Source organism: Actinomadura sp. NTSP31 (genome assembly GCF_041951385.1).
GTDB classification, from domain to species: domain Bacteria; phylum Actinomycetota; class Actinomycetes; order Streptosporangiales; family Streptosporangiaceae; genus Spirillospora; species Spirillospora napierensis.
The window spans coordinates 57,066-141,957 of sequence record NZ_JBGNUT010000029.1 but is presented as its reverse complement, the minus strand read 5'-3'; the positions used below and the strand labels follow the sequence as shown (position 1 = coordinate 141,957).

Here is an 84,892-nt window from a genome sequence, read left to right as displayed (position 1 = left end):
GCCTTACAGCCGGCCCGCCGCCCGGTCCGAGATCAAGCGGGAACGATGTTCTCCGCCTGCAGGCCCTTCTGGCCCTGCGTGATGTCGAAGGACACCTTCTGGCCCTCCTGGAGCTCACGGAAGCCCTGGGCCGCGATGTTGGAGTAGTGGGCGAAGACGTCGGCGCCGCCGCCGTCCTGCTCGATGAAGCCGAAGCCCTTTTCCGCGTTGAACCACTTGACAGTACCGGTGGCCATGGCCGCCTCCTTCTGGGTCGGTTCCCGGTCCGCACACCTTGTGCGGGCCGGACGCCGCGATGGCCCATCCGGAAGATCCAGAACAACAAAAAATGCGCCCGAGGTGGAACCGTCAGGCGCACATACATGTCTATGGGAACCGCAACTTTCTACACGCTACCACATGATTCCGTGGACGGCACCGGGACGCCGATTTTTGCCCGCAACTCGCGGGGAGGCTCCCCGTGCACCCGCGACGGGGCGCATACTGGCAGGAATGAAACCCTTCCGGCCCGCCCAGCGGCGACACCTGCCCACCAGCCCCTTCGCGCCTCCGCCCGCGGCTCCGCCCGCCAAGGAGTTCGCCCCCGACGACCAGGTCACCCACGACAAGTACGGCCTCGGCCGCGTCCTGGAGGTCGAGGCCGGACGAGCCGTCCTCGTCGACTTCGGGACGCGCAAAGTCCGGATTCTCGCCCCGTTCGCCAAGCTTTTCAAGCTCTGAGACCCGTCCGCGAAACCCGGCCACGGCGGGAGCCCCCGCGCGCGGCCGGCAAAAGATCTACCCGGAACCCGTGCCGTGCCCGCGCGTCCCCGCCCAGGGGGACCCCGTTCACGGCGGGCGCGTCCGCGTCCGCGTCGTTCACATCCGCCCGGGCTGCGGCGGACGACCGTCGATGAGATGCGCGCCGTCGGCCTCGTCCGTGCGGCGCCCCTCGGCGAGTTCGACGAGCCGGGCCGCCATGTCGGCGAACAGCAGCAGCTGGCGGGCGGTCGCCGGCCCGAACGGCTGCGCGCCGGGGCGTCCCAGCACGGCCAGCACCCCGCGCGTGGTCTCGCCCGTCTCCAGCGGCAGGATCAGGATCGGGCCCGGCGGCAGCCGGCTCAGCGTCTGATCGGCGGCGATCCGCGCGGACAGCGCCCGGCGGGAGGCGAACGCCCGGCCGAGCATCGACCGGCCGCGGCGGACCGTCAGCCCGCGCACCAGGTCGCCGTCGGTGCCGTCCGCGACGTCGATCCGGAGCATGTTGCCGTCCTCGACGGGCAGGGCGATGAACGCCAGCGGGACGTGCGCCAGCGCCCTGGCCTGCGCCGCCACGAGGTTCAGCAGGTCCGGCAGCCGCGCGCCGCCGAGCACCGCCGTCATCAGCTCGAACGACGCCGCGAACCGCTGCTCGTCCGCCGCGTCCCGGGACGCCCCCGGCGGGCCCCACGCACTCGTCGCCAGATCTTCGCTCATGCCGCTCTCCTCACGCGCTCGGACATTCAGGCCGCGGCCGATCGGGAGCGGGGCAGCGCGATCGGCACGGCACCACCGGCCGGCCGGACGGTGAACGCCCGGTCGAGCCCGGTGACGTGCAGGAGCCGGGCCAGCTGCGGGCGCGGCGAGGCGAGGACGAGGGAGCCGTCCGGCGCGGTCCGGCGCCGCGCACCGACCAGCAGCGCCAGCCCGGACACGTCGCAGAACGTCACCTCCGACAGGTCGATGACGACGTGCGCTCCGGAGTCCTCCAGCGCGGCGCGCAGCCGTTCCCGCAGTGAGGGGGCGGAGGCGATGTCGAGTTCGCCGCTGAGGGCGATGAGGGTGTGGTCCGCGAGCTGTTCATGTCTCAGCCCGGCCTCGGGCGAGGCGATGCCAGTGGGCATGTGGATCTCCGATCCGAAGGTCTGTGGACGCCGGTCCCCGGCAGAAGGCACGGGGATCAGCGGGCGGCGGCGTCGCGTCCACGCGACGGCCTCTTGACGCTGCCGATGCCGGCCGCGGCGTGGCAGGTGCACGTCCGGGTGCGGACGGAATCGTGTTGCGGCGTCATGCGCGCCGTACCTGTCTGGCCTCCCGGGGAGACCGAGTAACGGGGAACCAGGGGGACGCGGGCTTGGCCGCCGGCATCGAAAACCCCTCGTTCGCGCCCCAGCCTACGCCTACCCGCCGCCGGCGGCCGTGGCTCGCGCACGGGCCGAGGCCCGAAGACGGCGCCGCGAACGCGCGCACCCGCAGGCCACAGCCCCGCGGCCGGCCGCACCGGGACCAGCAGGCCCGGATCGGCCCGCGGTCAGCGGCGCGGGACCAGCAGGTCCAGGTCTGCCCGCGGTCAGCGGTGAGGGACCAGCAGGTCCAGGTCGGCTCGCGTGACGCGGGCGCGTTCGGCCAGCCCGTCCCGGTCCAGGCCCGCGACCGCCACCAGCTCCAGCGCCCGCGTGAGCATCGTCGGCTGCTCCAGCGCACGGACAGGCCCCGGCTCCTGCCGCCGCCACCCGCGCGAGCTCAGCGCGCCCATCGCGGTGCGGTACGCGCCCTCGTCCATGACCCGCAGCGTGCGGGCCCGGTACAGCAGCGCCGCGATGCTCACGCCCCACTCCGCCTTCAGCTCGCCGAACCGGTCCCAGTCGGCGGACCGGGGAAGCTCGCCCGCGATCTCCTCGGCCGGCATCAGGAACTCCGCCGCGAACCGGTGCGCCTGGTCCTCGACGATCTTCCCGCCCGGTTCGGCGTCGGCATGCATCACCAGATGCCCCAGCTCGTGGGCCCCGTCGAACCGGTTCCGCCAGTAGTCGCCCTTCGCCGGGTTGAAGAACACCATCGGACGCGGATGCAGGCCGACGCTGAACGCGTCCACCCGCTCGGCCGCGTCGGGCAGCACGAGCACCACCACGCCCTGCGCCTCCAGCGTCCGCACCACGTGCGGCACCGGCCCTGGCCCGTCGACCAGCGCCTTCCGCGCGACCCGCGCCGCCTCCACCGGGCCGCCGCCCGCGATCTCGTCCGGCGACACCACGTACTCCGGCAGGTCCACCACCGGGAGATCGACGAACTCCTCCAGCGCCGCGACCACGTCCGCCGCGATCCGCCCGTACGCCAGGGCCTGATCACGCTCGATCTGGCTGGTCGACCTCAGCGACCGGAAGTGCGCGCCGTCCAGCGACACCGCACCGCGCCCGGAACGGAAGAACTCGACCGGCACCCCCAGGGCGATGGCCAGCCGCGACACGACACCGTCCTCGGGACGCTGCACCCCCGCCTCGTACTGCCCGATCGCCCGCGGCGTGCTCCCCACGGCCTGCGCGAGCTGGTTCTTGCGCAGCCCCCTGAGCCGCCGGGCCAGCGTCAGCCGCTCGCAGTCGAACAGCAGCCGCGCCTCGGCGACCCGCCGAGCCGTTCGCTCATCGTCCACTATGCCGTTTCAGTGCTCGTCTCTCCGCGCAGCCGCATGGGGACGTCGGCCTCGTCGTCCCAGAGCGGCATCGTCCGTTCGACGAGCTTACGGCGTGGATCACCTCCAAGCGCGTCGTCCAGCTCCCGGACCCAGTGCCACGCCGTCCCGCCATCGGCGTTCCACCGGGGACGCCCCAGGAAGAGCTCCATCTCCAATGGCTCGTCGCTCGCACTGTGCGCGAGCACCAGCGTCACGACCTCGGGCGTGTCGCCGCCGAACCCGATGTCGAGCGCGAGCTGCCGGTCGTCCGCGTACTCCTGCCGCGCGACGGCCTGCTTGGTGGGACTGTCCCGGTCCCACCGGATCTTCCGCACCGCCCCGAACTCGTGCCGCTTCAACAGCACCCGATACTTCCCGTACCGCCACCCGGGCGACCCGTTCAGATCGTCCCGGACCACCCTTCGGTCGCCCTCGAAGACCCGGTCGATCCAGGACGTCAGCACATCGAACGCGGTCACCCCGTAGGACCGCTCCGTGAACCCCGCCGCCCGGCTCAGCCCTCCGAACACGGCCAGCGTCGCCTCCCGGTGGGCCTCCCGCACCCCGTGCAGGAACCCACCGGCCCGCAGCTCCCCCCAGACAAGGGTCTCCTCGCTCACACCCCGAACCCTAGAAGCCGCCACCGACAGAACGTCCGATGGTGAACAGCCGGACCTCCCGCAACCGCGGCACCGGCCCCACGCGTCCCTCCCGCACCCACAACGCCCGGACGGTCGTCAACACGAGCGCCCGCGCCCCCATGAACATCAACACCGCCAACGGCAGCTCACCGAGCAACGCCGTGACCACACTGACCACGAGCTCGCCCGACCCCCACGACAGCATCACGTCGAACCACGCATCGCACACCAGCAACGTCCCCGTGACGATCTGCCCCACGATCGCTATCTGCAGCCGCCGCCACACCGCGAACGCCGTGAACGCGAACGCCGCCGTCAAAGCGACGTCGAACCCGATCCACGCGGCCGCCCACTGACCCGCCTTGTAGTGCTGCGGCAACGTGAACCCCAGCACGACCGTCCACGGGATGAGCCACGCACAACACGCCACCAGAAAGACCAGCACCAATCCCCGGCGCCGCCGATACCGCGGCTGCTCCAGCGGATCCTCGTCACTCAGCGCGATCAGCGCCCGCAGCAACTCGGCCCGCTCCTCGGCCGACAACTTCTGCAACTCCTCGACCGACACCACCCCGACCACCGCCCTCCGGCCGACGCTCCGCCCCCAGCATAAGAAGCGCCGACCGGCCGAACGGGCGGGCCCTACTTCACCGCCCTGATCTTGACCGGCGTGGCCTTCCCCTCGGCGACGAGCCGCTCATGCTGCTGCCACCCCTGCAACCACTTCCACCCGGACCCGAGCGCCGCCGTGGTCGCCGCCACCATGAACGACGCCACCTGCGTCTCGTCCAGATCAGCACCCGGAACCAGCTGCGCGACGACCCCCGCCAACCACCCGGCGGCCACAGCGAACACCGGCGTGAAAAGCGCAACCCCCCGCCCCAACCAGGACCCCTCCGCAACCGGCTCGGGCACGTCCTGCTCAATCCCCTCGACCTCAGTCACACCCATCACCATCCCGCTCCGGGCGGACGACCCGCCCACGAACCGACATCGCCCCCATGCTGATCCGCCACCGCCCCACCCGCCCTCAAAACCCCAAAATCCCCACTCAATCAACCCCCCGGGCAGCCCAAGGCCGATGAGTCTCGCCGTAGCACCCGGTCTGTATGCCAACACACGATCAGACGCACTCGAGGAGAGCCTCATGACCGCTACCTACACATTCGACGTCTTTTCCAGCCTGGACGGCTTCGGCGCCGCCGGCGGCAACTGGACCGGCTACTGGGGCAAGCAGGGCCCCGAACTGCTCGACCACCGCCTCGCCCTGTACAGCGAGGAACAGCGGATGATCTTCGGGGCCAACACATATCGGGCGTTCGCGCAGATGCTGGCCTCCAGCACCGAGGACTCTGACGTGCGCGACCCTTGGGTCACCCGCATGAGGAACCTGCCGGCAACGGTGGTGTCGACCACGCTGAAAGGATCCCTCGACTGGCCGGACGCGACCGTCGCGAGCGGCGACGCCGTCGACGTCGTCGCCCGGCTCAAGCAGGAATCCGACGTACCGCTGCGCTCGCACGGCAGCCTGGCGATGAACCGCGCCCTGATGGCCGCCGGCCTGGTCGACCGCGTCCAGGTGACACTGTTCCCCGTCATCACCGGCCAGACCGGCCTGGACCCGGTCTTCGGCGGCGCCGCCGACTTCGACCTCGAACTCATCGAAAGCCGAACCCTCGACGGCCACACCCAAGAACTCATCTACCACCCCACCCTGCACCCGTGACCTCAGCAGGGACGAGGCATGCCCCGCGCCACTGCGTCAGTCGAGGCCCTTCAAGTGCCGGACGAGCGCCGCGAACCGCCCGGGAGCAAGGGCGAGGTGGCCGCCGTCGGGGTTCTTGCTGTCCCGCACTCCGATGCCGTTGGAGAGCGCAGCGACCTCGACACATTCCCCGCCCTGGTTGGTACTCCTGCTGCTCTTACGCCATGGATCCGTTGTCACTTCGCGTCCTTGAGGCGGCTTAGCACAGCAGCGAACTCTGCGGTCGCGAGCACCAGATGCGCGTGGTGAGGCAGCTTGCCGTCGCGAATCCCAATGGCGCCATCGAGGCGGGCAACCTCAACGCATTGGGCGCTGGTGCCCTCCGTCGAGTGACTGCTCTTACGCCAAGTCGGGGAAGTCACGTCATGGCCTCCATGTACTGCTTGATGAGGGTTCGTGAGGAGTCTACGGGTAGAACAACCGCCCCGATGCGGTCGAATCGAAGCTTGAAGGTCTCGACCTCCGCGACCTCTGCGACCAGTCGCCCACCGTTCGGTGCCTCGACGAAGGCCACCTCACCTTCTTTCACTTTTATGATCTTGAACGAACCGTCCAACCCGGGATTCGCGCCCGCCGAGTTCGGGACGACTCGCAGAGTGACATGCGGAAAGGTCGACATCGTCACGAGCCTGGCGAGTTGCTCTCGCATGACCTGCTCTCCGCCCACGGTGACTTCGAGCGTCGTCTCGGCAAGTAGCACCCACAACTCCGTGGGAGGTTCTCTTTCCAAGATCGACTGCCGCTTCAGGCGATCTTTGACCGCCGTCTCGATCTCTTTCTCCCTGCCTGCGGTGAGCAGCGCTCTCGCATAAGCGGGGGTCTGGAGAAGGGCAGGGATGAGTTGGCCGCTGTACTGCTTCGTCAGTGATGCTCGGCTTTCGAAGCTCGTGAAGGCCTTGAACCAACTGGGATCATGACCTTGCCGGGCATACTAGAAAGGAGGGTGAAGTGGCCGCCGGTGTTCCAGGCCGCGTCCAGGGTGGCCGCCTGCTTCTCGTCCAGCTTCGCCTCCCCGTTCTCCAGTCTGGAAATTGAGGAGCACGAGCACTTGAGCAGCTTGGCCATGGCGTCTCCCGTGAGACCGCGCTGCATGCGGTGAAAGCGCAGTGAGTAGGCGATCCAGGCCCACATGGAAGATCGTGGATCCGGCGGCTCGTTGATGTTCATGCTGGCCTCCATGCGATCGAACTTCCAGAAGTTCCTGGGAACAGGAAAATGCTAGGGCGGCAGGCGCACTCTGTGGGGGCAGAAGCAAGGAACCTGTGACCTGCGAGGACGGTTCAAAATGGTGCAGATAACGCGGCTCGGACAAATTTCTGTCGGTCATCCGACGGAAATAGCTCTTGGTGGAATGTGCGCCTGGCGGCTGCCCGCGGACGCGACGTGCGCGTCCGTCAGCTGGTCGTCTCGGTCTTCGACACCTGCCGCAGCTCGTTCCCGGACGCCGGTCCGCGCGACCTGCTCGACGAGCACGGCAGAGGCATCGGAATCGTCAGCATGCTCGGCGTCGGCTGGGGAGCCCATCGATCCCGATCAAGGCTTGGCGACGGCCGCCCGGGGAAAGCCGTCTGGTGCGCCTTCCTTCTCCGGACCTCCTGGCCGAACCCACGCCTGACCGCCCCGCCGACCCTGGCCGCCCGGCATCTCGCCGAAACCCTCACCGGCCGTGGCGTTCGCAACGTCGAGCATCGTCATGGCCGAGGTGTTTCCCTGGTTACCGTTCCGGTGGCCGGCGCCGAGGTCAACGTCTGGGTGGAGCCGACGCATCTGACCTACTCGGCTCCGGACGGTTCACGTGTCCGCCGTCCCATGGCCGACCTCCATGACATCGTCGAAATCCTCACCGGTTACCACGAGGGTTACCGAGAATAGGCGTTCCCCGACGTCTGTTGGATGGTCATCCTGCTTTGCGGAAGGTTTCGTAGCGTTGTTCGATGGCTTCCACGTCTGGACGGTCGATTTGCCGCCTTGGGAGGGTGAGGGTCACTCCGTTCATCTCTTGGAGGCCGTGTCTGAGCATCGGGCCGTCCACTTCCTGGAGGATGTCAGTGCGGACCTCGATGGTGAGGGTCGGTCGTATGCCCAGGATGTTGGCGTCGTACGCGGCGTGATGGATCTTGCAGAGGGAGAGCCCGTTCGAGACGGCCGGCAGGCCTCGTTCCTCTCTGTCGGGAATGATGTGCGCGGCGTCGAGGAGTGAGGCGTGACGCAGGCGGCACATTGCGCAGCTGGTGTCGTAGGCGCGGATCACTCTTTGCCGGAACACGGGCTGGTGGAGGCGCTGCCTGCTGATCCGTTCGGAGTATCTGCGCTCCAAGGGGCTCAAGGACGCATGTCCGGCCAGATTGGCCTGCGATTCGTCGAGGGCGACCGCGACCTGTGACTCGGCCGGTTCGTCTGCGACGATCCAGACCGGGTAGAACGGCAAGTACAGCCCTTGTTGAACGCCGAAGAACCAGATGAGCGGCACTTCGAGGGTGTGTGCCTCCCGTAAGCCCTTGTTCGTGTAGTGCTGCGGGTTTCCTTGGTATTTGTATCTGAGGAAACCGTCCGGGCCGAGAGCGTCCTCGTATGGTGCGCGCCGGCCGTCCGATGTGTACGTCGTCAGGATGGATAGCGCCGCCGTCAGCCCCTGCGGCTTGCGGATGCCGAGCTGGTTGTCGACGAGCGGGACGCGCCGGCCCTCGAACTCGAAACCGAGGAGTTCCCGGCGCTCGACGACCGGATTATCGGGCGTGCACCGGCGGTCGAGCCAGGCCATCGCAGCGCTGCGCAGGCGTCCGTCGAAGCCCTTGGCCTCCAGCTGACTCATGTGAATCTTCTACTACTTCGTGACCTGACGCGCCAGGGGGTGCCGGCCGGGAGGTGAACGGTGCGCTCTCGGGGATGCGGTGGGTCACATCGGGGACGTGGCACGGCAAAAGAACATGAGTGTCTGTATATTCTGGCGTTCTCTAGGGCGCCGGGTGGCGTCCCGGTTGCGGAGGATGCCGGCATGCCCGTTTCTCTCTTGGACAGCGATCCCCGGCAGCTCGGCGGGTACTGGCTCGCCGGGCGGTTGGGGGCCGGAGGGCAGGGCGTTGTCTACGAGGGGTACGACGTCCAGGGGCGCCGGGTCGCCGTCAAGGCGTTGCACCCCGAGACGGTCAACGAGGCGCTGCGCAACGGGTTGCGCAAGGAGGTCGCGACCCTGCAGCGGGTCGCGTCGTTCTGCACGGCGCGGATCATCAGTGCGGATCTCGACAGTGCGCCGCCCTATGTCGTCAGCGAGTACGTGCCGGGTCCTGACCTGGCCGAATGGGTCGGGGAGCGGGGGGCGTACGGGCCGGACGAGTTGCATCGGCTCGCCATCGGGATCGCGACGGCGCTGGCGTCCATTCATCGGGCCGGGATCATTCATCGGGACCTGAAGCCGGCGAACGTGCTGCTGGGCCCCGACGGGCCGCGCGTCATCGACTTCGGCATCGCCAAGACGGATGAGATGTCGCGGAGTGCGACGGGTGCGCTGAAGGGGACGCCGCGCTGGATGGCGCCGGAGTCGTTCCGCGGGAAGCGGGCCACGTCGGCGGTGGACGTGTGGGCGTGGGCGGCGGTCGTGCTGTTCGCCGCGACCGGAAGGCCGCCGTTCGACGGCGACACGATGGCGAGCCTGCACCACCAGATCCTGAACGAGCGTCCGAAGACCGATGTGCTGGCGGAGCCGCTGCGGGGGCTGGTGGAGGCGGCGCTCAGCCAGGATCCCGAACAGCGTCCGAGCGCGCAGGACGTCCTGGACGGCCTGCTCAGCGGGGTGACCGGTGACGCGCTGGAGGCGGGGACGAGGGCGGCCGGGCAGGGGGAGCCGCCGTCGGTGACGTTGCCGCCCTCGCTGGGGGACGTCGCCGAGCAGGTCTACGGACGGCTCGACCGGGAGGCGCAGCAGGCCGTCCCGCGAGTGCTTCTCAGGATGGTGGCGGCGCCGTCGGATGCCCAGGGTGCGCTGCGGCCGGTCCCGCTGGGCGACCTCGTTGACGGGTCCACGAGCGAACGTGGGATGCAGGAGGTCCTGGACGGTCTCTGCGAGGCGGGCCTCTTGCAGAGGGACGGCGCCCTGGTGTCCATCGGCACGCCTGCGCTGCTGCGTGCGTGGCCTCGGCTCGCCGACTGGGTGAATGCGGAACGCGATGGGCTCGCAGTCCATCAGGCGTTGGCGGGGGCCGCGCGGCTGTGGAACACGAACGGGCGCAAGCAGGCCGATCTGTACCAGGGGTCCGCGCTGGACGAGGCGCTGGCCTGGGCGTCCGTTGGGCGGCGGCAGCTCACGCTGAACCTGGCCGAGCGCGCGTTCCTGGACGCGTCGGTCCGGCAGACGCGCGACCGGGCCCGGACGCGGGCGGCCGTCACCATCACCCTGGCCGTCCTGCTGGTTTTGGCGTTGGGTGCGGGCGCGGCCGTCGCCGTCCAGAGCCGCAACCTGAGGAAGACCAACGCGACCGTCGCCCAGCAGCGCGACGCGGCGGTCGGGCGGCAGCTCGCGACGCGGGCCGTGCAGCTGCGCCGGACCGATCCGGTCCTCGCCCGCAGGCTGGCCGTCGCCGCGTCCGCCCTCGGCGGGGACACCTTCGAGACGCGCGACGCGCTGCTGACCCTCGGGACGCAGTGGGAGCAGGACATCTACCGGCCGCCCGGCGTCGACGGCGGATGGAACACGCTGGCCCCCGACACGGGCGGCCTGGTCGGGTGGTGGAAGGGCAACACCGTCGTCCTGACGGATCCGGGGACCAAGAAGGCGGGGCCGACCCTGAGGGTGCCCGGCGCGGAGCTGAAGGGCCTCGGGCTGACACTCGACGGCAAGCGCCTGCTGAGCCTCCAGGCGGACGGCACCCTCACGCTTTGGGACACCGCCACAGGGGCCCGCACCGTCCTGCCGTTCAAGCACACGCTGGGGGACGGCCTGGGGTTCAGCCCCACCGGCTCGCGGCTCATCGCGACCCACGACGGAACGGTCAGAGTGCTGGAGACCGCCACCGGTCGGACGCTGTTCTCCGCCAAGGAGAGCTACTCGATCCAGGGCCCGGTCGTCTCCCCGGACGAGACGACGCTCCTCGGCATCTCCCCGGAAGGCAAGCGCGGCTGGAAGCTGACCGGGCGCGACCTGCGCACCTTCAAGCCGATCCGCGTGCCCCGCGTCCTCGAGAAACTGAGCAGCACGTCCCGTCTGACCTACAGCCCCGACGGCCGGTACCTCGCGGCCACCGACGTCGACGGGCAGCGGCACGGCATCACGGTGGTGAACGTCAAGACCGGCGAGGAGCGCACGACCCTGGTGCGGCCGAAGGGGTACAACGACCTCGAGACCGACACCGTCTTCAGCCCGGACGGGCGGTTCATCGCGTCCGACATGATGATGTGGAGCACCGAACCGGGCATCTCGGAGCCGCCCGCCCTGGCCTACAAGCCGGACGACATGTGCAACTCCACCCGGTTCAGCGCCGACGGGCTGAGCCTGCGCTGCGTCGACTCGCAGGGCCGGATCAGGTCGATCGACGTGGCCGCGTTCGTGCGCCCCGCCCAGGTGGCGCTGGCGCACGGCGACTCGGCGATCAGCCTCGACGGGTCCACGCTGGCGACCGTCGACCCGCTGCCCTACAACCGCGCCGTCAAGATCTGGGACACCGCCACCAGGAGGCAGCGGCCGAGCCTGCCCGTCACCGTCGACCTCGAATACAAGGGGGACCGGTTCTCGCTGTCCCAGGACGGCCGGCAGTTCGCCCTCCTCAAGTACGACGGGACGGTCGAGATCTGGGACGTCCGGTCCCGGACGAAGCGGACCACCATCAAGCTGCCGCCGGACGGGCTGACGCGCCGGCCCGTGCCGTCGTTCTCCCCGGACGGCCGGTCCCTGGCCACCCTCACCCTCGCGGGGCCGCAGACCCCGGCGAACGCGGACTCGCCGGAGCAGCCCACCACGCTGCAGTTCTGGGACACCGCCACCGGGCGGCGCCTCGGGCAGGCGCAGGCCGCGCAGCGCACCGCCTCGTCCGACGGTTCCGAGGAGATGAGGATCGTGTGGAGCCGGGACGGCCGCCGGGTGATCTCCGCCAACGACCTCGGCGTGGTCGCGTTCCCGTCCGGGAAGACCCTGGCGCCGCCGAACTCGCTCGCGACGACCGTGCAGGCCATCGGCACGAAGGACACCCTCGTCACCGTGCAGGACCGCGTCGACCAGCGGTCGCTGTCGTTCTGGAACGCCCGGACGCTCAAGCAGATCGGCACCCCCGTCGCGACGCCGGACGGCAAGACCCCGATCGCGGCCGTCTCGCCGGACGGCCGCCTGCTCGCCACCGCCGACATGAAGGGCAAGATCGACCTGTGGGACGTGCAGAGCCAGCGGCGGCTCGGGCTCGCGCTCACCGGGCACACCACGTCCTCGATCGACGCGGTGATCGAGTCGCTGGCCTTCAGCGCGGACGGCACCCGGCTCTACAGCGTGGCCGGCGACGACGGAAAGCTCGTCACGCACACCGTCGCGCCGCGCCTCCTCAAGGCCGATCTCTGCAAGCGCACGGGGGCGCTGTCCCGGCGCGAATGGTCCCAGTACGTCCAGGACATCCCGTACCGCAGGACCTGCTGACCCCGCCTCAGCGGCTCAGGAGGATCTCCAGCATGCGGTCGCCCGGATCGGCGCCCTCCAACGCGCCGCCGTCCGACGCGCCGCCGGACGGGATCAGGTAGCCGCCGACCCACGAGCGCAGCATCAGCAGCGCCCGCAGGCGCGCCTCCTCCGCGCCGAACCCGAGGTCCTCCAGGCATGCGGCGATGTGCCCGAGCAGGGCCCGGTCGGCGTGCCGCACCGCCTCCTCGGCCGCCGGGTCGTGCTGCGCCCACAGCCGCATCGCCCGGTCGATCGGCGCGATCTCCCGGCCGAGCGCCTGGATGCGGCGCAGCCGCTCGCGCGGGTCGTCCGTGCTGCCGAGCGCCAGGCCCAGCACCTCGTCGGTCCGCTCGTGCGCCCACCGGTCCAGCAGCGCCCGCAGCAGCTCGCCGCGGTCCTTGAAGTGCCAGTAGAAGCTGCCCTTGGTGACGCCCAGCCGCACGGCCAGCGCGTTGATCGCGACGCCGCGCTCGCCGGCCCGCGCCAGCTCCTGGTAGCCGGCCTCCACCCAGTCCCGCCTGGCCAGCCTCGTCCGGGCCGTCATCACGCTCCCCACCGCTCCGTACCGGACGCCATCACACGAGCACGGTCGGCCCCGGGTCCATCCCCAGCTCGACCCTGCCGTACAGGGCGTACGCCGCGTCCGGGTCGAACACCACATGCCCGCTGATCGTATTCACATCGCGCTGCGCCCGCTGGAACGGCGAATCCGCGAACTGGGTGCTCGCCCCGGCCGCCGAGCACAGCTCGTTCACCACCCTGCGGGCGGTGCCCGCCACATGCGCGGCGACGAGCCGCGCGCGGGCCCGCCGGTGCATGTCGATCCCGTCGCCCGCCGCCGCGGCCTCGGACACGTCCCGCAGCGCGTCCTCCAGTAGCAGCCGGGCCGCCGCCAGGTCCGCGGTCGCGGCGGCCAGCCGGATCTGGCCGCTCATCAGATCGCGCTGCCGCTCGCCGCTGTAGGCCATCCGCCGGCTCCGCATCCGCTCGCCGAACCGCGCCAGCACCCCCTCGGCCATCCCGAGCACGGGCGCCGCGCTGGTCAGCGCGAACACCGGGACGAGCGGGACCCGGTACAGCGCCGCCGAATGGACGCCCGACCCGGGGGACCGCCCCTCGGCCAGCGCCGTCAGCGGCACCGACCGGTGCGCCGGGACGAAGACGTCCGCGACCTCGATGTCGTTGCTGCCCGTCCCGCGCATCCCGCTGGTGTGCCAGACGTCGTGGACGGTCACGTCCGCGCGCGGCAGCAGGAACAGCCGCGGCTCGATCGCGCCGTCCGTGCTGACCAGGCCCATCACCATCGCGTGATCCGCGTGCATCACGCCGCTGCCCCACGACCAGCGGCCGGTCACCCGGTGCCCGCCGTCCACCGGCTCCGCCCTGCCGGTGGGCGCGAGGACGCACGGGATCAGCGCGTACGGCCGCTCCGCCCAGACCTCCTCCTGCGCCCGCTCGGGGAACAGCGCCACCATCCAGTTGTGCAGCGTGTAGATCACCGACAGCCATCCGGTGGACCCGCAGCCCGCGCCGGCCTCCCGGCACGCCGCCGCCATCGCCTCGAACCCGAGCTCCGCGCCGCCGAACCGCTTCGGCACCAGCATGCCGAACAGGCCCGTCCCGGCGAGGTCCTCGATGGTCCGGTCGGGCAGCCGCCGCGCGTCCTCGGTCTCCCGAGCCCGCTCCGTCAGCACCGGCGCCAGCTCCCGCACCCGTCGCACGATCTCATCCCCATACCCCATAGTACGGAACCATACTCTCAGGTATGGAGCCTGTACACCCCTCCTGTCGAGGCAAAATCCGGGGATGCCCACCGGCTACGGGATGCCCGCCATCGGTGTCCAGCCTTGGCGCGGGCAGCAGACGACGCATCAACCGAAGTGTGGGAAACTGACGCTGGTGACCCTCTTGTCCGGCATGTGAACTGCGGCAACTCTCATGACTTCGGACGGAAGTTCATCCACTCGGTGTCACGCTCGGTGACGATCCCGATTCGGACACCGCCCAGCACAATCACCCCTGGACGGGCGACTCCGCGATCGCCTGCATCATTACCGTGGACGTGAACATGGACGCTGAGACACAAGAGGTTCCTGCATCGGCCGGAAGGTTCACGAGCCTCCGGTCGAAACTCCCGAAGGCGCAGGACCGGTCCCCGGCGTCGGTCTTCATCATCGGCACCCCTTTCTCGGGCTCGACCCTGATCGGGCGCGACATGACCACGCGGATCTCGAAGGCCCACTATGTCGGCGAGCTGAACAACTACACGAAGCTCCCCGGCCTCAGCGGTGACGACGACTACGGGCGCGTGTGCGGGCCCTGCGATCTGCTCGGCAGGCGATGCCCCCATTTTTCCGACGCGTTCCGTGAAATCGCTTCCTACGACGACATCCTGGGCATGCACGCCCAGTTGGCCCGCTCGCTGGGCGCCTCGACGGTCATCGACGGGAGCAAGTTCGTCGGCTGGCTGCGGCACGCCCTCGCGCAGCGGGCCGCCGCCCCCGCCAACCGGGCGTCGCTGAAAGTCATCATTACGGCGCGGAACCCGATCGCGTTCACGCTCAGCCACCAGCACCGGACCGGACAGCAACTGTGGCAGGGCGCCAACATCTGGCGAGACATCTACGTCGACGCCCTCCGCACCGTCAACGCGCACGGGCTCCCGAACATGGTCGTCCGCTATGAGGACTACATGGCGGACCGGGAGAGCGCACTGGAGCGTCTGGCCGCCTTCCTGCATCTGCCGTTGGAGGCCAAGCCCGACAACACCAGGCTCCACGATGCCGGTGGCAACTGGAGTTCCTTCGTCCCGTACGTGGGCATCGACCAGATCAACGAGACCATCGAACGGCTTTCCGAAGGTGCGCGGGCGGACGCGGAGGAGTTCGTGAAGCACGCGCGGGCCTACTGGAGCGACGACAAGCCCAAGGCGGACACCCGCTGGCACCGCAGCATCGATGTCGGCCAGGCCAACACGGTGCTGAGCACCCCCGGACTGGCCGATGTGGCGAGCCTTGTCGGCTACAACCTCGCTGAAATCGTCAGCAAGGCCGTCCGAGCCGGTCACTGACCCCGGGCCGGCAGGGGCCGTCCGGCAGGGGCCGTCCGGCAGGGGCGGTCCGGCGGGGTCAGGGGACCTTGCCGGCTTTTATGGTGCGGCCTTGGGTGACGTCGACGACCACGGACGAGCCTTCGGGGACGACGCCGTGCAGGCGGGTGAGCAGGGCGGCGACCGGCGGCAGGCCGCCGCCCGGGGCGCGGACGGAGACGTGGAACGTCGTGAAGTGGGTCCGGACGTCCGTGACGGCGGCGCCGGGTTCGGCCGCGAGCCATTCGGCGGCGGCGTGCTCGACCCCGGTCTTCCACGCGGCGAACAGGTAGTTGGCCGCCGTGCTGACGCCCAGGGGGATGAGGACGACCAGCCCGACCGCGCTGAGGGCGAGGGCGGTTCGGGCGCGGGTCCGGCCGGCCGGCGCTTCGACGTAGCCGAGGGCGGCGAAGATGAAGGTGCCGGCCAGGACGAGGGACAGCGCGTTGGACGCGAACAGCACCAGCGCGCCGAGCGCGAGGCCGGGCGCGCCGTCCCCGAGGCAGACGCCGACGACGACCAGGGGCGGGACGAGGGAGATCGCGATGGCGACGCCGGGCAGGACGGCGGCGACGTCGCGGCGGGCGAGGGCGACGGCGCCCGCGAGGCCGGTCGCCATCGCGGCGATCAGGTCGGCCAGGCCCGGTGAGGTGCGTCCGGAGACCTGGCCGTTGGACAGCAGGTCGTAGGAGCGGGGGACCGCGAGCGAGGCGAGCAGCCCGACGGCGACGACGGCGGCCGCGCCGCCCAGGACGAACCGGTCGGCGCGGTTCTTCGCGCGTTTCACCAGGCCGAGCGCCATCCCCATGATCGGCGTGGACAGCGGGGCGATGATCATGGCGCCGATGACCGTCGCGGTGGAGTCCGCGATGACGCCCGCCGCGGCGATCACGGCGGACAGCACGAGCATCGTCCAGTACGCCGAGTAGCGCGATGCGCGGTCCCCGGAGCGCAGGTCGAGTTCGGCGGTGAGCTCGTCCAGCGTCCGGCGCTGCGCCGCGGGGACCAGGAGGTCCCGGAACCCGGTCAGCATCGGGACGCCGCGCGCGGGCGGGCGGTGCGCCGCATCGGGGTCAGGGCGTGACGATGTCGAAGTCGCGGTCGGGGGTGTCCAGGAGGCCGATGAGCGTGGTGATCGCGCGGCGGTCGCCGTCGGCCTGGATGTCGCCGAGGTCCCGGGTGGCGACCAGTTGGAGCAGTTGCGGCTTGGTCAGGGTGAGGGTGAGGTCGGGCGGGGTGCCGTCGTGCGCGCGGGACTGGGTGAGGACGCCGTTGGCGAGGCTGAGCCGGACCTCCTCCTTGAGGTCGGTGAAGTTGCAGTCGATGGTCAGGCGGGTCTCCCAGGCGCGCGGGCCGTCGACGCGGATGGCGAGGGAGTCGACGATCTGCTCGACGCTCAGGGCCATGAGGACGTCCGGCGAGGAGCTGTCGAGCGTGTTGGCGGGCTTGTGGCCGCGCAGTTCGGCGGCGCCCTGGAGGTAGAAGTTGCGCCAGGTGCCGTTCTCGCTGCCCTGCCCGAGTTCGTCGTAGACCCGGGCGAGGAGTTCGCGGGCCTCGCGGTCGCCGGGGTCGGCGAAGACGACGTAGTTGAGGACCTGGGCGGCCCAGCGCGTCTCGCCTGCGCGGAAGGCGGCCTCGGCCTTGGGGAGGATGCTCTGGGCGCCGCCCATGAACTCGACGTGCTTTCTCGCCGATTCTTCCGGGGGCAGTTCCCACAGGTGGGCGGGATTGCCGTCGAACCATCCCATGTAGCGCTGGTAGACGGCCTTGACGTTGTGGGAGACCGAGCCGTAGTACCCGTGGGTGTGCCAGGCCCGTTCCAGCGCGGGCGGCATCCGCATCATCTCGGCGATCTCGGCGCCGGTGTGGCCCTGGTTCATCATCCGCAGGGTCTGGTCGTGGATGTAGGCGTACAGGTCCCGCTGCTCGGACAGGAACGCGGTCAGCTCCCGCGTGCCCCAGGTCGGCCAGTGGTGGGAGGCGAACAGCACGTCGGAGCCGGCGGCGAACATCTCGATCGCCTCGGTGAGGTACCGCGCCCACACACGCGGGTCGCGCACCAGCGCGCCGCGCAGCGTCAGGATGTTGTGCAGATTGTGGGTGGCGTTCTCCGCCATGCACAGGGCACGCCGGTCGGGGAAGCAGAAGTTCATCTCCGCGGGCGCCTCGGTGCCCGGGGTCAGCTGGAAGACGATCCGGACACCGTCGACCACCTCCTCCTGGCCGGTCTCCGTGATCGACAGCGTCGGCTCGATCAGCGAGACCGTGCCGGTGGACGTCGTCGGGCCGAGGCCGGCGCCGATCTGGCCCGTGGCGTCCTTGGGCAGCATGGCCCCGTACATGAAGATCGAGCGCCGGTTCATGGCGGTCCCGGCGTAGACGTTCTCGGCGACGGCGTGCTCCAGGAACCCGGCCGGGGCGATGATCGGGACGTCGGCGCCGTCCGGCACCACTCCCCGGACGCCGCCGAAGTGGTCGGCGTGCGAGTGGCTGTAGACGACCGCCGTCACCGGACGGTCCCCGCGGTGCTCCCGGTAGAGCGCCATCGCCGCCTCGGCGCACTCCACCGACAGCAGGGGGTCGACCACGATGACGCCCGTGTCGCCCTCGACGAAGGAGATGTTGGACAGGTCGAACCCGCGGACCTGGTAGATCCCGTCGGCGACCTGGAACAGGCCGTGCATGGCGGTGAGCTGCGACTGGCGCCACAGGCTCGGGTTCGCCGTGCCGGGGCAGTCGGCGTCGAGGAAGGCGTAGGCGTCGAGGTCCCAGACGACCCGTCCCGAGGCGTCCCTGATCTTCGTCTGCGACGCCGTGCCGGCGAACCCCTTGCCGGCGTTCTCGAAGTCGGTCCGGTCCTCCGGCGACGGCTGAGCGTCCACGTTCTCTCCTCGCGGCGGGGTGTCGGTACCCGAGCACTTCCCTGGCCCGGGCCACCTCAGCGCCACAAAGGCCCCAAGAGACCATGAACCACCGCCGGGGAGGACGGCTCGCCGGCGACCTCGCCGAACGCAGTCGCGACCGCCGCGAATGCCGGTTTTCGTCAATCGGGGCCCACATTTCCGTCCGTCCGGGGCCAAAAGGACGCCGGGCACGGTTTGCGGTTGAACGCACAATGGGGAGCTTTCGGGCATCCCGACACGGCCCGGACTGCGGCCGGGCGGGAGAGGAGGTCCCATGACCAGCAGGATGGCCCACGACTCCGGCCGGACCACGGCGCGGCATCAGGAACGCACGTCAGGGTGGCTGACGTTCGCCGGCACCCTCGCGATGGTGATCGGCGCGTTCAACGTCATCGACGGCCTGGTCGGCCTGTTCAACGACGACTACTACCTCGTCGGCGACAACAAGATCATGGTGTTCGACTTCAACGCCTGGGGATGGTTCTGGCTGATCCTCGGGGTCGTCCAGTTGGCCGTCGGCGCCGGGATCATCGCCGGACGGATGTGGGCGCGCGCCGTCGGCGTGCTCTTCGCCGTCCTGGCAGCGATCGGGCACCTGGCGTTCCTGCGGGCGTTCCCGCTGTGGTCCGTGCTGACCATCGGCATGTGCATCCTGCTGATCTACGCCCTGACCGCCCCGTCGTCCAGAGCGCGCGGGTAGGCGGCACCGGGCTCGCGCCGACACTCGCACACCACCAACCGGGGGAGATTATGAGCGACCTGATCGCCGTCGCCTACGACGACCTGCCGCGCGCCGAGCGCGCCCGCGACAAGATCATCCAGCTGCACCGCGACCACACCATCGAGCTGGCGGACGTGGTCGTCGTCGAACGCAGGCAGAACGGCAAGATCAAATTGCACCAGGCACGGTCCCTGACGGCGGGCGGCGCGCTCGGCGGCGCCGCCTGGGGCGGCCTCATCGGCCTCGTCTTCTTCATGCCGCTGCTCGGCATGGCGATCGGCGGAGCCACCGGCGCCGCCATGGGCGCCGCGGCCGACGCCGGCATCGACGACGACTTCATGCGCGACCTCGGCGAGCACCTCGCGCCCGGCGCCGCGGCCGTCTTCGTCCTGGTCGACAAGCGCAACCCCGACAAGGTCGTCCCCGAGATGGCGCCGCTGGGCGGCCGGATCATCCGGACCTCGCTGACCGACGAGCAGGAACAGCACCTGCGCGACGCGGTCAAGGCCGCCCGCACACCCCAGCCGGTCTGACACCCGGTCCGTTCGTCGCGCCCCGGCCCCGGCTCGACGGGGCCGGGCGCCGTCGGGTGCGTGTCAGCTGACCGCCTGCAGACAACTGGCGAACACTCCGTGGCAGGGGCCGAGGGCGCACAGCAGCAGCCCGAACGCCGGATAGCCCGCGGACGGGCCGCCGGGCCCTTGGAGCACGCGCTGCGCGGTGAAGAACAGCTGCTCGGGGACCAGCGGCGCCCACGCCACCCGCTCGTCCGCGTCCACCTTGGGCTTACCGATATAGGCCGGATTGTGGACGATGTCGCTGACCACCGACCGCGACCAGCGGGGCCCGCCCCGCGGCGCGGGCACGCCGCGTCCCTCCAGCTCCCGGATGATCTGCGGGATCGCCTGCCCCTGGGCGACCCGGCTGATGATCTCCCGGACGACGCCGGCCTGCGGCTCCACCGGCAACTGCGTCACGTACCGCCCGCGTGCGTCGCGGATGCGGCGGTAACCGTAGGGCGCCTGCCGGCCTCGTCCCCGCGCCACCCGCGTCCCCCTCGCTGCCTACCCACGCCGATTGCGCCTGACCATTGCATAGTGCAACGGCCGAAAAGGCAACCGGTACCCCGGGCGGGCATCCCGCCGCCCGGCCGCGGCCGGTGTCAGCTCCACCCCAGCGGAACGGCGTCCGCGACCGGCGCCTCGCCCCCGGCCTCGGCGAACGCGCGCAGCGCCGCGACCAGCGCGCGGCGCTCGCCCGAGGGCATGCGCGCGACGATACCGGCGATGTCGGCGCGCCGCCGGGCGGTCACCTGCCGCACCACCGCGCGCCCGGCCGCGGTCAGCTCGATCCGGATCTCCCGGCCGCTCCGCGCGCTGGCCCGCCGCTCGACCAGCCCCGCCGTGACCAGCCGGTCCACCATCCGCAGCGCGGTCGAGGGATTGACGTCCAGCCCCGCGGCCAGGGTCACCAGCTTGGCCGGTCCCTGCCAGGACAGCACCACCAGCAGCCGGAACTGCGGCAGCGTCACCCTGTCCTGCACCGCCGCCAGCGACCGCGCCGATACCGCGACCAGCAACCGCGACGCGGTCAGCAACGCCGAGGTCAGCTCGTCGACATCATCGGCACCCGGCTCGACGCCCTCGATCACGACCACGTTTCTACCCGCCCGCAAACGACCAAGCCAAGAGGCGGCCCGAGACGCGCCCTACCAGCGGACGGGCCTTCTCAGGGGAACGCGCGGGTAACCGTTAACAGGCCGTCCGCAGGGGAGTCGCAGATCGTGGGCTCATGCCGTGTGTACCCCCTACGGGGAACCGTGCGCATGGCTGCACCCACAACCCCACCGCCCACCGCTGCCAACTGACGATCCCGTCCCGATTCACGATCCCCTAACTGCGGAGCCGGGTCGCTGGGGTGATCGCGACCAATTTACGGTGCCCATTCGTACTCAATTGGCGAAATCTGCCGCATCACGTTGGGGGGCTAGCAATAGGTGCGCCCGGGGCACCGTTACGGCCTGTGCGTGCCACTTGCACACGGGTCAACGCATCAGAATGTTGAGCCCGGCTACCTTCGAGGAAGAACACCGCACCGCACCTCTGCACCGACCGGCTGAGCGCGTCTCGCTCCAGGTGGCCGTGCCTTGGGCAACTCTACTTCCTAGGCCTAGCCTTCCGAGGCGGGTGCCCAGTCCGCGGCGAAGGTCTCCATCTGCTTGATGACGAGTTCGACGGCCTCCCGCTCCTCCTCAGGGGGGTAGTCGAACTTGGCCAGGAGACGCCGTACGCGGGTTCGTAGCTTGGCGCGCACGGGTTCCCGGGACAGCCAATCGACGCTGAGGTTCTTGCGGATGTCAGCGACCAGGGTTCGGGCGATCTCGGCAAGGATGTCGTCGCCCATCACGGCCCGGGCGATTCCGTGGTTGGCGACGGCGTCGTAAAAGGCGAGTTCGGCGACGCTGAGTGGCGGTTCGAAGGTTTCTCCGCGCCGGGCGTCAGCGGACACCTCCTTGGCCATGGCAACCAACTCAGCGATCATCTCAGCACTGGTGAGCTGCTGCTTCATGTAGCGGATCATCAGATCCTGGAGCTGCTCGGAGAAGCTTTCCCGCCGGATGATGTTGTGCTTGGTCACCTCGCGCATCTTCTGTTCGATCAGTCGGCGCAATGCTTCGGCAGCTAGATGCGGGGTTTCCGACTCCTGGAGCTTGTGGAGGTGCACGTCGTTGAGCTCGGTGATGTCCAGGTGCCCGATGCCTGCTTCGGCGTACAGGTCGGTGATCTCTGAGGCTTCGACTGCGGAAGCGGCGAGCTGAGACAGATAGATGCTGACTTCGGCAGCCAGAGGTTTACCGCTGGCCTCTCGGTCAGCAGCGTCCAGCTTCACGATCCAGGCCCGGACTTCGGAGAAGAAGGCGATGTCGCCACGAATCGACGCCGCATCGTCGAACTTCTCGGCGAAGTCCCGGCTGCTGGCGCAGAGCCGGTAGAACCGCTCCAGCCGGGAAGCGATCTCCTTGAACCGGTCGGACAGCGACTTCTCACCGGGCTCGACCTGGTTACCCGCCGTGCGAGGGTCGCGCAGGTGGTTGACCACCCGCCGCAGTGCCCGTGGTCGCTGCTGGGCCGCGTTGGCCTGGGCGAGCAGCCGCCGCCAGTCGATCCCCGAGAGCAGGTCGCAGATGATGGAGTGGTCATTCTTAATCTCGACGAAGGCCCGATCGAGGTCCCTGCCCAGGGTCTGGTCCTTCTGATCGCTTGGGGTGTACTCCCGCAGCGCCTTCTTGAGGTTGTCCGTGAGCGGCGCGTACCCGACGAGGAGCCCGTCCTCCTTGCTGCGAAACCGGCGGTTGACACGGGCCAGCGCCTGCATCAGGTTCGCCCCGTGCATTGGCCGGTCCATGTACAGGGTATGGATCGGGGGAGCGTCGTACCCAGTGATCAGCATCGAGTGGACGATGATTAGCTCGAGTTCGTCGTCTATGTCCTTGGCCCGCGCCTGGACCGTTTTGTGCTGTGCCGGCCGCAAAGCATGCGCTTTCAGGTGGTCGGGGTCGGAGGGATCACTGTGGAAGACGATCTTCATCTTGCCCTTGTCGACGGCCGGATCCACCCAACCAGGTCGCAGCGAGTAGATGGCATCGAATAGCCGGACACAAACCTCCCGGGTGACGCACACGATCATCGACTTGCCCGGACCGCCCAGCTGGGGGCGCATCAGGTCCGACCGTGCTTCCCAGTGCGAAACGAGGTCGGCGGCGAGAGTCTTGATCCGGCCGGGGGCACCGTAAATGTTGGTCATCTGTGTGGCATAGGCCAAAGCCTTCCGACGCTCGGCGTCGTCCATCTTCTCGGTCAGCGCATCGGCCTGTTTATCTAGAGCCTCTGGATTTACACCTGGCGGGAGGGTCACCGGGATTAGTCGGGGCTCATGGTAGACGCGGACGGTCGCACCATCGTCCACAGCCCGTTTGAGGTCATAGATGTCGATGTAGGGGCCGAACACGACACGGGTGTTGCGATCCACCTCCGAGATCGGCGTCCCGGTGAAAGCGATCAGTGTGGCGTTTGGGAGCGCATCCCGCAGGTGACGGGCATACCCGTCGATGCTGTCGTAGTGGCTGCGGTGCGCCTCGTCCACCATGACGATGATGTTCCGCCGGTTCGACAGCAGTGGGTGGCTCATGCCGGAGTCCCGCTCCACCCTGGTCAGCCCGAACTTCTGCAACGTGGTGAAGATGATCCCGCCGGTGCGACGCCGTATGAGTTCCTCGCGGAGCTCCTCGCGTGTCTCCACCTGCAGCGGGTGCTGGCCGAGGAGCCCTTGGCTGTCCTGGAAGGTGCCGTACAGCTGGTCGTCCAAGTCGTTGCGGTCGGTGATGACCACGATTGTCGGATTGTTGAGGGCCGGCTGGCTGGAGACCATTCCGGCCGTGCACACCATCTCCTCGGACTTGCCCGACCCCTGAGTGTGCCAGACCACACCGGCCTTCCCGTCGCGGCGGGACGCCTCCACGATCTTCTCCACCGCTGTGGTCACAGCGTGGTACTGGTGGGGCTTCGCGATGCGCTTCCCCGCCGGCGTGAAGTTGACGAAGTGCGCGGTCAGATGCAGGAAACGACACAGGGAGAACAGCCCGTACAGGGCGACGACCAGCGCTTCCTCACCGTCATAGTCCGGGACGTTGGTGTCCACCCGAGTTCCGTCTTCGTTGATATTCCACGGTGCGAAGTGCTCGTAGGGGGTGAACGGTGTGCCGTACTTTGCAGTGATGCCATCGGAGATCAGGCACAGCACGTTGTAGCGGAATGCCAGCGGGAACTCGTTCACGTACGTTTGGAGCTGAGCGTGTGCGTCCTTGAGCGTCGCGTGCTCATCGGCGGCGCTCTTCAACTCCATCACCACGACCGGCAGGCCGTTGACGTAGAGGACGACGTCGAACCGTCGCTCGTGCTCGCCCTCCTTCACCAGCACCTGGTTGACCGCGTGGTAGGTGTTGGCGTTCGGATTCCGCAGCTCGATCAGACGTACCGTCGGGGTGATCTCCGCGCCGAACTCATCGGTGTAGGTGATGCGGATACCCGCGGTGACGTACTCGTGTGCCAGCCGGTTCTCCTCCAGTGGCTCCCGTGACTTGGCGGTGACCGCGATAGTGAACGCCTCACGAACCGCCTGCGGCGGCAACTCCGGATTGAGTCGCTCGATCGCCGCCCGCAGTTCATCGCGAAGGATGAGATCGTCCCACGACGCCCGGCTTCCCGAGCCCGGCGCCACATCCTTGCTGGTCTTTGACACCCAGGACAGCTCATCGAGATGCTCCAGGGCAAGAGACTCCCAATCAGCCTCGGACATCTTGCCGCTACTGCGCCGGGGGATCATACGGCATCCTCTACAGTCCGCTCCGCATCTCGGACACGAAGCCTGCCGGACATAAGCTCAGGGAGCAGCGTGTCGCGCAGCGCTGCGAATGTGCGATTTTCTCGCTCCAGTGATTGCATGTAGCTGAAAGCGATTTCGGCAGCTTCACCGAATGCTGTGAGCTCCTGGTCGTCTGGACGATTAACGAGAAAATTAGCGGCATCTGCTGCGCTGACTCGTTGCCTTCCGGATGACCCGATCATGTTGCGGATGGCATGTTCGCGGAAGTCGCGACTGCGTGCGAGAAAATAACTGACGTATTTGGGAATGCCAGGGCGAGCGCGCATTACTATGAATTCGGTTGAGCCGACGCCGATTTCATCATCGCCCATAAAGTCGACGTAGCCAGTCTTGCCATTTTCGAGGCATGGCGTAATTCTGGCGAGAAGAGTATCTCCATTCATAAATTTCGTGCCAGACTTCGGCTCGCGGTATGTCCAAGACTGAATGGCTGCTCGATCTGTCGATAGGGCGGCCATGTCGACATATACCGCTTCGGAGGTTGAGGGCCTTGGCGTGCGTGGATTGAACTCGACGAACTCTGTTGCAGGGACCCCTTGGTTGGGCTGATAATCAGAGACCATATTAAGCTGATCGAATAGGCAAGTAAGAAGCGCTTCCTTGGTGGTGGCGATGCGCTCATTGATTGCGATCTTGTCATCCAGCGCCCCAAGCACTGCTGCAATACTTGTTTGCTCAGTAAGGGGCGGGTTTGGTACGGAGAGTCCACGAATGCTTGCCAGTGAATTGGCAAGACTGGGCACACCTGTGGTGACTGCATGCGCGAGGATGCTCTGCTGGCCAGCCTCAGACTTGAACCAATAGTAGTAGAATTCCGGCACTGCCCGACGTTCATCGAGGCGAACCTTAACCTGGCTCCCGGAGATCACGTATCGGTGATGCTTTGAACGTCTGGGAATCATTGAGACTTGTCCGACGGTTCCCTTGCGCGTGAATACAAGATCGCCTGACTTGACTGCGGCGGATTCGACTTCAGTTGCCTTTTCTTCTGAGATGTAGACAAAATCGTCGTCCAAGAAGATGCCGCGCGCCAAGTTGTTTCCCCGAATGAATGGAATCCCGTGTTCCTGATAGTCGCGAGTGGTTACCTTGGATCCGAAGGGGCCAATGGAGCAGGACCATTTTTCATTGGATGCCAGGGTATCGAATCGAACTCGATTCCACTCAGTCACAGATCCTCCTGAGCTGGTCGCGGACGATGGCGTCGAGGCGGGCGGACTCGTCGAGGTGCTCGTAGAGTTCCTTGGTAAGGCGTTTGATGCGTTCCTCGATAGGTTCGGCACCGGGATCCTCGTCGGCCTCTGCAGCGCCAACGTAGCGGCCCGGAGTAAGGATAAAGTCGTACTCGCGGATCTCGGTCAGTTCGGCGGAGTAGCAAAAGCCTGGAACGTCCTCGTATTTGATGCCTTTGCCCTTCGCGGACTTGGTGCCACGCCAGGCATGATAGGTGTCGGCGATCCTAGCGAGGTCATCATTGGCGAAGACGCGCTCGGTACGGTCGATCATGGTGCCGAGGTTGCGAGCATCGATGAAGAGGACTTCGCCGCGCCGATCAGCGAGGGCTTTGCCGCCTTGAGAGGTTTTGTCCTTGGCGAGGAACCAGAGGCAGGCGGGGATCGCGGTGGAGCGGAAGAGATTGCCGGGCAGGGCGACCATGCAGGCGACTAGGTCGGCCTCGACGATGGCCCTGCGGATCTCGCCCTCGCCGTTCTGCTTTGAGGACATGGAGCCGTTGGCTAGGACAACACCGGCGGTTCCTCGGTCTCCGAGCTTGGAGATGATGTGCTCTAGCCAGGCGTAGTTGGCGTTGGACTGCGGTGGTACTCCGTATAGCCACCGTCGGTCGGATTCCTTGCGAAACCAGTCGCTGTCGTTGAAGAACGGGTTGGCCAGTATGAAGTCTGCCTTGAGGTCCGGCAGTTTGTCGTGTTCAAAGGTGTCCGCCCACCGGTCGCCTAGTCCTCTGGGATCTATGCCATGGATGGCTAGGTTCATCTTGGCCAGGCGCCAGGTGCGCTCGTTGGATTCCTGCCCGTAAACGGCGATGTCGTGGCTGTGGTCTCGGCCCCTGTGGGCCTCGATGAACTTGCTGGCCTGGACGAACATCCCGCCCGAGCCGCAACAAGGGTCGTAGACGCGGCCCTCGTAGGGTTCGAGGACCTCTACAAGGAGTCGGACGACGCTGGCGGGGGTGTAAAATTCTCCGGCACGTTTGCCCTCAGCGCGGGCGAACTTCTCCAAAAAATACTCATAAACCTCGCCGAGCACATCGCGGGCAGGGCGGTCGCCATGTCCAGCGAAGCGGGCGTCGCTGATTAGGTCGATGAGTTCCTTGAGACGGCGCTGGTCGACGTTGTCGCGGTTGAAGATGAGTGGGAGGACGCCGGTCAGTACGGGGTTTTCCTGCATGACGGCGCTCATGGCGTCGTCCAGAAGCTTGCCGGGGCCGTCTTCGGAGTTGGAAGCCTTGGCGGAGATGTAGTCCCATCGTGCCTTCTGGGGAACCCAGAAGACGTTCACTTCGGTGTACTCGTCCTTCTCCTCAAGGAAAGCGCTACGGCGGTGTTCGGGGATGGACGCGAGCTCAGGGTCGGCTGCGAGTTCGGTGCGGCGTTCCGCGAAGGCGTCGGAGACATATTTAAGGAAGACCAATCCGAGGACGAATTCCTTGTACTGGGCGGCGTCCATCGAGCCGCGGAGCTTGTCGGCGGCCTTCCACAGGATGTCCTTGATCTCCTTGGCGCTGGAGATACCGGGGAGTTCACCCTGGCCGGCGGTGGTGCGCTTACGTGGCGGCATCGGACTCTCTTTTCCTGCGGTCGGTCTGGCGGGCTGTGGCCCGCCGGCTGATGGTCAGCGTCCGGTCGGCGAACCCGGCAGCGGTCAGGCGGTAGATCTCGGTGAGCTCATTCTGCTGGTCCTGGAGGAGTCGCTGCCGCTCTTCGAGCTCCCTCAGCAGCGCATCGAGGTGATCAACCTCTTCGGTCTCGAGCTCGGGAATGCTGAAGTCCTCGATGCGGGGGGCGTGGACTGCGCTTGGGCTGCGGATGGTGTTGCGGGCGGCGCGCAGTAGCGCGACCAGGACGCGCGAGGTGAGCGGGCGGTCAGCGTTGGGATTGACACGAAGCACGCGGGCGGGGAACAACGCTACGTTGAATCCATCGTGGTCGATCATCAGGGCGAAGCTAGGAGTGGTGGTGTAGACGATGTCGCCTGGCCGGGTCAGGCTGGCGTGCTCATAGGTCGCGGCGAAGAGCAGCCGGTCGATGCGGCGGGCCCCAACGGGAGCGGGTCCAGTGATCTCGTGAGGACCGAGTACGGCATGATGGCCATCCCGCTGGATGTGCTGAGGGGCGATGCGGTGGCCTTTGACCTTACGGATGCTGCGGTCGGTGATGAGGTCGCCCACGGTGACGAGCGGCGGCCGCCGTCCAGTGCGGGCGACGACTCCGCTGCGGAGTTGACCGTAGGCTTCGAGGGCTTTGTCGGCAGCCTGTTCGAGGCGTAGCTCGGCCTGAGAGATTCGTGCGGGGCGTTCGGCGACAGTGCGCCCCAGCATGCGGGCCACGGGAGGTCCGGTTGGGGTGAGCGGGCCGCCGAAGTCGGCCTCGAGCTTGTCGATGGTGACGGCCTGGCCGTAGCGAGGGTCGTGGCCGTCGAGCCGCAGGCCCTCGGCGCGCCAGAGCAGGATGTCTTCGACGAGCCGGGCTCGGACGTGTTCAGTCAGGGGCTCGGAGACGATGTCACAGAGCAACACCCGTCCACGAGCCTTCGGGGCGGGGTCGCTGGCCATGACCCAAAGGGCGGGCCGGTGACCGGGCCGGTATGGGGTCACTCCTCCAGGGAGGGCGACGACGGTCTCCAACACGCCACGCCGCAGCAGCTCAGAGCGCAACCGCGCCTCCCGAATACCGGTGAGCCTGTCTACCAGGGCATCGGCCGGGCCGATAACGATGGCTATGGCGCCAGACTCGGGGCGCAGCAGGAGACTGACCCGCTCGACCTCGAGCAGTGTGGTCAACGCCGACCGGGTCTCGCCAGGCCGGTAGGGAAGTTGGGTGACGATGATGCTCGGATCGGCCATCCGCTCTTCCAGGTCTGTGCCGGTCTGCACATCGAGGGAGTAGTCCTCGACTCCGGCGAGCAGGAGCCGGCGTCGGACTAGCCGGGCCAGCCATTCCTGTTGTGTAGCGGCCAGTGCAACGAGGTCACCTGGCTCATCGGTCTGTTTGATCAGGGCGGACAAGAAATCACCGGTCCCGGCATGCGGGTCGGCAATCGTGATCCGGTCGTTGAAGGGCATACGCGAGGGGAGATCGGCGACCTCGGTGACCAAACGCAGCAGCTCGGAGGCTGGCATGTCGGTGGTCAGGTCAGTGAGCCCCAAGCGGGTGCGTGCGGCCAGAAGCCACTCGTAGGCGCCGCCTGGGGTGTAGGCGGCCTCAATCAGTTCTTCGGCCAAGTGCGCCAGCCGGCTGACGGATGGGGCAGCGGCTTTAAGTTCGCGGAGCACGAACTCGTCCTCTGCGTCGAGTCGTTCGGCGCGCCGAAGGAGATCGGCCCATGAGTCAGGGAAGGGGCGCCGGTCGAGATGAGACAGGCACAAAAGGCTGCTGGTGATTTCCACGAGCGGGCGAGCACCGAAGTCCGCCGCATACGCCATGATCGCGTGTGGGGCCAGTTCTTCTTGGAGGCGGTCTGCGGGAACGTTGCCGAGGTTGCGGGTGATCAGCCAGCGCACCACGTCGGTACCGCTGAACAGTGGTCGGGTGCCGCTGGGCACAGCCGGGCCGGGGAAGTCCTCGTAGCGGCGACGCCAGTTGCTGACCACCGGACGCTTGACCTTGGCCAGCTCGGCGATGTCGGTCATGGACATCAGCTGCGCGCCGTGGTGAAGCTCAGTCATCCTGGCACCTCCTTCCGCGAGAGTTCCGTACGACAGTAAGAGACTTTCAGGTCCAGCGCCAATGCTTTGCCCGATAAGGGGGTTTATCAAGCTCCAGTGGGTCTCGGGGTAGAGACTCCCAATGCCGCGGTCTGGGCCTCCTCGGCGGTCGCCTGGACGATCTCAGGGGCCTTCATTGCCCGCGTCGTAGAGCTGACGGGCTCCAAGTGGGGCAGCTCTTCCCGGACGACCTGCAGCTCCCGGAACCGGCGGGCGGATGGCAGGACCGAGCGCTCCAACGAGCCGATGGTCGAGTTGTAGTGTTTCAGCGTGCTCTCCAGGGACGATCCAAGCTTGTCGAGGTGTCCGGCCAGGATGCCGAGCCGCTTGTAGATCTCCAGCCCTAGCTTGCGGACCTCCTCGGCATGCTCCTTCATGTTCGACTCGGCCCAGGAGAGCTCGACCGTGCGGAGCATCGGCACCAGCATGGTCGGCGAGGCGATGACGATGCGCCTCTTCAGCGCGTACTCGTAGAGATTCGCGTCCTTCTCCAGGGCTGCCTGCAGGATCGCCTCGCCCGGCAGGAACATCAACACGAAGTCCGGGCTGCCGGCGACCCGCTCGTAGTACTCCTTGGCGGCAAGCGAGTCCACGTGTTTGCGGATCTGGCGGGCGTGCTCAGTCATCAGCCGGTCGCGCTCGGCGTCGTCCTGCGCCTCGCACGCCGACAAGAACGCGGCAAGTGAGACCTTGGAGTCGATGACAATGTTCCGCCCGCCGGTCAGGTGGACCACCGCGTCCGGGCGCTGTACACCGTCGTCGTCCGCCGTGTGAACCTGCAGGTTGAAGTCGCAGTGCTCGCGCATGTGGGCCAGTTCGAAGGCGCGCTTGAGCTGCATCTCCCCCCACTGGCCACGCACGTGCGGCTTGCGCAGCGCCTCGGTCAGGGCCGCTGTCTGCTCGCGGCCGCGGGAGTACTCCTCGGTCATCTGCTTGATCTGCTCGCCCAGGCGCGTCTCGCCTGTGGCGCGGCTCGTGCCGAGCTCGCGGAGGTGCTGGTCCAGCTCTGTGAGTTTCTCGGTGATTGCACGGGTGGACGAGCCGAGCTTCTCGTCCGCTGAGGAGACCAGCTTCTCCTGGGAGAGGGCCAGCATCTTGGCGGCGAGGCCCTCGAACTGCTCGATCTGCAAGCGGCTCTGCTCCTCGCGTAGCTGGTCGAGCTGCTTCTGGGCCGCGGCGACCTCAGCTCGCTGCTTCTCCACAGTCGCCTGTGCGCTGCGTAGCTTCTCGAGATCGGTCCGATAGTCGTTGACGGCCTGCTCCTTCTCCGCGAGCACACCCCGGAGCTCGGACTCGACCCGGTGGGCCTGTGCGAGCTGGTTATCCACCTCGTACTTCTGGCGCCGGCTCGTCTCCAGGCTCTCCTGGAGCATGGCGAGGTCGGCTTCGGCCCGCTGGAGCTGTTCCCGAACCGACCGGAATTCGGCGGCGAGCTGACCGTTGTTCTCGGTCGCGGTCTGGAGCTTGGCGATCTGCTCGCTGCGCGCTGCCTCGCTCTTGCGAAGGTCGTCCCGGACGGCGTCGCGCTCGGACCGGAGTTCACCGCACTGGGTGCGCGCCTGCTCGCGTTGCTCCTCGGCCAGCCTCAGCGCCGTATGCAGACGGGCATGCTCATCACGCAGGCGGCTCTGCTTGGCAGAGGCGCTGCTACGGGCGGCCAGGTAGCCGAGAGCACCACAGACCGCCCCGGCCAGGAGCAGGAGCGTGGCGATGGTGAGCGTGTTCATGGGCTGTACCTCCGGGGGAAGCGTGCTGGGCTGACTGTCGACCGCCGACGGAAGAGCGTCCGCCGCGTTTCATGGGTCTCGCGAACCCCGCCAACCGCGATTGCCCCGACCGTACGCCCCAGGGCCGGAAGCACATAAACAAATATTTGATAACCCCCGATATCAAAATTCGGCCGAAGGCCTTTCGATGGTTGTGGTGGCGGCCGGGTCCTTGATCCGTTGATCAGGTTCGGATGGTGCGGTCGCTGGCTGGTGGGTAGCCAGAGCGGCGAGGTACAAACTCGTGTTCGTGGACGGGCTGCTGGCCACGCTGATCCATCTGCGGCACGGTGTGACCCATGACGTGCTGGGCTGTTGGTTCGGCGTGAGTAGTTCCACCAGCACCGCGCCATCGCCGAGGTTCAGCCGCTGCTGGCCGATCACTGCTGCACTGTCGAGCCGAGCATCCGGTTGCGCGCGCTGGTCGAGGTGATCGAACACCTGGGCATCTTCGGACAGACCGCGATCATCGATACCGCCGAGGTCTGAGCCCGCTGACCGGCAGCCCAGCAGCCGGACCGCAACATGTTCTTTCCGTCAGAGCAAGCAGAACGCGATCAAAGCAATGGTGGTCATCGACGCCGACGGTTACCTGCTGTTTTGCGGTCATGCAGAGGCCGGAAGTTGCGCCGACATCACCCTGAAGCTCGTCGAATTCGAGAAAGTCCTTCAAGTCATCGTGATCTCGGCTGGCAGGGAGGAGAGCCACGGCATGACAGCAACAAGCAAATGCTCCAAGGAGCTCCGGAACCGGGCCGTCCGCCTGGCCCTTCTGCGGTGCCGAGAAGACCTAACGGTCGGCTGGGTGGGTGCGAGTGGCCGGGACCCGCCGGAGTGTCGGGCAATCCCTACAGGCGACCAATAGAACGGTCATCTGTCGAAGTAGTTACGGAGGGCTGCGATGCAGGCTGCCTGGCGGGTGCGGTCGTGTGGGAAGCGGCGGCGGCACTCGGGGCCGACCCAGGCTGGTGTCCTGTGGGTGTGGGCTGACTTGCGGGGCCGGGGGCGGCTGTGGGCTCCGTGCCTGGGTTTCCCGGTTTCGCGGCGTAGGGTTGGGCCGTTGCGGCGGGCCAGGGCGGGCGGCTGTGCCATGAGCGGGTGCGGGGACACATGGACCCGCCGGTGCCTTCGGGCTTCCTGGTCCGGTGGCTGATGGCGTGACGGGTGCGGCATGGCGGGTGTAGGGCCTGTCGATGGGCGCGGTTGCGGGGGGTTGATCGCACCGGTTGTCATGTCGCGGGCGGTGGGGCGCGCCGCCGTTGTGTGGGAGTGCCCGCCGAGCGTCAGGACGAGGGCTGCTGTAGAGGAGGCCAGGGCGCCGGCGACCACGGGAAGCAGCCATCTGCGACGTCGCTGGCGGTCTGGGCGTTGGTGGCGGGGGCCAACGAGCCAAGGCTCGTACGGTTCGAAGGGTGAGCGTTCTTGAGGGGCTGAGGACGGCATGCCTTGTGGTTACCAGGAGCGGCGGATCCGCTGCTGTGTGACTCGCCATCCCTGGTCATGGTTTGGCATTAGCATCCCGGGTCGGCGTCACAATATCCAAGTTTGGTCTGGATCGTAGCTACACCGGACTTTGGTGATTTGAGTCTTCTGTCTCGAATGGTTTGGCGTGTGGTCGACGACGGACTCGCTCGCGTGATCGAGACTGCCTGCTTTCGGTTGTGGATAGATCTACCTTTCTTGATCTTTCGTTGGGAAGACGAGGTGCTTCGCCTGCTCTACGATCGCTCAACGTCGCAATCGTTGCACCTGCCGCAGCGGGCTAATTGATCAAGAGTGAGGGTGAAGACTTGACGGGTATCGGTCGGCGGGTGGCTGTAGGAATTCACTGGCTGAGTCTCGCAGGTGCCACCTTGGTTCTGTCCGCGTGTAGCAGTTCGTCCAAGGCGGTAGCCCTGCCGCCGGTGAGTGGCAGCGCGGCCCCGTCCACGTCGTCTACGGCGGCTGATGAGAAGGCCGTTGCTGTGGCTTACACGAGGTTCGTCGCGATGCTGGAGCGGGCGGATTCTTTGCCGGCGGAATCGCGTAGGCGGCAACTTGCGACAGTTATGGTCGATCCTCAGCTCTCGCGGGTGCTTCAACGCATCGACACGATGAAAAAGCATCACATTGCAACCTACGGCCACGTCATCGTCCACGTGAAGAGCGTTCAGCTTACCGCTAGTGGCGCGACGGTCCATGACTGTCAGGACTCGCGCGACTCCGGGCTTCTTAACTCTGTTACCCAGAAGAAGCTTATTCGTGGGGTTCGGCAGGGGAACAAGGAGGCTCTGCTGGTTAAGGGTGCTAATGGGCAGTGGCGGGTCAGTAAATCCACCGCGATCGGTGAAGGGTGTTGACGGGGTGGCAACTGTTGGACCCGCACTCGTTGCCGGACTGCTCTCCGCCGCCTCGTCCTTTGCGGCGCCGCCTCCGCTGGACCCGATGCCGCCGAATACGAACTCGCTCGGCTACGACTACGGCGCCCATGACGGTGGGGCGCCAGCGAGTGGCGGGCGAGCTCCTGCCACTACGCCGAAGGGCGGCCGTGCGAGCCCGTCGCAGGAGGCGGGGCCGCGTAACTGCCAGGAGCTGAGCGAGTACGTGCAGGTGGTCTGCCCGCCGGTGAATAGGGGCGGTAAGTCGCCCGAGGTCTCGCCAGCGAAGTTGGCGTTGACCAAGTGGGCGAGTATGCCGATTCCGGCGCCGGTGGTGCGGACGGCGCCGCCTCGCCGGAGCGACGGGCTGGTGGGGCTGCCGGAATGGTTCTGGGTGACCAACTGGCGTCCGCTGAACGATCGCGTCACGGCTCGCAGCGTGTGGGTTGAGGTCACCGCTCGACCGCAGAGCATGACGATCGCGCCGGGGCCTGGTGAGCCGGTCGTTCGATGCGCGGGTCCTGGCACTGCCTATGACAAGTCTCGGCCGGTCGCGGCACAGCACACCGATTGCTCGTACACGTTCGGGCGGTCTTCGCTTCATCAGCCCGGCCATGCGTACCGGGTGCGAGTGACCGTTGTGTGGGGCGGTACGTGGCGGGGTTCGGATGGGTCTGGTGGTGCGCTTCCGCCGTTGAGCCGGTCGACGAGTTTCCGGTTGCGGGTGGCCGAGGCGCAGGCGCTCTACGGATGAGGGTTGGTATGAGGTCGAGTAACAGTGCGCTGCGTGGGCCGGAGGCTGCGAAGGCTGCGCGTGGGGTCGATTCCAGGGCGTTCAAGCCTTTGCCGCGGCAGCGGCGTCCGGGATTTCTCATCGGGGCGGCCATATTGGTGCTGTTCGCCGTGGCGACCAACGTCTACCTGTTCGTTTCCTCGGGTGAACGGGTGTCGGTCGTGAAGGTGGCGCGTGACGTCGCGGCGGACCACGAGATCACGCAGGCTGATCTCGAGCGGGTCAGGGTCGCGGTGGAGCCCGGTGTGGCGATGATCCCAGCCCATCAACTGGACCAGGTGGTCGGGCGGCGGGCTGCGGTGCCGTTGCGGAAAGGGACGCTTCTCGCGGTGTCGCAACTGTCGACGCAGCAGAGTCCCCCGGCGGGACGGACGCTGGTGGGCATGTCGCTGAAGCCCGGTGCGATGCCGCCCGGGTTGGCTTCGGGGTGGAAGGTCCGCGTGGTGTTCACCGCCGGCGGCCAGGGCCAGGAGCCCGCGGGCGGCGCTCAGCAGAGCCGCGCCGAGTCCATCGTTCCTCGGGACGTCGCCGCGGTGGTCGACCAGGTGGACGAGCCGGACACCGACGGGTCGACGACGGTGTCGTTGATGGTGCCCGACGCCGACAGCAGCACGGTCGCGCGGCAGGCGGCCGCCGGGATGGTCGTCCTGGTGGCCACGGAAAGGCAGGACGGGACGTGACGCTGTACTGCGTGGTCTCGGCGGGCGGTTCACCGGGCGTCACCACCACCGCGTTGGGGCTCGCGGTCACGTGGCCGACGAAGGTGCTGCTGGCCGAGTGCGATCCCATGGGGCGGGGCGTCTTGCCCGGCTTCATGGCGGATCGGCTCAGCGAATCCGCCGGGCCGGGGCTGCTGGGGTTGGCGATGGCCACCGAGTCCGGGACGCGGGCGCGGCTTCCGCTGGACGACTACGTGTTTCCCGTCCCCGGCGAGGGCGCCGTGGAGTTGCTGCACGGCGTTCGCGATCCTCGGCATGGCGTGCGGCTCGGGACGTTGTGGGGTCGCCTAGCTGAGGCCCTGGCTTCGCGGGAGGGCGATGTGGTCGCCGACCTGGGCCGGATCGGTGGACGCGATACCCCCATTGATCTGCTGGGGGCTGCGGAGACCGTGGTCATGGTCCTGAAGCCGACGTTGAGGCAGGTTGATGCCGCTCGGCCGCGGATCGACGCTTTGAAGGACCTCAGAGGCGGCCGCGGGACCATCCGCCTGTGCCTGATCTCGGACGGCCCGCATCGCGCGGTTGAGGTCGAGCGGGTCCTCGGAACACCGGTATTGGCCGAGCTGCCGTATTCGCCTGACGATGCGTCCGTGTTCTCGGATGGGGCTTCGCCTCGGAGGACGTTCAAGACGTCGCTGCTCCTGCGGTCGTTGAGATGCATGGGGCGGCGACTCCGCGCGACCGTCCCCACCGCGTCCGAAGTCGGCGGGGACACGGACGGGGCGGTTCTGTCGGGCGCGGGTGCCGTCGTTGGGGGTAAGCGGTGAGCGCGCCGGGATGGACCTTCGCTGGGCCGGACAGGGCACGTCCCGCAGAACTCACGTCATCGCGCGATGGTGCGGACGACGCGGATCTGTGGGCGGCGGTCCGCGAGGTGTCCGTCCAGCTCGCGGACGTTCTGCGGGACGGTGTCGACCGCGTACGGGCGCGGCAGTTGATCGATGCCCAGGTGCGGGCGTGGGGTGACGACCAGATGGCGGCCGGGCGCGTGACGTCGGCCGAGACGCTGCAGAGGGTCGCGCGGTCAGTGTTCGACCGCCGTTTCGGTCTCGGGCCGTTGCAGCCGTACCTGGAACGCTCCGACGTGGAGAACATCGTCGTCAACGGGTGCCGGCAGACCTGGATCAGCTATACCGACGGCACCAAGCGGCCGGGGCCGCCAGTGGCGGACACCGACGAGGACCTCGTCGAATGGGTGCAGCTGCTGGCGCGGCGAGGGAACACCGGGCGGGAGTTCTCCCACGCGTCGCCGCTGCTGGACGTCGCGCTCTCCGACGGCGTCCGGTTGGCCGTGGTGGGCTGGGTGTCGAGGCGCCCGCATCTGGCGATCCGCGTTCACCGCTTGGTTGACGTGACCCTGCGGCAGCTCACCGAGCTCGGGACCCTGACCGAGCCGCTGGAGGCGTTCCTGCAGGCGGCGATCCGGGCGCGTCGGAACGTGATCGTGTGCGGGGAGGTCAACACCGGCAAGACCACGCTGGTGCGTGCGCTGGCCAACGAGGTCACGCCCGACGAGCGCATCATCACGTTGGAGAGCGACTTCGAGTTGTTCCTGGACGATCCGCGCCTGGCGCACCGGCACCACGATGTCGTCGCGATGGAGGCGCGGCAGGCGAACGCCGAGGGCGCGGGCGAGGTCCGGCTGCAGGATCTGGTGCCGGCGTGCCTGCGGCTGAACCCGGACCGGGTGATCGTGGGTGAGGCGCGGCAGGGAGAGCTGGCGCCGATGCTGGAAGTGATGTACTCCGGGGCGCGCGGCTCGATGTGCACCCTTCACGTCCACCGGCCCGAGCATGTGTTCAGCCGTGTCGTCCAGCTCGGCCGCCGCGCGGATCTGGGGCTGGGGTCCGACGACGTGCATCTGATGTTCGGCCTGGCCGAGCCTCTGGTCGTCTACCTGGAGCGCGACCAGGCGAGCAACGAACGGTTCGTGTCGCAGGTCATGGAGATCGGCCCGCCGGGGGACTCGGTGGAACCGACCCGCAACCTGGTTTTCCGGCCCGGCCCGGACGGCCGGGCGACCCCTGCGGGTGGGCACATCAGCGCCGCACTCCTCGACGACCTGGTGGTGCAGGGTTTTGATCCCGAACTGCTCAAGACCGGGTCGGAGGCGTGGCTGTGATGGTGGTACTCGCCGCGCTGGCCGGCCTTTGCGCCGCCGGTGCGGTCATCACCCTCGTGGCCGGGCTGCGGGGAACCGAGCCCGCGACGCGGCAGGGGCGTCCTCCTTCGCGCCTGCGGACGCTCGTGCGTTCGTCGGCTTGGCCCGGGCGCCGGAACCGGTTGGCCGCTGGTCTCGTGATGGCCCTTGTGGTGTTTCTGCTGTCTGGATGGCCGGTCGCGGCCGTTGCCGTTGGGGCCGGGGTGTACGCGGTGCCACCCATGTTGTCGGGACGCGCGCCGCAAGGCCGGATTGCGCGGCTGGATGCGTTGGCGCAGTGGTCGCGGCGGCTGGCGGAGATGATCGGCGCCAGCCGGGGCCTGGAGCAGGCGCTGGCCGACAGCGCCCGTATCGCGCCCGAAGCGATCCGCGGACCGGTCACCGTGCTGGCCACGAGACTGAACAACCACGCCAACCCCGAGCAGTCGCTGCGGGCGTTCGCCGACGAGCTCGACGACCCGATCGCCGATCTGATCGCCTGCGCGCTGGTGCTGGCCGCCCGGCGTCGAGGCCCGGGGACGCGCGAGGCGTTGCGGCTGCTGGCCGACGCCGTCGAACAGGAAGTCCTCGTCCGCCGGGACGTCGAGGCCGAACGAGCCGGTTTGCGCACGACGCTGATCGTCATCGTGGGCTCGGTCATGGCCCTGAGCGTGCTGTTCGCCTCGTCGCAGACACTCGCCGCTCCTTACGGCACCGCGCTCGGGCAGACGGTGCTTGCCGTGGTCGCGGGCATCTACGGGGCCGGCCTGTGGTGGATGCGGCGGCTCGCCGTCCTGTCAACCGGAGCGAGGTTCATGGACACCAGCCACCCGACGTCCGCCGTTCAAGGAGCCGAGCTGTGATCGTTGTCTCCGCCCTTAGCGGGGCCTTGGGCGCTGTCGGCATCCTCATGTTCATCCGTGGGATTTGGCCCGCGCCTCCGCGCTTGGACGCCGCTATGGCCCGGATCCAGCCCACACTGCTCCCCGCGCCACCGGCCGACGATCTGAAGGCCGGCGAGCGCCTCGGCCGGTGGTTGGCGGATCGTGTCGCGCGTCCGGCCGGGACGCTCGCCGTACCCCGGGCCGATCTGGCATTGCTTGGACGCCCGGTCGAGCGGTTCATGCTGGACAAGCTGGTTCTGCTCGTCATCGGGCTCGTCGTGCCTCCGGTCTTCGGCGGCCTGGTCGCGGTGACGGGCGGCTCACTGCCCTGGGCGTTCCCCGTCGTCGCCGGGGCCGTCCTGGCTGTGGCCTTGTGGTTCGTACCGGACTGGAACGTGCGGTCCCAGGCTCGTCAGCGGCGCCGCGACTTCCGGTACGCCTTCACCTCCTACCTGCAGCTCGTCGTCCTGGAACGCGAAGCCGGCGCCGCGTTGAACGCCGCGCTGGAGAATCCGGCGAAGATCACCGACGGGTGGCCGTTCCAGCGGATCCACGAGGCGCTGACGCGGGCCCGGCACGGCCAGGAGCAGCCCTGGCGGGCCCTGTCCCGGCTCGGTGAGGAGATCGGCGTCCGCGACCTGATCGACCTGGCCCACACCGCCGAGATCGCGGGGAGCGAGGGCGCGAAGATGCATGACGTCCTGGTCGCCAAGATCACTTCTATGCGGCATGAGGCGTCCGCCGCCGCTCGCGCCGAGGCCAACTCCCGCACCACCGCCATGTGGGTCCCGACCAGCCTGCTCATGCTCGGCTTCGTGATCCTGGTCGGCTTCCCGTTCTTCTCCAAGCTCCTGGCGTCCGGCTAACACGCAGGAGCGTTCACGCGCCAGCTCATCGGGGGACCATGAACACACTCAACGCCGCCATGCTCCGCGCGGTCATTGCCGTCCACGACCGAGGCCGCCGCCTCGCCACCGCCCTACGTGATCGAGACGACCGGGGCTCGGGGGTGGTGGAGACGATCATCATCGTGGCGGGCTTCGCTGGTCTGGCGTTCGTCGTCTATATGGCCGTGTCAAGTAAGGTCCACGGCTGGATCGGCAAGATCCCTGGCGCGTCCGGCCCGTGAAGTCACCTCGACGAGTACGGCGGCGCAGGGACGCGGGATCGGCGACGGTCGCAACGGCCATCACGTTCCCAGTGGTCGGGCTGCTGTTCTTGGCACTGGCGCAGGCGGTGATGGTGTCGGTCGCCCGCGACGTGGCACAGGCGGCCGCCGAGGAAGGGCTCCGCGTCGCCCGCGCCCGCCAGGGCACCTTCAGCCAAGGACGCGCGGTCGCAGCGTCCTTCGCCCGCCGAGAGCCCGTCCTGCAAACGCCCGACGTCACCGTGTCCGGCACGAACACCATCGTCGTCCGGGTCACCGGGCATGCCCCGTCGCTGTTGCCGGGCGTCGGCATCACCGTGTCCAGGACCGTACGCGGCGCCCGTGAGCGGTTCACCACGCCGGGGCCGACGTGAACGCAGGGAACAACCGGACGCCGACCCGGGCGCGGGACGCGGGAAACGCGGTGGTGGAGACCGCGATCCTGGCGCCGGTGTTCATCACATTCCTGGCCGGGCTGCTGGTGGTGATGCGGGTCGTGCACGGAAGCGCCGTGGTCGCGCAAGCCGCCGCCGACGCCGCGCGGCAAGCCTCCATCGCCCGGACGGCCCGACAAGCCCAAGCCGCCGCGAGCAGCAGCGCGTTGCGCACCTTGCACGACCGGGGACTGCACTGCACGCCGTCCGTCCGGCTCGACCTGTCCGGCTTCAACCGTCCAGTTGGACAACCCGCCACGATCGCCGCGCGAGTGACCTGCACGGTTCGGCTCGGCGACGTCGGGCTACCGGGAATGCCCGGCGCCCGAACGGTCACCAAGACCCATCGCTCGCCGATCGACCCCTACCGGACGGCTCAATGAGAAGGACATGGGGACGCGTTCATAGGGCACAGCCTGAACGCGGGAGCGTGAGCGTCTTCGCCGTCATCATCACGCTGGTCGTGGTGGTGTTCTTCGGCGCCGTCGTCGACTTCGAGCAGGTGCTCGAAGCCCGGCATGACGCCAACACCGCCGCGCAAGAGGCCGCCCGCGCCGGCGCTGGACAAGTCGACCGGGACCGAGCCTATGACCGTGGGCAGTTCCTCGTTGATCGCGAGTACGCGACCCAGGCGGCCCGCTACTACCTGCGGACCAGCGGTTACACCGGCACCGTGACCAGGGCCGGGAGGCATTCCATCCGTGTCCACGTCTCCGTCACGCGACCCGCGCGGTTCCTATCGCTGATCGGCATCTCGACCCTGCATGCGGACGGCGAAGCAACCGCGAACCTGACCCCTGGAGTGGAAGGACCCCGCCAACCGTGACCTACACCGGACGCAGCCGCCTCGCCGACTTCGTACGCGGACTCGGCGCCCTGGCGGTCTTCGCCTTCCTCCTGGTCGGATTCCCGGTCGCGATGTACGCCATGTTCGGCTCCCCCCTACCGGACAAGCTCCCGACCTGGGCGGAGATCAGCACGACGCTGATGCGGCCGGACACCGACCAGACCGTGTTCATCGCCACGATCCGGCTCATCGGCTGGGGCGCATGGTGCCTGTTCATCGTCACCGTCTGCGCCGAGCTGGCCCACTACCTGTCCGGACGTGGCAAGCCCGCCATGCCGCGTTCGGCGTGGCCGTTGCAGAAGCTGATCCGTGACCTGGTCGCCACGGCGACTCTCACGTTCAGCGTCGCCGCGTCTCTCGCCTCGTCGGCTTCCGCCGCGACGCACGTCCACACGGCGACAGGTGTCCATGCCACCGCCGATTCCGAACCGAGCAAGCAGGGGCACTCGACACCCGGGTTGAGCACGCCGGCATCGACGACGGGCGCGTCCGAGTGGACGCCCCTGCTGGCCGACGAGCCCCCCAGCGAGCCAAAGCCGGACCATCACCCCTGGCGGACGCACATCGTCAAACGAGGCGAAACCCTCTGGGATCTCGCCCGACGCACCTACGGTTCCGGGACTCTCTATCCGAAGATCTTCAAGACCAGCCAGGACGTTCACCAGCCCCACGGGCTCCCCGCGCTCACCGAGCCGGACCTGGTTCGCCCCGGCCAGCGCGTCCTGCTTCCGCGATCCGGCACGCATGAGGCCCCGCCATCGAAGGCGGGATCGCACTCAGGGCACGAGGCCGGGCACTCAAGCGGCACTCGGTCGCTGGCCCCGACAGGCTCACCGGCCAGCGCGTCGAAGCCGCCCCAAGTACAGGCTCCGGTCGTGGCGCCGCCCGCCGAGCCTTCCGGCAGCACCGCGTCCACGGCACTGCACGACCAGGACGGCCACCATTCGCCGCTGGAGATCTCCCTGCCGTCCGGGTCCCGCATCGGCGTCGGTCTCGCCGCCGTGCTCAGTGTCGCCGTGGCCGCGACTCGCCTGCACCGGCGCCGCCGGCGTCCGCTGACCCTCGAACCCGACTCGCCGCCGAGCCCCGCCGAGGAGCCTCCGATTCCCGCCCCGGTCCTCAAGGCCCACCAAGTTCACCTGAAGACCCACGCCGACCGGGGTGCCCCCGTCCCGTCCGACCCCGACATCGCGTACAAGGACATGCTGGCCGCACACCCCGACCAGATCGTCCTCGGGTCCCGCGATGGCAACGCCATTCCAGTGTCTTTCGCCGGGCTGAACCTCGGCCTGACCGGTGACGGCGGCCACGCCGTCGCACGCGCCATCACCATCGAACTTCTGGCACAGGCTCGCCGCTACCGTGCCGAGGTCATCATTCCGCGCGCCGATGCGCAAACACTCTTCCCCGGCGCCGAGATCATCGGCTTGGGCGCGGAGATCGGAGGGCTGATCGTCACGCCGTCGCTGCGGGAGGCCACCGACCGCGTGGAGGCCGAATTCTTCCGGCGCGGCCGGCTGATACTCACGAGTGAAGTCTCTGACGTGCCCGGCTTCCGCGCCTATGACGAGTGCGAACCTCTGGAGACCATGCTTCTAGTCGCGTCGGCACCGCCGGACGGCGACGTCCTGCCCGCCATCGCCGCGCTCGGCCGCCGTTACTGCATCGGCGCCCTAGTGCTCGGTGCCTGGCCGTCCGGCACCACCGTGGAACTTGCCGCGGACGCGACCGTCACCGACGCTGACGGCCCCGACGCAGCACGGTTCAGCGGGGCCCGGATGTTCCACCTGACCACGGATGACGCCACGGACATGCTGCGGACCCTCCGCACCGCCACCGGCAACGAGCCCGACCTTGCCACTCCGCCCGCGAGCACGGACGACGCGCCGGAACCCGAAGCGCAACCCGGTCCGGCCATGGTGCCGCCTCCGCGTCCGTCCGGAGAGGAGCGGTGCCGCCCGGTCCGCCTCAATGTGCTGGGGCACGTCAGCCTGCACACCCTGGACGGCCCGATCAACACCGGGCTCCGTCGGCGCGCCCGCGACCTGCTCGCCTATCTCAGCCTGCATCCGGACGGCGTCACCCGTGACCAGGCCATCGCCGACCTCTGGCCGGACGAGAGCCCCGGCGGCGTCGTCGCGCAGTTCAACACGGCGGTCAACAACATCCGGGGCGTCCTTCGAAACACCACCGGCCTCGAAGAACCCAGGTACATCCTCCACAGCGCGGGCCGCTACCGTATCGACTCCGATGTCCTCGACGTCGACCTCTGGGAGCTGATGGCTGCGCTCGCGGCCGCCGGGCCAGGTACCGACGACGATGCCAGAGCCGAGGCGCTCTTCCGAGTCGGTGACCTCTACACCGGCGAGTTCGCCAGTGCTTTGGACGGCGTATGGGCCCAAACCCAGCGCGAATACCTCCGCCGTACCGTCGGCGACGCTCTTGCGCACCTCACCCGGATCATCCAAGAGGACGATCCGGAACGAGCGCTGGCAGTGCTGGAACGGGCCATCGAGCACGACGCCTTCACCGAGCCCCTGTACCGCCACATCATGCGGCTGCAAGCACGCCTTGGCCGTCCGGACGCCGTCCGGCGCACATACGGACTTCTGGAGTCTCGCCTCGTTGAGATCGACGCAGAACCCGAAGAGGAAACCTCTCAGCTCGTGCGTTCCCTGATGCGGTCGTCGAAACGGAGTTGAGGGCGTGAGTGAGCGTTCGCGAGTTGCGTACGTACCGATGTCGCACGAGCATCGAGCAACTCATGAGGGCAGAAGCGGCGTTGTCACGGTCGGGCGGATGTGATCGGCTGTCGAGGTGGACGTCGACCAGTTCTTCAGCTACGGGCCGCGCGCTCCATTCGAAGTACAGCACGTGTTCACTAACCGGGAAGCGCAGATCCGGGCCTTCCGGGAACGGTTCGCGGAGGCGGCCGGACGGTCGTGGACCGTGGATGAGCTGCTGGATTTCCAGCGGCCGGCGTCCAACCTCATCGCCGTGTGCGGCGAAGGCGGGATCGGCAAATCGACGCTGACCCGGTACGTCGCGGAGCTGGCGGTGTCCGGGAAGCTGGACGGTCTGCCGCGGCGCGGCGCCCGCGCGGTGCTGGATTTCGCCGACCCGGCCAGTTCCAGCTTCGAGGCCGTCCTGCTGCGGGTCCGTGCCGCGCTCGCGCCTCTGACGCGGACATGGTCGGCGTTCGACGTGGCGTTGGCCGTGTACTGGCAGCGCAAGCATCCGGGCGAGTCGCTGACGACGTTTCTGCGCAAGGAGTCCACGGCCGAGTCGCTGGGCGTGGCCGACCAGGTCGGTGACACCGTCGACCAGCTCCTCGGCGGTTTCGGCGCACTGTCGGTGGCGTACCGGGCGCTGAACCTGCTCGGCCGGACCGCCGCGCAGAAGGCGCGGCTGAAGCGGCTCCGCAACGAACTGCCCGCGCTCGATCCGATCCTCAGCGAGCCGGACCCGGATCGGATGCTGGGGTACATGCCGGTACTGCTGGCCGCTGACCTGGAACGGGCGCGCCGCAAACGTCCGGCGCTGGCGCTGTGCGTGCTGGACACCCTCGAGAACGTCCAGCGCCTGCCCGCCGAACGGGGCGGCCTGGAGGACCTGGTGTCGCGGCTGGTCTACCTGATGCCCAACGTGGTGTTCGTGGCCGCCGGACGGCTGGCGCTGCGCTGGCACGAACCGGCCAGGGCCGCCACGCTGACCTACGGCGGCGAGCGCCGCTGGCCGGGCCTGGCCGGCGGTGACCAGCTCGGCCTCGACGGATTCGACCCGGCGTCGGCCGAGGCGTACCTGACAACCCGGCTCACCGTGGACGGGACGCCGGCGATCGGACCCGCGATCCGGGAACGGATCACTGCGGGCTCGGGCGGGTCGCCGCTCTACCTCGACCTGTCCGCCGAGCTGTTCGGGCAGTACCTGGCGCGCGGCGAGACCCCGCCCGCGGAGGTGTTCGGACTCGGTTTCCCCGAGCTGGTGCTGCGGACGATGCGGGACCTGTCGGCGACCGACCGCGACCTGCTGCGAGCGGCCGCGCTGCTGGAGGCGTTCGACGAGAACGTCCTGCACGCGGTACTGCCGCACCTGCGCTCTCGGCAAATCGAGAGATTCGTGCAACGACCGTTCGTCCGGCGGGACGAGACGGTCTGGCCGCCATATCGATTGCACGAGAACCTGCGCCGCAGCGTTGTCGAATGCGACGCCGACACCGACGACGGCTGGACGGAGGCCGAACGGAGCCGCAACGCCGAACGCGCGATCGATCAGCTGACGACCACCGCGCTGGAGGTCTGGGACGACGACGCCGAGCACCCCCTGGCGTTGGGGGTGCGGAGCAGGCGATGCGTGGCGGCGTTCCTGCTCGTCCTGCGCGCGGCGGACGAGCATCGGCTGGTACCGCCGGCCCTCGGCGACATCGCCTACAGCCTGACCGTCCTGGGGCATTGGCAGGTACTGGTGTCCCTTCCCGAGCTGCCCGGCTCACCAGAACTGGATCGGCTGACCGAGTTCGCGCGCGTGACGGCGCGAGGAGACGTCAACGCCGAGGACCGCTACCAGGCGCTGCGCGAGCTGGTCGGCGAGCCGGACGGGCCCTTCGCGGACTACTACCGGCACGAGCTGGCCAGCCGCGCGCACGTCATCGGCCAGGTCGACCAAGCCGCTGACCACCTGTCGGGGATCGAGCCCGCGTCCCTCATCGGCGGCAGCGCCCGGTTCGGGCTGGCTGACAACGCGCTACGCCGCAGCGACTACAAGACCGTCGCCCGGCTCATGCAGGACGCATCCCCGAAAGGGCCCGACCAGGTGCGGGCCGCTGACCTGCTCGGTCACACCTACCTGCAGAACGCGCGGTTCCCGGAGGCGGCCGGGTTCTTCGAGTCGACCCTGCAGGCGGCACGCGCGGCCAACGCGCCGCTGTGGGAGGCGCGAGCCCTGCGGCATCTGCTGCTCGCGCTGATGTGGTACGACCCCGACCGGACGCTGTCGCTGCTGGGGCGGGCGCGCGAACTCAACGGCTCCGCCGGCGAACCGATCGGCCTGGCCCAATGCGACATGGCAGAAGCCATGGCGCGCGCCCTGCGCGGCGAACGCCGCCAAGCTGCCGAGCTCCTGCAGACCGCGGCGCGCCGGTTCAGCGAACTTGGGGCGACGCGTGAGCTCCTGCCGGTCGAGGCGTTGCAGGTCCTGCTGGACGCCTCGGGCGGCCAGACCGCGCAGGCCGCACGCACCGCACAGAACCTGTGCGACGACTGCCTGCCCGTCTGGGAACCGGTGGCGCGGTCATGGGCGGGCCTGGACGCCGATTTCAGCGCCATCGAGTGGCTGGACGATCCGGCCTCCGCACGTCACCGCTGGCGGGCGGCGCTGGCCCGGCTGCGAGCACCGATCTGCGGACGCCTGGACGTCGGCGACCGCCGCGCGCTGATCACGACCGGCCGGGTCCCGGATGCGGTCGCCGAGGTCGCCGTCGAAGCCGCGCTGGCCAGTCCCGCGTTCGACGGCCCACGCGACCTCGCCGCCGCGCTGGCGACGCTCGGCGCCGATGGTGTCGTGCCGGGCGTCCGGACGGTGGCGAAGGTTCGCCGCCGACAGCACGAACGGCTGGAGACCCTCCGCAACTTCGAGGACATCCGCGCCGCGGCCGGCGTCCGCGCACCTCGCCTGCTGGACGCCGGGACGACCGGGGAAGCCTGGTGGGCCATCCTCGAACGCCTCCCCGGCGCGCACGCCGACCGTCCGACACCCGCACGGCAGCGCGAACTGGGCCACCAGCTCAGACTCTGGCACACCCGGCCCCCTGGCGACGGGCTACGACTGGACGACTCCGGCGCGCTGGGCGTCCTGCTGGGCTGGGCACGATCCGCCGCCTCCGACGCCTACCCGACCCTGGCGGAAAACTTCGGCGCGGTCTGCGAAGGGCTTGCGATGACCGCGATCCACGGCGACGTCGCGGTCTGCCACAACACCCTGTTCGAAGGCGACACCCTCACCGGCCTACTCGACCCCGGGGCGACCGAATCCGGACCCCCGATGCTCGACCTGGCCTGGTCCCTGGCCGTGGACATGCCGCGCGGCGGCGAACCCGGCCCCCTCATCGACGGCTACGGCCAGGAGGCCATCGACCCCGAATCCCTGAACGCGCTGCTGCCGCTGATGATGCTGCGCCGCCTCATCGACACCCCCGCCCTCGGCCTCGCCGAAACCGACGGCGCATGGATCAGACGCTGGCTCGGAGACCACCGCCCCGACCTGCTCACTCTGGCCCGATGAGCCCGGCCCGGCGGGCGCACGCGTACGGGATGTAGTTGTCCAACACGTTCGCCGGCACGGAGAGCCGCTCGCGCAGGTCCAACTCGTCGTCGCGCGCGTAGAAGCGGTTGAGGCCGTCGAACAGCGCCAGCCTGTACCCGGCCCCAAGCACCTCCGGCTCCCACTCCTCATGGCTCGGCCGGCTCGTCAGCGGAAAGGTCGCCTCGACCACGACCGCCCGCGGCCGCCACCTGCCCAGATCGGCTGACCGCAACACAGCCGCCTCGGCGCCTTCCACATCCACCTTCAACAGATCGAAGCCCGGCTTCGCGTGCGCGCTGAGCACCGACTCCAACGTGACGACCTCGACGTCCAACACCTCGTGACGCCACCCGTTCGCCAGGTGCGCCTCCAACACCTCCCGGCGCAGCGTGCTGAGACCCCCGCCGCCCGCCTTCCCTCGCCCCGGTACGACCCGAAAGAACCCCGCGATGCCCGGCTCATTGCCCACGGCCACCCGCAGGCACACGTCGCCCGGCCGGGCCCCCGTAAGGCGCTCGTGGCGCTCGGGCAACGGCTCGATGTTCACTCCGCGCCAGCCCAGACGGTCCACCAGGTTCTTGGTAAGCGAACCACTGACGGGCTCGCCGGCCCCGACGTCCACGAAGAACCCGCCCCGGCGCCCGGCGAAGGCACGCATCAACACCACGTCCTCCGCGTTCCCCGCATACGCGATCAAGTCATAACCGCTCACACCCGCCAACCTACGGGCCCCTCTGCAGAGCGGCCACAGCCCCGTGGCCGGGACCGGCTGGGAGATTGCGCCTCGGCCAAGCCAACTGAATGATTGACCGATGATCCCGGTCTTCACAACAGATTCTGTACCTATTTACGGAGCTCAGCCGGTGACAGGCGCTTGGCCTGTATGGGCCGAGTCGGACGATGCCGGCCGAGCCATCGACCAACTGGCCCGGCAGTCTGCCGCACAAGGAGCCCATGCGGTTATAGGCCTGCGGCTGTCTACCTTCTCGAGCGAACATCGCATGGATAAGTATGTGGTTATGGGAACGGCGGTCACTATGGCGGATGCGTAGACTTGACTAATTGACGCGAGGTATTCCTTGATGGTGGCCGGTTCGCCACGTTGATTCGCCGCTAATGGGACGCGGTGGCGGGGCGGCCGGGCAGGAGGAATCAAGGAATGTCCAGATTCAAGCTCGAACCCACGGCCTCGGTGATGGGCGCGTCCATGTCGTGGCGGCGCGTCTTCCCGGGGCGGGCGGATCAGATTCCGCTGGCGCGGCAGTTCGCGATGTTCCTGTTCGCGGAGACGTCGATCGCTGCGGACGTGGGGCTCGTGGTGACGGAGCTGTCCACGAACGCGGTCCGGCATACCCGCTCGGGTCAGCACGGCGGCCGGTTCACCGTCGAGCTGGTACTCGGCGGCCTGGCCTACGTCGGTGTCAGCGACCTCGGCGGTGGCGGCTACCCGACGGTGAGACACGACCCGCTCAACGGGCCGGTCGAGAGCGAGGGCGGTCGCGGCCTGCGGGCGGTCTCGCAGCTGGCCGCGATGCTCGGCGTCCACGGGAGCCCGGTCGAGGGCCACACCGTCTGGGCGGACCTGATCTGCATCGACAAGCCGTACGAGGACCCGCCGCTGGTCACGCCGGTCAACCCGGCCGCGTAGGGCGGGACCAGCCTGCGGTTACCAGGCTGGTCCCGCGCTCTCAGCCTAGGACCGGACTCGGGCCCTGTCTGCACCTTGCCCAGGTGCAGACAGGGCCTTCGCTCGTGCGGGGAGCGGTAGAGGGGGTAGTCGGGGGGTTGACCGGAGGGGCAACCGGGGGTGCGTCTATGGTCGCCCCCCTCGCATCGTTGCATCTACGCAGGTCAACGCGGCTTCGGGTGGGGCGGTGGTGTGCCCGGATACCCCTACAGGGTGACTGCATAGGGGCGCGGCCGCTCACAACGAAAGAATCTCCTTCTATTTTTTCGTCGACTCCACTACACCTCTTTCTATATTCCCCTACTAAGAAGGCTTGGCCGCCGGCACCGATATCGGTGCGTGCCAAGTATGGCGCGATAGCTGCGCGGCAGAGCCGACGCCACCCGCTGGGCAGAGGACGGAACGCGCGAGTCCGGCGCAACGGCGTCGGAAGGTGTGGGTCGCCTCAGCTCGAAGTCGTCGAAGTCAGCCCGGTCATTAAAATGTTGTTTACTGAGGTAAGCCTCTCCAGCCGTTTCGGCGACACAATTCGTCGGCGCTCCGTGTTGCATTCGCTGTGACGTCGAGAAATGGTCGTCATGGCGGACGACGCCGGGCGGGAAAGTCCCGCCGCACCGGCCGCCATTCGGGAGGCAGAAACAATGGCGAACACCAACACCACCGCGACGGGCACCACCGCGACCGCTGGCACGGCCACCATCGCCCCGGCGGACGGCACGGCGGACGGGCGCCCGGACGGGGCGGCCGGGGCGGTGTGGGACGCGCTGAGCGCCGCGCCGGAGGGTGCGACGGTGTCGGTGCTGGCTGAGGCGTCCGGGACCAGCCGCGCGACAGTGACCAAGGCCCTGACGGCGTTCGCGGAGGCCGGGCGTGCCGTCCGGGCGCCCGGTGAGGGCACCGGCCGGGGCCGCACCCCGGACGTGTGGGCCCCGGTGGCCCAGACGGCCACCGCCGGGACCGGTGACGCCACCCCGGCCGCCCCAGCGGACGACGCGGCCACCGACACCACGACGGCGCCGGAGGCCAACACTGGGACGGGGGTGATCTCACCGGACACCCTGGCGACGGCGATGCAGGTCCTGGCGGACGAGGCGGACCGGCGGGCGGCGACGGCCGAGTCGCTGCGCAAGGCGCAGGAGGAGGAGGCCGAACGGCGCGCGCGGGTCGACGCCGAGTTGCGCAAGGCGCAGCAGCGCGAGGACGCGCGGGTGGTGTTGGCGGACCTGCTGAGCACGGTCACCACCACCCTCGCCGCGATCGCGGCCGACGACGACGAGCAGGTGGCGCGCGGGATGGACGAGGTCGCGCGGTACGCCGGTAGCGTCCGGCGCACCACCCGCGCTACCACGAGCGCCCGGACGGGTACCGGGACGCGGACGCCGCGCGCGGCCGGTGACCGTGGCGCGCCGTCGCCCCTGCGGCCCCTGGTCGCCGGGCACCTGAACGCGTTTCCTGACCTGGAATTCACGCCCGGTGAGATCGCCAAGGTGCTCGACCGGTCATCCGGCGCCGTCGCCAACGCCCTCGACACTCTCGTCGGAAGGGGCGAGGCGGTCCTGACGTGCGAGCGCCCGCGCCGGTTCCGCGCGGCAAACCCCACCACCGACCGCGCTACCGGGGACGGCACCACCACCGGCACGGACGCCGGTCGCGGTGACGGGGACAGCACGCACGCCGCGTGACCCCGTAGGGCGGGGCGGACGGGTGGTAGCCCGTCCGCCCCGTCATGACCGGGCCCAATGGGCCACGACCCCAGCCAATGAGGTTGTCATGACGAAGGAGACGCTACATGTCCGGTGACCAGGTCGACAGGACCTCGGACGACACGGCGCACGACCCGCACGACCAGGTGTTCGTGCTCCTCGGGTGGGCGTGGGACGTCGCGGGCGCCGCACGGGCGGCCGCCCGGTACCCCGTCAGCCGCGCGAACGTGGCGGAGATCGGCGCGCTCGGTGCCATCGTCCGCATTGACGCCGACCGCGCGGCGACGGTGGATCTGTCCTGGCCGCTGCTGGCCGTGCCGATCCCCCACCCCGACAGGCCCATCGTGATCGACGGGTGGCACCGGATCCACAAGGCCCGGCAGACCGGCGTCACCGAGTTGCCCGTCATCATCCTGAACGACGAGGACGAACGGGCCTGCCGACTCATGGGCGGCGGCATCACCCGACGCTGGTAGACCGGCAGACAGATCACACAGCGCACCACGCATTAGGGGCCCGGGTAGGCGGAACGCCACCCGGGCCCCGTGCGCGCCGTCGCCGGGTGCGGCCCCGTGCGCGCCGTCGCCGGGTGCGGCCCCGTGCGCGCCGTCGCCGGGTGCGGCCCCGTGCGCGCCGTCGCCGGGTGCGGCCCCGTGCGCGCCGTCGCCGGGTGCGGCCCCGTGCGCGCCGTCGCGCTAACTCGCCGCCCGACGCGGTTCTGTGAAGAGAGACTGTCCGCGTCGGGAGGCTTCGAGGGTGAGGCGGACTCGGTCGGCGAGGGCCGGGTGGAGCCACTGGTTGAGGGAGTCCTGGTCGCACCACTGGAATCCGATGATCTCGTGGCCGTCGGTTCGGACTTCCCGCACTTGCAGAGCGGACAGCTTGGCCGAGTAGTAGAGCAGAAGACGGTCTCCGGCGTTCGGTGCCCATGCGACGAGGGCGGGGCTCGGCGGGAACGCCGGCGAGATGGAGAGTTCTTCGCGTACCTCCCGCGCGACACCGGCGGACGGCAGCTCGCCCTCGTGCACGTATCCGCCCGGCAGATGCCACCGGCCCTTGTAGGTCGGATGCACCAGCAGGACGAGGCCGCGAGAATCGGTCAGTACCGCGTGAGCTGCCGTCTGGGGAGAGGCGATGTTGGTTGCCATCGGCTCAGTCCAGCCGAGTACCGGCGATGATGCTTCGGGCGTTCTTGCGAGTCAGGCTCGCGGCGACGAACGCGCCCAGCTCGTAAGCGTGCCCGGGAGTGTCCCACTCGTGGGCGTAGGCGAACGTGGCGCCGTCCCGGCTGAAGACCATCCCGATCAGGCTGAGTTGGCCGTCGTCGGTGGTGTGGCAGTGCCCGGCGATGGGGCTGTTGCAGTGCCCTTGCAGGGCGTGCAGCATGGTCCGCTCGGCGAGGATGTGAGTCCGGGTCTCGGCGTCGTCGATCACCTGGAGAAGCTCCACGATCCCGGTGTCGGTCTTGCGGCATTGGACGCCGACGACGCCCGCTCCGATCGCGGGGCACATCTCGTCCAGGCTGAGACGCTGCGAGATGCGGTGTTGCATCCCGACCTTGGTCAGGCCGCCGCCGGCGAGCACCAGGGCGTCGACCTCCCGCTCCTCATCGAGGCGGGTCAAGCGCGGGACGACGTTGCCGCGGAACCGCTGGACGTTCAGGTCAGGGCGCCTGCGCAGGAGTTGCGCCTTGCGCCGGACGGCGGACGTCCCGATACGGGCGCCCGGCGGGAGGTCGCTGATGAGGCTGTACTTGGAGCCCTCGGGGAACACCACCGCGTCGCGCACGTCGTCGCGTTCGAGGTAGGCGGCGAAGACGAACTCCTTGGGCAGGGGAACGTCGCCGGGCACGTCCTTCATGCAGTGAACGGCGGCGTCGATCCGGCCCATCATCAGGGCCTTGTCGATCTCCTTCATGAACAGGCCCTTGCCGCCCAACTCCGACAGGTCGCCTTTGTACCGGTCCGCCGAGGTCTCGATGGGAACGTATTCGATCTCCAGGCCGGGCACGACGGCCGAGAGGGCGTCGATGACGCGGCGGGCGTAGGCGCGCGCGAGGTGACTGGCGCGCCCACCCACCCGCAGCGCCCGCTTGGGCAACGCGTCCTCGAAGTAGGCGACGGCGGGAGCCAGAGGGCTGCTCGAACCCATGGGAACAATGGTCATGTCAATGTCTTCCGAGGTGTCGAGATGGTGGACGGCGCCTCACCGAGCGTATCGGCGAGGGTGAGCGCCGCATGGCTGACCACCCGCGATGCGCCGGCGCGCAGGAGCATGGCGTACTCCTCGGCCAGCAGCGCGGGCGGAAGGGTCGTGCATTCTCCGGACACGGAGAACGGCAGCAGCGGGACGCTGGCCCTGGCGTGCAGACCGCTGAGGATGTCGGTTGAGAACAGGGCCGGTTCGATCAGTAGCGAGTCGGCGCCTTCGGCCAGCATCATCAGGCCCCGCTCGACGGCCATGGCCGTGTGTCCCGAAATCGGTAGCTGGAAAGGGCGAGGCTCCTGCCGAGGCCGGATGCCCATGGCCGCCCGATAGCCGCCGTACAAGCGGGAGTCCACGATCAGGTGCGGCATGATGCGCACCTCATCAAATCCTGCGGAGTTCAACGCACTACGGCACGCCGCGACCGAGCCGGGGATCATGGCGGCCGGACCGATCACGTCGGCTCCGGCCCTGGCATGTGCCACGGCCTGGCCCGCGAGCGCCGAAACAGTTGCTGCCTGGTCGGGCTGCCCGTTGCTCGCGGTGATGTGGCAATCGCCGGTCGAGAGGTAGGCGCACAGGCAGGTCTCCGTCATCACCCGCATACTCGGGCATGTTGCTTTGACGGCGCGGATCGCACGCGCCATCACTGAGTCGGGAGCGCAAGCCCGCGTCCCTGAGGCGTCTCGCCGGTCGGTGGCGAAGACCTTCAACGCGGTGATGCCTGCCGCGTGGGCCCGAGCCGTCACACCAGGCACTTGGTCCAGAGCGTAGGTCGGGACGGAACCGCCGGCCCCGCCGTCTTCCCGGACGAGCACGACCATGACGAGGAGATCCGCGGACAGTCTTGCGGAGGAACCCGTGAGCACGCGACACCCTCTTTCACCGAAGATCTGTTGGAAGGACCGGGCGGGGACCGACGGGGGCACGGACCCCCGCCCGGCGACTGGATGGGTCCTGGATCCGGCCCTTCGCCGAACGGTTCCAGGACCCGCACCCCGAGCGCGCTCCCCTCCTCGCGCGCGGGGCGTGCCTTCTACGGTTGCCCGCAGTGCTGTGGGACGGGGTCGGCGCCCGTAGTGCGCATCCGCGCGTACAACCGCTCGTCCTGCTCGGCTTCGGCCTGCTCGCCTTCCAGGCGCGGATCCGGCACAGGCGGCCCGGTCTGTGCCGCCTTCCGTACGAGCGTGACGTGCTCGTCGACGAGTTCTTCCAACTCCAGACGGACCTGCCGCTGGCACTCGTCGATCGTCCGGCGGAACATCCCGTGCATGGTCATCGCCTCGTCCCACGCCTTGGCCACGACGCCCAGGGCCGCACCGATGGCCTCATCAGCGGGACGACGCTTCATGCCCGCCAACTCCGCCGTCGTACGGTCCTCCACATAGACCGTCATCAGACCCACGCGCACGTACGCGATGCCGTGCTCGAACAGCCGGTCGGCGAACAGGGTGGAGATCAGCGAGCCCATGGCCTGCGGCCTGGCCGTATACCCCATCGGTTCGGGCATCGTCATGAGGGAGCCCCGATCGTGCGAAGCGCCGCCTTCATCTGGACCACGGCCTCAGTCGGGTTGTCGGCCTCGCACAACCAGACACCACCGCCCCAGCTGAACCACCACCGGTCGCCGTCACTCGCGCGGCGACGACACTCGATCGCAACCCCGCGCGAGCCGGCATCTTTGGTCACACGTATCCGACACTCGCCGACCGCCTCGGGCGAGAGCCTCTGTCCGCGCAGCAGGTTCGCCAGCGTGGCCACGAACATCGCGCCCTCAGAACCACCGGGTTCGGGCGCGTCCTTCTGCTGGATGCCAGCTTCGATTTGGCTGGCCGCCAGGCCGCCTTCGCTCGCCCCGCCGGGACGGGACTTGAGGTAGTGGCGCAGGCTCCGCAGGGTGGGCGGCCCGCCGGTTCCCAGCTTGGCGACGATCTCCAGTTCCGGCTTGAGGTACCGCCGCTGCGACCGCTCGGCGTCCTGGACGACCGAGATGAGGCCCTCTTCCTCCCAGCGCAACAGGACGCCCGACTTGAGACCGGTGAGGTCGAATGCCTCGCGCACGCTGATCCACGGACCGTCGGCACTGGACATGCCGTTGATCTCGGCGACCTTACCGACGCGCTTCCGGGGGTAGTCCGCTACCACCAAGGTCATGCTGCTGCTGCCTCTTCCATCTGGGTTCTGATCAGGTGCGCCGCCGCCCTCGGCTCGTTCGCCGACCGGATGGACTTGCCGGTGCGGATGTCGTAGAGCCACCACGCCCCGTCTCGGCAGTAGCGGCACCCGACCGTGACGGACCGTCCGGGCGGGCCCAGCGGGATCACGTTGAGGACCGCGTACCCCTGGACCTCGGCGAAGGCCGTGACGACGCCCTCCACGCAGGCGAATGCATCCGCGAGGTGGGCCAGGAAGGTGATCCGCTCGCGCTGGGGGATCAGGGGTGCGGGGCCGCTCGCGCGCTTCGGTTCCGGGGGCGAGGGGATGTAGCGCGCTTGGGATGTCCGCGCGTGTGCTCCCATGGGGTCACGCGCCGGGGGAGCGGCCGTCGTCGTCCGCGCTTCGGTGTTCGTCGAAGGTCTTCATGATCGACCTCTTTCATGGGTGGGGGCGGTTGTTCCTGTGCTGTGGCGAAGCGCGGAACGGGCGCCCTGACCGGTTCGCCGGGGTCACGGATTGTCGCGAACTACTTCCGTGCTGACTCCGAGTAGAGCACCATGAAAACCGCGTCTGCAAGGCTTCGGACGCATTCTCCGGACTGAATTTCCGCAGGTCGGAGGCTCATTGCGAATCGTGCGGGCGGATGCTTTCATTTCGAGTGAAAGACCGCCCCGGGATGGAGGTGATGCGGGTGACGGAAGCCGCGACGGGGTCGACCGTCCCACGGAGGCAGCTCGGACGCTATCTCCGCGAACTTCGGACAAACGCACGCTTTACCGTGCAAGCCGCCGCAACGGCGCTGGAATGGTCCGAGGCGAAGATGTGGAGGATCGAGACCGGGCAGACGTCTCTGAGGTCCCACGACGTCGAGACCATGTGCCGCGTGTACGGGGCGCCCGACGACATGAAGACGGCCCTGATGGGTCTCGCCAAGGAGACCAAGGGCAAGGGCTGGTGGCACGCCTACGGCGACGTCATCCCCGACGGCTTCGACCTCTTCATCGGCTTGGAGGAGGCGGCGCGCAGCCTTGAGGAGTACTCGCCCGAGCTGGTCCCGGGCTTGTTCCAGACCCCCGAATATGCTCGCGCGGTCATCACGAACAACACCCGTCTCCTGGACGAGGAGATCGACCGTCGGGTGCAGCTGCGAGTCCAGCGGCAGACGCTGGTCACCCGCTCCACGTCACCGCCCACCTTGAAGGCCGCCCTGAACGAGGCCGTTGTCCACCGGGTCGTCGGCGGTCCGACGGTCATGGCGGCCCAGCTCGACCGGCTCGCAGAGCTCAACGAACGTCCGAACGTCTCCATCCGTGTCGTGCCCTTCGCTGCAGGCGCGCATCGAGGACTCGACACTGGCCCGTTCATCCACATGCGGTTCGCTACTACGGGAGACGGACGCAACCACGAACCTCCCACCGTGTATGTGCAAGGCTTCACCGGAGCCCTGTACCTGGACAGAGCCCGCGAGATCGACCGCTACTCGGAAGGGTTCGCGGTCATCTGGGGCAACGCCCTCCCCCAAGAGGACAGTTCGGCGCTGTTCCGGCAGACAGCAAGGGAGATGAACGGACCATGAGTGCTGACTTCGCTGCGGCCAAGTGGCGCAAGAGCAGTCGCAGCAACTCCGAACAGGCGTGCGTGGAGGTGGCGCAGGTGCCGAACGCCATCGGTGTCCGAGACAGCAAGAACCCCAACGGCGGCCACATCACCCTCGACCGCGCCGTGTTCACCAACCTTCTCAACCTTCTGAAGGCTGGCGACCTAGACCTCTGACCGCGCTCTGACGGTCCCGCCGGCGTGACATCCCGTCGGGACCGTCACGTACTTTGCCGTATCGAAGCTCCATTCGGTCATCTCCCACCGTTGGAAAGGGCCAGGAAAATTCTGTAGCCTGGCACCAGAATCCACAGGTCCGATCAACTATATATACGACAAGCCAGTTCAAAGGAAAAGATTGGCCATGCTTGCGATCATTCAGTGTGACCAGGAATTCGAGGCCACACTTTGGAAGCATCGAGATTTTGTAGATAGGTCTCTAGAATACGTGCTAGCGAAGCCGAAACGCTTGTGGAAGGGGCGTAAGGTGGGCTTACTAGCAATTGAATCCAAGGGGGTGAAGAAAATTGAATTCATGTGCGAGTGTATCTCTGGGGCAGGGGTTGGCGACTTTGATCGGCGAGTAATTGTTAGGCGAATTACACCCATCGCGCCCGTAAGTTTGCATGAGATTGTTAAGCTGCTTGGTCGGGGCTTCGATAGCCTAGTTCAACACGATGGACAACTAGGAAAAAAGGAGTCTATGGCCTTTATAGAAGTTTTGCTGGAGCTGCATCCGAAGTTGCGCGCAACTTACGAAGAGCTTTCCAGGAGTGACGACCCTCTCGTTCTCGATACGCCTCGTAGGGAACTGCTGGCATGGGAGCGTGACGCTGTTGGAGTCGTCTTCGATATGGCTGGCTTTGATCGGGGAGTGCTTGCCGAATGGCGAGTTGATCGATCTGTGCGTCCAGTGCCTTTCCTTGAGGGGATACCTCAGCGACCCAGATCGGAGGAGAGGCTGGTCGAACACGATGCGGCACGATTCCTTGATTGGTCGGCGAGCGGGTCCACCCGTGAGGCTTGGCGGGTATTTGAGTCCAATGAACAGACTCTCTTTGTGACTAATGTTGGAGGCGAGGGGCTGGAAAATGGACTGGGGATGGACCTGATCTACTATCATGAAAATCGAGATAGCTTTGTTTTTGTGCAATACAAGAAAATGAAACGGTCGGACGGGGATTGGTGTTATTACCCAGATTCCGATAGTAATGTCGACGACGAGTTGGCGCGCATGAGGAGAGTAGATGAATCTTGCGACGAAGTAAAAGAAGGTGGATTTCGCCTTTCGGTCGCGCCATCGTACATAAAGCTATGTCAGGCGAGAGGGGAGATGGCGCAGGGCGCGGAGCTGATACAAGGGATGTACCTTGCTCGATCGCAATTTGAAGAATTGAGATCGAGTGACGCGATTCTGGGGCCGCGTGGAGGAGTTCGCTTTGGGTATAGAACGGTACCTCAATATTTGTCAAATACGATGTTTTGTGATCTTGTGCGGGGCGGCTTCATTGGTAGTCGAGGAAAGGGGAGTGAGTTTCTTCGACGGTGCGTCCAAGAGATTTTGGAGTACGGTCACTCAGTCACCTTGGGTGTGCTCGTCGGCGATAACCTTCGGCAGGCTCAGCGGACTAGTAGAAGGAAGAGTCGACGCGCTGGTCCTGTCTTGTAGGTCGACAGGTGTGCGTTGGAGGTCATCTTCGGACCTTGTTGAGGAGGGGGCGCGTGGTGCCGATCCAGTTGGGGCGGTGGTAGGTCTCTACGCCGATGGCTGGGTGGCAGGTGGAGCAGCGGGCGGCGATCATTTGGCCGTTGCCGATGGCGAGGCCGACGTGGCCTGGTGTGGTGGTGGAGGTGCCGGGGCCGGAGTTGAAGAAGACCAGGTCGCCGGGTTGGGTCGCGGTCTTGGGGATGCGGACGCCGAAGGGCCATTGGGCGAAGGTGGTGCGTGGGATGGTGAGGCCGGCGGCGGCGTAGGCGGCTTGGACGAGGCTGGAGCAGTCCCAGGCGTTGGGGCCGGCAGCGCCGAAGACGTAGGGCTTGCCGCGCTGGGCCATGGCGAAGGCGATGATCTTTGCCATGGTGGCGTTGGGTGCGGTGACGGCGGCCGCCTCTGCGCACTCGGCTGGTAATGAGGCGTTCGTGGGGGTGGTGGGTGTGGTCTTGTACTTGCGGGCGCGGTTGAGGACATTGTCGACGTAGGTATTGCTGTGGTTGTAGGCGAACAGGGCGGCGCGCATCTTGGGCGGTGCGCCGTTGTGGCGCAGGTAGTTGGCGGCTGCGGGGATCGCGTCTGCCGGGTCGTAGCGGTTCTTCTTACCGTCGTGGTTGCCGTCAACGCCGTAGCCGGCCCAGGTGGCGGATAGGAACTGCATGGGGCCTCCCGCGCGCGCATGGTTTTCGCCGGAGTGGATGCCGGGTGCTGTGGAGCTTCCGTGGTCGGACTCGATGGATCCGACGGCGGCGAGGATCTCCCAGGGGATGCCGTAGTCGGCTGCGGCTTTGCGGTAGAGGGTGAGGTAGGTGGCGGGGATTCCGGCGACCGGCGGGCCGTTGACCTGTGTTTCGCATGTGTCGGGTTGGGGCGTGGAGCCGGTGACGGCGCCGATGAGGACGACCACCAGGACGACGAGGGCGACCAGGAGCGCGACTATCGGCAACCGGCGTCCTCCGCGCTGTCTGTACGGGGTTCGGGCGCGTGCGGCGGCGTGGCCGCCAGTTCGGCCAGGCGGCGGCGGGGGCCGTCCCGTCCTGCCGGTAGCCACACGGGTCCGGCGGGGCCGCCACCGGGATCATTGGCGGGTGTGTGGACGGCGGTGGCGACGGGGAACGGTGGCGTCCCGAGGAGCGCCTGGAGGTGGGTCTCGCGGCGGGCGCTGGGGAGCCAGAACAGGACGGGTGTGGTGATGCCGGTTGCTTCGGAGAGGGCGTCGTAGCCGTTGAGCTTGGCGGCGACCTTGGCGAGAGTGACACTGCCGGTGTCGTGTTCGAGGAAGAAGTCGACCGTTGCCGGCCCCTGGCCGTTGGTCGTGGTCTCGGTCCAGCGGCCGTAGGCGTCGGGGCGGGCGAGGTCTCCCCATAGTCGGATGCAGCGGCGTTCGGACCACCACTTGTCGAGGTGGGCGTCGGGTGTGCGGCGGCTGTGGGCGTGGAGCTGGGTGAAGAACTCGTTGACGCCGACCTGGTGGGCGAGGTGGCGGGAGTGGCTGATCTGCAGGGCGGTGGTGCGGCGGTAGCCGAGCGCGGCGAAGGTGGTGTCGCGATGGGCGGCCAGAACCTGCGCGCCGAGCGGACCGAGGACCCAGTGGTACGGCGCGGCCCCGACCGGAACCCAGGGCTGGAAGCGTTCAAGGGCTTTGAGGCGGAACAGTTGCAGGAGGCGGTCGCGGGCCTTGCCGGGTGTGGTGAAGAAGATCGCGGCTATCTGGTGGGTGGTGAGGACGCGGTGTTCCCAGATCAGTTCGAGGATGGCGTGGTCGCGGCCGGTGAGGCGGTTGCGGAGTTCGAGGAAGAGTTCGGGTGTCGCGCGTGAGGACGTGTTGGGCATTCGGCGGTGGCGGATGGTCTTGGTCACTGCGGGCGGCCCTCCTCGGTCGGAATCTCGGCGCGCGGATCGGCTGACAGGCGGGTGTTCTTGTCGCTGGTGGATTTGGTCGTGGTCACGCGGGGTGTGAAGCGTTGGCGTGAGGCGGCGCGGATGTGGTCGGCGCGGCCGGGGATCGGGTCGCTGAGTGGGCGGGTGCGGAAGGTGAAGGCCCCGGTGGGTTGGCCGGCGGTGACGAGGCGTCCGGTGGCTTGGTAGGCGCCGAGGTGGGCGAGGTCGTGTGCGGACAGAACGGGGCCGACGTGGCGGGCGAGGTCGGTGGCGTCTTCGGGTGAGGCGGCGAAGTAGATCTTGTTGCGGGCGTCGGCGGAGACGGCGTCGCGCAGGTCTTTGGGCAGTTGGGACAGGTGCTGGTGGGCCAGGACGAGGGAGAGGCGGTAGCCGCGGGCCTCGGCGAGGATGTCGGAGACCGAGCCGGGCAGGTTGAGGAAGTTGTGGCACTCGTCGATGTAGGCGGCCGAGTCCGGACGCTGCTCCTCGGGTAGGTCGGCGCGGCGGGTGATGCCCTGCCAGGTGTGAGCGAGCAGGAGTGAGCCCATGAGGCGGGCGGCGTCCTCGCCGAGCACGCCTTTGGGGAGGCGGGCCAGGACGAGGCCGCTGTCGTCGAGGTGGCGGGCCAGGTCGACGGTCGAGCCGGTTGCCGACAGCGCTTGGTGGACGAACGGGCGCAGCAGGACGGCGCGGAGTTTGTTCATCACAGGGCCGATCGCGGCTGCGCGTCCGGCGGGTGACAGTTCGTCGTAGCCGGCCCAGAACCCTTGGAGGAGGTCGTCGGAGAGGCGGCCGACGACGCGGGCGCGGAAGGCGGTGTCAGTGAGAAGCTGCGGGATTTGGGCGAGGGTGGCGCGGGGGCCGTGGGCGTGCATGAGGCTCAGGCAGGCCGAGCGGAGCAGGTCGTCCAGTCGTGGGCCCCATGAGGAGCGGAAGCAGCGATGGAAGATCGAGACGACCGAGTCGACGGCGAATGCCGGGTCGGGACCGGACAGGATGCCGACCGAGGGCGGCGGTGCCGGGCCGGACGGGTCGAACACCACCGTCCGGCCCGCCATGCGGGCGGGCAGCCGGTCGAGGACGTCCGCGATGAGGTCGCCTTTGGGGTCGATGACCAGCGCGCCTCGGCCGTCGCGGGCGTCGGCCAGGACCAGCGAGGCGAGCAGGGTTGATTTGCCGACGCCGGTCTGTCCCAGGACGTGGACGTGTTGGCGGGCTCCGATGACGGGTAGCGCGACGGGGCGCGGGTGGCCCGCGTCGGCATCGCCCAGCACGCGGCCGGGCCCGTGTGCGGTGTCGGAGCCGGTGGGGACGTCGGGTGACGGTGCGACGGGGCGGGCGCCCGCGCGGGTGATGGCGGGTGCGTCCGCGTCCAAGGGGAGGTGCGCGAGTGCCGCCAGTTCGTCCGCGCCGAGGAAATACCCCCGGCCGAGCCGCCGCGAGTCCAGGACCGTAGTGGGATTGCGCAGCTTACGGCGGCGAAGGTGCTGGTGCCCGGAGGCGTACAGCGCGGCGACGGATGCGAGAGCGTGGGCTCGTCCGGGTAGCCACTTGTCCGCGCGGGGCGTCTGGTCGGTGCTGACGGCGTATCGGATGTCGACTTCGAACCGCGGTTGCGTCGCCTTGGCCAGGACCGCGCGGATCTGCTCGGCGCGCTCGGGATGCGTAGTGGCAATACGGGACGGGCGGTCGGCGACGTTGGTGTGTGCACCGGGTGTGAGCAGGTCGAAGAAGAAGCCTCGGGATGAAGTCGAGGCCCCGCCCTTGAGCCTTGTGGCGACGTGGTGCGCTCGTGCGAGACGCCGGCCGGTGACCGGACGGGCGAGGATCTGGACGGCGGCGTACTGGCCGTCTTTGAGCCCGGAGACCGCGCCGAGCAGGGAACGAATCGGGTCTGTCCGGTGATCGGTCTTCAGCGGAAAGGAGTCCTCCCGCGACAGCACCAGCCGCCCTCCAGTCGTCGGTGTGAGCAGCGGGATGGGAGGCTGCGCCGGTCGGGTCGTGGTGGTGGCGCCTGGCCAGGCGGCTCGGATGGTGTCTTCGACCATGCCGGGCGGTACCGCGTTGGGAACCCAGACCTGGAAGCGGACGCCGGCGGCGCTGGCGACGTATTCGAAGGCCAGATGCGGTTGGCCGAAGAGCCAGCGTCTCCACGCGGGGGCGAGCAGGCCGGTCTGGTGGGCCCACCAGGCGGGCGCGCTGGCCGGATCGACCTGTGGCGGTACCGACACCGTCACCAGCCGGGCGTCGCAGGCGAACCGGCGGGCCCGGGCTCTGCGCACAAGTTCGCGTCCCCCTGTGAACAGCACGGCTGCCGCGCCTGTCATGACGGCGAGGGCGGGTGCATAGTGGCCGAGGACGGTGGGGATGTGCCCGACCTGGTCGAAGATGTGCGTCCATTCCGGTACGTCGTTTGAGGAGGTCACAGCGGGTCGTCCTCTCCGTCCTCGCGGTCGAGCAACTCGGCCGGGTTCGTTGTGATGACCTTGTGTTCTTCGGATGAGGAGATGGCGCCGAAAGCTGCCCTATCGCCGGCGTTGCCACCACATAAGAGGCCCTCTCCGCGCTCGGCCGACAGCAGGAACGCGCGTTCGCCCTCGGAGAGGCCGAACGCGTCACCGACGGCGGTGATGGCCTGGGGTGCCTGGCGGAGCAGGATCTGGGTCGCGGAGTTGGCGACGACGGCGCGCCCGAGGTCGGAGGCGAGCAGGTCGGCGGCGTCCTGGGTGACGACGGTCAGCCCGGCCCAGTGCTTGCGAGCGGACTTGGCGAGCCGGTAGAGGAAGCGGGCGCCTTCGGCTTCCTTCATCAGCATCCACGCCTCGTCCACGATGACGAGGCGGGGTCGCCGGTCGGCCGGGTTGGCGACCTTGCGCCAGATCGTGTCCAGCGCCAGCAGCACCCCGACGGATTTGACCTCTTCGGGGAGGGCCCGCAGCGAGAACACCACCAGATGCCCGTCCGGACGGGTCGTCGTCGCCTGCGCGAACAGCTCCTTGTAGGACCCGGCGACGTAGGGGTTGAGACGGTCGGCGATCTCTACGCCTTCGGGATGGGAGCTGATCGACAGCTGTTCCACCAGGTCGGCCAGCAACGGCGCCGGACGCGTCCAGGTCGCCGGGTCGAAGGTGATGCCCTTGGCTGCGTAGGCGGCCAGCACGGCGCGGTCAAGCGCAGGCCGGGCGGACGATTTCAGCGGCTCGCCGAGCATGGCGGCCACGAGCGTCTGAGTGAACAGCGCTCGCCGGATCAAGGTGTCGTCGCCCTGGTCGATGGGCAGATCGAACGGGTTGAAGGCGACCCCTGAGGCGCCGAGAGCGAGGTGGGTGCCGCCAGTGGTCTCGGCCAGTGCACGATACTCGTCTTCGGGGTCGATCACCGACACCTCGACCCCGTGATAGAGCAGGCGGAGCGCTTCGAGTTTGGTGAAGTAGCTTTTGCCCGCGCCCGAACGGGCCAGGACGACGGAGTTGTGGTTGTCCTGGGAGAACCGGTCCCAAACCACCACGCCGGAGCTGGCGACGTTGACGCCATAGAGAACACCGGTGGACCCGGCGGGGGCGTTGAGGTCGGGTGAGGCGAACGGGAACGAGGCCGCCAACGCTTCGGTGTCGAAGGTGCGGCGCTGCCGGATGGTGTCGACTCCGAGCGGCAGGGTGGTCGTCCAGCCCTGCAACGCCCGGAAGGTCGTGGGTTGGGCATCGAGCAGCAGCGACCCGGCCAGCGCCCGCACCTGCTGAACCTCGCCTTCCAATTCGGCGGCGTCCAGGGCGTGGACGGTCAGGTAGAGCCCGACACGGAAGAGACGGCCGTGACCGCGGGCCAGCGAGGATGCCAGCTCGGCGGCGTCGTCGGCGGCGGCCTCGACGTTGAAGTCGGCCAACCGTCCGGCCTCGGCGTTCGCGCGGGCGCTGGACTCCAGCCGCGCCAGCTGTCGCCGGAGTCGTTGCGCGGCGATCAGCGGCGGGATCGGCTCGATGTGCAGCGAGACGTCGAGACGTCCGGGGTAGGTGAGCAGCGGCTCCAGCCAGCCTGCGCCGACCTCGCGCGGATACCCGGTGACCCCGAACGATGCGCAGCACCCGTCCGGAAGGTCGAGGGACGAGGCGTTGATCCGCAGTGCGGACGGCGCCAGGAGGTCGCCCAGGTCAGCGGGCCCCGCCTCGCCGGGGCCCGGGGGAGAAGCCAGGGAGGCGCCGGCTATCCGCGAGAAGACCGCGCGGGCCAGAGAAGGGCGGGTCATCGGATCTCCACGCGGGCGTTCTTGTGGCCGCCAGCGCGGACGGTCGCGGTGAGGACGTGGGCGAAGTTCTCGCGGTCGAGACTGCTCAGCGCGGAGGCGGGGAACCGGCCGCCGGTCGCCAGGGCGATGGCGATCAGCAGGACGGCGGCCTCGCCGGACGAGCAAGCCAGCCGCCCGGAATTGAAGGCAGTGGCGGCGGCTGTCCACCGCACCCACGCCAAGACGGGCTTGATGCTGTCCGCTGGAGCGGAGTGGATGAAGTGTTCGCGGAAGTCCTCGCGGGTGAACCAGAAACGGTGCGCGATCAGCAGATCTACCGCGGCGACTTCGCCGCAGAACCCCTGCGCGGCCGCGCGGAGCCCGGCGGCCAAGTCGGTTAGGTCTTCGGGCTGGGGACGGCGGTGGAATTGCGTCACGGCTGGAGCTCCTCGGTCGTGTGGTCGCCGGTGATGGGCTGATCGAGGTCGGCGGATGGCGCAGGGCGCGCCTCGCTGGGTGAGAACGCCTCGGAGAGCACACGGACGCATTCGTCGGCGTCCAGGGCGTCGGCGCTGATTCCGAAGCCGGTCAAGGCCCGGACGGTGTCGATGGCGCGGCGCGCGACGATTGCGGCGCTCGTCTCGCGGGCTCGGCCTCGGCGTCCGGCACCGGATGTTCCGGGAAGGGGCTGCTCGCGCAGCACGATCAGCACCTCGCGCATCAGCAGGTTCCGGGAGGCGCCCAGTTCATCGAGGAAGGCGGCGTGGCCCTCAGCCGCTTGCCGCAAAGCGGGATGCGGCAGGTCAGGAGCGGCTTCGGCTACCCGTTCGGTGAGTTCAGACAGATCGACGGGGCGCGCCTGGACGACGATCTGCACCGGGGACTCCAGTGAGTTCAACCACCGTCCGAAGAACCCGACCAGCGCCGCCTGTTCGGCCGCGGTGCGCAACCCGAGCGACATGGTCCCTGCCCGGACGAGGACGGCGGTCGCGCCGCCGTCCAGCTCCATCACGCCGTCTTGACGGATCGCGCGAACCGGGAACCGCAGCGGGCCCGGAAGCCTGCCGTGCACCCGGCACCACGCCGGAGGCGCCGATACCTCCTCGGGCGCGGCGACCAGCGTCCGGCGACGCCGGAGGTGATCAAGGGCGGTGAGCGCGAAACGGTCCAAGCCCATGCCGTTGCGGCGGCCGAGCGCGAGCGAACACCCGGCCGTCACCAGCGGGAAGCACAGACCGGCGGCGACCGGGACCGGCAGGACGGGCGCGGTGGCCGTGAAGACCGACACCGCTATCAGGGCGGTCGCACCGAGAATGGCGACCTGACGGCCGGTGAGCCCATACATGATCTTGTCGGGTTGCTCGACGTCGGCAGGGATGCGGGCCGACAACGGCTCGTAGTCGTCGTTCAACGGCTCCTCCTGCCGTAGCGGCTTCGTCGCGGTGGATCGAGCCGCACGAAACGGCGCGGCGCCGGACGGCGCGGGTTCTCAGCGCGCCGATAGGGCCGGGTGGGCAATGGTGTCGGGATGCGCGGGTGTGGTCGGGTAGGGCCGTCCTGCGGGGCCGGGCGGCGTGCTGTCCGGGCCCGTGGGGCGGCGCGGTGATCAGGACGCGGCGACCTACCGGTATGCGTGCGTCCGGCCGCGAACGGCCCGTTGCGGGGCCTGGTGCCTGACGTGGGGTCGGATGCGGAGCGGGGACGGTGCCTGCGATCGGGACCGCGTCGTTCGTGGGGGCGCGCGCCGTGCGCGCCACCGCGATCGGGTTGCGAGCCGGGCCCGCCGCTCGGACTGTTGGGGCCGCCGCCGTGGGGACCCCCGTGCGGGCCGCCGTGGGGACCACGGTTCCGATGCCCTCCACCACCAGGGCCAGGGCGGCCGGCCCTGGCACCGCCCGCAGCGGCATGCGGGGTCTTCGTGCCCCGCAGCACTCGTCCGGCCGCGTTGTTGACGGCGCCGAACACCTTGTAGACCAGCAGAGTCCTGACGAGTCGCTGGAGCGTCCTCGGCTGCGCGGACTGCCAGACCGTCCGGGCGACCCAGCGGGGTATGCGGATCAGCATGTACAGCAGCGCGATGACCAGCAGTAGGTCGATCAGTTCGGCCTGCTCGGTCGGAACCCCGAAGAAGGGATGGTTGTTGTCGCTGTGCTGGGACAACAGCAGCCGCATCGCCGTGATGAACACGAACGACTGGCAGACCTGGATCGCCAGCATGCCGGAGATTCCTCGCCACCACAGCCGCGCCAGACCGTCCGTCAGCGACAGGGCGTGGAACATCAGCGCGACGGGGGCCAGTCCGATGAGGACCATGATGATGGCCAGGCGCATCACGTACCCGAACAGCAGGACAGCCGCGAGGATCACCGTGATCAGGGAGACGATGGTGTAGAAGGCGCCGCCGGTGTTGATGGACGCTTCGATGCCCTCGGCGAGTACCCGTCCGGCCTGGTCGGGGTCGATCTTGTCGGTGCCGTTCATCAAGATGGCGGTGGCGAGACCGTTGGCGAACTGGATGCCGTAGCCGATCCAGATGAGGCTGGTGTTCATCGCGATGAACGCGGTCACCAGACGCACCGCGGTCTGGCCCGGTGAGCTTTCGCCCGCGACGGTCTGTCCGGCCATCAGCATCACGCCGGCGAGGATCACCAGCAGCACGAAGCAGGTGTCGGCGATCGCCAGCGCGGTGCCCCAGATCTGCTCGGCCTGCCTCATCGGCGCCGACCCGATCTCGGGTGTGGAGAACTGCGTCGCCGCCAGGGTCCCCATCACCGGTTTGAGAGCGCCGCTGGCCAAGGCTTGGAACCAGCCCGTGATGGCCTGCTTGGCCTTGCAGCCGACATCGATCCAGCCGCATTCGTCCTTGCCGTCGCCGGTCGAGGCTCCGTCGCCGGTGTCGGTGCCGCTCGGTGAAGTGGACGGCGTCTCGATGGACGGCGCTGCGGTCGGTGAGCCCGAAGGCGATGAGGACGGGGCGACGCTCGGCGCCGGAGACGGCGACGGCTGGGGCGGAGACGCAGCCGTATCAGCGTGCCCGGCTGAGCTCAGCAGGCAGGCACCTGCCACCAGGACGACACCGATCACGGCAGCCCTGCGCGGACCCTTCCTCAAGGAAGCGCGCATGGTCAGGACCCGACGATGTACTGCAGGAGCTGAACCAGCACCGGCGCCAGCGCCGCGATCCCGTACCCGATCGCGGCATTGCGCAGCGTCCGCTTTCCCGCCTCGGCCTCGCCGGGGTCGCCCCCGGCCAGCAGGTAGCGGACACCGCCGATCGTGGCGAACAGCGTGGCCAGCGCGACCAGCAGACCGACGATGACATTGCGCAGGTTGCCGATCACCTGCTCAAGGCGAGCATTTCCGGCCAGCACGACCGGACCGGCACCGGCTTGGGCAGCCGAGGTCAGCGTGACCGCCACCACCACGGTGGACAGCACCAGACCCACGCAGCCGACAAGGACGGCGGCGGCCAGCCGCACCTTGCCCACACGGGGCCGGCGGAACGAAAGAAGAACGGACGACGGGCGGACGCTCAACTGGGAGCCCTCCAGACACGAGCACGATGCGGCGACGAGACGCGCGGACAGCGAACGGCTGTTGATGGAGAGAGGACCGCGGGGCGAAGACGGGGCCGGGCCTTACGGGTGTCCTCCTTCGAAGGCACTCGGCGGATGGTCGGACGGCGGGGACCGGGTGAACATCCGGCCCGGCCTCGTCCTCGCCCCTGCGGTTCCTCTCAACAAGGAAGGGACCCCTCAGACCCCGGTTGTGGACATCAGGTACTCGATGTCGTCTCGAAGGCCCTCGTCGCGCATCGCCTCGACGAGCCGCAGCTCGGCACGGCGGCGGCGCTTCATCAGCGCGGTGTAGGACGTTCCCAGGCGTTCGGCCAGCTCCGCCGGGGGCACCTTCTCCAGCCGAGTCACCGCGATGATCTCGGCGTCCTGCGCCGTGATGACGCCCTGGCGCACCGCCGAGTCCAGCAGCATCTCCGGGTGCCCGCCGGTGGAGGCGGCCGACGGGTCCAGTTCGGCCATGGTGTACGGGTCGACCGGCACCGTCCGCACCTTCGGCCGGTAGGCGCGCACGACAGTCTGGGCCGACTGCGACACGAGCCGCTGTGCGACCTTCGGCCGGTTCAAATCCACGCGCAGCAGCGCGTGGTAGAACGCCGTCACCAGGTCCCCGGCGACCCGCGCGGTACCGACCTCGGGGTCGTAGTCCAGGTGGACGAGCCGGTCACGCACGACCGCCTTCAACCCCGGCAGTGCGACGCCCACGCACCCGATGATCCAGTCCGAGCCGTGGCGGCGGGCCTGCGTGACCAGGTCTCTCCACACGTGGTCGCGGGTGTCGAAGCATGTCGCCGGGTGCAGCAGGATCGCCCGCAGTTCCAGCAGATCGATCGGGCGCGCGGGCAGCCCGCGCCCGAGCGCGGCGCCGTCCACCGTCAGCGGCGCCGGCCCCTGCACCAGCGCGGCGAAGCTGCGCTCCGCGGCGGTGAGCGCGTGCGCGGTCTCCAGCGCGGTGCGGCGGTCGCACGGGCGGTCGGCGATGTCGGTGCGGCCGCGTGAGCGCGACGCCTTGCCCACGGCAGGGCCGCTGGTCGGTCGGACGGCGGCGGTGATGACGCTGGCGGTGTGCATGAAGACCCCCGAGTGGTCGGTTCCGAATCGGACACCGACATCTCCTCAGAGGCCATGAGCAGATCATGGACACTTTCCCAGCTCACAGCCTGTTCACCTCGGTGGGACACCGCACACCGGATCTGTCCACGGTCTGCTCAGAAACGCCGTGACCTGCGTGAACACGATGTGTTCAGGCATGAGCGCGCCGTCGACGGCTCGGGGCGGTCAAGCAACGGCAAACGAACAAGAGCCCGCTGACGTGCATGGACACCAGGCCAGCGCGTGGACGGGGAAAGGAAGATCAAAACCCTTCGCGGCCCTCTTGTGACACGCCTCCACCGGTCGAATCGCCCTCCTTGCTGCTCACCCGTTCGCGACCTGTTCACGCGCGGCGAATGTTCAGAGGGCGTTCCATCCCCGTCCGGCCATCCCCGTCCGAAACGCTCACGAGAGATCGCCCGCCGGATTGCGGGAGCACGGTTGTCGGTTCTCGTAGTCCTCTGCACTGATTCCCGAAGTCATGTGCGTACAGTTTGAAGGGCTGGCCTCCTGAGCGGAGGCCAGCCCTTCGTTTCGATCTTCAGGGGTGTCGCCCCTACCCGCACTGTTCGACGCGGGGTTGTCGTCAGCTTCGGGGTGACAGGGTCAGTCGGTCGAAGCGCTGGTCGAGCGCGACGAACTCGTCAGCGGTGTCGCGCAGTTCTCGGCTGGTGGCATGTTTCCAGAACACGACCCTGACCTTGAGGTGTCGTTTCTGCAGTGACCGGACTGTTGGCAGGTAGTCGCCGTCGCCAGCGGCCAAGACTGCGACGTCCGCGCGCTCTGGGTTCATGTGGATAAAGGAGTCCTCCATCATCGTTGTCACGATGTGGGAGTCGACCTGCTTCTCCTTATTGGAGGCGTTGCGGTCGAAGATGTCGACTTCGAAGCCCTCGTTGCGGGCGCGGTCCCATACCGAGTCGTTCGGGGGTGGCCTTGAGCCCACCAGAAGCGAGCGCCCGATGTTCGAGCCGAGCGGGCACATGATCTCGTAGAGGCGGCCGAAGTCATACGCCCACGGCGCGCTGATCTTCCGGGCCATGGCGTCATATGGATCGCGAGCCAGGCCCCGGTGCACGGCTTGTATCCGCTGGCCCTCGATCCAGACGTTCGAGTTGTCGACGTAGGCGAAGAGGACACCTTGCGCGGCCGGAACGGTAGCCTGCCCGCTGCGGCGTTGAACGATCCGCGACAGTTCGGTGGGAGACGGCTGCGGCTGCTTTGTGTCGGTCACTGGCTGATGTCCTCTCCATATGAGAGTGCGGAATCTTCGGGTTGCGATTGAGTGGCCGGGAGCGTCAGAGCTGGATCGTCTCTGCGGGCGAGGACAGGCGGCTCTGGATGAGAAGACTCAAGCGCCGGCGGCCGGCGTCACCGCTGAACCCGGAGGCGACGGAGGAGACCCGCCAGAAGTCCGCGCCCGACCGGATCGCCCGCTGGCCGTCGTTGTCGACGGCTTCGCCTTCCAGTGTGGGCAGGTCGATCATCACGTCCGCGTACAGGTTCGGTTGTCCGAGTCCTCCGCCGGTGCTGCGCACCACTTCGATGACCTGCGGAAGCACGCGGTGCAGAGCGACGGCTCCGCTGCCCTTTTGCAGGACGAAATCGGTGGGCTCTTCGAACGGCTCGGGCATGACCTGGCGGATGCCGGTCCAGTAGGCGTTGATGACCGCGGCGATCTTGTCGGCTTCCGCACGCTTGAACAGCGGCATGTCCAGGACGGGCTTAAGGGAACGGGCGAACTGCGGCTTGGGGATGGTCACCCCGTCGCCGCGGGTCTTGCGCCGGTTGGCCTCCTGGAACCTGCCCTTCCAGGGGCCTTCGAGCTTCTCCAGTTCATCCACGACCGCATAGGCACGCGTCACCCAGTCCCGGTCCTCGGCCGCGAGCATCTCCCTGAGCTCAGGGTCGTCCTCGGCCATCTTGGTCAGCAGTTCCCAGGCCAGGTCGGTCTTGACCGGGGCGGCGTTGGTGTTGACCTCGAAGAATTCCCTCATCTCCTCGCCCTGGTCCAGGCCGAGGGTGAGGCTGATCGGTACCGGGAAGTCCCCGTAGACGTCCTGCTGCTCGTCGAGAAGTTGGTTGAGGCCTCCGGCGCGATGCTGGCCATCGTAGATCCACAGTTCCAGGTCCTCGGCGAAGGCGATACGGCCTGTGCCGATCCAGTTCCCTCCCCTGCGGAGGGCCCTCTCGTAGCCGGCATGGTCGGCATCCACCACGATGGCGACCCGCTGTTCGTCCATGTCCTTCTTGCGGACGTTGATGAGCAGGGGGTTAGGCATCCGTCCCTGCTTCTCGTCGTAGTACCGGGCGGCCTTACGCACCCTGGTAGTGACCGGTGCCCGCTGGTACCCCTCACGGCTGTCGGGGCTGAAGATGTCGATCTGCTGATGCTCCGACACGGTGGCGGCATCGGCGAACGCCTGGAGCATCTGGGTTCCCCTCTGCACGCACAGCGCCCCAGAAATCTCAATCTTCCTCTGAACGCTCATGACCTCTCCCTCGCTCGAAGAATCAGATCTGAAATTTAGATCTGCGATGCAGATCTGTCAAGCAGATCTGCGTATCAGATCTGCGAACGTGACTGAGCGCTGCGTCCACGTCGGCTGGGGAATGCCGTGGTGGTCGTGCAGGTCGCGGGACGGTCGGCTGGGCGGGGTCCCGGCATCGACGGGCTGCCACGGCATAGAGGTCAGCAGCGGGCCGAGGGTGCCCCGCGCGGTGATCACTCCTGTTTCGGTTTGCTGCATGGCGATCGCGGCGGCCTGGAACGTCGCCTTTTGTTGTCCCTGTCGAGCGCCTCAAAGGGGCCCAAGACGCTGAGCCCGGCCGTGGCGGGAGTCTCGGCGGCCTCCCGGATCGTGTGGAGGACGCTTGTGAACGCTGGCGCGCTTTCGACGGCGACATGCTGACCTCATAGAGCAGTGTCCGGAGCAGCCGGAACCAGACCCCCGCGTGAACAGACCGGCGCGGCAGGGCGACTCGGCACGTGGGTGCGCCGATCCAGCTCAACGGTCTCCGGCCGCGCGGGCTCGGGCGGCATCAGCCAGGGTCGCGTCGCGGCACGACGTTGTCCTCGACCACCGGCCGCATCCGCGCCGTGGCGAGCCGCCGTCGTCGCCACCGGATCCAGATGGGCCATCCGACGCTCCAGCGTCCCCCGCGACGGCGCCACACGGCCACGGATCCGACACTGCCGGACGACCGCGTAGACCGCGCTCACCGTCTGCCGCTGCCGAGTCAGATACCGGGACCGGATTGCCTCGGCCAGCAGCGCCTCACCCTCCTCCGGAGTTCGGCCACGGCCCCGACCGCCACTCGACCGCCGCGGAAGCAGATCAGACGCCACCCCCGAACCCGCCCGCCACCGCTTCAGCAGCCCATACACCTGGCGGCGCGAGATCCCCAGCTCAGCCCGTTGTCCAAGGTTCGCATGCGACGGGTCTCTTACTTGGTGACAGGGGACCGGGTGACCATCACGGGTCACCCAGCATGACCAACACCGACCAGCCCAAGCCGACACCGGCGATCCGCGCGCGCCAGCTCCTGCCGCTGACCGTCTGGCTCTGCCCCGACGACACCACCGACCAGCCCTTGCGCGGCGACGGCCAGCACTGCCAGGGGCCGGCGCATCGCGCCGCACAAGTCCGCACCTGCGACCGGCACCGCGCCAGCATCAGCACCGCGCTGGCCCGCCACCTCATCACCACCGCCACCCAGGAGGGGGACGTGGTCGTCGAGACGTTCACCGCCAACGCCGCAACCCTCCACGCCGCCGCGGACCTCGACCGGCGGGCCATCGCCTGCGTCCCGCACTTCCCGCTCGCCCGCTACATCGGCACACAACTCCGCGCGGCAGTGCCGACCGACCACCTCGGCCGCGTGAAGATGCGGCCCTGCCGAGCCGACCAGATGCACCGCGGCATCGCCGACCACCTCGGCCAGGTCTCCCTGGTGATCGCGGCACCGCCGACGCCCGGCGCCACCACGGACGAGACCGGGACAAGAGCCATTCGGTCCCGTGGCGGGTGCCCGGCCTGCCTGTCCGACGTGCTGGCCAACAGCGCCTTCCAGACCCGTTCGTTCCTGCCCGCCGCGTTCCGCCTGCTGCGGCCGGGCGGACATCTGGCGGTCGTCACCACCGCCCGTCATCACCGGGGACGTCTCGTCGACCCGGCACCGCCGATCATCCAGCAGGCCCGCACCGCCGGGTTCCGCTACAGCCAGCACGTCATCGCCGTCCGTGTCCCCGTCGAAGGCGACATCCTCCTCGTCCAAGCCGGCCCCGGCGACCTCGGTCAGCTCCGTGACATCCGCTCCCGAGCCCTGCCTCCGGCGGCCCGTGTCCACGCCGACGTCTGCCTGCTGACTCGACCCGGTAACGACCAGGGAGGCGCCCGATGAACACGAACATGAACACCGGCATGAACATGAACACGGACGTGAACAGCCGCGTGTTCACCTCTGTGCTACTCACCGGCCAGCAGCCCTCACGCCTCCAGCGCAAGGGGCGTTACACGCCCGAGTCGATGGCGCACCCGGCCAAGATGCTCCCTGCGATCGCGGCTCGGGTCATCGCCACCTACACCGAGCCCGGTGACCTGGTTGTCGACCCGATGTGCGGCATCGGCACCACCCTGGTCGAAGCCGTCCACCAGGGACGCGATGCCACCGGCATGGAGTACGAGGCGCGCTTCGCGCAGATGGCCGCCGGCAACCTCCGCCATGCCCGCGCCCAGGGAGCGACCGGCACCGGGCAGGTCGTCCACGGCGACGCCCGCAACATCGCCACCGCTCTCGCCGAGCGGACGGACACTGCCGCGCTCGTGGTGACCTCCCCTCCCTACGGGGCGACCACCCATGGGCAGGTGCGAACCGATCGAGACAACGGAGGCGGAAAGATCGACAAGTCCCACAACCGCTACTCCACCGACCGCCGCAACCTCGCCCACCGCCCGACCGCCGAACTCGTCACCGGGTTCGGACAGATCCTCACCGGATGTGCGGCCCTGCTGCGCCCCGGCGGAGTCATCGCGGTCACCGTCCGCCCCTTCCGCGTCGCCGGCGAACTCGTCGACCTGCCGGGCCAGGTCATCACCACCGCCGAAGACAACGGCCTGATCCTGGCCGACCGGTTCGCCGCCCTGCTGTGCGGACTCCGCGACGGACGGATCGTCACCCGCGCCTCGTTCTTCCAGATGATCGAATCCCGCCGTCTCCGCGACAACGGCATCCCAGCCTTGGCCACGGCCCACGAGGACCTGCTGGTGTTCCAGGCCCGAACCCGGACGGCGGCTTCACCGAACGAGGTAGCTGGGCTTGATCTTCACGGTGAAGGTGTGCCGTCGTACCCGAACCGGCCGACCGCCTACCCCACCGTCACCACCACCCGGCGACGAGGGCACCGGTGAGCGGTCCGGGCAAGCGCACCCGAGAAGCGGGTGAGGCCCCCGAGTTGGTCTGGCGGATGCTCATTGCCCCTCCGCCGGTCCAGAAGCAACTCACTCGGGCCCAGGCACTGGCGATCAAGGAGGTACTGCAATGGCGGACCAGACACACAGCCCGATCCCGCTCGACGTCTTCACCCGAGGAACCCATAGCAGCCGATCCGCAGGACTGACCGGACCCGGCGGAGGATTTCGGCTGGACGGTCCGCTCAAGGTCGCGTTCGCGGGCCGGACCTCGACCGAAGACAAGCAGGACCCGACACTGTCGCTTCCGCGTCAACTCGCCAACAGCCAGACCGCCCTGCACACATCCCTTCCGGGACGCGCGGTGATCGTCGCGCACTTCTACGACATCGAGTCCGGACGCAAGGACCTCGCCGCCCGCGGGTTCGGACGCGGGCACGAGCGGTTCAACATTCCGGTTCCGCGCGACGGCGGCATTCAAGACCTGCTGTCGGAAGCGGCCCAGGCCGATCGGCGGTTTGACGCGGTGATCTGCGAGTCGGTCGACCGGATCGCACGGCGAACCTACGTCGGCACCCAGATCGAGAACACCCTGGAGAAGGTCGGCATCCCGCTGTGGGCGTCCGACGAACCGATCACCCTGAACGGGAAACGCTCCTCCCAGGTGCTCACGCGTCGGGTGAAGCAGGGCGTGGCCGAGTGGTACGTCCTGGAGATGCTGGAGAAAGCCTGGGGCGGGTTCGAAGTCCACACCGAGCAAGGCTTCAACGTCGGACGGCCTCCGTACGGATATCTGGCGCACAAGGTCCCTCACCCGGTCGCCCCCCGCCGCGAGCAGGGAGCCACCAAGCACGTCCTGGCTCCCGACCCGGTGCGCGGCCCGGTAGTGCAGACCATTTTCGAGATCCGTGTCACTGAGCGTCACGGCTATCAGGCCATCGCCGACCGGCTCAACTGCGATCTGGATCGGTACCCGCCGCCGGTCGCCACCGCCAAGCACCGCAGTGTGGGCAAGTGGACCTACTCCTCGGTCCGGGAGGTGCTGACCAATCCCAAGTACACCGGCTACATGGTGTGGAACCGCAAGGCCACCACCTCGGCGGGAGGCCGCAACAATCCTCCCGAGGCGTGGATCTGGTCCAGCGCACCCACCCATCCCGACCTGGTGAGCGTCGAAACCTTCACTGACGCCCAGAAGGTCGCCCGTGACCGGGAGGGTTCACGCAGCCGCCCGGGGCCCAACACCGCGCACACCGCCACCCGTCGCTCCTACGCGCTCCGCTCCTACATGACCTGCGGACTGTGCGGGCGACGGATGTTCGGTAAGGAAAGCCGGGGCCGGACCTACTACATCTGCCGTCCCGCTCGTGCCTACCGCCCCGAAGGGCACCCGGCGAGCATCTGGGTCCGTGAGGAACCCCTCATGGCGGGCCTGACCGAGTTCTTCAACCGTGAGGTCTTCGGACCCCACCGCCGTGAACGCCTGCGCACCCTGCTCGCCCGGCTCGATGACACCCATCTCCACGAACACCGGGAACACCTGGTGACGGTCGAGCGACAGATCGCGGAGCTGAAGCGCCGCAAGGAACGCGTCCTCGACTCTTTGGAGGCCGCCGACGAACCCACGCCCGTCTTCGTCAACTCCATCAACGAACGCACCACACGCATCGGCGCGGACCTGGAGGCCAAACAGACCACGCTGCGCGAACTACGGGACGCGACTCCGGTGGCACCGTGTCCCGAGCTGCTGGACCACTGCCCGACCGGGACAGTCGATCTCGACCTGCTACCTGAGCCGACTCTGCGGCGCTTGTTGGACGCGTTCGCTGTCCAGATGCGTCATGACAAGCAGGGCAACCAGGTCGACGTCCAGGTCACGATCACGCCCGAAACGGCGGACACGCAACTACGCGCCGCGAAAGCGGCGATCATGGGGGACGGCGGCGGACCGGATGATGATCTTGCAGCCATGCGCGTGGTACCCCCTACCGGATTCGAACCGGCGCTACCGCCTTGAAAGGGCGGCGTCCTAGGCCGCTAGACGAAGGGGGCCCGGTGTGGCGGAGAACATTGCCACTCGACCCGGTCAAGTGTAGAGGACATGGCGGGGCGGTGCGCAAACGGTTACCCCCGTTCGCGGGTGGGAGTGGCGGTCGAGGTAGGGGACGGGCTCCGGGACGGCCAGTCGGAGGGGAACGTCGAGGGGAACGGGGAGGACGGGGACACGGGCGGGGCGGTGGCCGGGGGCTGCGGCTCGACGGCGCGGTCGGGGTCGGGTTCCAGGTGGCGCTCGATCTTGGCGGAGGTGAGGCCGAGGCCGCCGAGCTGCAGGTCGTCCCAGCCCTGGAGGCGGTGGGAGGCCCGGTTGAAGTAGAGGACGGACAGCTCGATGGGGGTGGGCTGCTCGTGTTCCAGGCCGCGCAGGCCGGCGCCGCCGGTGGAGCCCTGGACGAACAGGCGGGTGCCGGTGGGCAGGAGCTTCGTCTGGCGGGCGTGCAGGTGGCCGGACAGGATCAACGGGGTCAGGCCGGAAAAGGCCTCGCCTTCGGCGGGGTCGTGGGTGAGGACGATGTCGGGCGTGGTGCCGGTTTTGCGGAGCCGGTCGGCGAGGACGTCGCCCTCCGCGCGGACCTGGTCGGAGCCGACGAAGTCGTCGCGGGTGCTCTTGTCGGGGGTGAAGCGGGGGTCGCCGACGCCGTAGACCCGCAGGCCCTGCACCTCGCGGGTCCGGTCGTCCAGGACGATGGCGTTCTTCTGCCGGGCGACGGCCTTCTGGGTGCTCGCCGAGTCGTGGTTGCCGCGGACGTAGACGTAGGGGATCTTCAGGCCGGAGATCGAGTCGGCGAACCTGTCCTCGGGCTTGCTGCCGTGGTCCATGAGGTCGCCGGTGTCGATGACGAAGTCGGCCTGGAACTGGGTGCTGACCGATTTGATCACGTTCCAGGCGGTCGGGTTGAGGTGGATGTCGGAGACGTGCAGGACGCGGATGGTGGACGGGTCCGGCTCGTAGGTGGGGAGGCTGGAGGTCGCCGCGTACAGCTTGGAGGCGTTGCCGACGAGGCGGGCGATCTGGGCGCGGTAGTGCGAGAAGCGGGTGAAGACGTTCTCGGCGTTGCCGACGACCTGCGGCGCGTTCGCGAGCAGGCCGGTGTAGCGGGGCTCGGCGACGGACTGCGGGTCGAAGGTCGTCCAGGCGACGAGGGCGACGGCGAGGACGCCGGCGGCGGAGAAGCCGAGGGAGGCGAGGGCGCGCCGCCACGAGCGGAACAGGAGCAGGGCGGCGGCGAACGCGAAGACCAGGGCGAGGACGGCGGCGCGGACGAGCAGGACGGTCACGCCGTGCCGGATCTGGTCCGCGATCTTGTCGGTGAGGCGGTCGAGCGCCGAGTCGTCCTCGATGAGCTGCTGCACCTGGTCGGGGCGGACGTCGGTGAGGTGGGCCTCGACCGAGACCGGGCCCGCGTGGGTGTCGAGGTGGACGGCGCCGAGCGGCGGGAGTTCGAGGGTGGTGCCGCCGTGCAGGGACGGATGCAGGACGAACTGGACGTTCGCGGGCCCGACGGGCGTGACGGTGCGTCCGCCGACGAGGAGGCCGACGTAGCCGCCGGCGAGGCCGATGACGAGGGTGAGCGCGACGCGCGCCCAGCGGCTGCGGGCCGCGCGGGCCCCGGCGGCGCCGGCCCGGCCCGCGCCGGTGCGGGCGCGGCGGGCGGCGGACGCGGCGCGGGGGAACCGGGCGGCGAGGGCGGTGAGCCGGGCGGACGCGGCAGGGGGAAGGCGGGCGGCGAGGGTGCGGAGCCGGGCGGCGAGATCGGTCGGCCGGGGAGGCAACGATCATCCTTCCGTCGAGCAGAATGGCAGTGTGATCGAGATGTCGCGGGAGGCGTTCGAGGAGCTGGTCGGGGAGGCCCTCGACACCATCCCGGCCGAGCTGACCGCGCACATGCGCAACGTCGTCATCGTGGTCGAGGATGACGCACCCGAGCGCGGCCTGCTGGGCCTTTACCAAGGCGTACCCCTCACCGAGCGCGGCGACTGGTACGGGGCCGTCCTGCCCGATCACATTTCGATCTATCGCCGGGAGATCCTCCGGATCTGCGACACCGAGGACGACGTCGTGGCGGAGGTGCGGATCACCGTGATTCACGAGATCGCGCATCATTTCGGGATCGATGACCGCCGGCTCCACGAGCTGGGGTATTGAGCCCGACCGGCAACGCGTTTCAATATTTGGGCACGGTAGGTCACATAACTGCCACGCAGCGTGAGTTAATAGGAGGGTCGTCCAACCCTGGACGAGCCGAACTGGAGCGCGCGTGGCGGGAAGGCAGACCGGCCGGCACCGGCGTCCGGCGGAGGAGCAGGCGACCTACCGCGAGGTGTTCGCGGTGGGTGAGTTCCGCGCCCTCTGGCTGGCGCAGGCGCTGTCGTTCGTCGGGGATCAGCTGGCGCAGGTGGCGCTGGCCGTGCTGGTGTACCACCGCACCAGCTCCGCGCTGCTGACCGCCGTCACCTACGCGCTGACGTACCTGCCGCCGATCGTGGGCGGGCCGGTGCTGTCCGGGCTGGCCGACCTGTTCCCGCGCCGCACGGTGATGATCGTCTGCGACGTGCTGCGGGCGTGCCTGGTCGCCCTGATGGCGCTGGTGGCGATGCCGTTCGCGGGGCTGTGCCTGCTCGTCTTCGCGACCGTGCTGCTGGGCACCCCGTTCACCGCCGCGCGCGCCGCCGTGCTGCCGGACGTCCTGGAGGGCGACCGGTACGTGGCGGGGTCGGCGATCAACAACATGACCCACCAGGGCGCGCAGATGCTCGGGTTCCTGGCCGGCGGCGCGGTCGTCGCGGTGGTCGGGGCCTACGAGGCGCTCGCCATCGACGCGCTGACGTTCGGCATGTCGGCGGTGATCCTGGTGGGCGGGCTGCGGCCGCGCGCCGCGCCGAAGCGCCGGGAGCGCGAGTCGCTCGGGCTGTGGCGCGGGACGCGGGACGGGGCGCGCCTGGTGTTCGGCGACCCGGTGCTGCGGTCGCTGGTGTCGTTCGCGTGGCTGTGCGCGTTCTACGTCGTCCCGGAGGGGCTCGCGGCCCCGTACGCGGCGACGTTCGACGACAGCGCGGTGACGGTCGGGGTGCTGATGTCGGCGATGCCGACCGGCATGGTGCTCGGGGCGTTCCTGTTCAGCCGGTTCGTCCGCCCGACGAACCGGCTGCGGCTGATGGGGTGGATGTCGATGGCCGCCTGCCTGCCGCTGGTCGGCGCGGGCGTGCATCCGCCGCTGTGGGGCGTGGTCGTCCTGTGGGCGATGGCCGGCATGGGCAGCGCGTACCAGCTCGCGGCCAACGCGGCGTTCGTCGCGGCCGTGCCGCCGGCCGGCCGGGGCCAGGCGTTCGGCCTCGCCCAGTCCGGCATCCTCGCCGGCCAGGGCATCGGCATCCTGGTCGGCGGCGCCGCGACGCAGGTCCTCGGCCCCGAGACGGTGGTGGCCCTCGCGGGCGTCATGGGGCTGTCGGTCGCCGCGATGCTGTCGCTGTCCTGGAACCAGGTCCGCGCCGGCGTCATCACCACCATGAACGACCGGGCCGGGCCCGTCGAGGTCCCCGCGTCCCGCGACGACGACCTGCCCGGCATCCGCCGCTCCGCCCCCGCGCCCTGACCGCCCCCGCGCCCTGACGGCGGCCGATCAGGCGTGGGTGCGGTTCTTGTTGACGGCGTCCTTGGTGCGCTGGACCGCGTCCTGCACGTTCGGGTTGTCCTGGGCCTTCTTGAACAGGTCCTCGGCGACGGACGTCGCGGCGCCCTCCTCGGGGATCAGCAGCCAGGCGATCGCGTAGAGCGCGATGCCCGCCCCGCCGAACACGGTGAAGACGGCCAGCACGAGCCGGACGACGTTGGCCTCGACGCCGAGGAACTCGGCGGCGCCGGAGCAGACGCCGGCGAGCATCCGCCCGTCGCGGGTGCGGCGGAGCCGCCGTTCGGTGGTGCCCTTGTTCATGTCCATGCCTCGATGATGCCCATACACGGGGGAACGCGACATCCGGAACCGCCCTGATTCGTCCCTGACCCGCGCCCCTGAGGCGGTCCCCGGGGGGATCCCCGCAGCCGCGGGCTCGTCGGCCGCATTACCGCGTCTCTTGAGCGCCGCTTAAAGTCGGTGTGAAGGGTTAATCGCTGGACGTCCCAGACCGGCCCTCGGCAGACTCGTCGGCCCAGGTAGCGGGACGGACGCACGGGCAGAGCAGGACGAGCAGAGGGAGCGGCATGAGGATCGGGATCGTCGGGGCCACCGGCCAGGTCGGGGGCGTGATGCTTCGCATCCTGGCGGAACGCGGATTCCCGGTGGACGAGCTGCGGCTGTTCGCCTCGGCCCGGTCGGCCGGGCGGAAGCTGCCCTGGGGCGACACCGAGATCACCGTCGAGGACGCGGCGGCCGCCGACTACGCGGGCCTCGACATCGTGCTGTTCTCCGCGGGGAAGGGCTCGTCGAAGGAGCTGGCGCCGAAGGTCGTCGCCGCGGGCGCCGTCGTGATCGACAACTCGTCGGCCTGGCGGATGGACCCGGACGTCCCGCTGGTGGTCGCGGAGGTCAACCCGCACGCCGCGACGGACCGTCCCAAGGGGATCATCGCGAACCCGAACTGCACGACGATGGCGGCGATGCCGGTGCTGCGGCCGCTGCACGCCGAGGCCGGGCTGGCCGCGCTGGTCGTGTCGACGTACCAGGCGGTGTCGGGCAGCGGCCTCGCGGGCGTGTCGGAGCTGCACGAGCAGGCGCGCAAGGTCGTCGAGAACGCCGACCGGCTCACCCACGACGGCGCGGCGGTCGAGTTCCCGGACCCGCAGGTGTACGTGCGGCCCATCGCGTTCAACGTGCTGCCGATGGCCGGCTCGATCGTGGACGACGGCCTCGCCGAGACCGACGAGGAGCAGAAGCTCCGCAACGAGAGCCGCAAGATCCTGGAGATCCCGGACCTGAAGGTGTCGGGCACCTGCGTGCGGGTGCCGGTGTTCACCGGGCACTCGCTGCAGATCAACGCCCGGTTCGAGCGCCCGATCGGGCCGGAGCGGGCGAGCGAGTTGCTGTCGGGCGCGCCCGGCGTGGTGCTGGCGGACGTCCCGACGCCGCTGCAGGCCGCCGGCCAGGACCCGACCTACGTCGGCCGGATCCGCCGCGACGAGACCGTGGACAACGGGCTCGCGCTGTTCTGCTCGGGCGACAACCTGCGCAAGGGCGCCGCGCTCAACGCCGTCCAGATCGCCGAGCTGGTCGCCGCCGAGTAGCGCGAGTAAAGCCGGATAACTCCGGCAAATCCGGGCGAATTGAACCGATCACGTGCCGGCCCCGTCTGACTGCCGGCACGTGATCGTCTGTTCGTGGGGGAGCCCGGATGAGGCGTTTTATGATCATGACCGCGGGGGCGGCGGGGGGAGCGCTGCTGCTGGCGGCCTGCGGCGGCGGAGGCGGCGGGGACGTCAAGGGCGCGGGGACCGCCGCGGTGTCGGCGCCGGCGATCGGCGCGACCAGCACCCCGGACCTCGGCGGCGGCGGGCGGCGGACGGCGCCGCGCAAGACGACCGCCCCGCCCGGCGCCGCCACCCTCGGCCCGCTCGGGTACGGCGCGCTCCGGCTCGGCATGAAGGCCGCCCGGCTGCGCGGCAGCGGGCTGCTCGTCGGCAAGGTGCGCGGCCGGGCCGGCGGCTGCGACGGCTACGACCTGCGGACGCACCGCACCCCGAAGGGCTCGGCCGGCGTCTACTACTCCGCCCGCCTCGGCATCACGACGATCTTCGCCGTCGGCGGGATGCGCACCCCGCAGGGGATCGGCGTGGGCTCCACGCTCGCGCAGGTCAAGCACGCCTACCCGAGGCTGGCCACCGGCGTGAACGGCTCGTCGGCGCCCGTCCCGGGCAACCCGCACGCCGTCTACAGCCTCCTGCTCAAGGACGGCCGCGTCACGTCCCTCGCGCTCGACCTCGCCGGCCAGAACTGCCACAACTGACCGGCGCACGGTGACCGCACCCCGGCGCGGCCGACCGGCGCGGTCAACCGGCGCGGCGGCCTCTGACCTCCAGGGAGTCGAGCAGGGCGGCGGTGGAGCGGGCGATCTCTTCGACGGCGCGGTCGAAGGCCTCCGCGTTGTGGGCCGCCGGGGTGCGGAACCCGGAGACCTTGCGGACGTACTGGAGCGCTGCGGCCCGGACGTCCTGGTCGGTGACGTCCTCGGAGAACGGCGGGCGGAGCGTCTTGATGCTGCGGCACATGCCTCCATTGTGACCCGCGGCACCGACAGTCCCGCCGGACGTGCGTGGGGCCCCGGCGCCCAGCAGAGGCGGGGGCGCCGGGGCCCGGCGGGGGGCGGGTCCCCGTGAGGCGGCGGGCCGCACGGGACGGGCCGAGATCCCGTCCCGTGCGGTCCGCCGGCGGCCGGCCCGGCGCGGTCGGCCGGCCGCGCCACCGCAGGCGCGGATACGGCCGGGCGGGGACGGCCGCATCCGCGAGCGTCCTGTCCAGAAGGCACGCGGTGGGGGGCCGCGGGGACGTTCTCGGTGGACTGCCCAAAGCGTCGTGTCGGCGGCCCGCCGGTGTCAACGAATCCACCGCGCACTGGATTTTCAATCCCGGTGAACGGCCCCGCTGAAATCACTGAAAAGGCCGTCCGAGCAGCGCGAACGGCGCGGGCGGCGCGAACGGCGGGACCGGCCGGTCGCCGGGCACGCCATCCGCGGAGCCGGTCGCCGTCAGGGCGCGATGCGCTCGCATAGCCAGGCGAGCGCGAGCGGGTAGCGGTAGTCGATGCCGCCGTGCCCGGCGTCGAACAGCTCGAAGTGGATCGCGTCCGCGGACACCCCGGCGTCCAGCAGCGCGCCGTGGAACGCCTCGGCGCCCACGTCCAGGAACCACTCGTCGCGGGTGCCGCCGTCGATCCAGATGGCGCGCTGCGCGCGCATCGCGTCGGCGTGGTCCGGCACCATGCGCACCGGGTCCCAGGCGAGCCAGCGGTTCCAGACGTCCGTGCGGAGCACACCGGTGACCGGGTCGAACGGGAGCTCCGGCGTGCCGTCGTCCCGCGCCGAGTAGCAGACGGCCATGCCGAGGATGTTCAGCAGCTCCATGTCCTCGGGCTTGGTGAACGAGACCCGCGCGTTGAAGTCGTCCCACCAGCGCGCGATGTCGCCGCCGTACTTGCGCAGGTGCCGGACGCACTTGGGGAATTCGGGCAGGTAGCAGTACTCGAACAGGGCGTCGCCGGCGTGCGTGGCGAGCGCGCCGAACAGGTCGGGGCGGAGCATCGGCGTGATCATCGCGCCGTAGCCGCCGCTGGACTTGCCGCTGATGGCCCGGTGCTCCGGGGCGTCCAGCGTCCGGTAGCGGGCGTCGACCCACGGGACGACCTCGTCGCAGATGTAGGAGTGGTACTTGCCGGTACCGGGCGAGTCGACGTACTGGCTGCCGCCGTGCGCCGTCCAGGCGTCCACGAAGACGACGATCGCGGGCGGGGTCTCGCCGGAGGCGAAGACGGCGTCGGCGGTCTCGGGGAACGGCTGCCGGTACGGCATCCTGTTCCGCCATATCCCGACATGCCCGGTGAAGCCGGTGATCACGTAGACGGTCGGGTAGCGCCGCTCCGGCTCGTCGTCGTAGCCCGGCGGGACGTACACCAGCAGCGGGCGTTCGTGCGGGTCCTTCAGCGGGTTGCCGCGCAGCAGCTCGCTGCTGACGACGTGCTCCTCAAGGCGTCCGGCGAATTCGGCGGACCACGGCAGCATGCGCACTCCCTCGTGTCACGGGCCACTCGATCATCTCGACGCTAACCCAGCCCCCCGCCTCCCGCGTGACCGCATCCCGCCATGTGCGGGAGGATGTCGTGCGGGCAGGTGTCACAGAACGCCCGCCGATCCGGTCCACCTCCTGACGGAAGGAGACGAGATGACCGAGAACGCCGCTCGCCTGCGCGATCTGCACCGGCCCGGCGACCCGCTGCTGCTGCCGAACGTGTGGGACGCCGCGAGCGCCAAGATCGTCGAGGAGGCGGGGTACCCCGCGCTGGCGACCGCCAGCGCGGCGATCTCCGCGATGCTGGGCTATCCCGACCACGAGGGCGCGCCGGTGGAGGAGATGTTCGCCGCCGCCGGCCGGGTGGTCCGCGCCGCGTCCGTCCCGGTGACGGTGGACGCCGAGGCCGGGTACGGGCTGCCGGCGGCGGAGCTGGTGGAGCGGCTGCTGGCGATCGGCGCCGCCGGCTGCAACCTGGAGGACACCTACGCGGGCACGCTGGCGGAGCCGGAGAAGCAGGCCGAGTACCTCGCGGCGGTCCGCGCCGCCGCGGGCGACGCCCTGGTGATCAACGCGCGCGCCGACACGTTCATCGCCGGCGTGCCGGACCCGGTGGACGCCGCGATCGCCCGCGGCCGGCTCTACATCGAGGCGGGCGCGGACTGCGTCTACCCGATCACCGCGCCGCCGGACACGGTCGCGGCGCTGGTCGAGGGCATCCCGGGCCCGGTGAACGCGAACGGCTTCCCGGGGACGTCGCTCGCGGGCCTGGCCGCGGCGGGCGCCGCCCGGGTGTCGTTCGGGCCGATGCCCTACCTGCGCGCCCTGGACTCGCTGAAGGAGTTCGCGGGACGCGTCCTGCGCAGTGAGGATCCGTACGCCTGATCGCCTGCCGGGGCGTCCGGGACGCCGGGCGCCCTTGCAAGTGCTTGCTTACTGATGGCACA

The 84,892-nt window shown here is 68.9% G+C and carries 81 protein-coding genes and 1 tRNA gene; 36 read left to right on the top strand and 46 right to left on the bottom strand.

Annotated features, from left to right (window positions below; genetic code table 11):
* Positions 1-32: 32 nt before the first annotated feature.
* Positions 33-236, bottom strand: coding sequence for a cold-shock protein (locus tag ACA514_RS37030; RefSeq protein WP_024936225.1), 204 nt, complete (start codon positions 234-236; stop codon positions 33-35).
* Positions 237-492: 256 nt separating this feature from the next.
* Here ACA514_RS37030 and ACA514_RS37025 point away from each other — a divergent pair, with 256 nt between their 5' ends.
* Entirely contained in the window at positions 493-720 is a 228-nt protein-coding gene (locus ACA514_RS37025; protein ID WP_344276555.1) for a hypothetical protein, read from the top strand.
* A 138-nt stretch (positions 721-858) separates the two neighbouring features.
* Here the strand turns inward: ACA514_RS37025 and ACA514_RS37020 are convergent, their stop codons facing one another.
* The 6 genes from ACA514_RS37020 to ACA514_RS36995 form a co-directional block, all read right to left on the bottom strand.
* Positions 859-1,455 carry a GAF domain-containing protein gene (locus tag ACA514_RS37020; RefSeq protein WP_375045943.1) on the bottom strand — a complete coding sequence of 199 codons (597 nt, stop codon included), beginning with the start codon at positions 1,453-1,455 and terminating at the stop codon, positions 859-861.
* A 26-nt stretch (positions 1,456-1,481) separates the two neighbouring features.
* Positions 1,482-1,862 (bottom strand): STAS domain-containing protein, encoded by a 381-nt coding sequence (locus tag ACA514_RS37015; protein ID WP_375045942.1) that lies wholly within the window; start codon positions 1,860-1,862, stop codon positions 1,482-1,484.
* A 446-nt stretch (positions 1,863-2,308) separates the two neighbouring features.
* Positions 2,309-3,388 carry an XRE family transcriptional regulator gene (locus tag ACA514_RS37010; RefSeq protein WP_375045941.1) on the bottom strand — a complete coding sequence of 360 codons (1,080 nt, stop codon included), beginning with the start codon at positions 3,386-3,388 and terminating at the stop codon, positions 2,309-2,311.
* The gene (locus ACA514_RS37005) at positions 3,388-4,029 is read right to left on the bottom strand and encodes a hypothetical protein (protein ID WP_375045940.1); all 642 of its coding nucleotides are present in this window, start codon (positions 4,027-4,029) and stop codon (positions 3,388-3,390) included. Before ACA514_RS37005 ends, ACA514_RS37010 begins: the two co-directional genes overlap by 1 nt.
* Before the next feature lie 10 nt (positions 4,030-4,039).
* Positions 4,040-4,621 carry a hypothetical protein gene (locus ACA514_RS37000; protein ID WP_375045939.1) on the bottom strand — a complete coding sequence of 194 codons (582 nt, stop codon included), beginning with the start codon at positions 4,619-4,621 and terminating at the stop codon, positions 4,040-4,042.
* 71 nt (positions 4,622-4,692) lie between these two features.
* Positions 4,693-4,995 (bottom strand): hypothetical protein, encoded by a 303-nt coding sequence (locus ACA514_RS36995; RefSeq protein WP_375045938.1) that lies wholly within the window; start codon positions 4,993-4,995, stop codon positions 4,693-4,695.
* 202 nt (positions 4,996-5,197) lie between these two features.
* Here ACA514_RS36995 and ACA514_RS36990 point away from each other — a divergent pair, with 202 nt between their 5' ends.
* Entirely contained in the window at positions 5,198-5,776 is a 579-nt protein-coding gene (locus ACA514_RS36990; RefSeq protein ID WP_375045937.1) for a dihydrofolate reductase family protein, read from the top strand.
* Positions 5,777-5,812: 36 nt separating this feature from the next.
* Here the strand turns inward: ACA514_RS36990 and ACA514_RS36985 are convergent, their stop codons facing one another.
* The 4 genes from ACA514_RS36985 to ACA514_RS36970 are packed head-to-tail and all read right to left on the bottom strand — an operon-like array spanning position 5,813 to position 6,982.
* Positions 5,813-5,995 carry a DUF397 domain-containing protein gene (locus ACA514_RS36985; protein WP_375045936.1) on the bottom strand — a complete coding sequence of 61 codons (183 nt, stop codon included), beginning with the start codon at positions 5,993-5,995 and terminating at the stop codon, positions 5,813-5,815.
* Entirely contained in the window at positions 5,992-6,177 is a 186-nt protein-coding gene (locus ACA514_RS36980) for a DUF397 domain-containing protein (protein WP_375045935.1), read from the bottom strand. Before ACA514_RS36980 ends, ACA514_RS36985 begins: the two co-directional genes overlap by 4 nt.
* Positions 6,174-6,653: a DUF5753 domain-containing protein gene (locus tag ACA514_RS36975; RefSeq protein ID WP_375045948.1), complete on the bottom strand. Its 480-nt coding sequence runs from the start codon at positions 6,651-6,653 to the stop codon at positions 6,174-6,176. Before ACA514_RS36975 ends, ACA514_RS36980 begins: the two co-directional genes overlap by 4 nt.
* 23 nt (positions 6,654-6,676) lie before the next feature.
* Entirely contained in the window at positions 6,677-6,982 is a 306-nt protein-coding gene (locus ACA514_RS36970) for a multiprotein-bridging factor 1 family protein (RefSeq protein ID WP_375045934.1), read from the bottom strand.
* A gap of 216 nt (positions 6,983-7,198) precedes the next feature.
* Here ACA514_RS36970 and ACA514_RS36965 point away from each other — a divergent pair, with 216 nt between their 5' ends.
* Positions 7,199-7,687 carry a hypothetical protein gene (locus ACA514_RS36965; protein ID WP_375045933.1) on the top strand — a complete coding sequence of 163 codons (489 nt, stop codon included), beginning with the start codon at positions 7,199-7,201 and terminating at the stop codon, positions 7,685-7,687.
* A gap of 25 nt (positions 7,688-7,712) precedes the next feature.
* On the opposite strand, the gene ACA514_RS36960 is transcribed toward ACA514_RS36965, so the two are convergent.
* A complete protein-coding gene (locus ACA514_RS36960; RefSeq protein ID WP_375045932.1) occupies positions 7,713-8,627 on the bottom strand; it encodes an HNH endonuclease in 915 nt (304 codons plus the stop codon).
* 183 nt (positions 8,628-8,810) lie between these two features.
* On the opposite strand from ACA514_RS36960, the gene ACA514_RS36955 reads away from it, so the two are divergent.
* A complete protein-coding gene (locus tag ACA514_RS36955) occupies positions 8,811-12,428 on the top strand; it encodes a protein kinase (protein ID WP_375045931.1) in 3,618 nt (1,205 codons plus the stop codon).
* Between the two features lie 7 nt (positions 12,429-12,435).
* On the opposite strand, the gene ACA514_RS36950 is transcribed toward ACA514_RS36955, so the two are convergent.
* Positions 12,436-12,993, bottom strand: coding sequence for a TetR/AcrR family transcriptional regulator (locus ACA514_RS36950; protein ID WP_375045930.1), 558 nt, complete (start codon positions 12,991-12,993; stop codon positions 12,436-12,438).
* 31 nt (positions 12,994-13,024) lie between these two features.
* Positions 13,025-14,191, bottom strand: a complete 1,167-nt coding sequence (locus ACA514_RS36945; RefSeq protein WP_375045929.1) for an acyl-CoA dehydrogenase family protein — start codon at positions 14,189-14,191, stop codon at positions 13,025-13,027.
* Positions 14,192-14,505: 314 nt separating this feature from the next.
* Here ACA514_RS36945 and ACA514_RS36940 point away from each other — a divergent pair, with 314 nt between their 5' ends.
* Positions 14,506-15,519 (top strand): hypothetical protein, encoded by a 1,014-nt coding sequence (locus ACA514_RS36940; protein ID WP_375045928.1) that lies wholly within the window; start codon positions 14,506-14,508, stop codon positions 15,517-15,519.
* A 58-nt stretch (positions 15,520-15,577) separates the two neighbouring features.
* Here ACA514_RS36940 and ACA514_RS36935 read toward each other — a convergent pair whose 3' ends face one another.
* Both ACA514_RS36935 and ACA514_RS36930 read right to left on the bottom strand, forming a co-directional pair.
* Positions 15,578-16,570 carry a DUF389 domain-containing protein gene (locus tag ACA514_RS36935; protein WP_375045927.1) on the bottom strand — a complete coding sequence of 331 codons (993 nt, stop codon included), beginning with the start codon at positions 16,568-16,570 and terminating at the stop codon, positions 15,578-15,580.
* A gap of 40 nt (positions 16,571-16,610) precedes the next feature.
* Complete coding sequence (locus ACA514_RS36930; protein ID WP_375045926.1) at positions 16,611-18,419, bottom strand: alkyl/aryl-sulfatase; 1,809 nt, start codon at positions 18,417-18,419, stop codon at positions 16,611-16,613.
* Positions 18,420-18,714: 295 nt separating this feature from the next.
* On the opposite strand from ACA514_RS36930, the gene ACA514_RS36925 reads away from it, so the two are divergent.
* Both ACA514_RS36925 and ACA514_RS36920 read left to right on the top strand, forming a co-directional pair.
* Positions 18,715-19,140, top strand: coding sequence for a hypothetical protein (locus tag ACA514_RS36925; protein ID WP_375045925.1), 426 nt, complete (start codon positions 18,715-18,717; stop codon positions 19,138-19,140).
* Between the two features lie 50 nt (positions 19,141-19,190).
* Positions 19,191-19,694, top strand: coding sequence for a DUF1269 domain-containing protein (locus ACA514_RS36920; protein WP_375045924.1), 504 nt, complete (start codon positions 19,191-19,193; stop codon positions 19,692-19,694).
* Positions 19,695-19,757: 63 nt separating this feature from the next.
* Here ACA514_RS36920 and ACA514_RS36915 read toward each other — a convergent pair whose 3' ends face one another.
* The 7 genes from ACA514_RS36915 to rmuC all read right to left on the bottom strand — a co-directional run bounded on the left by ACA514_RS36915 (position 19,758) and on the right by rmuC (position 31,275).
* Positions 19,758-20,207: a recombinase family protein gene (locus ACA514_RS36915; RefSeq protein ID WP_375045923.1), complete on the bottom strand. Its 450-nt coding sequence runs from the start codon at positions 20,205-20,207 to the stop codon at positions 19,758-19,760.
* A 116-nt stretch (positions 20,208-20,323) separates the two neighbouring features.
* Entirely contained in the window at positions 20,324-20,812 is a 489-nt protein-coding gene (locus tag ACA514_RS36910) for a MarR family winged helix-turn-helix transcriptional regulator (protein WP_375045922.1), read from the bottom strand.
* Between the two features lie 518 nt (positions 20,813-21,330).
* Positions 21,331-24,543, bottom strand: coding sequence for a type I restriction endonuclease subunit R (locus ACA514_RS36905; RefSeq protein ID WP_375045921.1), 3,213 nt, complete (start codon positions 24,541-24,543; stop codon positions 21,331-21,333).
* The gene (locus ACA514_RS36900) at positions 24,540-25,775 is read right to left on the bottom strand and encodes a restriction endonuclease subunit S (RefSeq protein WP_375045920.1); all 1,236 of its coding nucleotides are present in this window, start codon (positions 25,773-25,775) and stop codon (positions 24,540-24,542) included. The genes ACA514_RS36905 and ACA514_RS36900 overlap by 4 nt, the downstream gene beginning before the upstream one ends.
* Entirely contained in the window at positions 25,768-27,402 is a 1,635-nt protein-coding gene (locus tag ACA514_RS36895; RefSeq protein WP_375045919.1) for an N-6 DNA methylase, read from the bottom strand. Before ACA514_RS36895 ends, ACA514_RS36900 begins: the two co-directional genes overlap by 8 nt.
* The gene (locus ACA514_RS36890; RefSeq protein ID WP_375045918.1) at positions 27,389-29,509 is read right to left on the bottom strand and encodes a hypothetical protein; all 2,121 of its coding nucleotides are present in this window, start codon (positions 29,507-29,509) and stop codon (positions 27,389-27,391) included. Before ACA514_RS36890 ends, ACA514_RS36895 begins: the two co-directional genes overlap by 14 nt.
* Positions 29,510-29,595: 86 nt before the next feature.
* On the bottom strand, positions 29,596-31,275 hold the full coding sequence (rmuC, locus tag ACA514_RS36885; protein ID WP_375045917.1) for a DNA recombination protein RmuC: 1,680 nt from the start codon (positions 31,273-31,275) through the stop codon (positions 29,596-29,598).
* A 283-nt stretch (positions 31,276-31,558) separates the two neighbouring features.
* On the opposite strand from rmuC, the gene ACA514_RS36880 reads away from it, so the two are divergent.
* The 14 genes from ACA514_RS36880 (at position 31,559) to ACA514_RS36815 (ending at position 46,914) form a co-directional block, all read left to right on the top strand.
* A complete protein-coding gene (locus tag ACA514_RS36880) occupies positions 31,559-31,747 on the top strand; it encodes a transposase family protein (RefSeq protein ID WP_375045916.1) in 189 nt (62 codons plus the stop codon).
* A 132-nt stretch (positions 31,748-31,879) separates the two neighbouring features.
* Complete coding sequence (locus tag ACA514_RS36875; protein WP_375045915.1) at positions 31,880-32,179, top strand: hypothetical protein; 300 nt, start codon at positions 31,880-31,882, stop codon at positions 32,177-32,179.
* A 1,123-nt stretch (positions 32,180-33,302) separates the two neighbouring features.
* Positions 33,303-33,653, top strand: a complete 351-nt coding sequence (locus tag ACA514_RS36870) for a hypothetical protein (RefSeq protein WP_375045914.1) — start codon at positions 33,303-33,305, stop codon at positions 33,651-33,653.
* A gap of 909 nt (positions 33,654-34,562) precedes the next feature.
* Positions 34,563-35,144, top strand: a complete 582-nt coding sequence (locus ACA514_RS36865; RefSeq protein ID WP_375045947.1) for an SAF domain-containing protein — start codon at positions 34,563-34,565, stop codon at positions 35,142-35,144.
* On the top strand, positions 35,141-35,950 hold the full coding sequence (locus ACA514_RS36860) for a hypothetical protein (protein WP_375045913.1): 810 nt from the start codon (positions 35,141-35,143) through the stop codon (positions 35,948-35,950). Before ACA514_RS36865 ends, ACA514_RS36860 begins: the two co-directional genes overlap by 4 nt.
* 107 nt (positions 35,951-36,057) lie before the next feature.
* Complete coding sequence (locus ACA514_RS36855; protein WP_375045912.1) at positions 36,058-37,305, top strand: CpaF family protein; 1,248 nt, start codon at positions 36,058-36,060, stop codon at positions 37,303-37,305.
* Positions 37,305-38,186 carry a type II secretion system F family protein gene (locus tag ACA514_RS36850; RefSeq protein WP_375045946.1) on the top strand — a complete coding sequence of 294 codons (882 nt, stop codon included), beginning with the start codon at positions 37,305-37,307 and terminating at the stop codon, positions 38,184-38,186. The genes ACA514_RS36855 and ACA514_RS36850 overlap by 1 nt, the downstream gene beginning before the upstream one ends.
* A gap of 95 nt (positions 38,187-38,281) precedes the next feature.
* Entirely contained in the window at positions 38,282-39,073 is a 792-nt protein-coding gene (locus ACA514_RS36845) for a type II secretion system F family protein (protein WP_375045911.1), read from the top strand.
* A gap of 38 nt (positions 39,074-39,111) precedes the next feature.
* Positions 39,112-39,336, top strand: a complete 225-nt coding sequence (locus ACA514_RS36840) for a hypothetical protein (RefSeq protein WP_190859284.1) — start codon at positions 39,112-39,114, stop codon at positions 39,334-39,336.
* A gap of 71 nt (positions 39,337-39,407) precedes the next feature.
* On the top strand, positions 39,408-39,728 hold the full coding sequence (locus tag ACA514_RS36835) for a hypothetical protein (protein ID WP_375045910.1): 321 nt from the start codon (positions 39,408-39,410) through the stop codon (positions 39,726-39,728).
* On the top strand, positions 39,725-40,171 hold the full coding sequence (locus tag ACA514_RS36830) for a TadE family protein (protein WP_375045909.1): 447 nt from the start codon (positions 39,725-39,727) through the stop codon (positions 40,169-40,171). Before ACA514_RS36835 ends, ACA514_RS36830 begins: the two co-directional genes overlap by 4 nt.
* Positions 40,172-40,218: 47 nt before the next feature.
* Positions 40,219-40,614, top strand: coding sequence for a pilus assembly protein TadG-related protein (locus tag ACA514_RS36825; RefSeq protein WP_375045908.1), 396 nt, complete (start codon positions 40,219-40,221; stop codon positions 40,612-40,614).
* The gene (locus ACA514_RS36820) at positions 40,611-43,337 is read left to right on the top strand and encodes a BTAD domain-containing putative transcriptional regulator (protein ID WP_375045907.1); all 2,727 of its coding nucleotides are present in this window, start codon (positions 40,611-40,613) and stop codon (positions 43,335-43,337) included. Before ACA514_RS36825 ends, ACA514_RS36820 begins: the two co-directional genes overlap by 4 nt.
* A 115-nt stretch (positions 43,338-43,452) precedes the next feature.
* Entirely contained in the window at positions 43,453-46,914 is a 3,462-nt protein-coding gene (locus ACA514_RS36815) for a hypothetical protein (protein WP_375045906.1), read from the top strand.
* On the opposite strand, the gene ACA514_RS36810 is transcribed toward ACA514_RS36815, so the two are convergent.
* Positions 46,898-47,647 carry an FkbM family methyltransferase gene (locus ACA514_RS36810; protein ID WP_375045905.1) on the bottom strand — a complete coding sequence of 250 codons (750 nt, stop codon included), beginning with the start codon at positions 47,645-47,647 and terminating at the stop codon, positions 46,898-46,900. The genes ACA514_RS36815 and ACA514_RS36810 overlap by 17 nt on opposite strands.
* 100 nt (positions 47,648-47,747) lie before the next feature.
* Between ACA514_RS36810 and ACA514_RS36805 the strand changes: the two genes are divergently transcribed.
* From ACA514_RS36805 to ACA514_RS36790, 4 genes are all read left to right on the top strand, one after another.
* A complete protein-coding gene (locus ACA514_RS36805) occupies positions 47,748-47,987 on the top strand; it encodes a heavy metal-binding domain-containing protein (RefSeq protein ID WP_375045904.1) in 240 nt (79 codons plus the stop codon).
* A 107-nt stretch (positions 47,988-48,094) separates the two neighbouring features.
* Positions 48,095-48,583 (top strand): ATP-binding protein, encoded by a 489-nt coding sequence (locus ACA514_RS36800; protein ID WP_375045903.1) that lies wholly within the window; start codon positions 48,095-48,097, stop codon positions 48,581-48,583.
* 680 nt (positions 48,584-49,263) lie between these two features.
* Positions 49,264-50,304, top strand: a complete 1,041-nt coding sequence (locus ACA514_RS36795) for a hypothetical protein (protein ID WP_375045902.1) — start codon at positions 49,264-49,266, stop codon at positions 50,302-50,304.
* 107 nt (positions 50,305-50,411) lie between these two features.
* On the top strand, positions 50,412-50,801 hold the full coding sequence (locus tag ACA514_RS36790; RefSeq protein ID WP_375045901.1) for a hypothetical protein: 390 nt from the start codon (positions 50,412-50,414) through the stop codon (positions 50,799-50,801).
* A gap of 219 nt (positions 50,802-51,020) precedes the next feature.
* Here ACA514_RS36790 and ACA514_RS36785 read toward each other — a convergent pair whose 3' ends face one another.
* The 6 genes from ACA514_RS36785 to ACA514_RS36760 form a co-directional block, all read right to left on the bottom strand.
* The gene (locus ACA514_RS36785) at positions 51,021-51,473 is read right to left on the bottom strand and encodes an NUDIX domain-containing protein (protein WP_375045900.1); all 453 of its coding nucleotides are present in this window, start codon (positions 51,471-51,473) and stop codon (positions 51,021-51,023) included.
* Positions 51,474-51,477: 4 nt separating this feature from the next.
* Positions 51,478-52,476: a hydroxymethylbilane synthase gene (gene hemC, locus ACA514_RS36780; protein WP_375045899.1), complete on the bottom strand. Its 999-nt coding sequence runs from the start codon at positions 52,474-52,476 to the stop codon at positions 51,478-51,480.
* Positions 52,477-52,487: 11 nt separating this feature from the next.
* Complete coding sequence (locus ACA514_RS36775) at positions 52,488-53,354, bottom strand: hypothetical protein (RefSeq protein ID WP_375045898.1); 867 nt, start codon at positions 53,352-53,354, stop codon at positions 52,488-52,490.
* A gap of 212 nt (positions 53,355-53,566) precedes the next feature.
* Complete coding sequence (locus ACA514_RS36770; protein WP_375045897.1) at positions 53,567-54,046, bottom strand: hypothetical protein; 480 nt, start codon at positions 54,044-54,046, stop codon at positions 53,567-53,569.
* Entirely contained in the window at positions 54,043-54,684 is a 642-nt protein-coding gene (locus ACA514_RS36765; RefSeq protein ID WP_375045896.1) for a hypothetical protein, read from the bottom strand. The genes ACA514_RS36770 and ACA514_RS36765 overlap by 4 nt, the downstream gene beginning before the upstream one ends.
* Positions 54,681-55,049, bottom strand: coding sequence for a hypothetical protein (locus ACA514_RS36760; protein ID WP_375045895.1), 369 nt, complete (start codon positions 55,047-55,049; stop codon positions 54,681-54,683). The genes ACA514_RS36765 and ACA514_RS36760 overlap by 4 nt, the downstream gene beginning before the upstream one ends.
* Before the next feature lie 329 nt (positions 55,050-55,378).
* Between ACA514_RS36760 and ACA514_RS36755 the strand changes: the two genes are divergently transcribed.
* The 3 genes from ACA514_RS36755 to ACA514_RS36745 all read left to right on the top strand — a co-directional run bounded on the left by ACA514_RS36755 (position 55,379) and on the right by ACA514_RS36745 (position 57,952).
* Entirely contained in the window at positions 55,379-56,263 is an 885-nt protein-coding gene (locus ACA514_RS36755) for a helix-turn-helix domain-containing protein (RefSeq protein WP_375045894.1), read from the top strand.
* Positions 56,260-56,460, top strand: a complete 201-nt coding sequence (locus ACA514_RS36750) for a DUF397 domain-containing protein (RefSeq protein ID WP_375045893.1) — start codon at positions 56,260-56,262, stop codon at positions 56,458-56,460. The genes ACA514_RS36755 and ACA514_RS36750 overlap by 4 nt, the downstream gene beginning before the upstream one ends.
* A gap of 187 nt (positions 56,461-56,647) precedes the next feature.
* Positions 56,648-57,952: a hypothetical protein gene (locus ACA514_RS36745; protein WP_375045892.1), complete on the top strand. Its 1,305-nt coding sequence runs from the start codon at positions 56,648-56,650 to the stop codon at positions 57,950-57,952.
* 22 nt (positions 57,953-57,974) lie between these two features.
* On the opposite strand, the gene ACA514_RS36740 is transcribed toward ACA514_RS36745, so the two are convergent.
* The 11 genes from ACA514_RS36740 to ACA514_RS36690 all read right to left on the bottom strand — a co-directional run bounded on the left by ACA514_RS36740 (position 57,975) and on the right by ACA514_RS36690 (position 71,256).
* Complete coding sequence (locus ACA514_RS36740; RefSeq protein ID WP_375045891.1) at positions 57,975-58,940, bottom strand: NlpC/P60 family protein; 966 nt, start codon at positions 58,938-58,940, stop codon at positions 57,975-57,977.
* Positions 58,931-59,854, bottom strand: coding sequence for a replication-relaxation family protein (locus tag ACA514_RS36735; protein ID WP_375045890.1), 924 nt, complete (start codon positions 59,852-59,854; stop codon positions 58,931-58,933). The genes ACA514_RS36740 and ACA514_RS36735 overlap by 10 nt, the downstream gene beginning before the upstream one ends.
* Complete coding sequence (locus tag ACA514_RS36730; RefSeq protein ID WP_375045889.1) at positions 59,851-62,301, bottom strand: helicase HerA domain-containing protein; 2,451 nt, start codon at positions 62,299-62,301, stop codon at positions 59,851-59,853. Before ACA514_RS36730 ends, ACA514_RS36735 begins: the two co-directional genes overlap by 4 nt.
* Entirely contained in the window at positions 62,298-64,118 is a 1,821-nt protein-coding gene (locus ACA514_RS36725) for a VirB4 family type IV secretion system protein (RefSeq protein ID WP_375045888.1), read from the bottom strand. The genes ACA514_RS36730 and ACA514_RS36725 overlap by 4 nt, the downstream gene beginning before the upstream one ends.
* Positions 64,115-64,534: a hypothetical protein gene (locus tag ACA514_RS36720; protein WP_375045887.1), complete on the bottom strand. Its 420-nt coding sequence runs from the start codon at positions 64,532-64,534 to the stop codon at positions 64,115-64,117. The genes ACA514_RS36725 and ACA514_RS36720 overlap by 4 nt, the downstream gene beginning before the upstream one ends.
* Positions 64,531-65,508, bottom strand: coding sequence for a PrgI family protein (locus ACA514_RS36715; RefSeq protein ID WP_375045886.1), 978 nt, complete (start codon positions 65,506-65,508; stop codon positions 64,531-64,533). The genes ACA514_RS36720 and ACA514_RS36715 overlap by 4 nt, the downstream gene beginning before the upstream one ends.
* Positions 65,505-67,181: a hypothetical protein gene (locus ACA514_RS36710; RefSeq protein ID WP_375045885.1), complete on the bottom strand. Its 1,677-nt coding sequence runs from the start codon at positions 67,179-67,181 to the stop codon at positions 65,505-65,507. Before ACA514_RS36710 ends, ACA514_RS36715 begins: the two co-directional genes overlap by 4 nt.
* A gap of 41 nt (positions 67,182-67,222) precedes the next feature.
* A complete protein-coding gene (locus tag ACA514_RS36705) occupies positions 67,223-67,585 on the bottom strand; it encodes a pilin (protein ID WP_375045884.1) in 363 nt (120 codons plus the stop codon).
* Between the two features lie 267 nt (positions 67,586-67,852).
* Complete coding sequence (locus ACA514_RS36700; RefSeq protein WP_375045883.1) at positions 67,853-68,743, bottom strand: hypothetical protein; 891 nt, start codon at positions 68,741-68,743, stop codon at positions 67,853-67,855.
* A gap of 607 nt (positions 68,744-69,350) precedes the next feature.
* Positions 69,351-69,998 (bottom strand): NYN domain-containing protein, encoded by a 648-nt coding sequence (locus tag ACA514_RS36695; RefSeq protein ID WP_375045882.1) that lies wholly within the window; start codon positions 69,996-69,998, stop codon positions 69,351-69,353.
* Between the two features lie 64 nt (positions 69,999-70,062).
* The gene (locus tag ACA514_RS36690) at positions 70,063-71,256 is read right to left on the bottom strand and encodes a DGQHR domain-containing protein (protein WP_375045881.1); all 1,194 of its coding nucleotides are present in this window, start codon (positions 71,254-71,256) and stop codon (positions 70,063-70,065) included.
* A gap of 1,000 nt (positions 71,257-72,256) precedes the next feature.
* Between ACA514_RS36690 and ACA514_RS36685 the strand changes: the two genes are divergently transcribed.
* From ACA514_RS36685 to ACA514_RS36675, 3 genes are all read left to right on the top strand, one after another.
* Positions 72,257-73,168, top strand: a complete 912-nt coding sequence (locus ACA514_RS36685) for a hypothetical protein (protein ID WP_375045880.1) — start codon at positions 72,257-72,259, stop codon at positions 73,166-73,168.
* Positions 73,165-74,175, top strand: a complete 1,011-nt coding sequence (locus tag ACA514_RS36680) for a TRM11 family SAM-dependent methyltransferase (RefSeq protein ID WP_375045879.1) — start codon at positions 73,165-73,167, stop codon at positions 74,173-74,175. The genes ACA514_RS36685 and ACA514_RS36680 overlap by 4 nt, the downstream gene beginning before the upstream one ends.
* A 130-nt stretch (positions 74,176-74,305) precedes the next feature.
* Positions 74,306-76,192 (top strand): recombinase family protein, encoded by a 1,887-nt coding sequence (locus ACA514_RS36675; RefSeq protein WP_375045945.1) that lies wholly within the window; start codon positions 74,306-74,308, stop codon positions 76,190-76,192.
* On the opposite strand, the gene ACA514_RS36670 is transcribed toward ACA514_RS36675, so the two are convergent.
* Positions 76,152-76,227: transfer RNA gene (locus ACA514_RS36670), tRNA-Glu, on the bottom strand. The genes ACA514_RS36675 and ACA514_RS36670 overlap by 41 nt on opposite strands.
* A 72-nt stretch (positions 76,228-76,299) precedes the next feature.
* Entirely contained in the window at positions 76,300-78,006 is a 1,707-nt protein-coding gene (locus ACA514_RS36665) for a metallophosphoesterase (RefSeq protein WP_375045878.1), read from the bottom strand.
* Between the two features lie 31 nt (positions 78,007-78,037).
* Here ACA514_RS36665 and ACA514_RS36660 point away from each other — a divergent pair, with 31 nt between their 5' ends.
* Entirely contained in the window at positions 78,038-78,379 is a 342-nt protein-coding gene (locus ACA514_RS36660) for a metallopeptidase family protein (RefSeq protein WP_344277575.1), read from the top strand.
* A gap of 112 nt (positions 78,380-78,491) precedes the next feature.
* On the top strand, positions 78,492-79,826 hold the full coding sequence (locus tag ACA514_RS36655; RefSeq protein WP_375045877.1) for an MFS transporter: 1,335 nt from the start codon (positions 78,492-78,494) through the stop codon (positions 79,824-79,826).
* A 27-nt stretch (positions 79,827-79,853) separates the two neighbouring features.
* On the opposite strand, the gene ACA514_RS36650 is transcribed toward ACA514_RS36655, so the two are convergent.
* The gene (locus ACA514_RS36650) at positions 79,854-80,171 is read right to left on the bottom strand and encodes a PspC domain-containing protein (RefSeq protein WP_375045876.1); all 318 of its coding nucleotides are present in this window, start codon (positions 80,169-80,171) and stop codon (positions 79,854-79,856) included.
* A 260-nt stretch (positions 80,172-80,431) separates the two neighbouring features.
* Between ACA514_RS36650 and ACA514_RS36645 the strand changes: the two genes are divergently transcribed.
* Positions 80,432-81,451 (top strand): aspartate-semialdehyde dehydrogenase, encoded by a 1,020-nt coding sequence (locus tag ACA514_RS36645; RefSeq protein WP_375045875.1) that lies wholly within the window; start codon positions 80,432-80,434, stop codon positions 81,449-81,451.
* 107 nt (positions 81,452-81,558) lie between these two features.
* A complete protein-coding gene (locus ACA514_RS36640; RefSeq protein WP_375045874.1) occupies positions 81,559-82,170 on the top strand; it encodes a hypothetical protein in 612 nt (203 codons plus the stop codon).
* A gap of 43 nt (positions 82,171-82,213) precedes the next feature.
* On the opposite strand, the gene ACA514_RS36635 is transcribed toward ACA514_RS36640, so the two are convergent.
* Together ACA514_RS36635 and ACA514_RS36630 are read right to left on the bottom strand one after the other, a co-directional pair.
* A complete protein-coding gene (locus ACA514_RS36635; protein WP_375045873.1) occupies positions 82,214-82,432 on the bottom strand; it encodes a DUF2277 domain-containing protein in 219 nt (72 codons plus the stop codon).
* A 477-nt stretch (positions 82,433-82,909) separates the two neighbouring features.
* Positions 82,910-83,938, bottom strand: a complete 1,029-nt coding sequence (locus ACA514_RS36630; RefSeq protein WP_375045872.1) for an alpha/beta hydrolase-fold protein — start codon at positions 83,936-83,938, stop codon at positions 82,910-82,912.
* Between the two features lie 160 nt (positions 83,939-84,098).
* Here ACA514_RS36630 and ACA514_RS36625 point away from each other — a divergent pair, with 160 nt between their 5' ends.
* On the top strand, positions 84,099-84,830 hold the full coding sequence (locus ACA514_RS36625) for an isocitrate lyase/phosphoenolpyruvate mutase family protein (RefSeq protein ID WP_375045871.1): 732 nt from the start codon (positions 84,099-84,101) through the stop codon (positions 84,828-84,830).
* Positions 84,831-84,892: the final 62 nt, after the last annotated feature.

Excerpts from the sequence above, each read along its gene's own strand:
- ACA514_RS36700 (WP_375045883.1), bottom strand. The coding sequence starts at position 68,743 with ATGCACACCGCCAGCGTCATCACCGCCGCCGTCCGACCGACCAGCGGC.
- rmuC (WP_375045917.1), bottom strand. The coding sequence starts at position 31,275 with ATGAACACGCTCACCATCGCCACGCTCCTGCTCCTGGCCGGGGCGGTC.
- ACA514_RS36950 (WP_375045930.1), bottom strand. The coding sequence starts at position 12,993 with ATGACGGCCCGGACGAGGCTGGCCAGGCGGGACTGGGTGGAGGCCGGC.
- ACA514_RS36840 (WP_190859284.1), top strand. The coding sequence starts at position 39,112 with ATGAACACACTCAACGCCGCCATGCTCCGCGCGGTCATTGCCGTCCAC.
- ACA514_RS36890 (WP_375045918.1), bottom strand. The coding sequence starts at position 29,509 with ATGACTGAGCTTCACCACGGCGCGCAGCTGATGTCCATGACCGACATC.
- ACA514_RS36625 (WP_375045871.1), top strand. The coding sequence starts at position 84,099 with ATGACCGAGAACGCCGCTCGCCTGCGCGATCTGCACCGGCCCGGCGAC.
- ACA514_RS36645 (WP_375045875.1), top strand. The coding sequence starts at position 80,432 with ATGAGGATCGGGATCGTCGGGGCCACCGGCCAGGTCGGGGGCGTGATG.
- ACA514_RS36690 (WP_375045881.1), bottom strand. The coding sequence starts at position 71,256 with ATGAGCGTTCAGAGGAAGATTGAGATTTCTGGGGCGCTGTGCGTGCAG.
- ACA514_RS36870 (WP_375045914.1), top strand. The coding sequence starts at position 33,303 with ATGCTGGAGCGGGCGGATTCTTTGCCGGCGGAATCGCGTAGGCGGCAA.
- ACA514_RS36935 (WP_375045927.1), bottom strand. The coding sequence starts at position 16,570 with ATGCTGACCGGGTTCCGGGACCTCCTGGTCCCCGCGGCGCAGCGCCGG.
- ACA514_RS36630 (WP_375045872.1), bottom strand. The coding sequence starts at position 83,938 with ATGCTGCCGTGGTCCGCCGAATTCGCCGGACGCCTTGAGGAGCACGTC.
- ACA514_RS36750 (WP_375045893.1), top strand. The coding sequence starts at position 56,260 with ATGAGTGCTGACTTCGCTGCGGCCAAGTGGCGCAAGAGCAGTCGCAGC.
- ACA514_RS36790 (WP_375045901.1), top strand. The coding sequence starts at position 50,412 with ATGTCCGGTGACCAGGTCGACAGGACCTCGGACGACACGGCGCACGAC.
- ACA514_RS36905 (WP_375045921.1), bottom strand. The coding sequence starts at position 24,543 with ATGATCCCCCGGCGCAGTAGCGGCAAGATGTCCGAGGCTGATTGGGAG.
- ACA514_RS36795 (WP_375045902.1), top strand. The coding sequence starts at position 49,264 with ATGGCGAACACCAACACCACCGCGACGGGCACCACCGCGACCGCTGGC.
- ACA514_RS36685 (WP_375045880.1), top strand. The coding sequence starts at position 72,257 with ATGACCAACACCGACCAGCCCAAGCCGACACCGGCGATCCGCGCGCGC.
- ACA514_RS36635 (WP_375045873.1), bottom strand. The coding sequence starts at position 82,432 with ATGTGCCGCAGCATCAAGACGCTCCGCCCGCCGTTCTCCGAGGACGTC.
- ACA514_RS36805 (WP_375045904.1), top strand. The coding sequence starts at position 47,748 with ATGATCCCGGTCTTCACAACAGATTCTGTACCTATTTACGGAGCTCAG.
- ACA514_RS36745 (WP_375045892.1), top strand. The coding sequence starts at position 56,648 with ATGCTTGCGATCATTCAGTGTGACCAGGAATTCGAGGCCACACTTTGG.
- ACA514_RS36955 (WP_375045931.1), top strand. The coding sequence starts at position 8,811 with ATGCCCGTTTCTCTCTTGGACAGCGATCCCCGGCAGCTCGGCGGGTAC.
- ACA514_RS36970 (WP_375045934.1), bottom strand. The coding sequence starts at position 6,982 with ATGAACATCAACGAGCCGCCGGATCCACGATCTTCCATGTGGGCCTGG.
- ACA514_RS37020 (WP_375045943.1), bottom strand. The coding sequence starts at position 1,455 with ATGAGCGAAGATCTGGCGACGAGTGCGTGGGGCCCGCCGGGGGCGTCC.
- ACA514_RS36760 (WP_375045895.1), bottom strand. The coding sequence starts at position 55,049 with ATGGGAGCACACGCGCGGACATCCCAAGCGCGCTACATCCCCTCGCCC.
- ACA514_RS36650 (WP_375045876.1), bottom strand. The coding sequence starts at position 80,171 with ATGGACATGAACAAGGGCACCACCGAACGGCGGCTCCGCCGCACCCGC.
- ACA514_RS36680 (WP_375045879.1), top strand. The coding sequence starts at position 73,165 with ATGAACACGAACATGAACACCGGCATGAACATGAACACGGACGTGAAC.
- ACA514_RS36800 (WP_375045903.1), top strand. The coding sequence starts at position 48,095 with ATGTCCAGATTCAAGCTCGAACCCACGGCCTCGGTGATGGGCGCGTCC.
- ACA514_RS37015 (WP_375045942.1), bottom strand. The coding sequence starts at position 1,862 with ATGCCCACTGGCATCGCCTCGCCCGAGGCCGGGCTGAGACATGAACAG.
- ACA514_RS36770 (WP_375045897.1), bottom strand. The coding sequence starts at position 54,046 with ATGACGATGCCCGAACCGATGGGGTATACGGCCAGGCCGCAGGCCATG.
- ACA514_RS36775 (WP_375045898.1), bottom strand. The coding sequence starts at position 53,354 with ATGGTCGTGCTCGTCCGGGAAGACGGCGGGGCCGGCGGTTCCGTCCCG.
- ACA514_RS36850 (WP_375045946.1), top strand. The coding sequence starts at position 37,305 with ATGGTGGTACTCGCCGCGCTGGCCGGCCTTTGCGCCGCCGGTGCGGTC.
- ACA514_RS36845 (WP_375045911.1), top strand. The coding sequence starts at position 38,282 with ATGGCCCGGATCCAGCCCACACTGCTCCCCGCGCCACCGGCCGACGAT.
- ACA514_RS36875 (WP_375045915.1), top strand. The coding sequence starts at position 31,880 with ATGGTGGTCATCGACGCCGACGGTTACCTGCTGTTTTGCGGTCATGCA.
- ACA514_RS36990 (WP_375045937.1), top strand. The coding sequence starts at position 5,198 with ATGACCGCTACCTACACATTCGACGTCTTTTCCAGCCTGGACGGCTTC.
- ACA514_RS36920 (WP_375045924.1), top strand. The coding sequence starts at position 19,191 with ATGAGCGACCTGATCGCCGTCGCCTACGACGACCTGCCGCGCGCCGAG.
- ACA514_RS36895 (WP_375045919.1), bottom strand. The coding sequence starts at position 27,402 with ATGCCGCCACGTAAGCGCACCACCGCCGGCCAGGGTGAACTCCCCGGT.
- ACA514_RS36675 (WP_375045945.1), top strand. The coding sequence starts at position 74,306 with ATGGCGGACCAGACACACAGCCCGATCCCGCTCGACGTCTTCACCCGA.
- ACA514_RS36640 (WP_375045874.1), top strand. The coding sequence starts at position 81,559 with ATGAGGCGTTTTATGATCATGACCGCGGGGGCGGCGGGGGGAGCGCTG.
- ACA514_RS37025 (WP_344276555.1), top strand. The coding sequence starts at position 493 with ATGAAACCCTTCCGGCCCGCCCAGCGGCGACACCTGCCCACCAGCCCC.
- ACA514_RS37030 (WP_024936225.1), bottom strand. The coding sequence starts at position 236 with ATGGCCACCGGTACTGTCAAGTGGTTCAACGCGGAAAAGGGCTTCGGC.
- ACA514_RS36765 (WP_375045896.1), bottom strand. The coding sequence starts at position 54,684 with ATGACCTTGGTGGTAGCGGACTACCCCCGGAAGCGCGTCGGTAAGGTC.
- ACA514_RS36960 (WP_375045932.1), bottom strand. The coding sequence starts at position 8,627 with ATGAGTCAGCTGGAGGCCAAGGGCTTCGACGGACGCCTGCGCAGCGCT.
- ACA514_RS36925 (WP_375045925.1), top strand. The coding sequence starts at position 18,715 with ATGACCAGCAGGATGGCCCACGACTCCGGCCGGACCACGGCGCGGCAT.
- ACA514_RS36945 (WP_375045929.1), bottom strand. The coding sequence starts at position 14,191 with ATGGGGTATGGGGATGAGATCGTGCGACGGGTGCGGGAGCTGGCGCCG.
- ACA514_RS36785 (WP_375045900.1), bottom strand. The coding sequence starts at position 51,473 with ATGGCAACCAACATCGCCTCTCCCCAGACGGCAGCTCACGCGGTACTG.
- ACA514_RS36725 (WP_375045888.1), bottom strand. The coding sequence starts at position 64,118 with ATGACCCGCCCTTCTCTGGCCCGCGCGGTCTTCTCGCGGATAGCCGGC.
- hemC (WP_375045899.1), bottom strand. The coding sequence starts at position 52,476 with ATGGGTTCGAGCAGCCCTCTGGCTCCCGCCGTCGCCTACTTCGAGGAC.